Raw genomic sequence first — 115,343 nt, forward strand, 5'->3', positions numbered from 1 at the left:
CCGGATACGCCGGGCGGTGCACGCGGCTTGGGTGTGCAGCCTTGGCGAACGACAGCACCGTCGGTTCACGCAGGTAGGCCACGGCGTAGTCTTCGATGCGCAGGTCTTCGGCGGTGAGGCCGGCGCGCAACAGCTTGGTCAGACCGAGGAAGGAGCTGGCGTCATATTCGATATGACCGCCGTCCGCCTCGTCACGTACCACGAACTCTTCATAGCCCAGGAAGGTGAAGTGGTTGCCCACCAGCCATTCCAGGAAGTTCTTGATCTCGGCTTTTTCTTCACCGTCGATCGTGAATGCGCTGGCGTCGATACCGGCCAGCAGGTCCTGGACCTTGGCTTTCATCGGTTCGAAATCGGCCACGGCCACGCGCACTTCGCCCAGCACCTGCTCCAGCTCTTTGCTCAGCACGTTCAGCTCGGCGGCGTTGGCGCAGCGGTCGATCTCCAGGTACATCAGCGACTCTTGCAGGATGCCTTCGCCCTGGGTGCCCTTGGGCAGGATTTCCAGCAACTCACCCTTGCTGCCACGGCGCACGCTGAGCACGGTGGTTTGCAGGGTATGGATGCTGTAGCCACGGCGGTTCAGCTCGGTACGGACCGAGTCCACCAGAAATGGCAGGTCATGGTGCAGCACTTCGACCGCGGTGTGGGTCGATTGCCAGCCATGACGTTCGTAATCGGGGTTGTAGACCCGCACTTGCGGTTGGGTGTGATCGAAGCGCTCAAGCAGGCGCCAGGCAGACAGGGTGCAACCGGCCAGGTCGGAAAGGCGACGCTGGGTCAGTTCGTCCAGGGAAATGATGCCGAAGAATTGCTCAGCGAACAGCGCCACTTGTGGCAGTGCCTGTTCACTGATGTGCTGCGCCAGTGCCGCTTGCAGTTGATGCTGGAAGTCGGCCTTGCTGGCTGCGGTGAAGAACGCCATCTGTGGTACTCCGCTTGGGCTTGTTATTGATGGAAGCGTCGCGTGTTATCCCCTTGCGGGGAGACCGTCAGCTCTGTTCGTGGGTCACGATAAACGAATCAGGCCGACAGGTGGGTGAAGCTGGACAGGACAGTCAGGTCACATACAACTTCCACAAGATGCACACCTTGCCGGGTGACGGTACGACGGGCAGGTCAGGCGCCGGGCGCGGGGCACATCCGTTGCGCAGCTTAACGAGTGTAGGAAGACCGCTGCTTGCGACGCTGCGACATATTCGGTCATCGGTAAGCAGGCAATAGGTTGCAACTTGGGCAACCGCGTTTTTCCGGGCAAAAAACCTGCGTTTTTCAGCCCTCTGAGTACCGAAAATGACTGATACCGCACGCCAGGTCATGCCCTGGGTCTGACACACCCTGCAGCATAAAATTCGCCGCAATGGCACAATTGCCAGCGCAACGCCCTCCTCCACACAGGATTTCCCATGCTGCAGCTGAAAACCGACGCCCTGATGGCCACCCCGTGCGACGAAGAAGAAGACAACATGGCCATGCTTTGCTGCCACGGCAAAAACGGCGAAATGTTCATGTTGAGCCGCTACCCGGATGAAGAGGAAGTGGAACTGACCTGGGATTACGAGCCGTCGACGCTGGATGGGCTGAAGATCACCTTGAGTGCCACGACGTTGCTGATCGAACTTGCAGCCGGTGATGCCGATGCATTGGGTGGCAAGGATCATCTGGAGATCACCCACGCCACGGCCGCATCCGACCTGGCTGAAGTGGAGGAAACCTTGCAGAAAATCCTCGCAGGCACTGGCACTTTCATCCGGACTTGAGCTGCACCCTGGTTCAAATGTGGGAAGGGGCTTGCCCCCGATAGCGGCGGGCCAGTTAATACATCGGTGCCTGACACACGGGCATCGGCGGCAAGCCCCCTCCCACATTGACCGTGTTCCCACACCAAAAGCCTACAAGTTTTTCTGAAAATACCCGTGACGTCGTTAGTCGTCACCCCCTTCGATGCATTAAAGTAAGCCTCCCAAGCCTGGCGCTCGCGCTCCACCATCAGGCTCATCTTTCCAGGAACCGTCATCGATGGAACATCGTGAAGCGCTGCTTGCGCTGCGAACCTTTCTTTCTACGCAGATTCTCGGCCAGGAAAAACTCATCGATCGCCTGCTGATCGCCCTGCTCGCCGACGGCCATATGCTGGTCGAAGGCGCACCGGGGCTGGCCAAGACCAAGGCGATCAAGGAGCTGGCCGAAGGCATCGAAGCGCAGTTCCATCGTATCCAGTTCACCCCCGACCTGCTGCCCGCCGACATCACCGGCACCGAGATCTATCGCCCGGAAACCGGCAGTTTCGTGTTCCAGCAGGGGCCGATATTCCACAACCTGGTGCTCGCCGACGAAATCAACCGCGCCCCGGCCAAGGTCCAGTCGGCCTTGCTTGAAGCGATGGCCGAGCGCCAGGTCAGCGTGGGCCGTAGCACTTACGAGCTATCGCCGCTGTTTTTGGTGATGGCCACGCAGAACCCCATCGAGCAGGAAGGCACCTACCCTCTGCCCGAAGCCCAGCTCGACCGCTTCCTCATGCACGTGAAGATCGGTTTCCCGGACGCCGCCGTCGAACGGCGCATCCTTCAGCAGGCCCGCGGCGAAGCGCTCAATGGCGAAACCAAGCCCGAGCGGCGCGTCAGCCAACAGGCGATCTTTGCCGCCCGCAAGGAAATCCTTGGCCTGTACATGGCCGATGCGGTAGAGGAATACCTGGTGCAACTGGTCATGGCCACGCGTACGCCTTCCAAGTTCGACCCGGAAATGGCCGAGTGGATCGCCTATGGCGCCAGCCCCCGAGGCTCCATCGCCCTGGACCGTTGCGCCCGCGCCCACGCCTGGCTGGCCGGTCGCGACTTCGTGAGCCCCGAGGATATCCAGGCGGTGCTGTTCGACGTGCTGCGTCACCGCATCATCCTGTCGTTCGAAGCCGAAGCTGCCGGGATCGACCAGGACCGCGTGGTGCAACGCATTCTTGACGTTGTTGCCGTCGCTTGAAGCCGATGAACGCCAGCGATGGTATACGCGTAACCCTCAGTGAACTGATTGAGATGCGTCACCACGTGCGCGAAGTGCAGCTGTTCTCCACGCCCGGCCAGCGCAGCCCGTTGATCGGCCTGCACCACTCCAAGCTGCGCGGGCGCGGTGTGGACTTCGATCAGGTGCGGGTGTACCAGGCGGGCGACGACGTGCGCACCATCGACTGGCGCGTGACAGCGCGCACCCAGGAACCGCACACCAAGTTGTTCCACGAAGAACGCGAACGGCCGATCTTTATCATGGTGGAGCAAAGCTGCCGTCTGTTCTTCGGCTCGGGGCAGATGTTCAAGTCGGTGCTCGCCGCACAAGCGGCCAGCCTGATCGGCTGGGCGGCCCTGGGGCATAACGATCGGGTCGGCGGACTGGTGTTCGGCGACAGCGAGCACTACGAAATCAAGCCTCGACGCAGCAAACAAAGCCTGTTGCAGCTGCTTAACCGCCTGGTGCGGGTCAACCAGAGCCTGAACACCGAAAGCCGCCCCGAAGCTGACGCCCTGGGCATGGCCTTGCGCCGTGGCCGTGAAGTGTTGCGACCGGGCAGCCTGGGGATTGTGATCTGCGATGAACGGGCGCTGACTGACAGCGCCGAGCAACAGCTGAGCCTGCTGTCGCGACATTGCGACCTGCTGCTGCTGCCCATTTCCGACCCGCTTGATCACGCCCTGCCCGCCGCCGGGTTACTGCGCTTTGCAGAACGCGGCGCACAGCTGGAACTGGACACCCTGAACATTGATTTGCGCCAGGCCTACAAAGCCCAGGCCGAAGCGCGTATCGCCCGCTGGGAACGGCTCGCGCAAAAGCTGCGGGTATTGTTGATGCCGTTGAGCACACAGAGTGAAATGGTCGAGCAACTGCGCGAGTACCTCAACCCGCAACGCCCGGTTAAAAAACAATGAGCAGCCTGGACCAACTGCAACCGCTGATCGCCCCGCCGGCCATCGGCTTCTGGCCGCCTGCGCCCGGCTGGTGGCTGTTGCTGCTGGTGATCCCGCTGCTCGGCTGGGGCCTGTGGTGGTTGCGCCGCTTCCTGCCAACCCGCCGCCCCGTGGCCCGCGCCGAACAACCGCTGGACCCGCTGCGCATCGCCGCCCTCGCCGAACTGGCCTTGATGCCCAAGCCCTACGACGGCGCGCCCGCAGGTGCCTGGCTGCAACAACTCAACGGCCTGCTCAAGCGCCTGTGCCGTAACGACTACCCGTATAGCCAGAGCCATACCCTCAACGGCCGCAAATGGCTGGCCTTCCTCGACAACCGCTGCCCCGCCGCCGGCCTGACGCGCTGGATGGTACTGGTGGAAGGCGCCTACAAGCCCGAATGCAAACTCGACGACAAAGCTATCGCCGGCCTGACTCAAGCTGTCGACACCTGGATCCGCAAACATGTTTGAGTTCGCCTGGCCGTGGATCTTTACCCTGTTGCCATTGCCCTGGTTGATGCGCCTGATCCTGCCCGTGGCCGACAGCGGCGAACCGGCATTGAAAGTCAGCTACCTGAGCGACCTCGAAGGCTTGGCCCGCCGTCGCGCCCGCGCCAACCTGCCAGGCTGGCGCCAGCAGGCCCCCTTCGTGGTGCTGTGGCTGCTGCTGTTGACTGCCGCCGCACGCCCGCAATGGCTGGGCGAGCCTTTGCCAATTGCCGCCAGTGGCCGGGACTTGCTGGTGGCGGTCGACGTGTCAGGCTCCATGGATTTCCCCGACATGCACTGGCAGGGTGAGGACGTGAGTCGCCTGGCCCTGGTCAAACACCTGCTCGGGGACTTTCTTGAAGAACGCGAAGGTGACCGCGTGGGCTTGATCCTGTTTGGTACTCAAGCCTACCTGCAGGCACCGCTGACCTTTGATCGGCGCACCGTACGTACCTGGCTGGACGAAGCGCGTATCGGCATTGCCGGCAAGAACACCGCCATCGGTGATGCCATTGGCCTGGCCTTGAAACGCCTGCGCCAACGCCCGGCGCAAAGCCGTGTGCTGATCCTGATCACCGACGGCGCCAATAACGCCGGGCAGATCGACCCGTTGACGGCAGCGCGACTGGCGGCCGAAGAAGGCGTGAAGATTTACCCGATCGGCATTGGCGCCGACCCGGAGCAAACCGGTTCCCTGGGCATTCTCGGCGTAAATCCGAGCCTGGACCTCGACGAGCCGGCGCTCAAGGCGATGGCCGAGGCCACCGGCGGTCAATATTTCCGCGCCCATGACGGCGAGGAACTGCAGCAAATCAAGGAGACCCTCGACACCCTGGAGCCCGTCGAACAACAACCCACCCAAGCGCGACCGGCCCAGGCGTTGTACAGCGGCCCGCTGGCGCTGGCGCTGATCTTGAGCCTGTTGCTGGTGATCCAGGAACGCTGGCCCAACAACGCCTTGCAACGCGGGTTCAACAAGCTGTCGAGCAAAGGGATCTTCCTGCAACAACACCCTGAATGGCGCCAGCGCCTCAAGCGCTTGCGTTTGCGGAGACGTCGATGATCGCCCTGTGGCCGCACTGGTTCCGGCCCTGGTGGCTGTTGCTGCTGCCGCTGCTCGGCTGGTTGCTGTGGCAGTTGTGGCACCGACAAAAGCGCGCCGGCCGCTGGCAGATGATCCTGCCACCGGCCTTCCATGCCGTACTGCTCAGTGGCGGCAACGGCCGCGAGAGCAAATCGCCGTGGGTGCTGCTGGGCATCGCCTGGCTGTTGGCCGTGCTGGCGTTGCTGGGGCCCAGTTGGCAACGGGTTGAACAGCCCAGTCAGAAACCCGCTGACCCGCTGGTGGTACTGCTGGAACTGACCCCGGAAATGCTTGCCACCGACAGCCCGCCCAACCGCCTGGAGCAGGCGCGGCGCAAGCTGTATGACCTGCTGCAAGCACGCACCGATGCGCAAACCGCCATCGTCGTGTATGCGGGCAGCGCCCATACGCTGGTGCCGCTGTCGGACGACCTGGCCACCAGCCGCAATCTGCTGGAGGCCCTGCGCCCCTCGATCATGCCCGAGCCCGGCCATCGCGCCGATCTGGCCGTGGAAAAAGCCCTCGGCCTGCTCAAGCAAGGCGGGCTCGGCCAGGGGCGCCTGCTGCTGATCGGCTCCTCGCTGTCGAAACAGGAGCGCCAGGGCATCCGCCTGCAACTGCAAAGCGCCCAGGCACCGCCCTTGTCGATCCTCGGCATCGGCAGCCGTGAAGGCACACCGGTGACCCAGGAAAGCGGCGAGTTCCTCAAGGACGACCAGGGCGCGATCCTGGTGCCACGCCTCGACAGCCCGACGCTCAAGGCCTTCGCCAGTGAAATGGGTGGCCGCTACCGTGCAGCGCGCCTGGATGACAAGGACCTGCGCCAACTGGGTATGCTCGACAGCGTACAAGCCCTGCGCAACGACGGCCAAGTGCTGCACCTGGACACCTGGGCCGATCAGGGTTACTGGCTGCTGCTGCCGCTGTTACTGCTGGCCGCCTGCGCCGGGCGTCGCGGCTGGCTGTTCTGCCTGCCGTTGCTGTTGCTGGGCGCGCCACAACCCAGTTACGCCTTTGGCCTTCAGGACCTGTGGCTGCGCCCCGACCAGCAAGGTCAATACCTGCTCAAGCACAAGCGCCCAGCCGAAGCCGCCGAACACTTTCAAGACCCGCAATGGCAAGGTGTAGCCCTGTACGAAGCCGGCAATTACGCCGAGGCGATCAAACGTTTTGCCCAGGGCAACGACGCCTATTCCCACTACAATCGAGGCAATGCCCTGGCCAAAGCCGGTGAACTTGAAGCCGCTATCGACGCCTACGAGCAAGCCCTGGAAGCCCAGCCCGATCTGCAACCGGCGCTGAAAAACAAGGCCCTGGTTGAAACCCTGATGCAAGAGCAAGCCGAGCCCGAGCCGACCCAGCCTGCAAAAAACGAAGATGACGAAAGCCCCCAACCCGGCCAAACTGCGCAACCGGGGGCCAGCGGGCAAACGGGCCAGAGCGGCGAACAATCGCCCCAGGGCCAGGGCGAAGCCAGCAGCGGTGAAACTCAGGCCGGCGCCACCCCACAGCCAGGCCACAATGAAGTGCCGGGCAGCGAACTGGGCGACGAGCACACCACCACGCCGCCCCTGCGCCCTGTCGACACCCGCCTTGAAGGTGAGCGCCGCCAGGCGCTGGAGCAATGGCTGCAAGAGATCCCGGACAATCCCGGTGAGCTGCTGCGGCGCAAATTCTGGTACGAACAGCAACAACATCAGGACACGACTCGATGAGCCGCCGCACCACCCTTTTGCTTCTGCTCGCGTTGTCGGCAGGCCACGCCCAGGCGGCGAACCTGGTTGCCAGCGTTGACCGTAACCGCCTCAACTCCGGGGAAACGGTGGAGCTGACGGTGGAGTCCAGCGATGTAACCCAATTCGGCAAGCCGGACCTGTCGCCCCTGGACGCACAGTTTGAAGTCAGCGGCACCCGCCAGATCAACCAGCTCACCACCCTGGGCGGCGATAACCACGCCACCACCCGCTGGATCATCACCCTGCTGCCCAAGGAAAACGGCAACGTGATCATCCCGCCGTTGCAAGTGGGCGCACTCAAGACCCAGCCGATCACCCTGCAAGTGGTCGAAACCGTCAGCCAGAACACCAGCACCGAACTTGCCCCGGTGTTCATCGAGGCCAACCTCGACCAGACCGCCGTATACGTCCAGGCCCAAGCGCTGTTGACCGTACGCGTGTACCACTCGGTATCACTGTATGACGACAGCAGCCTCACGCCCTTGCAGATTCCCGATGCACGTGTCGAACAACTGGGCGAGTCGCGTACCTATGAGAAGGTCATCAACAGCATCCGCCATGGCGTGATCGAGACCCGCTACGCTGTCTACCCGCAGCACAGCGGCACGGTGGTGATTCCGGCGCAGACCTTCAGCGCTACCCTGGTGGAGTCGCGTCCACCCCAGGAAAACACACTGCAGGGCACCAAGCCGGGCAAGATGATCCACGTCAGCTCTGCGGCCCTGCCGTTGACGATCAAACCCAAGCCGGACCTCTACCCCGCCGACGCTCCCTGGCTGCCGGCGCGCAGCCTGACCCTGAGCGAAGGCTGGAACCCTACGCCGGACCACGTGCAGGTCGGCGACTCTCTGACTCGCAGCCTCACCGTGCAGGCCGAGGGCTTATCCAGCGCACAGTTGCCGGCGCTGCCCAGCGCCGACGTCAACGGCCTGCGCCGCTACCCGGACCAACCGGTACTGGGCAACCAGACCAGCGACCGCGGCCTGATCGGCAGCCGTGAAGACCGCGAAGCCCTGGTGCCAACCCGCGCCGGCGAGCTGGAACTGCCGCCGGTGGAAGTGGTGTGGTGGAACACCCACGAAGATCACCTGGAACGCACCAGCCTGCCGGCGCGCACTGTGCAAGTGGCGGTCAATCCCAGCCTGGTGGTGGACGCACCCGCCACGCCGACCATCATCACCGCACCCGACGATGAGCGCCTGTGGCTGTGGCAACTGAGCACACTGATCCTGGCATGCACCACGTTGCTGGGCTTCGGCCTGTGGTGGCGCGCCCGTCGGCAGCCGGCCGTACTGCGCGCCGCGCAAACCGGCCCGAGCCCGCGCACCCTGCTCGACGACCTCAAGCGCGCCACCCAGGCCAACGATCCGCAAGCCACCCGCCAGGCCCTCGATGCCTGGGCGCGTCAACAGCCGGAAACCCTGGCCGACATGGCGGCGCGGTTTGTGCCATTGTCAGATGCCCTGGATGGCTTGAACGGCGCGCTGTACAGCGAAAGCGGCCAGTACTGGCTGGGTGAAGACCTGTGGCGTGCGATCAAGGCCATCCCCGTGGCCGAACGCGAGCAGGACCCGGCGACCGACACCACCAGCTTGCCGCCGTTGTATCCCAAGTAATACCGCAAACTCATGTGGGAGGGGGCTTGCTCCCGATGGCAGAGTTTCAGTTGATACATCTTTAACTGACCCACCGCTATCGGGAGCAAGCCCCCTCCCACAGTTGCGCGGTGTCGCCTGTTCGACATCCATCTGGATGTTAGTGATTACGGCGCGGCACCTTCCATTCACGATGGGGGAATTTGTACAGATAGTTCAGGTTATCCATATCGAACCGGCCATCTTCCTTGCCGGGGCCACCAAAGAAGCTGATGCCGATATCCAGCTTGCGCAGCAGTTCGGGGCGTGACAACAACTCCAGTGCCGTGTGGTGTGCCTCTGGAGAAAATGACCTGTCGCTGGCTATCAGACCGGCCGCTTCTTTCAATTCATTGAAGTTTACGTAGCTGTCTGTCGCCCCGGCGGCGAACTCGCGAAAGTGGTCGCGGACCAGCCCTATCAGTTGCCGGTCGGTCACTCCACCAAAAGGACGCGCGTGAGGGGCGCCGGCTTGGGCCTCAGCGCTTCGCGCTTGCCGATGGCTGGACGAGGGTGAGGTTTTTTCAGGGTTCACCTGCTGAGGCATCACGTGAAAAGGACTAATAGGGGATGCATTTATTGAAACTGTCATGGTGAGTCTCTGATTCCGAAGGTTAATTAAGGCGTCCACGTGAGTGTGTGGTCCTCCCCTGCCCAACCGTTCCCCACGGCTGGCGCCCAACGCGACATGGCCCGCGCAATGGCCTGCCTGCCCCCCCCAACCCCGTCAACACCCATAACCCCTGTGGGAGGGGGCTTGCTCCCGATAACGGTGGATCAGCCAATTAATCCATATCTGATTCACCGTCATCGGGGCAAGTCCTCTGCTATATCGGGTCTGGGCCACTTGCAGGCACTGTGTGCGTGTTTACAGGTAAACTCCCCTCCTTTTCATCTTCTCCACGGAGTTCGCCTTGCGTCTGTTTCACACCTCCGACTGGCACCTGGGCCAAAACCTCCACGGCCAGGAACGCGACTTCGAACATGCCTGTTTCCTTGAGTGGCTGCTGGGCCAACTGAAGGCCCAGCGCCCGGATGCGCTGTTGATCGCTGGCGATATCTTCGACACGGTCAACCCGCCGCTCAAGGCCCAGGAACGCCTGTATGACTTCATCATCAGCGCCCACGAGCAAAACCCGACGCTGACGATTGTGATGATCGCCGGCAACCATGACTCCGGCTCGCGTATCGAGCTGCCCGCGCCATTGATGCGCCGCCTGCGCACTCATGCCCTGGGCCGGGTGTTGTGGCTCGACGATGGCCAGTTGGACGCAGAACGCCTGCTGATCCCCTTGCCGGATGCCAAAGGCAAGATTGCCGCCTGGTGCCTGGCGCTGCCATTCCTGCGCCCGGCGGAAGTTACCGGTGCGCATCTGGGAGACGACTACTTGCGGGGTATCGGCCAGGTGCATGAATGGCTGATCGCCGCCGCCAATGCCAAACGCAAAAAAGGCCAGGCACTGATAGCCATCAGTCATGCGCACATGGCCGGGGGGTCGGTATCGGAAGACTCCGAGCGCAGCCTGATCATCGGCAATGCCGAGGCACTGCCGGCCAGCCTGTTCGACAAAACCGTCGGCTATGTTGCCCTCGGCCACTTGCACAAGCCGCAACAGGTCAATGGCGAAGAGCGCATTCGCTACAGCGGCTCGCCGATTCCGCTGTCGTTTTCCGAGATTGGCTACAAGCATCAGGTGCTCGACGTGACGTTCCAGGGTGAACGGTTGGTGGGCGTCGAACCGCTGCTGATCCCCCGTTCAGTCAACCTGCAACGTCTGGAAGCCGCACCGCTGGCGGACATCCTCAAGCAGCTGCGCGACCTGCCGGACATCGACCTGCTGGCCGAAACCCAACGTCACCCTTGGCTGGAAGTGCGGGTACGCCTCGACGAACCACAGCCAGACCTGCGCCAGCAGATCGAAACCGCCCTGCAAGGCAAGGCCGTACGCCTGGTGCGCATCGCCGCCGAATACGCCGGCCAGCGCGGCAACAGCGAAAGCGACGATGAGCGCTTGATCGAACTCGACCAGCTCACGCCCCAGGAATTGTTCAGCCGTGCCTGGCAGGACAGCTATGGCAGCGAAGTGGATGAACAAACCCTGAAGGATTTCGCCGTGCTGCTCCAGGAAGTGCAACAGGAGGACGAACAGCCATGAAGATCCTCGCTATCCGCCTGAAAAACCTCGCCTCCCTGGCCGGCCCGTTCGAGATCGACTTCACCGCCGAGCCCCTGGCCAGTGCGGGCCTGTTCGCTATCACCGGGCCGACCGGCGCGGGTAAAAGCACGCTGCTTGACGCATTGTGCCTGGCGTTGTTCGGCGCGGTGCCGCGCCTGGGCGATACCGGCCAGGCCAAGATGCCGGACGCCGACACCGATATCTCCATCGGCGATCCGCGCACGCTGATTCGGCGCGGCACCGGCGGCGGTTATGCCGAAGTGGATTTCGTCGGCGTCAGTGGCCGTCGCTACCGTGCGCGCTGGGAAGCCAACCGCGCCCGCGACAAGGCCGGCGGCAAGTTGCAGAACAGCCGGCAAAGCTTGATCGACCTGGACAGCGAGCAACTGCTGGCCAGCCAGAAAACCGAATACAAGACTCAGCTTGAGCTGGCCCTGGGCCTGAACTTCGAGCAGTTCACCCGTGCGGTGTTGCTGGCGCAAAGCGAGTTCAGCGCCTTCCTCAAGGCCAATGACAATGAGCGCAGCGAACTGCTGGAAAAGCTCACCGACACCGCGCTGTACACCCAACTGGGGCGACGTGCATTCGACAAGGCCAAGGAGGCCAGGGACGCCCACAAACAGTTGCAAGACCAGGCCACCGGCGTAGTGCCCTTGGCACCTGAAGCCCGCGCCGAACTCGATCAACAGTTGGCCGAGGCCCAGCAACAACTCAAGACCCAGCAGGCCCAGCTCAAGCAGTTGGAGTTGCAGCACACCTGGCTTAAAGAGTTGCGTGAGTGGCAAGAGCGCCAGCTCAGCGCCGTCGAACAACTGCAGCAGGCCCAGCAGCAGTGGGACAGCCAAGGCCCGCAACGCCAGGACCTCAATCGCCTGGAGCAATTGGCACCGCAACGTCATCACTTCCTGCGCCAGGCTGAACTCGGCACCCTGCTGACGCCACTCGCGGCACAGATTCAGCAACAGCTGGAGCAGCAAGTCGCCCTGCATACCCGCCAGGACCAGGCGCAACAACAGCAAGTGGCCGCCCAAGCGGCGCTGGCCGGCGCCCTGAAAAACCAGGCCGAGGCGGCTCCCCTGCTGCGCCAGGCCGTTGAAGAACAGAACACCCTCGCCCACTTGACCCGGGAACTGGCCAAGCGCAGCGAAGAAAAACAACAACAGCAAAGCGCCTGCAACGAAGGCCACGCCCTGCTCAAGGGTTTGCAAGACACGCAAACCCAAGTCGCCGAGCGCCTGCACCGCCTGGCTGCCGAGCTTGAGCACAGCACCGCCCTTGCCCCGCTGAGCGAAGCCTGGAACGCCTACCGCGACCGTCTGCAACAGCTGATGGTGATCGGCAATCGCCTCAACAAGGGCGAGGCCGAACTGCCGCAACTCGAACAGCGTGCCAGCGCCGCCGCCGATCAGTTCACCCAACAGCGCGAAGCCCTCGACCTGCTCTATCAGGAAGCCGGTGCCGAACCCCACGCGGTGGCCGAGCAAATTCAGTTGCTGGCCAGCCTGCTGCAGGATAATCGCAAGCAACAGCGTGCTTTCGAAGACCTGGCCCGCTTGTGGGACAGCCAGCAGCAACTGGATCAACAGACAGGCGCGCTGACACAACAACTCGCCGATGCCGCGCAACGCCGCGAGCGACTGAACCAGAGCGGTTTGCAAACCAAGGCCGAACTCAGCGTGGCTGAGCAAACCCTGACGGTGACCAAGCAACTGCTGGAACGTCAGCGCCTGGCCCGCAGCGCCAGCGTCGAAGAGTTGCGCGCGCAATTGCAGGATGACCAGCCCTGCCCGGTGTGCGGCAGCCACGAGCATCCGTATCACCAGCCCGAAGCCCTGTTGCAGAGCCTGGGTCGCCATGACGAGAACGAAGAAGCCACGGCGCAAAAGGCGGTCGACGACCTCAAGGAAAAACTCAATGAACTGCGCGGTGAAGTCGGTGGACTGATCGCCGAACAGAAGGAGTTCCTGCGCCAACAGGAACAGCTGGCGATACAACAGCAAGGCCTGGCACAGAGCCTGGAGGCCCATCCGCTGTACGCCTCGTTGTTCAATCAGGACGCGGCCAAACGCAGCGGCTGGCTGGCTCAGCAACTGGCCCAACTGACCCAGAGCCTCACTCAGGACGAACAACGCCAGGACGCCCTGCTCAACCTGCAACAAAACGCCGGGCGCCTTCAGCAGCAGTTGCAAGCCGCTCAGGAGGCCAGCCAGCAAACCCGGCAGTTGCTGGTGGACCAGCAACGGGAATTGGCCAAGGACCGCGAACGCCTCGACGCAGAACTCGCCACCTTCGCCACCCTGTTGCCCACCCAAACCCTGGAGGGTTTGCGCAGTGCGCCTGCGGCGACCTTCATGCAGCTCGACCAGCAGGTCAGTCAACGCCTTGAGCAGTTGGGCCATCAGCGCGATGAACTGGCCGAGCAGCAGGAGCGCCAGCAGGCCATCGAGAAACAGCAGACCCACCAGCAACATCGCCAGCAGCAGCTCGACGCGCTCACGCTGCAAGTCACCGAAGTGGCCTCACAGCAACAAGCTGTTCAAGAAAAACTCAGCGCCTTGCTGGGCGACCACGCCAGCGCCGAACACTGGCAGCAGCAACTGGAGCAGGCCGTCGCGCAGTCACGCCAAAGCGAGACCGACGCCAACCACGAGCTGCACACCGTGCACACGGCCCTGGTCCAACTGGCTGCTGACCTTAAGGCCCAGCAGGACCGCCAACACGCGCTGCAAGCGGAACAACAAGCGCTTGAAACACGCATCAATGAATGGCGCACGCTGCACCCCGATCTGGATAACCAGGGCCTGTCACGTTTATTAGCCTTCGATGAGGCTCAGATCGCGCAGCTACGCCAGGACCTGAACAGCAGCGAAAAAACTGTCGAGCAAGCCAAGGTGCTGCTGCAAGAGCGCGAACAGCGCTTGGCCGAACACCAGGCCTTGCACAACGGCAATCTCAACGCCGATCAACTGGACCACACCCTGGCGGCGCTCAATCAGCGGCTGGCCGAAGGCGAGAAGCATTGCGCCGAACTGCGCGCCCGCCAAGCCGAAGATCAACGCCGCCAGGACGCCAACCAGGCCCTGGCCGAACAGATCACCAAGGCCTATGAAGAATGGCAGCGCTGGGCGCGCCTGAATGCGTTGATCGGTTCGGCCACCGGCGACACCTTCCGCAAGATCGCCCAGGCCTACAACCTCGATTTGCTGGTGCACCATGCCAACGTGCAGTTGCGCCAACTGGTGCGCCGCTACCGGCTTAAACGCGGCGGCAGTATGCTCGGGCTGTTGGTGATGGACACGGAGATGGGTGACGAATTGCGCTCGGTACACTCACTGTCCGGTGGCGAAACCTTCCTGGTGTCATTGGCGCTGGCCTTGGGCCTGGCGTCCATGGCCTCAAGCACCTTGAAGATCGAGTCGCTGTTTATCGATGAAGGTTTCGGCAGCCTCGACCCCGAGTCCCTGCAATTGGCCATGGACGCTTTGGATGGTTTGCAGGCTCAGGGCCGCAAGGTGGCGGTGATCTCTCACGTTCAGGAAATGCACGAGCGTATCCCGGTGCAAATCCAGGTCAAGCGCCAGGGCAATGGCCTGAGCACCCTGGAGGTCAAGTGAGCCAGGCGCTGCTGTATTCGTTCCGGCGCTGCCCTTATGCAATGCGGGCGCGATTGGCGCTGCGCTATTCAGGCGTGCCGGTGGACATTATCGAAGTGAGCCTGAAAGCCAAACCGACCGAGATGCTGGCGCTGTCGCCCAAGGGCACGGTGCCGGTGTTGAGCGTCGAAGGCCGAGTGATCGAAGAAAGCCTGGAGATCATGCAGTGGGCGCTGGCACAGCACGATCCCGAGGATTGGTTGTTGCAGGGTGAGCATGCGGTATTGGCGCTGATCAGCGAGAACGATCAGGTGTTCAAACATCACTTGAATCGATACAAGTACGCCGAACGCTACCCGGAGCAACCGATGGAACATTATCGGGCCGAGGGCGAGGTGTTTTTGCGCAAGCTGGAGGGTTTGCTGACAGAGCGGGAGTATTTGCTTGCCGATCACCTGAGCCTGGCAGATGCGGCGCTGGTGCCCTTTGTAAGGCAGTTTGCCCATGTGGATCGCGAGTGGTTTGCGGGGACGCCGTACTACCGGTTGCAGGCGTGGCTTCAACGGTTTCTGGAATCACCGCTGTTTATTGCGGTGATGGCAAAAACCTGAGTTTTACTCGACTAAATGTGGGAGGAGCTTGCTCCCGATAGCGGTGGGTCAGTCACAGGTGTGCTTACTGATACTCCCTCATCGGGGCATAGGTATCTACACAACTTCTGGTATGGCGCTGTACCTGTGGGAGGGGGCTTGCTCCCGATGGCGGCCTCAGGGCCGACCAGGATGCCGGATCAAACCGAGTACATATCCGTTATTTAGGCAACGGCTACTATTGGTTCCGCTCTTACAGCGGCTCACTTTTGAAAAGCGCAAAAGTAAGCAAAACGCTCTTGCCCCACCACTCGGCACCTCGCCTAGGCTCGGAGTGCCCGTAATCCGCCAGTGATTTGGGGGGCGCTTAAGATCAAAAGCAGATCAAGATCAAGAGCGGCTCGCTTCGCATCGTGGTTACGCTCGGCGGTGGCTACAAAAGTTGTGTAGATACCCATGCTCATCGGGGGCAAGCCCCCTCCCACATCAGGCCTCTATTGTCTGAAGCTCAGTGCTGAGTCTTGTGATCCAGCGCTGCATAGAAATTGGCACTCTGTTGCAGGTATTTCTGGGTGTAGGCCGTGACACTGGATTTCTTGTCAGTGACTTCCACGCTGGCGCTGGCAGGCAATGCCACGGTGGCGGAAACAGCGGAAGCGGCGATGATGGAGAAGAGATTCAAGTTCATGGCGGTAACCCTTGTGTTCGTTTGGTTGAGTGGCCGGTGGAGGCCTTGGAACCAAACTTACGCCCGAGGGTTGGACCTTAGAAATGCTTTGAAACAGTAGCCGCTATCAACCGAATTAATACAACGGCTCAGGCCCCGCACTGCGGGGCCTGTGGCTTATTGACGCACCAGGAACTTGAGGTCGCTGGGGGCATCGATCGGCAATTGCTGCACGGTTTTACCCAACAAACCGGTCTTGGGGTCGCGTTCAACCACCACGATTTCATTGCTTTTCTGGTTGGCGATCAGCAGGAACTTGCCGCTCGGGTCGAGGCTGAACTCACGAGGGTGATCACCTTCGACAGAGCGACGCTGGATTTCCTTGAGGTGCGCGGTGGCCGGGTCGATGCTGAACACCAGCAACTGATTGGCCGTACCGCGGTTGCTCACGTAGAGGAACTTGCCGTCGCTTGACGCATGCAGCGCCGCGCCGGCTTTGTCGGACACCGGTTGGCCAGCGGCATAGTCCAGCAGCTGGGTTTGCGTCAGCTTGCCATCGCTGTAATCGAACACCGCGACCTGAGCGCTCATTTCGGTGGTCAGCCAGGCGTGTTTGCCGTCGGCGCTGAACAGCAAATGACGTGGGCCGCTGCCGGGTGGCAGTTGCACCGAGGCCGGGTTGGCCGGCGTCAGCGGCAATTCGTGATTGGCCTTGGGATCGTACTGGTAGACAAACACTTTGTCCGCGCCCAGATCCTGCACATATACGTACTTGCCATCCGGTGACGACACCACGGAATGCACGTGATTGGACGCCTGGCGCTCAGGATTTACCCGGCTGGCCGGATGCCCGCTCAACTGCACCGGGGCCGACAGCTTGCCCTCGGCGCCTACCGGCAGCACCGCCAGGCTGCCGCCCGGGTCTTCGAGTACCGAATAGTTGGCAACAAACAGGTGACGCCCATCGGCGGCGACGCTGGAATGGGTCGGCTCGTTGCCCAGGCTCTGCACCTGGTTGATCAGGGTGAGCTGATGATTTTGCGGGTCGATGCTGTAACTGCTGACACGACCCACCGGGTCTTTCTGGCCTGGACCGTTCTCGTTGACCACAAACAGGTACTTCTGGTCCTTGGAAACCGTCAACCACGACGGGTTGGCCGTCTTGGCAGCCAGCACCGGCTTGCCGCTGAACTGCCCGGTGCGGCTGTCGAATTGCAGGCGGTAGATACCTTCGCTGGTGCCGGCGGTATAGCTGCCCACCAGCAGCTCATAGGTGTCAGCCGGTGCAGCCTGCACCGACATGGCACCGACACTGCCCGCCATCAGCAAGGGCCAGAATTTACGCATCATCATCGGCTACATCCTCATCGTTATTGTTGCCGGTGAAGGCGCTCATGCAGATCAAGCGGTGCTCGCCCGATTCACCGGTAAGGGTCCAGCTTTGCAGGGTGCCGTCGAACGTGGCCGCCTGCACCTGGGCCAGGCTGAACGCCCAGCGTTTTTCTGCACGGCCGTCCATGGCGGTGATCAGCAACTTCTCGTTATCGAGTTCGAAGTCAAAGGCGTGCAAGCCATCGATTTCAAGCATGTCGCTGGTTTCAAGGGTGTCCGGCAGGGTGGCAGATTCGGCAGTCATCACATCAGTCGTTCAGAGGAAAGACCTCATGATAGGCCAAATTGTTGCATCGGCCTAAACGCTGCGTTCAACCATCGGGGGCGTTCACATGCCGCCATAATTACTCCCCCCTACGTCGGCCTGCGCATTATCAGCTTTTGCCGCTGATACAGCGTTGCCGGAAACAGCTGATTACTCATTGTTCATTTGACGGTTAAGCACCGGTCGTTAATTTTCGCTCGCCTGTTCGCTTTAGGCGTTCAGGGTCAAATCGCTACGCCGAGCAAGATCTCAACGACAAGGAAGCTACACGATGATCCATGGAAACCACCCTTCACGACTTTCCGACTACACCTTGAGCCCCGTACCGCTCCCCCCCGTTACCCACAAGTCGGGGAAAGTGCTCGAAATACCCCCTGGCAGCCACTCCGAGGCGTCGCTCCAAACGGACCACGATCAATCACTGCGCAGATCCCGGCGCGATACCAGCGTCCATTACGAAACATCGCCGGGGTCGTCATCGCTCAGATCCGGCTTGAGCTTTGTGCCGCTAAGCCCAACGCCGGCCGCTACGGTCTCAACGCCGCAGCCCGCTGCCGACATCACAGCCAATACGGTTGCACACCAGTTCGCTGGCCGGCCCACGTTGCGCTCAGTGGTGTCGAACCTGCTCAGCGACGCCATCAAAAACCTGTATCCCACCCTGGCGTTTGACCCTCGATACACAGCGTTGGCCGAACCCATTTCCAACAATCCCCCCCAGTACTGCTTGACCCCTTTGCTGGACGTAGCACTCAAGCACCTGACCCGCGACGGCGAGCTGGACTTTACCGATAAACACTCACTGGCCTGCACGCTGATTGATCAAGCCACGGGCCATATGCTCAAACCGGGGCCCTTGGCGGGAGCGCTGGTGCCGGGCATCGATATGCAAGCCATCGAATTGATCATCCGCAGCCTGCGAACCACTCTCAAAAGCGGTTTCGAACAAGCGCTGGTTCGCCACTTCAACGGCAACGCCTATAACACCCAGGACATCCCCAATCTTGAGACAAACCGTTGGCTATGGCTGAGCGACACACTCAGGGACACCCTGCGAACCGCCGCATTGAAACAACCCGGGCTCACCGACACGCAACGCGAGACTCTCGATCAGCTCGCCACCTACCCGGATCAAGTGCACCGCCAAGCCGCAAAAGGCAACGCAGCGGCCAAGGTATTTATCCTCGACACCACCGTAAGCCATGGCGCCAGCAATTCAGCTCAACTGAGCCCGGATCTGTTGATCACACGAGAAGTCGACGGCCGTACGCAAGTGCTGCATACAACCCCCGCTGGAGTCGTCACACCGTATGACTCATTGCAAGCATTCGGCGAAGCCTGGGGGAGAAACCTGGAGAAAGTGTTTGTTTTCGACAGCCTGAATTGGAAGCGCCAGGAAATCGATACAAACATTTTTGATACACAAGCGGCGCTCATCCTCAATGCCATGGTGGAAAACGTCGCATCCATTGAGCTCCCAACGTCGGGCACGCCTGATCAACTGGAGCAGGCCTTCTTCCGTGCAAGCGACCCGAGCCCCTGGTTCACCGGAGCCTATGCTGCAAATGCGGCCGAGCTTGGGCGGCTGCGCGATAATTTGCCAGGCTGGCTCAAAAACGCCAGCGAAGCAGATCGTGACACTTACCGGCGTCACTCGTTGGCACTGGCCAGCAGCGTACAACGTAACAACGGCCGGACGTTTCTCGACGGCATTCCCGATATCCGCACCTACGCCCAGCAGCAACTGGACGAGCAATTGTCCGGTAAGGGCTACACGGCAAAGGATGTGGAGGTGGTGTTCAAGGTCGCCGTGGGTAATCTGGGCAGCGGCTACATCGAGCGGGTGAAGATGAGCCTGGTGGATATGGCTCTGAACAATCTCGCCGGCTTGCCCAAGGGCGAGATGGAAGTCCATCTGCGTGGGCAACCGGTCAGCGATCCGCAAATGCCGCAGATGCTCAAGAACCTGATCAGCAGCGTGGATATCGGTCGCCACTACCCACAACTGCTCAATCGCGAACTGCTCAGCGAGACCCAGCAATCCCGGGACCGGGCAGCGCGTTTTGTCGAGCAGGTACCGATCCAGCTCGCCATGCAGGCGCTGGAGCTCAAGCTCAAGGGCGAAGCCAGCATGAGCGCCCAGGGTTACCGCTTTATTGAAGCACTCACCCAGCCCGGTGCGGGCAGCAAACAGGTGGACGGACAGGAGATTACCGTGCGCCCCCTGGCATTTGTGCGCAAACCAGGGGCAACGCCAGACGTTGTCGACAACATGTTCATCATCGAACCAGTGGCCGGCACCAGCGGCCCACATATTCTCTATCGTGCGCAACTGAAGCCCGCGTTGCTGGAGTTTGCAAGCCGCGACGCGCTGCTGGAAGCCATCCGCCAGCCGGGTGCGTTGCAAGACAGCGTGCTGGCCTGGTTGAAGGATGACAAGGTCAGAGCGGTGTATGGCAATGGCGGTTTTCGCACCCCCAATATTGCACGCTTCACCGTATTCAATGAGTTCGACCCACCCACCACGCCCAAGCCCACCACCCTCGCCGTCGACGGCTATGCTGAGGCCACCACGCTACGCCAGGACCAGCTCAACGGTGGTCTATTCACGCATTGGTTCCGATCCAACGCCAACAGCCTCGTCACCCTGGCGGAAGGCCAATCCACCTCCGACGCTGAAAGCCGCTGGGCCTCGCACAAGGAACTCGGTTGGCTGCTGTTCAACACGTTGCTGCCGGTATTGCGCGGGCCGGGGGCTATGGCGGGCTGGTTACTGCAATTGGCCAACAGCGAAGAGGACATCAAGCGGCTCTCCACACCAAGCGACCCGGACCCGACTTCGGCGGTGATCGACCTGCTGATCAATTTGGGCATGACGCTGACCCATGCTCCGACCGGCGAACCTGGCAAACCAGCGCAGTCCTTTGAACACTTCGAGCAGGACGCCCATTCCGACAGCCGCGGTCCGCGCCCTCGCGACAGCAATCAGCCGATAGTTCGCCAGGCTGTGATCCGTCAGGACCCGACACCTCCCTCCTCCGGCAATTTTGGCGACAACGGTATGGCCATCGATATCCGCTTATCCAGCCCGCGTGGATTGACGCCAAGCCTGCTTGCACACATAGACTCGTTCAAAGTAACGGCTCCGACCGCCCCTGGATTGCCCATCGCCGAAGGCATCAAAAAAGGTCTGTACCAAGTGAACGATAAGCTGTATGCCAACATCGACAATCACTGGTATCGCGTAGCGACCGACCTGGATGGCCCGTACGTTATTGATGAACAGAACAAGGCACGTACGGCACCGCCAATACAACGCGATGCCCAGGGTCGTTGGCATTTTGACGTGGCACCCAAGCTCAAGGGAGGCATGCCAAAAAACGAGAGCCCGCAGGATATGGTCAAAAAAAACCTGCTAGCGCAGTAGCAAGCAAAGGCGAACTTTCAGCGCAGCACGCGGGAATTGACCAAAGTGGTAGAAGCCCATACAAGCGCACTCAAAGAAATCCAAACCAGCCTCTCCGACTACGAGACCGCTCGAAAAAAACTCAAGACGCTTCGCAACCTATCCAGGAGTGAGGGTTCGGCACAGCGATTTCTTGCGCCCTATCTAGAACAGTACGAGGCCTCCGAGCGGCTCAAGAGCAACCTGGACCAGCAACTTCAGGCGCTCAAGCCGCTGACACAAACCCTAAAGGTGGCTGGCGAAAAAGCCATTGAAATCATTGCACCCAAAAAATTCGGCGGGGTCGACGACCTGTCCAAATTCAAAGAGGACCGCTCAGAGGTGTACGAAAAAGTCCTGCACGCCCTGACTGAAATAGATGACGTTTACACGAAGCTGGCCAACGACGCCCGCCACGTTGGAGTGAACGGCGCCTCGCTGGAGGAGTTGATACGGCAGTCCAATAACGACTCCGAGATCGCTTACGATGAATTGATGGAAGTGTCCGAAATGGCCTATCACGCTACTGAAAACCTATTGGCGTCGAAGCAGGCGGTCAGTGACACATTTGATCAGTGGAAGAACGACTCCCCCTTCGGTAATAAAAAAGCCGAGGAGTACATCAAAGAGCGTTACACCTCCCCTCCCGCCGCCAGAATACTGACATCAAAACTGAATAGGATGTCGTTCCTCAAATTACTAACCACGACATGGTCTGCCCGCAGCGCAGGGGCAACTGACCACCTGCAGATGAAGCGTTTCCTGGCAGAATCCCTGAAAACCGAAATAGTCGCTTTTAATGATCTGCACCAATACACCGGCTACACCTTGAGCGAACGCAATGCCGCGCTGACTACCATTATCACTAAATACAAACAGGTATTGAGCGACAGCCTCCTTATGCAGGAGGAGCACCCAGAGCTCTTTCGGGCGCAATACCACCAGCGTTTCACCGAGGTACTCAATAAGCTCATCGCCGAAGCGGAAGCCGAGTTGGTCCAGGTCGTCGAAGAAGAGCAGTTTCTAATTCCAAAAGCGCCCCCACGCAGCGACCAACGGGCCAAACCGAGTAATCAACGCGTATTCAAGACTGAAGACAATGAGACCTTGATCGGCACCCTGCGCGCTCCGGAACCGGGCCAGACCTTTGACATTGTCGATGTGATAGACCCACAAAGCGGCCAACCCGTGGCGAGTTACAGCGAACACGCGAATGATCGTGGGTGGGTGAAGATCATCCGTGGGCAGCCCACACCTCCCCGCCTTGCCTCCCCCCCGAGGTCCCTGGCGAACTATAAGAGCGAGGCACAAAAGCTGATGAGTGACGCGGCGAAAGAGGAGCAGTCAATTCTTTTCCAGAAACGCAAACTTAACGATCCGGCGCGGCGCGATACTGTTACCCCCAAGGATTGGAACGATATGCTAGAACCGCTGGCCAATAAACTCAGGGAGACAGCTGATCAAGCCGAAGCCAGCCATAGAGCCAGACCGGAAACCGCCGACTTAGTTGCACAATGGAGGGCCGCCGCAGATGAGCTGCTGCAAAAGGCCCGTCAACACGCCGCAGACGGCTTTCTGGTTCAGCCGCCGACAGCGGAAAATGTCGACTTCTTGTGGACCCATCGCTTTGTCGATATCAACCTGGTAAAGCGGGACTTCCAATTAAAGCCAAACGACTTTCTCACCGAGTACCAAGTTCGCAAAAAAGGCGAAGTCGAACCGTTGTGGTATGCCCACTTCCACTATCCGCAGAAAGGCTGGAAGCGAGCCGACCACAACGCTGCGCATCTGAAAATCCCATCCCAACGCTACAAGACCCAAAAGGACTTGATTAGAGAAGCAGGAAACAATGGCGTCGTGGAGAAAATAACCAAAGCCAGTATTACAGCCCCGCTGGACCAGAAGCTCTTTCTGGAGCTGTGAGGCTGATCAACTGACGCTCTGCAAAAAGCCGCACAGTGCGGCTTTTTGCATTGGCTTAATGCGCAAACAACGAATTGCCCTTCTGCCCCGCCAGTTTCTCAGGCTTGATCAGGAACCGCGCGAGTGCGGGTAGTAGCCACAACGCGCCGAACATGTTCCACAACAACATGAAGGTCAGCATCAAGCCCATGTCGGCCTGGAACTTGATGGCCGAAAAGATCCAGGTACACACACCAATGGCCAGGCACAGGCCGGTGAACAGCACAGCTTTACCGGTGGACTTCAACGTCTGGTAGTACGCCTCTTGCAGCGGCAAACCTGCACGCAGGAAACTTTCCAGACGGCTGTAGATGTAGATACCGTAGTCCACGCCAATCCCCACGCCCAGGGCCACCACCGGCAAGGTCGCAACCTTGACGCCAATACCCATGAACGCCATCAGCGCGTTACCCAGCACCGAGGTCAGCACCAGCGGCAGCACAATGCACAAAGTCGCCGCCCAGGACCGGAAGGTGATCATGCACATGGTCGCCACACACAGGTACACCAGGATCAGGATGATCAGTTCCGACTCCTTGATCACTTCGTTGGTGGCGGCTTCGATCCCTGCGTTACCAGCAGCGAGGATGAACTCCAGGCCGTCCTTGTTGTTTTCCTTGGCGAAGTCCTGCACAGCGTGCACCGCACGGTCGAGGGTTTCGGCCTTGTGATCGTTGAGGAACACCAGCACCGGCGCCAGGGAACAGTTGTTGTTGTACAGGCCATCGGCACGGGCGATGGAGTTGTTCAGCACATCGGGGTTACGCGACAGGGTTTCCCATTTCAGGTTGCCCTCGTTCATGCCTTTGATCATTTGTTTGGATACGGTCACCAACGAGATCGCCGACTGCACACCCTCGGTGTTCTGCATCTTCCACATCAACTGGTCGATGGGCGCCATGGCTTCATAGCGCGAGCAGCCTTCGGCACGGGTCTTGACCATCACTACCAGCACGTCGGAGCTGGTGGAGTAGTTGCTGATGATGAAGTTGTTATCTTTGTTGTAGCGCGAGTCCGGGCGCAGTTCCGGTGCGCCTTGGTCGAGATCGCCGATCTTCAGGTTCTGGCTGTACCACAGGCCGCCACCAAAGGCGATCAAGGCCAGGAAAATCGAGACCGGCGCAACTTTCGGGCTGGCGAATTTGGACAGCAGGCGCCAGAACGCATGTTCGCGGTTCGCGTCTTTCTTGCTCTTGGCGATGGCGCGTTTGCTTATCCCTACATAGGAAATCGCTACCGGCAATAGGATCAGGTTGGTGAACACGATCACCGCCACGCCGATCGATGCGCCGATGGCCAGTTCACGGATCACGCCGATATCAATGATCAGCAGGGTAATAAAGCCAACCGCATCCGCGAGAATCGCGATCATCCCCGGCAGGAACAGTTGCCGGAACGTGCGGCGCGCAGCCGTCAGGGCGTTGTCGGCCTCACCGGACTGCAGGGCGATGCCGTTGATCTTCTGTACGCCGTGGGAAATACCGATGGCGAAGATCAGGAACGGTACCAGCATCGAGTAGGGATCCAGCCCGAAACCGGCGGCATGCATCAGGCCCAACTGCCATACCACCGCCACCAATGTGGTGCTCAACACCGCGATGGTGCTGCGCAGGCAGTTGGTGAACCACAACAACAGGACCAAGGTGATGCCAAAGGCCACGCCAAAGAACAGCACCACCATGATCAGGCCGTCGATCAGGTCTCCGACTTTCTTGGCAAAGCCGACAATGTGGATTTTTACATTAGGGTTTTGCGCCTCGAACTTGTTGCGGATCTTGTCCTCAAGCTCGTGGGAAAACTTCTGGTAGTCCAGGGCCAGTAGCTTGCCCTGGTCCTGCGGGTCCGGGTAGGACTCCAGCAACGGGATATCGACAATGCTCGATTTGAAATCGTTAGCCACCAAACGCCCGACCTGGCCGGACTTGAGCACGTTGTTGCGCAGTTGGTCGAGGCTTTGCGGCGAGCCGTTGTAGCTCTGCGGGATCACTTCACCGCCGGCAAAGCCTTCTTCGGTCACTTCGGTCCAGCGCACGCTGGGGCTCCACAGCGACTTGAGGCCCGAACGATCGACGCCAGAGATGTAGAACACCTCGTCATTGATCTGACGCAGGGTCTCCATATAGTCCTTGGTGAAGATATCCCCATCCTTGGCCTCCACCGAAATGCGCACGGTGTTGCCCAGGTTGGCCAGGTCGTTGCGGTGCTCCATCATCTTTTCGATGAAGGGGTGCTTGAGGGGGATCATCTTTTCAAAGCTGGTAGACGGGCGAATCAACGTCGCCTGCCAGAACAGGAAAATACTCACCAGCAGGCAGATGACGATCACCGCCGGGCGATTGTTAAAAATCAGGCGCTCAAGAAAGGTCGCTTTATCGTTGTGATGACTGCTCATGCGTTCCCCGCCCTTCTTATTGTTTTACGAGTTCGGCGCCGGCTGGCGTGGCGACACGAACGCCACCCTGCCCCACCAGAATCAAGTTGCCATTGCCTGCGGCTGTGACTGCCGAGAGTGAAATCCGGTCCGGGCGATTGAACACGCTGAACGTCTGGCCGTCGTCATGGCTGACCACCACGCTGCCACCGTTGCCGACGACGACGATGGCGCCATCATCAAGCAAGGTGGCGCCAGACAGGCCGAACTCAAGCGCACCGCGTGTGGCATTGAGTTCGACCTGTTCCCAGGTGCTGCCGAAATCCGTGGAGCGGTAGAGATTGCCGCGCAAGCCATAAGCCAGCAGGGTCTGCGGCTGCGCCGTACTGATCACGCCAAACAACGAGCCCTCGTAGGGGCCTTCGAGTTTCTCCCAGGTTTGGCCATCGTCGCTGGAGCGGAACATGCTGCCCTGTTCGCCGACGATAAACAGGCCGGCGTCCTTGATCCGGGCGATGGCGTTGAGGTGAAACTGGTCTTCGTTATCGAGGCGGTCACTGACGTCGGCCCAGGTGGTGCCGCCGTCGGTGGTTTCAATCAACGCACCGTAGGCGCCGACGGCCAGTCCGTGCTTGGCATCGTTGAACCACACATCGAGCAACGGCGCTTCGCGCTTGAGGTCTTCATATTGCTGGGTCCACGTGGCGCCGCCATCGGAACTGGCAAGAATTTGCGCATCATGGCCGACAGCCCAGCCCTGTTGGTCATCGACGAAAAACACCGCCGTGAGCAGTTGCCGGGTGGGAACTTTGGCTTGGGTCCAGGTGTTGCCCTGGTCATCGGAATACAGGATATGCCCACGATCACCGACCGCCACCAGCCGCTTGCCGGCGTGAACCACATCGATCATCAAGCCTTTGGCGGCCTTGGGGGATTGAATCGCAAATACCGCGGCGGCGGAGGTATCGCTGGCGGCCAGTACGGGCGTAGACAACACCGCACCGGCAAGCAGCGAGAGCGCTGTGGCCAGCAACGCAACCCTGCGTGCGGCGCGTGGGCGGCAAACAACCCAACCCATGACAGGCTCACTCATAGACCTTTCTCCCATTTATTATTGTTAGGTCGGCTTATCTTCCAGGACGTTGAAACCTGCAATCTAGAGCGCCTGGAGTCAGCACGGGCCATCCTATCGGGCTTTGGAATCGTCTGACAATCGGCGCTACGTTATCTTTTGTTAACTGGCGGCGTTTGGCTACGGCTGAATAGGTTCATATCAACTGAAGTGATGAGTGAATTTTTATTCCAACTATTGATATTTGCGAATTTTTATTCCATTAATGCCATCCCTGAAAACAATAATCAAAGGACCACGGCTATGCGTGAACTCGGAATCGGCTTGATCGGCACAGGCTTCATGGGCCGTGCCCACGCGTTAGCGTTCAATAACGCGCGCACAGTGTTCGAGTTGCCGGTACAGCTAAAGCTTGCTGCCCTGGCCGATGCCGACACCGAGCGAGCCCAACGCTGCGCCACGGCCTGGGGGTTTGACCAGGCCCATGGTGATTGGCAGGCGCTGATCGAGGACCCTAAGGTCGATGTCGTGGCCATCACCACCCCCAACCACCTGCACTACCCCATGGCCATGGCCGCGATTGCGGCGGGCAAAGCGGTGTATTGCGAGAAACCCCTGGCCATCAGCCTGGAGCAAGCCGATGCCATGCGCCGTGCAGCCAGCAACGCCGGGGTGGTGACGCGAGTGGGCTACAACTACCAGCACAACCCGATGATCGTGTTGGCGCGCCAGATGCTAGCCCGGGGTGAGCTGGGCCAGATCATCAGCTTCCAGGGTGAGTTCAGCGAAGACTTCATGGCCGATCCGGTCTCGCCGTGGTCGTGGCGCTGCGAAGTGGGACACGCCGGTGGTGCTCTGGCTGACCTGGGCAGCCATTTGCTGTCGATGGCGCGTTACCTTGTGGGCGATGTGATCAGTGTGTGTGCCGATACCCAGACCGTGCATGCTCAGCGCCCCGCGACCCAAGGCAGCGCTGATTTGAAATCCATCGCCGTGGATGACCAGGTGCACGCCCTGCTGCGCTTCGCCAACGGTGCACGCGGCACGGTGAGCAGCAGTTGGCTCAAGCACGGCTACAAAAACCACCTGTGCTTTGAAATAAGCGGGACCAAAGGCACCTTGGCGTTCGATCAGGAGCGCTTGAATGAACTGCGCCTGCACCGCGTCGGGCAGGACGGCTTTCAACGCGTGTTGGCAGGCCCTACGCTGCCCGGCTATGCGGCGTTCAGCCCGGCGGCGGGGCATCAGTTGGGCTACAACGAGTTGAAGACACTGGAGGTGCAGGAGTTGATCATGGCGCTGGCGGGGCAAGGTGCGGATGGCACGGATTTTGAGGCTGCATGGGAGGTGGAGCGGTTGGCGACAGCGATTCGCGTGGCGGCCCTGGAGGAGCGCTGGGTCAAGGTCAGCGCACTTTAATCAATCACGGTGCTAGGCTCTGTACGAAATCCCGAGAAACCCAATCGGCGTCCCTCGGAAGCTGTAATTTTGTAGAGTTTCCAGCTATCTACGGAAAGGAATCCTGTGATGGCAAAGCGTTACGAACTCTCGGATGAAGCCTGGGCTGTGGTTGCTGATCTCTTCACCGAAACACATGGCCGGGGGCGGCCCCGTCTGAGCGACCGCCTGATGCTCGATGGCGTGCTGTGGGTGCTCTGCTCAGGTGCTGCGTGGCGAGATATGCCGGAACGCTTCGGCCCGTGGTCAACGGTCTATCAACGATTTAGGGGCTGGCGAAACCAGGGGACATTCGATCAGATGCTCAAACGCTTGCACCTGAGATTGAATGAGCAAGGCTTGATCGATTTGCAAACCTGGATGATCGACTCAACCGCAGTACGCGCAACCCGAGCCTCCTCTGGCGCCGGGAAAAAAGGGGGCCTGACGAGCCTGCCGATCACGCTCTAGGCCGCAGTCGTGGTGGCCTGACAACCAAAATCCACATGCTCTGCGACGCCAACGGAACACCGTTGCGCTTCCTCCTCTCTGGCGGTCATGCCAGTGACATCAGCTACGCCCACCCCCTGTTAAACGAGGTCAGCATTCCATCGAGCCAACGTGGCCGCCCGCGTAAACGCTGTAGATGGTTGCTTGCCGACGAGGGCTACGACGCCGAAGCGCTACGCCGCTACTGCGACCAATATCGGATGCAACCCGTCATCCCGCTGCGCTCGATGAAGCGCAAACCCAAGCCTGGCTTACCAAGACTGTTTGATCGGCCAAAGTACCGACAGCGCAACATCATCGAGCGCATGTTTGGCTGGCTGAAAGAGAACCGCCGGATCGTGACACGCTTCGACAAGCTCGCGAAAAGCTATGCCGCTATGGTCTCGCTGGCTTGTTCCATGCGGTGTTTGCGACATCTCTTTTCGTACAGAGCCTAACACCACGTCGCAATTTTCATTGTGTCCCTGCCAAAAAATCAACTTAAAGAATAACCAATCGAAAAACATTTCATAAAGTTATAACAAATACCCTGAAACTACCAAGCTTTTAGTGCAATCGGGTCTAACAACTGTCATTTCTGACAGTTGCAAGAGCAGCTTGGCGCACACATTCTATCTCCCTAAGCCCGACACCATCAGCAATTGGCTTAGTGCACAAACCCTAACTGTTTTTTATAAAGGAAATTATCATGATCATTGAAATATATTCCCGGCAACAATTAAAAGACGAAATCCAAAACCTCATGATTGCTGTCACAGGAGATAACTATAAAGATATAAGAATCAAAGTCGAGGAATACGTTTACTACGAAAAAGGTCCCGGAACTCCTTTAACTTTGGACGGACACCTCAGGATCGAGGCGAACGGGTCTGAGATTAACGTCTCGATTGAGGACTATGTATCTAAAATCGAAGAATATCTAAACGCTGATATTCGCTACAGAGAAAAAGATGAAAAATTTTCAGAAATAATTGAGTTTCAACGTTTTAAAACCCCCTTTAAGCGAAACATCAAGCATGAATACAAAGGTAAAACGATGTATTGCGCCGTCTCGATGAGTATTAACAATCTTAAATATCTTAACTGAACCGAGCGGTTGTAGAGCCAAGGCTTTTCCGTCAACAACCATGGTACTTTTCTCACACTGACTCGGGTAGGTAGACTTAGGGTCTGTACGAAATCCCGAGAAACCCAGTCGGCGTCCCTCGGAAGCTGAAATTTTGTAGAGTTTCCAGCTATCTACGGAAAGGAATCCTGTGATGGCAAAGCGTTACGAACTCTCGGATGAAGCCTGGGCTATGGTTGCTGATCTCTTCACCGAAACACATGGTCGGGGGCGGCCCCGTCTGAGCGACCGCCTGATGCTCGATGGCGTGCTGTGGGTGCTCTGCTCAGGTGCTGCGTGGCGAGATATGCCGGAACGCTTCGGCCCGTGGTCAACGGTCTATCAACGATTTAGGGGCTGGCGAAACCAGGGGACATTCGATCAGATGCTCAAACGCTTGCACCTGAGATTGAATGAGCAAGGCTTGATCGATTTGCAAACTTGGATGATCGACTCAACCGCAGTACGCGCAACCCGAGCCTCCTCTGGCGCCGGGAAAAAAGGGGGCCTGACGAGCCTGCCGATCACGCTCTAGGCCGCAGTCGTGGTGGCCTGACAACCAAAATCCACATGCTCTGCGACGCCAACGGAACACCGTTGCGCTTCCTCCTCTCTGGCGGTCATGCCAGTGACATCAGCTACGCCCACCCCCTGTTAAACGAGGTCAGCATTCCATCGAGCCAACGTGGCCGCCCGCGTAAACGCTGTAGATGGTTGCTTGCCGACAAGGGCTACGACGCCGAAGCGCTACGCCGCTACTGCGACCAATATCGGATGCAACCCGTCATCCCGCTGCGCTCGATGAAGCGCAAACCCAAACCTGGCTTACCAAGACTGTTTGATCGGCCAAAGTACCGACAGCGCAACATCATCGAGCGCATGTTTGGCTGGCTGAAAGAGAACCGCCGGATCGTGACACGCTTCGACAAGCTCGCGAAAAGCTATGCCGCTATGGTCTCGCTGGCTTGTTCCATGCGGTGTTTGCGACATCTCTTTTCGTACAGAGCCTAGTAATCAATCACGTCGCCCTGTCTACGGGCGACGTCACTCATTGTTGCATGTTCTATGCACGCACTCATTGCTTGTTTTCTAAATAACGAAAATATGAGCGCACGAGCCATTCAACGCCCATTCTATCTGACAAGATAACCCTCGCCCTTCGCTTAACTATCTTGGCACCTCCCCCACAAAGTAATTATTCCGACAACACCTAGCACACTAGCAACATGATCACAGTTACCTAACAACACAATCATATATCGAAATACTGTACCCCTAGAGCAGCCTCCCAAAAGCGTCTAACTTACCCCCGCCTTCTACATCAATTGCAAGCATGGCCAGCAACTAATACCCACTTACTCAAGGGTCTCAATCATGTCGTCGATTCGCGCTTACTGCCCGCCCGCAAAATCGTTCTCTGTGACAACCGAAACTTCCAACTTATCCGCTAGCAACTCACTCTCTTCCGATCCTCCCAATGAAGTTGCTAAAAGTCTCACTCGCAGCAACTATAAAATACAAGATCGCAATGGTGACGGACAACTCACTGTGTCCTATGCATTTACCGAATTCAGCGAGACCAAAAAGAGAGCATTCAGGCAGGCACTTCGGTCTTGGGAAGATGTTATAAAAGTCAATTTTGTCGAAAATGGCAAAAATGCTGACACTCACCTGTCAGTTCGGGAAGTCTCAGGTGGGGGCGGTGACGCTACGTTGCCAAATGCTTACGGCGCTCAGGACGTAAATATCGGAAAAAATGAAGGGGCCGGGCTGCATGCGGCAATGGTCCACGAGATCGGGCACACCTTGGGACTTGAGCATCCGGATCTTGACCTCCCTCAAAGCAGCGACGTCTATAGCACTATGAGTTATAACTTTAGCCTGTTTCGCCCCAATGAAAATAATAAAAACTCGTTCGTATCGGACTCTTCCCAAACCCCGATGATGCACGATATTGCCGGCGCTCATTTGCGATACAAGGCCAACGACGAAACCCGTAAAGGCAATACGACCTACGGTTTCAACTCCAACACAGAGCGCGACCACTACACGTTGACCTCCCCCAACGACTTGCCGTTCTTTTGTGTCTGGGATAACGGCGGTGAAGACACTCTGGATTTTTCCGGTTTCAAAAAAAATCAAAGGATCAACTTGAACGCGGGAACACTCTCGGATGTCGGCGGCCGTGAGGGTAATGTATCAATTGCCAAGGGCGTTGTTATTGAAAATGCCATTGGCGGCTCGGGGCACGATGTGCTGATCGGCAATAACGCCAACAACCGCATGAGGGGAGGTGCTGGCGGCGACACGCTGACCGGTGGAGGTGGCGCAGATACCTTTGTATATAACAGTGTCAGCGACTCACCTGGTGAAAACCCCGATACACTCACAGACTTCACAAGTGGCATCGACAAGATTGACCTGTCAACCATGTTGAAAGATGCGGGCATCCAGAAACCCAAGCTTGTTGACTGGCACACGGGGAAGAAAGGTGAACTGACGCTGGACTACGATGAGAGTATCAAGCGCTACAGGCTGATCATGAATGTAACTGGCGACCCCTATTCCATGCTGGTGATTCTGAGTGAAAAGCCCATAAAGCCCACAGATATTTTGACGAATGCCACCCCAGTGGTGCCACCTGAATCAAAACTTACACGCCCTTCCGTTCCCACTCCGGTACCCACGACGCCACCCCCGGTTACGCCTCCACTTGCGCAATCCACAGCCGCCGACACTGTCTACGGCTTCAACTCCAACACGGGCAAGCCCGAAACCAGCCTTACGTCTCCCACCGACAGGCCCGGTTTCAGCGTGCACGACAAACAAGGCAATGACACGCTGGACTTCTCTGGCTTCGCGCAAAACCAGCGAATCAACCTGACCCCGGATTCACGCTCCAGCGTGGGTGGTTTGACTAACAACGTGCACATCAGCGCCCAAACCCTTATCGAAAACGCGAAAGGCGGCACAGGCAACGATCGTATTACCGGAAACAGTGCGGACAACGTCCTGACTGGAGGTGGCGGAGCCGACATACTGACCGGCAACGGTGGCTCCAACACGTTTACTTATCATGCCGCCGGCGACTCCCCGCGCAACAACGCTGACTTGCTTATGGACTTCACCACAGGCCAAGACAAAATCGACTTGAGCAGCCTGAGCGAAAATTCGCAAGTCCAACTCAACTACGTCAGTCAGTACAGCGGACAACCGGGCGATACCATCCTGACATTCAACCCAAAAACCAATAGGTACTTCCTCGGTGTCGATTTGACGGGAAATGGCAAGACTGATTTCTTGATCAAAAGCATCCGACCGATCCACAGCCAGGATGTCATTGGTCTCAATTTCCCCGACGATGGTTACCTCTGACGATTGGCCAGCCCCGGTAAACCGAGTCAGCGCAATGCGCGCCGCAGTACCTTGCCAACCGTCGTCTTGGGCAGCTCGGTACTGCGGAACTCCACATACCGGGGCACCTTGTACCCCGTCAGGTATTCCCGGCAATGCGCAAGAATCTGCTCCTGGGTCAGGGCCGGATCCTTGCGCACCACGATGATCTTGACCTTCTCCCCACTCACGGCATCTTCCACACCGATCGCCGCCACTTCCGCGACACCCGGGTGCATCGCCACCACGTCCTCGATTTCATTGGGGTACACATTGAAACCCGAGACCAGGATCATGTCCTTCTTGCGGTCCACCAGGCGAATATAGCCGCGCCCGTCCATCACCCCGATATCGCCGGTGGACAGCCAACCGTCGGCATCCAATACCTCAGCAGTTTCCTTGGGCCGCTTCCAGTAGCCCTGCATCACTTGCGGGCCGCGTACTTGCAGCTCGCCTTGCTCGCCGATGTCAGCCAGCTCGCCGTCTTCGCGCATGAAACGCACCCAGGTCGACGGCAACGGCACGCCGATGCTGCCGGTAAATTCCATCTCGCGCATACGCGAAATATCGATAGGGCTGATGCTCACCACGGGCGAACACTCGGTCAGCCCGTAGCCTTCGATGATCGGCAGCCCGGTCACCTCCTTCCAGCGCTTGGCCACCGCGGTGTGGGTGGCCATACCGCCGGCGATCACCAGGCGCAGGTCGGAAAAATCCCGCGAGCAGAATTCCTTGTTCTCCAGCAAGCCATTAAACAGCGTGTTAACCCCGGCAATCCCGTTGAAGCGCTCCTTGCGCAGGATCATCTGCACCCGCTTCACGTCCCGCGGGTTGGCGATGAGGATATTGCGCCCGCCCAGGCACATGAACATCAGGCAATTCACGGTCAGCGAAAAGATGTGGTAAAGCGGCAGCAGGGTCACATTGGTTTCCTGCTTGTGCTGGTCCAGTTGGTCGCCGACCCAGGCCTTGGCTTGCAGCAGGTTGGCAATGATATTGCGATGGCTGAGCATCACGCCCTTGGCATCGCCGGTAGTGCCGCCGGTGTACTGCAGGAAGGCCAGCTCATCGCGATCCAGCGCAACCGGCAAGTGGTGCAGCCCCCTGCCCTGTTCAAGCACCTGCTTGAAGCGCAGCGCACCGGGCAGCTTGAAAGCCGGCACCTGCTTCTGCACGCGGCGCAGGATAAAGTTCATCGCCGCGCCCTTGAAGGTCCCCAGCAAATCACCGATAGCCGCGAGCACCACGCGCTTGACGCTGCTGCCGGCCATGGCTTTTTCCAGGGTGTGGGCGAAGTTCTCGAAGATCACCACGGTTTCGGCGCCGCTGTCCTTGAGCAGGTGCTTGAGTTCATGGGCGGTGTACAACGGGTTGACGTTGACCACCACGGCACCGGCCAGGATCGAGCCCAACAGGCAGATCGGGTATTGCAAGCAGTTGGGCATCATCAGCGCCACGCGGTCGCCCTTCTTTACGCCCTGGCCCTGTAACCAAGCGGCAAAGGCGATGCCCTGAACCCGCCAGTCGGCGTAGGTCATTTCGGTGCCGATGCTGACGTAGGCCACCCGCTCGCTGAATTTTTCAAGATGCTCCAGGAACACTTCACGCAGCGACGGATACTCCTCGATCCCGGTCTCGATATCGGCTGGAACGCCGGGCAGGTAAGTGTTCAACCAGATACGTTCGGTGTGTTCCAGGCTGATAGCGTTCATGGCAGTGTCCTTATTGTTGTTTTTAAAAGCGTTACTTTTCGACGATGGCGGTAATGCCCAATCCACCCGCCGCACAGATCGAGATCAGGCCGCGGCCACCACCGCGTTCATGGATCGCCTTGGCCAGCGCCGCCAATTGCCGACCGCCAGTGGCCGCGAACGGATGGCCGCAGCCCAGTGAGCCACCGTTGACGTTCATCTTGCTGCGCTCGATGGTGCCCAAGGGCGTCTCAAGGCCGAGCCGCTCGCGGCAATATTCAGGGTCTTCCCACGCTTTGAGCGTACACAGCACCTGGGCGGCAAACGCTTCGTGTATCTCGAATAAATCAAAGTCGGCAAAACTCAAGCCTTCCCGTTGCAACATGCGCGGCACGGCGTAGGCCGGTGCCATCAGCAGGCCCTCGGTGCCGTCGACAAAATTTACCGCCGCCGTCTCACCCGTGCGCAAGTAGGCCAGCACCGGCCAGCCATTGGCGGTGGCCCATTCTTCACTGGCAAGCAGCACCACCGAAGCGCCATCGGTCAAGGGCGTGGAGTTGCCGGCAGTGAGGGTGCCGTTCTGGCGGTCGAATACCGGCGACAGGCCCGCCAGTTTCTCCAGGCTGATATCGGCACGCAGGTTATTGTCGCGGGCCAGGCCGCGATGGGGACTGATCAGGTCGTCGAAAAAACCGCGGTTGTAGGCCGCGTCCAATCGTTGGTGGCTGGTAAGGGTCAACTCGTCCTGGGCCAGGCGCTTGATCTGCCAGCGCTTGGCCATTTCTTCGCAGTGTTCGCCCATGGACAGCCCCGTACGCGGCTCGCCATTGCGCGGCAGCAGCGGCTTGAACAACATCGACGGGCGCACGTTGAGGAGTTGCTTGAGCTTGTCGCCCATGCCCTTGGCGCGATTGGCCGCAAGCAAGGTATGGCGCAAGGATTCGTTGATGCCGATAGGCGCGTCGGAGGTGGTGTCGGCGCCACCGGCAATGCCGACTTCGATCTGGCCCAGAGCGATTTTATTCGCCACCAGCAGCGCAGCTTCAAGCCCGGTGCCGCAGGCTTGCTGCACATCATAGGCCGGGGTTTGCGGCGACAGTGTGGTGGACAACAGCGCTTCACGGGCCAGGTTGAAATCCCGCGAATGCTTGATCACTGCCCCGGCGGCAAATTCGCCCAGGCGTTGGCCATGCAGGTTGTAACGGTCGACCAGGCCCTGGAGAGCGGCGACCAGCAGATCCTGGTTGCTGTCATGGGCATACACCGTGTTGGAGCGAGCAAACGGAATGCGATTGCCGCCGATAATCGCCACGCGGCGAGTTGGCGCCGGGTTGAAGCTGTAGTCACTCATCACTGGTTCTCTTTCCAAATAAATAGCCCGCGCATATGGGGTTTGTCCCCGGCGAAATTGCGCACTTCGAACTCACGGCGTGGGCCAGTCACCGGGTGGCTCCACAGGGCGACCTGGCCAGGCAGGAAAATCGGCAACTTGAAATCGCAATGCGCTTGCGCCTGCTCCAGGCCACCGGGCGGTTGTTGCGCCGCCAATGCACGGCCCAGCGTCCACATGCCATGGGCGATGGCACGGCGAAAACCAAAAAGCCTGGCCCCAATGACCGAGGTGTGAATCGGATTGAAATCCCCCGAGACCTTGGCAAAGCGTCGCCCCAGGTCGGCGGGAAGCACCCAGCGCTGGGTGCGCAACAAGCCTTCCTCCTGCAATGGCAATGGGTCATTCCATGGCTCACCCACGGGGTTGTTGACGTTACGGCGCAGGTACAGGCTGTCGCTTTCCCACACCAGCGCGCCCGCACTGAAGGCACGGGTGGCGATACTCAATGCCTGCCCCTTGGGATGGGCGACCCAGCGCTCGCAGTACACCTCCACGCGCAACGCCTGGCCCTGGTGCAGGCGCTGGTGCTGACGAATACGATTGGCCAGATGCACCATGCCGCTGGCCGGGTACGGGAAGCTTGGCCGGGTCAGCAGCATCAAGTGCAAGGGAAAGGCCAATACATGGGGGTAGGACAGCGGCACGCCCTGTTCGGGACGAAAGCCACAGGCCCGTGCGTAAGCGGCGATACCCGCGGGGGAAAGCGCCACCGCAGCGCGCACCAGGCACGCCGTGGGTAACAGCGGCGCACCGTCGAGCTTGGGCTTGCGCATAGCGCGCATACCGTCGAGCAGCAACTGCGTGCGCGACGGCGGCGGGTCGATAATCTGCGTCACATAGTCCATCGCTTCAGGCTCCCAACAGGCTTTGGCCACACACTCGCACGACCTGGCCATTCACTCCGCCCGACGCAGGATGAGCGAGCCAGGCGATAGTCTCGGCCACATCAATAGGCTGCCCGCCCTGAGACAATGAATTCATGCGCCGCCCCGCCTCACGGATCATCAACGGGATCTTCGCGGTCATCTGGGTCTCGATAAAGCCGGGCGCCACCGCATTCACTGTGACCTGCCGGGCCGCCGCACGCGGTGCCAGACCTTGCACCAGGCCAATCACGCCCGCCTTGGAGGTGGCATAGTTGCTTTGCCCCAGGTTGCCGGCAATCCCTGAAATCGACGACACGCAGATGATGCGCCCACCGGCGTTTATGCCCTGGTTGTCGAGCAAGGCTTCACTGAGCTGCAACGGTGCCTGCAGGTTGACCGCCATCACGCTGCGCCAGGCGGCTTCGGTCATCTTGGCGATGGTCTTGTCACGGGTGATCCCGGCGTTGTGCACCACCACATCAAAGCCACCGTATTGGCTGACATGGGCTTGCAACAGCGCGGCGGTGTCGGCGGCGGTGATGTCCAGGGGCAACGACGACCCGCCGACGCTGGCGGCGGCCTGTTGCAAAGCTTGCTGGGCCTGGGGCACGTCCACGCACACCACATGGGCGCCGTCACGCGCCAGCACCTGGGCGATGGCCAGGCCGATGCCTCGGGAAGCACCGGTGACCAAGGCACGGCGACCGGCGAAGGGTTTGTCCCAATTGACGGTGGTGCTGCCATCCACAGGTTTTTCCAGGCGCACCACCTGCCCCGAGACATAGGCAGAGCGGCGTGAGAGGAAGAAGCGCAAACTGCTGTCCAATGCCTCCTCGGCACCCGGCGCCACATACAACAATTGTACGGTGATCGCCCGACGCAGCTCCTTGGCCAGCGAGCGCACCAAGCCCTCCAGAGCACGCTGAGCGATGGCCTGGGGCAAGTCCTTGCTGTGTTCCGGCGCAGTGCCGAGCACCACCACTCGGCCATGTTGACCGAGGCGCTTGGCGTTGGCGTGGAAGAACAGGTAGAGCTCGTCCAACTGTTGCAGATCGACCACGCCACTGGCATCAAACACTGCGCCTTGCACCTTGACCGTGGACGGCGCCTTGAGGGTTGCCGCCGTGGCGGCGACGGTGTCGGTGGCGCTGAAAATACGCTGCACCGACGCCGCCAGGCACCCTGCCCCGGCGATGATCACCGGGTTGGCCAGCCCGGCCTGGCCGCTGCGATGACGCTGCAGCGCCAAGGGTTGCGGCAAGCCAATAGCCTGGGCCAGGCGACGGCCCCAGGGGGAGTTGACGAATGAAAGGTAGTTGTCACTCATGGTAAGCACTCACTCACGCCACACATTTGCCTTGTAAACCCAATCAAATGTGGGAGGGGGCAAGCCCCCTCCCACACTGTCAATTCACCGGGGCGTTTTCGCTTTGGCTGCTGCGCCGTTTGGCGGCCGGTTCGAGCGCCTGCTTGCGCTGCTGCAACGCCTCCAGCAAACCAAAATCCTGGGGGAAGTCATCCACCTGGATACCGTGATCGGCGTATTCCACATAGCGGCCCAGCAAGGCGTCCTCGTCGTCGCTGATCAAGTCCAGCGCCCGCGCCTTGACGCGCCATTCGGTAAAGGCCGTGGCCGAAATCGGCAGCGGGCCAAGCAAACCTTGCTTGATGGCGGGTTTAAGCCGAGCCTCGATCGACTCCACCTGTGGCAGTAAACGAAAGCCCAATTCGCCGTAGGCCAGCTTGTCGATTTCCGGGCGCGGGATGTAGGAATTGGCCAGCAAGCGGTCGCGGGTTTCCCCAGGGGTTTGCACCACATCGGCCACTTGCGCCAACAGACGATCCGACGGTTTGTGCAGGGGAATGCCAAACGGAAAACTCAACGCGCGCACCACCGTCGCCGCTGGTTTCGACGGGTAGTTGTCGAGCACCTCAGCCAAGGCTTCATAGGCGCGCAGCAACGCGTCCTGCGCCGCCCAATGCACCAGCGGCAGATCTGCCTGGGGCCGGCCGTCGTCCTCGAAACGCTTGAGTACGCACGACAGGATGTACAGCTGCGACAGAATATCCCCCAAACGCCCGGTGATACTTTCCTTGCGCTTGAGGGCCCCCCCGAGCACGCCCATGGAAATGTCCGAGATCAACGCCAGCACCACCGACAGCCGATTGGCCTGACGGTAGTAGGACGCCAGCGCCGGGTCGGTCTTGGCAGGCGCGGCAAGCAGGCGCCCGCCAGTCAGGGAATGCACCGCTGCGCGGACGGTGTTGGCCAGTACAAAACTCACATGGCCGAACATCGCGCTGTCGAAGTCTTCCAGCGCCTTGCGCCGGTCCGGGTTGCGCGCCGCTTCCATTTCGCGCAACACATAGGGGTGGCAACGAATCAGGCCCTGGCCAAAGATGATCAGGCAGCGGGTCATGATGTTGGCGCCTTCCACCGTAATGGCGATGGGGCTTTGCTGATAGGCACGGGCGAGGAAGTTATTGGGCCCCATGCAGATGCCCTTGCCGGCGACAATGTCCATGCCGTCGTTGACGATGATGCGCGCGCGCTCAGTGACGTGGTATTTGGCAATGGCTGAGATCACTGAAGGTTTCTCACCGGCATCCAGGGACGCTACCGACACCTTGCGCACCGCATCGCAGGCATACAGGTGCCCGGCCATGCGCGCCAACGGAGCCTGCACCCCTTCGAACTTGCCGATGGGCAAGCCGAACTGCTTGCGCATCGCCGCATAGGCTGTAGTGCCGCGCACGGCGACTTTACCCAGGCCAACGTTAGCCGAAGGCAGGGAAATAGCCCGGCCCGCGGCCAGGCACTCCATCAACATGCGCCAGCCGTTACCGACTTGTTCACGGCCGCCAATCACCCACTCCAGTGGAATGAATACGTCCTTGCCGGTGGTAGGACCGTTCTGGAACACCGCATTCAGCGGCCAGTGACGACGACCGCTGTTCACCCCTGGATGAGAAGTCGGGATCAGCGCACAGGTAATACCCAGGGAACCGGCCGCGCCAAGCAGGCCGTCCGGGTCTTCGGCGCGAAATGCCAGGCCCAATACCGTGGCAATCGGGCCAAGGGTGATGTAACGCTTGTCCCAGGTCACTTTGAAACCCAGCACTTCTTCGCCTTCGTGCAAACCTTTGCAGACAATGCCCAGGTCCGGGATCGCACCCGCATCAGAGCCGGCATACGGGCTGGTCAAGGCAAAACACGGGATGTCTTCGCCCCGCGCCAGGCGCGGCAGGTAGTAATTGCGCTGGGCGTCGGTGCCGTAATGCAGCAGCAATTCGGCCGGGCCCAGGGAGTTGGGCACCATCACCGAAATCGCCGCCGCCGAGCAGCGAGTCGACAGCTTCATCACCACCTGGGAGTGGGCGTAGTGGGAGAAGCCTTTGCCTCCGTACTGCTTGGGAATAATCATGCCGAGGAACCCGGCGTCCTTGGTGTATTGCCAGCCTTCGGGGGACATGTCCTGCCAGACTTGGGTGGTTTCCCAGTCGTTGGCAATGTCGCACAGGGTTTCGACCTCATTGTCGAGAAAGGCTTGCTCCTCCGCACTCAGGCTGGCCGGCGCGGCTTGCAACAGGCGCTGCCAGTTGGGCTTGCCGCTGAACAGCTCGGCATCCCACCACACAGTGCCGGACTCGATGGCCGCACGCTCGGTGTCGGACATCGCCGGCATGATCGTGCGAAACAGGCCTAGGGCCTTGCTGGTCAACAGCGTGCGGCGCAGGGGTTTGAGCGCCAGCACCAGGGCCGGCAACACCACCAGTACCGCCGCGACGGCGGTGCCCAGGCCGGCCACGACGTTGAACAGGTAACCCGCTGCCAGCCAAACCAGGCCAGTGACCAGCCACAGGGTAGCGGCGGCTTGTCGATACGCCAGGGCAATCGCTGCTGCGAAACCCACCAATAACCAGATAAGCATAGGGATACCTCTACTTGATTCGAGATGTGGCCAAAGCACAGGCAGGTCGAGCTGCGCGGCGGCGTAAAACCACACTACAAACTTGAATGATTAAATTCAAATTTTGTTTTGAAATTTTTATTTAGTCATTGAGCGCAATAATTTGAGGCCGAACGAAGGCCTCAAAACAGTTATCAAAATCGTTGAGCAGCGAGCACCAGATGCTCTGGTACTCGCTGTCAGGATGGGCTCAGAACTTGTACGTGGCTGACAGGCTGACAATATCGCCTGAGGACTCGGCCTTGCCGTCAAGCCTGCCACCGCCCAGTCGGTCTACGTTCTGGGTCTTGATGTTGACCTTCTCGACAAATTGATGCGAGTACGCGGCGTCCAGAGTCAAGCCAGGAACGGCTTTGATATCGTAGCCCGCACCCAAAGAGAGAAAGTAACGGTCACCGTCAGGAATACGCGGATCGCGCGTCGAATTGCGGGTTGGCGTTTGGTCATAGGCCACACCAGCGCGCAAGGTCAGCTCGTCCGTTGCCTTGAAATCTCCCCCCACCGAGTACATCCACGCATCTTTGTAGTTATAGGGAATGGCGACGATAGTCGAACCCTGAGACTTGAGCGTGAGGTCCTTGAAGGACGACCACTGGGTCCACATGGCGCTGAGACCCAAGGTCCAGCGGTCGTTGAACTGGTGCACCCAGTCGAGCGCCGCGGTGGCTGGAATATCCAACTGAGTACTGGCATGGGCGCCACCGGGGTACAGCGTCAGGCCCGGATAAGCCGTTTCGACCAGCGTCTTGCCGTTACCGAAGATCGTATCGTCAGTCATCAGGCCATTGTTCAAGGCATCAGCCCGGACGCTGTATTTGCCTGTCAGCTTGTTTTTGATTTTGGCGTGATAGTTAAGGCCCAGCGAGTCTCGATCAGTCGGCTTCCAGACAACACCGGTAAACCAGCCAGTGGAGATGTTATCGACCTTCACCCGCATCAGCGCGGTGCCGACGCCCGCCGGAAATGCCCCGTTACCCAAGCCTGGTGAGACTGACGCGGCCGAAAACAGGTCAACATTCTGGCTGACGAAGCCTTGACTGCGCTGAACGATAAGGCCCCCGCCGATGGAGAAGTCGTCACGCACCTTGAAGGATAAGGAGCCCGTCAGACCGACGGTCTCGATTTTGGTGTCCACGGCGAAGTCGCGAAACTTGGAGTTTTCATTCCAGGTGGTGCGCATACCTTGCGGCACGACCTGACTGAGGCCGAATGCAAAGCGGTCACCGATTGGAATAACGAGGAAGCCGGTAGGCAACCAGGCGGTGAAACCACCCTGGCCGCCATCGTTGTTATTGAGTGCTGCAGTGCTGGGGTCAAAGCTGCCATCAGGCATTACCGCCGTATTACTGACCGGGTTACCGGTGTAATCATAGGCTTGGCCGCTGTATTTGATTTTGACCCGAGCATAGTCAACGGTCTGTTGAACCACGGACTGGTCGACGAACGCCATGGCCGCCGGGTTGTTGTAGGCAGAGCTTGGATCATTCTTGAACAGAGAGCCGCCGCCGAATGCCCGGCCCCAGCCTGGAGCACCATAAGTCGGCGTGGAGAAACCACCCGCCTGCGCGGGCGCAGTCGTCATCAAGCCTCCCAATATTGCCAGCCCCAGCAGTGTTTGAGCCTGTTGTTTCTTACTGATCATGCGGCACTCCTTATTATTATGCGCTCCCGGCATGGCCGGCTTTCCACGACAGCCGGCACCTCTGGCGAGGTACCGGCCTTTCAGCGGGTGATCAACCCTTTATTCTGCAATAAGCAGCCGTTATGGATTGACGGTCAGGCCAGCAGCAGTAGTGGTCAGCGAAACCACGTTGCAGCCACCGCTCAGAGCCTGGTTGGCAGCTGTAAGCGTGTGAGTCGCAGCATTCCAGGCCACGCTGATAGTGGATGGACCGCAGTCGGTACCTGGGATTACGATGGTCTTTTTAATGGTGTAACCAACGTTCTCTACTTGGCCGGTAGTGCCCGACAAGGCCGTCAGCTTCCAGCCTGGCGACGGGATGCTTTTCAAGGTGGGCAATGCACACAGGCCACCGCCGGTCAGCGAGGCATTGTTGATAGTCGCAACGCCGCCGCTGACATTGCCGCTGAAGGTAATGCCACAGGTCACAGAGCCCCCGAACGACGACGGTGACTGCACCACGATGGAGCCTGCGGTCGTGGTGAAAGGGCCTTCCGGGCTGATTGAAGCCGCATTGGCCATCGAAGCAGCACCCATGCAAACAGCCAGGGCAGTCAACGACACGAGAGTTTTCAAGCTTTTCATTGTTTTTCCTCACATGTTATGGCGATTCATTTCGCCAGGGATAATGGCCATGATCGAGAGGTCACGGTGAAACTGCAGAACTTCCCTTTCCAGCCAAATTTCAATGCATTTACCGCTGCAACAGTTGGAACGGTTTATTCGACCACTTTGAAGTTGGGCGGCATCTTGATGGATACCGTGTTGATCTTGCAGTCTTCGCCAATAGCAACATTGGCGGCTTCCAACTTGCCGGTGGCGTTATCCCAAGTACCGTCGGCGGTTGAAGGGCCGCACTTGCCGCCCAGGCCAAAGGCGTGCACATCGACGCTGATCCTGGACATCGAGCCACTCTTTGTATCTTTGGCGACCAGCACCCAGGGCAAATTGATCGCTTCGACACGGCTGCATTTGAGGCCACCGTCAAACTCGACTTTATCGACATTCACCGATGAGCCATCGGCCGCGACCTTGCCGGCCACCTTGATCGTGCAGTCGGCGCTGATCAGCTTGCCTTTGGAAAAGCTGATGGGCCCTTGAGCCGTGAAGGCACTGCCAGCAGGTTCGATACGGGCAGCCTGGGCCTGGTGATAAACAATCAGGCCCATCGCTGCCAGCAGGATATGGGCGGTGAACTTGGCAGAACTTTGCATGGTGTACGTCCTTCCCTTGAAATTATTTTTGTAGGGTCAAACCACGTTCTTGCACCTGATACTGGGGGCGACAAGGACCTGCGCGATACACAGATCCCGAGTACGCACGTACTGCTTACTTCATTTCAAAACGGCTTGGCGCTGTTGCTGTACTTCTCCAGATACTTCAAACGCTGTGACGGTTGAAGATTGGTCAGGGTGATATCCCCGGCATAATGATTGAGTACCCGATGGTCCATACGACGTCGCCACAGGTAAGGCACATAGGCCCAGACAATCATGCTCGCGTAACCATACGGAAGTTGCGGTGACTCATCGAAGTGGCGCAACGACTGATAACTGCGCGTGGGGTTGGCATGGTGATCGGAATGCCGCTGAAGTTGGAACAGGAAGATATTGGTGACAATCCGGTTACTGTTCCATGAATGGCGCGGCGAGCAGCGTTCGTAACGGCCATTGGGCAACTTCTGGCGCTTGAGGCCGTAATGCTCGACGTAGTTCACCACTTCCAGCAACGAGAACCCGTAGATGCCCTGGATGATCAGGAACGGAATCACCGCCGCGCCCAACCAGGCAATCATCGCGCCCCACAACACCACGCTGTACATCCAGGCACTTAGCACGGCGTTCTTCCAGTGCAAGGCCGGCAAACCGAGTTTGCGCAGGCGTTCGCGTTCCAGGTTCCAGGCCGACACGGCGCTGAACCACACCGAACGCGGCAGGAATGCCCAAAAACTTTCCCCCAACCGCGAGCTGGCGGGATCTTCCGGGGTGGCGACCCGAACGTGATGGCCGCGGTTATGTTCGGTGTAGAAGTGCCCGTAGAACGTCGGCGCCAGGGTGACCTTGGCCAGGAACACTTCCAGGGGCTTGGGTTTGTGCCCCAGTTCATGGGCGGTGTTGATCGCGATGCCCGTGGCAGCGCCGGTGGACATTGCCATACCCAGGTAAGTGAACACGCTGATGTGGCCATGCAGTTCAGTGCGTGCGGTGACGAATGCAGCAGCCTTGGCCAGCCAGCTCGACGGCTCAAGTGTGGCCGTGGCGTTCAGCAGGCCGCCGTTGATGATCCAGTCGATGCCACCGGCGGCCAGCCAGCCGGTGATAATCACTGAAGAGATCACAAACAGCACGCCGGTGTAGACGATCCAGCGATAGTAACGTTGGGATTCAAGGTTGCTGACGGCAGATTCAGGCGGGTTGCTGACATCTTCGCCGAGCAGGCCGTCGATCAGGGGGATCAAGCCGAAGATCACCAGCACACCCACCCACCACAATTGCTGTACACCGGTGCCGATCGCCAGGGCGCCGGAGAGCAAGGGGGTTGCCAGTGGCATGATGCCGAGCCACCACAGGTGGCGCTTACCGTCGGTCCAGACGTGCGGGGCGGCCAGGGTCTGATTCATGGCATCCTCCGTACACATCCGGTGTGCATTGGGGCAGCAAACAGGTTTACGGAGCGCTGACTGCCCCGAGAAATCAACCATGCGATAAAAGGCGTTTTTTTCATTATTTTATTCGCTCTTAGGCATTTCAAAAATAATTTCAAATTACACATTGAAATAATTTTTTTAAATAAATAGCGCGGAATCGTTAGGTCGTCAACTAGTTTCTCCAGCCCTTTTTACCGTGACCGGGCAGTCTCTTTTTCAGCCGTCTGATCAGGCGTCTAGGACAGGCATCAACGCCTTTGAACCGCGAGTCGGGTGCACCCTTATCTACTCGCCAGGGCCTTGGGAGGGTGCAACAGCCGGATGCCTGCCCCGGGCCTGACGCGCTTGGCGACCTGCTCCACCAGCGCCACCACTCGCTCTGTCGCGGTGATCGGCAACATATGCCCACAGCCTTCGACCACTTGCATTTTCAGCCCTGGCACCTTGCTCGCCAGGGCCTGGCCGTGTTTCTGAAAGTCGAGCACCTTGTCGCGGGTGCCATAGATCAGCCCGATGGGCAAGGTCAGTTGCGGGTAGCGCTTGACCATGTCGGGCAGGTGGTCGTTGACCCGGTTGATTTCGGTGGACGCGGCATAGAAGTTGTCCGGACGCATGCCCAGCAGCCCGCCGCCCCGGGTGGCGAAGTCCGGCGGTGCGGCATCGGGGGCGAAGACGCCTTTGACCACCGCATTTTTACTCAGCAGGCCTACGGGCATCGTCAGGGTGTGGGCCATCCAGCGTCGCAGCCAGGCCGGGCGCACCGATAATGACAGGAACACCAGCGGCAACATGCGTTGCGGGTGAGTCAAAGGCGCTACCAGTACCAACCCGGATACCGCATGGGGATGGTCGAGGGCCAGCGCCAGAGCAACCGCGCCACCCAGGGAATGGCCCAGCACCAAAGGCTTGCCCAGGTCGAGCGTGTCGATAAAGGCCGCGATTTGTCGGGCCTGGCCCGGTAAGTCTGCGGCCGTGCCGCGGTGTCGGCTGGAATAGCCTGACCCCGGCCGGTCAAGGGTGATCACGCGAAAATGCTCACGCAACTGACCGGACAAGGCATACGTGAGGTTACGGCTGCTGCCCATCAGCCCGTGGATCATCACCAGCGGCGGGCCCTTGCCCTCTTCGACATAATGAAAGCGCTCGCCATCCACCTCGACGAAACGCCCGTTGATCGGAACCCGCGCTTCAATGCGCCGCGTCATCCAGGCACTCAAGCCCCATAACGCCACGCTGGCGCCGGCCAGCACACCCGCAGCGACAACCCATTCCACAGCCATAGCTCGGTCCTCTGCTTCCCTGCTGCTGGCGACCCGACCGGAATTGATCAGGGCCTCAGCCATCGTCCACCCCTTGGACCTGGACGTCCTGCATACCACGCTCGTCCGTCGGACAAATCGCACATGCGGAACAAGGTCCTAGCGTAGGCGAAATTTTCAGGTAGATTATTTAAAATCTTTTTTAAAATAATTAATTCAATTTTCCTTTGCAATGGTGTTCTATCTAAAAGACAAAACAAAAAGAGGAGCACATCCGATGCCCACCCGCTTTCTATCTATGAGGCACGCCCATGACTGCCCACAGTGATTCAATTGACATTGCCATCATTGGCTCGGGGTTCGCTGGCCTGTGTATGGCGATCAAGCTCAAGGAGGCCGGGCTCACCGACTTCTTCATCGCCGAACAGGCCGAGACCCTCGGCGGTACCTGGCGCGATAACCACTACCCGGGTTGCGCCTGTGACGTGCAGTCCCATGTGTATTCATTTTCCTTCGCGCCCAACCCGGACTGGTCGCGACAGTTCGCGACACAACCTGAGATCCGCGCCTATCTGGAACACTGCGCCACACGTTTTGAGCTGGCGCCCTACCTGCGTTTTGGCATGGCCCTGCAACGTGCGGTGTTTGATGAGCAACAGCAGCGCTGGCACCTGAGCTTCAGCAATGGCCGCCAAGTCAGCGCACGGGTGCTGGTCTCGGCCATGGGCGGGCTGTCTCGCCCGGCGCTGCCGGATATCCCGGGGCTGGACAGCTTCAAGGGCAAGCGTTTTCACTCCCAGCAGTGGGACCATGACTACTCGTTGAAAGGCAAGCGCGTGGCCGTGATCGGCACCGGCGCCAGTGCCATCCAGTTCGTGCCGCAGATCGCGCCACAAGTGGCGCACCTGGACCTGTTCCAGCGCACGCCGCCCTGGATCATGCCCAAACCGGACCGGCCGATTTCAACGCTTGAACGCTGGCTGTTCAAACACTTGCCGTTCACCCAAAAGCTGGTGCGCGGCGCGTTCTATTGGGCACTGGAAGGCCGGGTGGTGGGTTTTGCCTTGCACCCACGCCTGATGAAGATGGTGCAGAAAATCGCCCTGCGGCATCTGCGCAAACAAGTGGCCCGCCCTTCCCTGCGCAAGACGCTGACGCCGGACTACACCATCGGCTGCAAGCGCGTGCTGATCTCCAATGACTACTACCCGGCGCTGTCGCGCAGTAATGTCGAGGTGGTCACCGACAGGGTGCTGCGCATCGAAGCTGATGGTGTGATCACCGCCGACGGGATCAAGCATCCCGCTGACTGCCTGATCTTCGGCACCGGCTTCCAGGCCAGCGACCCCTTGCCGCGAGACTGCATCATCGGCCGCGACGGCATCGACCTGATGGACGCCTGGAGCGACGGCGCCCATGCCTTCAAAGGCACCACCGTGCCGGGCTATCCCAACCTGTTTCTGATCGTCGGACCCAACACCGGCCTGGGGCATAACTCGATGATCCTGATGATCGAAGCTCAGGTCACCTACATCCTCGATGCCTTGAAACATATGCGGCGCCAGCGCATTGCCACGGTCGAGGTCAAACCCGCCGTAGAGCACGCCTACAACCACCAGTTGCAGGACAAGCTCAAGCGCACCATCTGGAACACCGGCGGCTGCCAGAGCTGGTACCTGGACCCACGCACCGGCAAGAACACCACGCTGTGGCCCGGTTCTACCTGGCGTTTCAAACAGCTCACCCGTCACTTTGCGCTCAAGGACTACGTCGCCAGCCCGTTGCCGGCGCCCGCTCTGCCACGTCCCGTACCAGCCCCTCACTCCGCCACAGAAGGCAGCCTGTCATGAAGTCATTCAATGGCCGCGTTGCGGCGATCACCGGTGCAGCCTCCGGCATGGGCCGCGCATTGGCTTTAGCCTTGGCACGCGAAGGCTGCCACCTGGCCTTGGCCGACAAGAACAGCCAGGGGTTGGAACAGACCCTGGAGCTGATCCGCACATCGACCTTGTCGCCCGTGACCGTTACCACGCAGGTGCTGGACGTCTCTGACCGCCAAGCCATGCAGGATTGGGCTGCACGCTGTGCCGCGGAACATGGCCAGGTCAACCTGGTGTTCAACAATGCCGGGGTGGCGCTGTCGAGTACCGTCGAAGGCGTGGACTACGCCGACCTGGAATGGATCGTCGGCATCAACTTCTGGGGCGTGGTGCATGGCACCAAGGCGTTCCTGCCGTATCTCAAGGCCAGCGGCGAAGGCCACATAGTCAATACTTCCAGCGTGTTCGGCCTGTTCGCCCAACCCGGCATGAGCGGTTACAACGCCACCAAGTTTGCTGTGCGCGGGTTCACCGAGGCTCTGCGCCAGGAACTCGACCTGCAACGCTGCGGCGTATCGGCCACCTGTGTGCACCCCGGTGGTATTCGTACTGATATCTGCCGCAGCAGCCGCATCGACGCGAACATGACCGGTTTTCTCATCCACAGCGAACAACAGGCCCGCGCCGATTTCGAAAAGCTGTTCATTACCGACGCCGACCAGGCCGCCAAAGTGATCCTGCTAGGTGTACGCAAAAACAAGCGCCGTGTGCTGATCGGCCGCGACGCCTATTTTCTCGACCTGCTCGCCCGTTGCCTGCCTTCGGCCTATCAGGCACTGGTGGTGTTTGCCAGCAAACGCATGGCGCCCAAGCCGCGCACACAGGTCTTTGAAACCAACGACCAGTCCCATCTCTGAACAGGAGGACGCAGCATGTTGCCGATCCGTCGCGATATCCGTTTTGCCTTGCCTGCCGAGCGCATCAAAGACTGGCATGAACAAGGGCCGGTGATCAGCCACTTCTTCAACGCCCTGTCGTTGCTGTTTCCCCAGGGCGAGCTGTTTTTCATGGACAGCGTGCGCCACTACCGCGGGCAGATCGACGATCCCGAACTGAAAAAGGAAATCCAGGGTTTCATAGGCCAGGAGGCCATGCACAGCCGCGAACATGTGGCCTATAACGACCTGCTGCAAGCGGCGGGCTTGCCGGCGCACACCCTCGACCGACGCCTGAAGTTCTTCCTCGACTTGCAGAAGAAACACCTGCCGCCGTCGTTCAACCTGGCGGTGACCATCGCCCTTGAGCACTACACTGCGATGCTGGCGGAAATCCTGTTGAGCGACCCCTCGCGCTTTGGTGATTCACTCAAGGGTTACCAGCAGATGTGGTATTGGCACGCCTTGGAAGAAACCGAACATAAAGCCGTAGCCTTCGATGTATGGAACCAGGTGATCAAACCCGGCCCCGCACGCTACCTGCTGCGCACCGGCACCATGCTGACCACCACCGTCATGTTCTGGCTAGTGGTGCTGGACTTCCACGTGCGGCTGTTGATTGCCGACCGCAGCTCGGGCGGCACGCTGAAGGGGCTGTGGCGCATGGTCAAATACTTGTACGGCCCCAAGGGCGTGTTCCCGCGGATGCTCAGGCCGTGGCTGCATTATTTCAAACCGGGGTTTCACCCCTGGGAACATGACAACCGCGCACGCCTGGCGGGCATAGATGGCTTGCTTGAAGAGATCGAGCGCACGCGGCGCGGCGCCAAAGGGGTGTAGCTACCGATGCCTATGCACGCCATGGGTGCTAGACCTTTGGCTGCAGCAGCAAGGCGACCAGGGCGCTCCACCCCGTTTGGTGCGACGCCCCCAACCCTCGCCCTGTCTCGCCATGAAAGTATTCATGAAACAACACCAGATCGCGGCTGGCCGGGTCCGCCTCCAGCTGCGCATACCCTGCCATGGATGGCCGCAGGCCATTTTCATCGCGCAGGAATAATCCGGTCAGGCGCTGGCTGAGGCTGTCGGCCACGTCTTCCAGCGACGCCAGATAGCCGCTGCCTGTGGGGTATTCCACTGAGAAGTTATCTGCGTAGTAGCGGTGAAATTCACGCAGCGATTCGATCAGCATGTAGTTCACCGGCATCCACAGCGGCCCGCGCCAATTGGAGTTGCCGCCGTACAGGCGAGAGTCGGATTCGCCGGGCTGGTAACTGGCGCACAGGGTGTCGCCATTCATCTTCAGCACCAGGGGTTGCTCTGCAAAGGTCTTGGACAAGGCGCGCACACCGAAGGTCGACAAGAACTCCTGGTCATCCAACATGCGGCGCAGCAAATCCTTGGTACGCTCGCCACGCAGCAACGCCAACAACAGGCGATTGCCCTGCCCCGGTTCGTTCCAGCGCGAGACCAGTTTGGCCAGGTCGGGCCGGTGATGCATAAACCCCAGCAGACGCTCGCGCAGGCCTTCCAAGCCTTCATGTTCGCGCTGTTCCAGCACCAGCACAGCGAACAGCGGCATCAGGCCGACGATAGACCGCAAACGCACCGGTTCGCTCTGGCCGTCGGGACGGTGCAGTACGTCGTAGAAGAACAGGTCCTGCTCATCCCACAAGCCTTCGGCACTGTCATCGACGCGGTTGATGGCGCCGGCGATATACAGGAAGTGCTCGAAAAACTTTACCGCAATGTCCACGTACACGGCGTTGCGCTTGGCCAGCTCCAGCCCGATGCGCATCAGGTCCAGGGCATAGGCCGCGACCCAGGCAGTGCCATCGGCCTGGTCCAACTGGTAACCCGGCGGCAGCGTGGCCGAGCGGTCGAACAAGGCGATATTGTCCAGGCCCAGAAAACCACCCTGGAACAGGTTGCGGCCTTCAGCGTCCTTGCGGTTGACCCACCAGGAAAAATTCAGCAGCAGCTTGTGGAAGATCCGCTCCAGAAAGTCCATATCGCCCACGCCGGTCAGCGCCTTGTCTTGCTGATACACGCGCCAGCTGGCCCAGGCATGCACTGGCGGGTTGGCATCGTCGAAGCGCCATTCGTAGGCGGGCAATTGGCCGTTGGGGTGCATGAAACGGTCTTTAACCAGCAACAGCAGCTGTTGCTTGGCGTAGCCGGGATCGATCAGCGCCATGGCCACCGCCTGGAAGCCTTGGTCCCAGGAGGCGTACCACGGGTATTCCCAGGTATCGGGCATGGACAGGATGTCGAAGTTGGACAGGTGCCGCCAATGGGTATTACGGAGATGCAGGCGCTCGGGCGGCGGCGCAGGCTGGGCCGGATCACCGTCGAGCCACTGGTTGACGTCGAAATAGTACAACTGCTTGGACCACAGCAAGCCGGCCAGGGCCTGGCGCTGCACATTGCGCGCATCGTCATTGGCGATACCCTGTTGCAGGGCTGCGTAGAAGTCATCGGCATCGCGGCGGCGCTGTTCGAACAACTTGCGTGCGTTGACCTCGGGGGCGTCCAGAGGGGCAAAGCGCAGATAGAGGCTTTTGCTTTCCAGGCCCGCCAGTTCAAGCGTGAACCGCGCCGCCACTTTGGTGCCCGAATCATGGCGGACCGCCGACTCCACACCCTCCACCACGTAATCGTTGATGCCATCCTTGAACGGCCCGGACGTCGGCTGCCCGCCCAGTTTGGCGAAGTTGCTCTCGTTTTCGCAGAACAACCATTGCCACCCATCCTGGCCCCAGGCGGTGAGCTGGCGATCGTCCATCTCATGATGACGGGCGAGCACGCGGTCGCCGTCCAGCGTCAACCTGGGTTTGGGCGCATCAAAGGTCCAGCTCCAGTCATTGCGCGCCCACAACTGGGGCAGCACCTGCAGACGTGTCGGCTGCTCCGAGCGGTTGTGCACGGTGACACGCATGAAAATATCGTCGGGCTGGTGCTTGGCGTATTCGACGCTGATGTCGCAGTAACGGTTGTCTTCAAACACGCCGGTATCAAGGATTTCATACTCGGTATCGCCCAGCCCACGGCGAGCGTTTTCAGCGATCAGGTCGGCATAGGGAAAGGCGGCATGGGGGTATTTGTAGAGCATGCGCATGTAGGCATGGCTCGGTACGCCATCGACGAAAAAGTACAGTTCCTTGACGTCTTCACCGTGGTTGCCTTCAGCGTTATTGAGGCCGAACAGGCGCTCCTTGAGGATCGCATCCCGTTCGTTCCACAGCGCCAGGCCCAGGCACCAGCGTTGTGCCTTGTCGCTGAAACCGGCCAGGCCGTCCTCGCCCCAGCGATAAGCGCGGCTGCGCGCCTGTTCATGGGGGAAGTAGGCCCAGGCGTCGCCATCGGCGCTGTAGTCTTCGCGCACGGTGCCCCATTGGCGTTCGCTCAAGTACGGGCCCCACTCACGCCAACGCTCGGCATCTTGCGTCGCCAGGCGCTGGCCTTCAATCGTGTCAAGCAGGCGGTTTGCGGGTACGGCCGTCATTGAGTCCTCCATCACCTACACAGTGAGGCGCAGTGTAGAACCCAATGGTGCCCGGTTGCACATGAAGACTCACAGCACCAGGCGTTGACAAGCCGCTGGGGCTGGGTTTGCTCCTGTTCATGGCATCTCATTCATTTGCAGAATGAAGTCCAGAGGAATCTTCGTTTGCAAGCCGGCCTGCGCCTCAACAAAATCGGGCAAAGGTCATTTTGCTCGCCACAGCCATCAGGAATTTTTCTATGCACGCCACTGCACATGTCAGCCCCGATGAGATCCGCAAGGGCTTTTCCAAGGCCATGTCCGACATGTACCGCGATGAAGTACCTCTGTACGGCGCGCTGCTGGAACTGGTGGCCCAAACCAATGCACGCGTACTCGACAGCCAACCTGAGCTGGTGCAGCAGTTGCAGCGCACCGGAGAAATCCAGCGCCTGGACATGGAGCGCCATGGCGCCATCCGCCTGGGCACTGCCGCAGAACTGGCGACCATCAGCCGCCTGTTCGCGGTCATGGGCATGCAACCGGTGGGCTACTACGACCTCACCCCCGCCGGTGTGCCGGTGCATTCCACGGCCTTTCGCGCCGTGCATGAGCACGCGCTGCAAACCAGCCCGTTCCGGGTGTTCACCTCGCTGCTGCGCCTGGAGCTGATCGAAAACCTGGAGCTGCGCGCTTTCGCCGAAAGTGCCCTGGCCAAGCGCTCGATCTTCACCCCCGGCGCCCTGGCGCTGATCGAACAGGCCGAAACACAGGGCGGCTTGAATGTCCGCGACGCCCAGGCTTTCATCGACGAGGCGCTGGAGACGTTCCGCTGGCATAACACCGCCACCGTGACAGGCGCGCAATACGAGCAACTGAGCAACCAGCACCGCCTGATCGCCGACGTGGTCGCCTTCAGGGGCCCGCATATCAACCATCTCACGCCACGCACCCTGGACATCGACCAGGTACAGGCCGCCATGCCCGGCAAAGGCATTACGCCCAAAGCCGTGATCGAAGGCCCACCACGGCGCCATTGCCCGATCCTGCTGCGCCAGACCAGCTTCAAGGCGCTCGACGAACCGATCGCGTTCACCGACGCCCACGGCAGCCACAGCGCACGCTTTGGCGAAATCGAACAACGCGGTGTAGCGCTCACGCCTAAAGGCCGCGCCCTGTACGACCAACTGCTGAACGCCGCCCGCGATGAACTCGGCGCGTTCCCCAACGAGGCCAACGCCGAGCGTTATGTGCAATTGATGGAACGGCACTTTACGGCGTTCCCGGATACCCCCGCACAGATGCGCGAGCAGGGCCTGGCGTACTTTCGTTACTTCGTTACCGCAAAAGGCCTGGCGGCACGCGGCCAGCCCGAGCAGCCGCGAACGTTGCAAGCGCTGGTCAACGCCGATCACGTGGCGGTGGAGCCATTGGTGTATGAGGATTTTCTGCCGGTCAGTGCGGCGGGGATTTTCCAGTCAAACCTGGGGGATGCGGCGCAAAGTCATTACGCGGCCAACGCCAACCAGGCGCAATTCGAACAGGCGCTGGGGCGCAAGACGATTGATGAGTTGCAGCTTTACGGCGAGACGCAGCAGCGTTCCATTGATGAATGCCTGGGCACACTGCTGGCCTGAAATAGGGTGTCCTCCCCGGCTCAGCGGCACAATCCTTGCGCCGCAACAGTCCCCAGAGCCGGGTGGACGGGGCGCATCATAAAGACACAGTCCTGCGATGTCCCGCATACAAATCTGAACAAATATTGCCGTTTTGCGCCTAGCCTAATCGCCCGGCGATTTCGTCCTTGATCAGCAGCCGTTTCTTCTTCAGGTTTTCCACTTTCTCATCGCTGGCACTGGCTTTTTCCGCCTCCAGCACATTCGCGTCGGCATCGTCATATTGAGTGAGCAGCGAATCCAGCCGTTTGTCGTCCGCCCTGCGCTTGTGAACGTCTTCCTTGCTGACACCCAAGTCCTCATACAGGTCGTGTTTCACTGGCATGGCGTACCTCCACAAATTGATCAATGGTCTACGCCCTTGAAGCTAGCCCATTCCAATGGGTCTTGTCATGTTTGAGGTCAATACAGTCCCGTTCGTCGTGCAGCATGCGATGGGATCAAACCTTTGCCGTGCCCTGCCCTCCACTGTAGATCGCCACCCGAGGGAGACAGGTTTCATGAATCACGCTGCCACTGCTGCCGACACTCAATGCATCAACACGCTTCGCACCCTGGCCATGGACGCTGTACAGAAGGCCAATTCGGGGCATCCGGGCACGCCCATGGGCCTGGCGCCGGTGGGTTATACGTTGTGGAGTCGCTTCCTGCGTTATCACCCCGAACATCCCGATTGGCCTAACCGTGACCGTTTTGTGTTGTCAGTGGGGCATGCGTCGATGCTGCTGTATTCGCTGTTGCATCTGGCCGGTGTGGTGGAGATTGACGCCCACGGCCAGCGCTCCGGCCAGCCGGCCATCAGCCTCGACGATATCAAGCAGTTCCGGCAGATGGGTTCCAAGACCCCAGGCCACCCCGAATACCGCATGACCACCGGCGTGGAAACCACCACCGGCCCGCTCGGCCAGGGCTGCGCCAACAGCGTGGGCATGGCCATGGCCCAGCGTTGGCTGGCCGAGCGCTTCAACCGCGACGGCCAGGTACTGTTCGACTACGACGTCTACACCCTGTGTGGTGACGGCGACATGATGGAAGGCATCAGCAGCGAGGCGGCCTCGATGGCCGGCCACTTGAAGCTGGATAACCTGTGCTGGATCTACGACAACAACACCATCAGCATCGAGGGCCACACTGAACTGGCCTTCAGCGAAGACGTGATCAAGCGCTTCCAGGCCTACGGCTGGCACACCCAGCACGTCACCGACGCCAATGACTTGCAGGCGTTGAGCGTGGCGCTGGAAACCTTCAAGGCCAATACCGGCGCGCCGACCCTGATCGTGGTCGACAGCGTGATCGGCTATGGCTCGCCGCACAAGCACAACACCGCCGCCGCCCACGGCGAGCCTCTGGGCGAAGACGAGATTCGCCTGACCAAGGCTGCCTATGGCTGGCCGCAGGATTCGAGCTTCCTGGTGCCCGACGAAGCCCGCACGGTACTGCGTGATGCCCTCTGCGAACGCGCCGAACCGCTGTTCGCCGAATGGAACCAGACCCTGGCATCCCTCGACCCGCAACGGGCCGATGAACTGCACCGAATGCGCGCCGGCGAAATGCCCGAGCAATGGCAGGCGCACCTGCCCAGCTTCGCCGCCGATGCCAAGGGCGTCGCCAGCCGGGCCTCCGGCGGCGAGGTATTGAATGCCTTCGCCCAACAGATCCCCTGGTTGCTGGGCGGCTCGGCGGATCTGTCGCCGTCGACCAAAACCAACCTGACGTTCGACGGCGCCGGGCGCTTCAGCGCCGATGACTACAGCGGGCGAAACCTGCACTTCGGCATCCGCGAGCACGCCATGGGCGCAATTGCCAATGGCATGGCGTTGTCCTACCTGCGCCCGTACACCTCGACCTTCCTGGTGTTCAGCGACTATATGAAGCCACCGATCCGCCTGGCGGCGATCATGGAATTGCCGGTGATTTTCGTGTTTACCCATGACTCCATCGGCGTGGGTGAAGACGGGCCGACGCACCAACCGATCGAACACCTGACCCAACTGCGCGCCACGCCAGGGCTGCTGACTCTGCGCCCGGGCGACGCCAATGAAACCCTGGAGTTGTGGAAGGTGGCCCTGGCGCAAACCCATCGGCCAAGCTGCGTGGTGCTGTCGCGCCAGGCGCTGCCAACCCTGGATCGCACCCAGTATGCGTGCGCCTCCGGTGCGGCCAAAGGTGCCTATGTAATGGCCGCTGCGGATAAGCCTGAAGTCATTCTGATCGCGACAGGCAGTGAGGTCAGCCTGGCGGTGGCTGCTTACGAGCAACTCAAGGGCGAAGGCGTGGCCGCGCAAGTGGTATCGATGCCGAGTTGGGAGTTGTTTGAAGACCAGGATCAAGCCTACCGCGACAGCGTCTTGCCGCCTGCGATAAAAGCGCGGGTGGTGGTGGAACAGGCGGGGCCCCTGGGTTGGGATCGCTATGTCGGGCAAACCGGTGCCAAGGTGGTGATGAACAGCTTTGGCGCGTCGGCGCCATTGGCCAAGTTGCAGGAGAAGTTCGGGTTTACCGTGGAGAATGTGGTGAAGCTGGCCAAGGAGCAGATCCAGCATAACCTCACTGACTAGCGCTTGGCTTAATGCGGGAGGGGGCTTGCTCCCTCCCACATTTGGTCATCAACAACTGCTAGATCAGCGCCTGGGTTAGATAAGGCGCGGTTCGGCTGTGCTTGCTTTTGGCAACCTTGTGCGGCGTACCACACGCCACCACCTTCCCGCCCAGGTCCCCTGCCCCCGGCCCGATATCAATGACCCAGTCACTCTGGGCCACCACGCGCATCTCATGCTCGACCACAACCACGGTATGCCCCGCATCGACCAGTTGATTCAACTGGCTGAGCAAGCGGTCGACATCCTTGGGGTGCAAGCCGGTGGTCGGCTCGTCGAGCACATACAACGTAGCGCCGCGGGCGTTGCGTTGCAGTTCGCTGGCGAGCTTGATGCGCTGGGCTTCACCGCCGGACAGTTCGGTGGCCGGCTGGCCAAGGCGCAGATAGCCCAGGCCGATATCGCGCAGCACCTGCAACGAGCGCAGTACGCCAGGCTGCTCGGCAAAGACTTCCACTGCCTGCTCGACCGTCAAGCCCAGTACCTGGGCGATGTTCAAACCCTGCCATTTGATCGCCAAGGTCTCGGGGTTGTAACGCGCACCGTGGCAAGTGGGGCACGGCGCGTACACGCTGGGCATAAACAGCAGCTCAACGCTGACAAAGCCTTCACCCTCGCAGTTCGGGCACCGCCCCTTGGCGACATTGAACGAAAACTGCCCGGCGTCGTAAGCGCGTTTCTTGGCCGCCGGCGTAGCGGCGAACAGCTTGCGCACGTTGTCGAACAGCCCGGTGTAGGTCGCCAGGTTAGAGCGCGGCGTGCGGCCGATAGGTTTCTGGTCCACCTGCACCAGGCGGCGAATGTGTTCCAGCCCGGCACTGATGCGCCCGCCACTGGCTTGCGGTGCGGCGTCTTCCAGGCTTGGCTCGTCGTCATTTTCCAGCACGCGCCCAAGGCCCGTGGCCACCAGTTCCAGCAACGCCTGGCTGACCAGGCTGGATTTGCCCGAGCCGGAAATACCGGTTACTGCGGTAAAGCAGCCCAGCGGGAAGTCCACCTTCAGGTCAAAGAGGTTATTGCGCGTCACGCCTTCGAGCTTCAGCCAGGCAGTGGGCTCGCGCCGCGCCACGTTGGCCGGGCGCTGTGGAGCAAACAGGTATTCACGGGTCTGCGACGCCTCGATAGCCTCCAACCCCGCAGGCGGCCCGCTGTACAGCACCTGCCCGCCATGCTCACCGGCTGCCGGGCCCACGTCGATCAACCAGTCGGCGCGGCGCATGGTTTCCAGGTCGTGCTCCACTACAAACAATGAATTGCCCGCGGCCTTCAAGCGCTCAAGCGCACTGAACAACGCTTCGCCGTCCGCCGGATGCAGGCCCGCCGAGGGCTCGTCCAGCACATAGATGACGCCAAACAACTGCGAGCCCAACTGGGTGGCCAGGCGCAAACGCTGCAACTCTCCGGAGGACAAGGTCGGCGTGCTGCGTTCCAGCGACAGATAGCCCAGGCCCAACTCGATCAGGGTGTTCACCCGTTCGAGCAAGTCCTGGGCGATGCGTTGGGCTGCCAGGCGCTTTTCCACCGACAATTTCATCTTGTCCTGCCCCGCCGCCACCGGCCGCAGCAATTGGGCCAATTGCGCCAGGGACAGTTGTGACAACTCTCCGATATCCACCCCGGCAAACTTCACCGACAGTGCCGCCTGGGTCAGGCGCTTGCCGTGGCATAACGGGCAGGCACTGCCTTGCATGAACTGCGACACACGCTTTTTCATGAGTGCGCTTTGGGTATGGGCGAAGGTGTGCAGGATGTAGCGCCGTGCGCCGCTGAAAGTGCCCTGGTAGCTGGGTTCGAGCTTGCGTTTCAACGCATCGCGGGTCTGCTGCGGGGTAAAGCCGGCGTATACCGGCACGGTGGGGGTTTCTTCGGTGAACAGGATCCAGTCGCGCTGTTTTTTCGGCAGGTCACGCCAGGGGATGTCGACGTCATAGCCCAGGGTCACAAGGATGTCGCGCAGGTTCTGGCCCTGCCAGGCCAGCGGCCAGGACGCCACCGCACGCTGGCGGATGGTCAAGGACGGATCGGGCACCATCAGCGCTTCGGTCACTTCATACACGCGGCCCAAGCCATGGCATTGCGGGCACGCGCCCTGGGGCAGGTTCGGGGAAAAGTCCTCGGCATACAGCATGGCCTGCCCCGGCGGGTAGCTGCCGGCGCGTGAATACAGCATACGGATCAAGCTCGACAGCGTGGTGACGCTGCCCACCGAAGAGCGCGCACTCGGCGTGCCACGTTGCTGTTGCAGGGCCACCGCCGGCGGCAAGCCCTCGATGCTGTCCACATCCGGCACGCCCACCTGGTCGATCAAGCGTCGCGCATAGGGCGCCACCGATTCGAAATAGCGACGCTGCGCCTCGGCATACACGGTGGAAAACGCCAGGGACGATTTGCCGGAGCCGGATACCCCGGTAAACACCACCAGGGCATCGCGTGGAATATCCACATCGACGTTACGCAGATTATGTTCACGGGCGCCACGCACCCTGACAAAGCCCGGTTGCTGGGCGGTAACCGCAGGGATGTTGCGCTGTGATGTCATGGGCAACCTTGTCTTGCACTGAGCACCCTGCGCACGCGTTGAGTCAGGGCATCGGGGCTGTAGGGTTTGCTCAGCAAGTGGATGTCGGCGCCGAGCAAATGATTGGAGGACAGGATGTCGCGGGTGTGGCCGGAGGTGAACAGCACCGCCACCGGCGGGTTCTGCGTACGCGCCCAAGTGGCCAGGTCAGTGCTCTTGACCCGGCCTGGCATCACCACGTCGGTGAAGATCAGGTCCGGCGCTGCGCCGCGCTGCAACACCTGCATCGCGCGGTCGCCGTCTTCGGCGGTCAATACGGTATAACCCGACTGCTGCAGCAACTCGACCACCGTCAGGCGCACGCCTTCGTTGTCCTCGACCACCAGGATGGTTTCCTGGCCGCCACCTTGCGGGTCCACGTCACTGTAGTCGTCGAGGCACTCGGGCTCCAGGCTGTGGGGGAAGTACATCTGCACCAGTGAGCCCTTGCCCTCCTCGCTCCACATATCCACATGCCCGCCGCTTTGGCGCACAAAACCAAACACCATGCTCAGCCCCAGACCGGTGCCGTGGCCTTCGCGTTTGGTGGTAAAGAAGGGTTCGAAGGCCCGCTTGAGGGTGGCCTGGGACATGCCCACACCGGTGTCGGCCACCGCCAGGCGCACGTACTCGCCGGGCTTGATGCTTTTGCCGATGCAATCGTCAGGGTTGAGGATGACGTTTTCCCCGGTGATCCGAATCACCCCTTCGCCCTGCATGGCATCCCGGGCGTTGATTGCCAGGTTGAGCAACGCGTTCTCCAGCTGGTTGCGGTCGACATTGATGCACCAGGAGTCCTGGGGTAATTGCACGTCGATATGGATGGTTTCCCCCAGCGCCCGTTGCAGCAACTCGCCCAGGCCGGCATAAATGCGCTGCGGGTTGTACACCGCGGGTGATAACGGTTGGCGACGGGCAAACGCCAGCAATTGCGATGACAACTTGGCCCCACGCTCGACTGCCGCGATGGCCGCGGTCACGCGACGTTGCACCTGGCAATTGTCCGGCTCATGCCGGGCAAGCAAATGCAGATTGCCGGCGATCACTTGCAGCAGGTTATTGAAGTCATGGGCCACGCCCCCGGTCAGGCCGCCAATCGCTTCCAGCTTTTGTGACTGGCGCAACTGGTCTTCGGCGGCAGAGCGCGCCTGCACCTCGGCGGCCACGCGTTGCTCCAGATTATGGGTAAGCTCCTGGCGCACCCGCTCGGACTTCACCAGCTCGGTGGTTTCCACCACAATCGCCAGCACGCCGGCCGGCTGCTGGTTGTCACCCGCCACCGGGCTGTAGTAGAGGTCCAGCCACACGCTTTCCGGTCGGCCGTGACGCGACAACACCAGTTCCTTGTTATTGAACGACAAGGTACCGCCCGCCAGGCACGTATCCACCACATGCCGATTGAACTCGGCCACTTCCGGCCAGCCCAGTTCCACCGGCGTGCCCAACAGGTAAGGATGGCGCCCGCCGGCAAATGCCGAATAGCTGTCGTTGTAGATCATGTACCCCGCCCGCCCCCACAGCATCACCATCGGTACGGGTGAGGCCAGCATCATTTGCACGGTGCAAGCCAGGCTTGTGGACCACTGATCCAAAGGGCCAAGGTCGGTAGTTGACCAGTCAAAGGTGCGTATCCGCTGAGCCATTTCGCCGGCCCAGCCTTCACAGCCGTGGGGGTTGGATAAAAATTGCATCATTGGGCTCTGTGCGCAGGAGAGGACGATCGCAAGTTTTGGAGCGCGCCGACGGTGGATGGTTTCATCTTGTGTACGCTGGAATGCAGAAACCACTGAACTCAATGAAAATCCCGGCTGCGCACCACCATGCCATCCAACAGCGGCGTCAAATCGGTCAGGCGCCCTGCGATCAAATGCCGCACCTCGCCCACCGCCTCCCAGCGCCCATCCACCTTGAGCAGGCGCGACCCCACCAGCGCCCGGCGCTGGCGCTCGGCCAGGTCGCGCCAGACCACTACATTGAGGTTGCCGAACTCATCTTCGAGGGTGACAAAGGTCACGCCACTGGCCGTACCAGGGCGCTGGCGACCGGTCACCAACCCGGCGATGCTCACATTGCGCCCATGCTCCACCGCCAGCAACTCTTGGGAACTGCGGCAGCGTCGCTTGCGCAGCTCGGCGCGCAACAAGGCCAAGGGGTGCGGCCCAAGGGTGGTGCCCAGCGTGGCGTAATCGGCTTGCAGGTCCTCGCCTACGCTGGGCGCGGGTAATGCCACCACGGTTTCATCCTGACCTGGCTGGCCGGCAAACAAGCCGAGCTGCTTGTGCACACCGGCCACGTCCCAGCGCGCCTGGTGTCGGTTGCCGGCCAGGGCGCGCAATGCACCGGCATCCGCCAGCAGCGCCTGGGCCCGGGCATCCAGGCCGGCGCGTGCGTCCAGGTCGGCGATGTCGCTGAACGGTTGCCGGTGGCGTGCGGCTTCGATACGCCGCCCGTCGTCCTCGCGAAACCCCGAGATCATGCGCAAGCCCATACGAATCGCCGGTTGCTGGCCATCGATGGGCTCCAGGCTGCAATCCCAGTCACTGGCCTGCACATCCACCGGGCGAATCTGCAAGCGATGGCGCCGGGCGTCCTGCAGGATCTGGTCCGGGCTATAGAAACCCATGGGCCAGCTGTTGATCAGGGCGCAGGCAAAGGCCGCCGGTTCATGGCATTTGAGCCAGCAACTGGCGTAGGTCAACAGGGCAAAACTGGCCGCGTGGGACTCGGGGAAACCATAGCTGCCAAAGCCTTTGATCTGCTCGAAAATCTGCGCGGCAAAGGCTTCGGTGTAGCCGTTGCCGAGCATACCGTCGCGCAGCCGCTTCTGGTGCGGCTCCAGGCCGCCGTGACGTTTCCAGGCGGCCATGGAGCGGCGCAGCTGGTCGGCCTCGCCAGGGCTGTAGTCGGCGGCGACCATCGCGATCTGCATCACTTGTTCCTGGAATAAAGGGATACCCAAGGTGCGTTTGAGCACGGCCTCCAATTCGGGTGAAGGATAGGTTTCTGCTTCCTCTTTGTTTCTGCGGCGCAAATACGGATGCACCATGCCGCCCTGAATCGGCCCAGGGCGCACGATGGCGACTTCGATCACCAGGTCATAGAACGTTTGCGGCTTGAGCCTGGGCAACATCGACATCTGCGCCCGCGATTCGATCTGGAACACGCCGATGGTGTCAGCCTTGCTGATCATGGCGTAGGTCGCCGGATCCTCCTTTGGGATGCCTGCCAGGCTCAAATCCAGGTTGCGATGCCGACGCAGTAAATCGAAACAGCGGCGGATTGCGCTGAGCATACCGAGGGCGAGGATATCCACCTTGAGCAGGCCGACGGCGTCGAGGTCATCCTTGTCCCACTGGATGATGGTGCGCTCGGCCATGGCCGCATTTTCCACTGGCACCAGGGTGTCCAGCGGGTATTCGGAAATCACGAAACCGCCGGGGTGCTGGGACAGGTGCCGGGGAAAGCCGATCAGTTGCCGGGTGAGCGTCAACACGCGGCGCAGCAGTGGGCTGTCCGGATCGAAACCGCTTTCACGCAGGCGTTCAAGAGGTGGCGCGTCATCACTCCAGCGCCCGCAGCAGTCGGCCAACGCGTTGATCTGGTCTGGTGGCAGCCCGAGGGCCTTGGCTACATCGCGCACTGCGCCGGCGGCGTGGTAGCTGCTGACCACCGCCGTCAACGCTGCACGATTGCGGCCGTAGCGCTGGAATACGTATTGCAGCACTTCTTCGCGGCGCTCGTGCTCGAAGTCTACGTCGATGTCCGGCGGTTCATTGCGCTCTTTGGAAAGGAAGCGCTCGAACAGCAAGTCGCTCAAGCTCGGGTTGATTTCGGTGATACCCAAGGCAAAACACACCGCCGAATTGGCCGCCGAGCCACGGCCCTGACACAGGATCGAGCGGCTGCGGGCGAAGCGCACGATGTCGTGCACCGTGAGGAAATAACTTTCGTAGCCCAACTCGCTGATCAGCAGCAGCTCCTTGTCGATCTGCTGCAAGGTCTTGGCATCGACGCCCTCGGGCCAGCGCCGGGCAATGCCTTCTTCGGTCACCGCACGCAACCAGGAGGCGGCGTCATGACCTGTCGGCACCAGTTCGCGTGGGTAGTGATAGCGCAACTGGCTGAGGTCGAAGGTACAACGCCGCGCAATCGCCAGGGTTTCGTCAAGCAGCGCTTGCGGGTACAGCGCGGTCAGGGCATCGAGGCTGCGCAAGTGCCGTTCGCCATTGGGATGCAACAAGGTACCGGCGTCGGCCACCGCGACGTGATGGCGGATGGCGGTCATGGTGTCTTGCAGGGCACGGCGGCCACGAGCATGCATGTGCACATCGCCGCAAGCCACCGCCGGGATCTGCAACCGGGCGGCCAGGTTCAGACGCTGCTCCAGGTGGCGCCCATCGTCCTGGCCGCAATGCAACTGCACTGCCAGCCACAGGCGCCTGTTGAAAGTGCGGCACAGCCATTGGATCGAGGCCTGGGTGTCATGGTCCTGCGCCACCCACAGCGCCAACAGGCCGGGCAATGGTTGCTCGAAGTCTTCCTGCAGCAGGCGGTAACGGCCTTTTTCAGCACGGCGACGGGCCAGGGTGATCAGACGGCACAGATGCTGGTAGCCGTTGAGGTCTTGCACCAGCAGCACCAGTTTGGGGCCGTTTTCGATGCGCACTTCACTGCCGATAATCAGCGGCAAATCCACCGCTTTCGCTGCTTGCCAGGCCCGTACGATGCCCGACAAGGTGCATTCATCAGTGATTGCCAGGGCGCTGTAGCCCTGGTGTTTGGCCCGCTGGAACAGCTCCAGTGCACTGGAGGCACCGCGCTGGAAGCTGAAGTTGGACAGGCAATGCAGTTCGGCGTAACTCATGCGCTACTCGCTCCTACCGAGCTCATGCAAACCAGCCTTGCAGCCACAGTCCATCGCTGCACCCCACATTGCGGTAGGCCCAGCCTTGCTGGCCGGCGCGGGTCTGGATCAGGTAATAGTCGCGGCGGATATCGGCGCCATCCCACCAGCCGGATTCGATGCGCTCCGGGCCCATCAGAATGTGCACGCCCTGCTCGGCCAGCAGCGTCGGTTCGGACAGCAACCAGCCGGGGCGCCGCACCTTGTTCAAGCTCGGGCATGGACGGCTGTCGGTCGCGGCTTGCCAGGCGCATTCGGGACGATGGTCAGCGTGAAAGCGCAGGCCCTGCACCGCCTCATCCCCCAGGCGCGCACGCAGGCGTTCGCGCAATTGTTCCCACGGCAGGGTTTGCTGCGGGCGGTCGTCGAACAGGTCCTGGCGCTGGGGCACGAACACCGGCAAGTCCTCGGCCACCAGGCGCAAACCGCGCACCGGCGAGGTGACCTGGACCTGTTCCAGGCGGCCACGGGCCAGTTCGAACAGCATCAAAGGCTCACGCTCGGCACTGAGCAAGCCCACCTTGATCACGCTGTCGGGCGCCTGGGCATGTTCCAGGTGCAGGTCAAAGCGCTGCACGCCACTGTCGCGCCCGCAAAGGAAGGCCGACAAGTCGCCGGTCAAGCGCCGCAATGGAAACAGCAAGGCCTGGTGGGATTGCACATCGAAGTTCAACTCGATGCGCGCCTCGAACTGGTCCGGCGGCTGATAGAACGCCAGGGCCAAGGGGCGTTGCCCGCTCAGGGCGTCGAGGTGCTTGAGCAGGCTGGCGTCAAAACGTCGCGCCAGGGTATGCCGCGGCAATGCCTGCACCTGGGCCAGGGTGCGCAGGCCCATGCGTGACAAGGCGGTGGCGGCCTGCGGGTCAAGACCGGCGCGGTCGACAGGCAGTGGCGCCAGGGCCTGCATCAAGGCGTTGTCATCGGCCACGGCCAGGCCATCGTAAAGGTTTGCCAACACCCGCGCCGCCGCCGGATTGGGCGCTGCGACGATGCGGTGACGAAAGCCAAGGTCGGTCAACTCCTTGCGCAAGCGCGCCTCGAACTGCGACCAGGGCCCAAACAGGCCCAGGCTCGATTCGATCTCGAACAACAAGGCGCGCGGGTAATACAGGCTGACCTGGGAACTGAAACGGTAGGCCCAGGCGGCAAGCAACTGCTGCAATCGTTCGATTTCCAGAGGGTCGTATTCCACACAGGCAAAGCCCTTGGCCAGGGCATGGGCTGCCGTCAACGATTGACCAGGGCGCAAGCCCAGGGCACGGGCGGCGGCGTTGACGGTTTGCAGCACACGCCGCTGCGGCGTGCCGGCCAGCAGTGCCAGAGGCTGGTCAGGTTCGGGATGCACACGCTGCGCCCCGTCCAGCGCCAATTGCGGGAATACGATACAGACCCAACGCATGGCAACCTCAATGCCCCGCCAGGGCAATCGGTGCCGGATGGGCCAACCCGCCCCGGCACTTGAGCACGCGCACTTGTGCAGGCTTTGCCTCGACCGCCAGGCGCAAGGCCGCGGGCGAGGCATTGACCGCCTCATTCAAGGAGCGCCAGGCAAATGCCAGGGTCTGTCCGGTTTCCGCCGCCACCTGCAAGCGCCGCAAGGCCCGATCATCGGCCTTGCGCGGCCAGCACAACACCGCACCGCAACTGCCGGAGCGCAGGCATTGTTCCACCGCCCACAGCGCATCGCGCTCCTGGGCCTGGATAATGGAAAGCTGACGCACATCTACCCCGGCGCTCTGCCAGGCATGGGGATACGGCGTATAGGGCGGCGCCACCAGCACAATGCGCTCACCCAGGGCCGACAAGCGTGCCAGGGTTGGCAGCACCAGTTGCAATTCGCCCACCCCGTCCTTGGCCATGAGGATTTCACTCAAGGCCGCTTCCGGCCAGCCGCCAGTGGGCAGCACCGCATCCAGCGCCGCCAGCCCCGTGGGGTGCACGCTGGCCGGTGGTGCGGCGGGCCGGCCCTTCCAGACTCGCCCGCCATTGAACAGCGAGTCCAGGGCAACCACGGCGCCCATCAGCCTTGCCTCACCAGGCCACAGAACACCCCTTCGATGGCCAGGTCCTGGTCGGGGCCGACCACAATGGGTTGATATGCCGGGTTGCGCGGCAATAAACGCACCCGCTCGCCGCTACGCTCAAAACGCTTGATGGTGACCTCACCATCCAGACGCGCCACCACAATCTGCCCGTTCAAGGCTTCGGCACTGCGACGTACGCCCACCAGGTCGCCGTCGAGAATGCCATCTTCGATCATCGAATCGCCCTGTACTCGCAGCAGGTAGTCAGGGGTCTTGGCGAAAGTGGCCGGATCCAGTTGCAAGTGGCTGTGCACGTCCGCATCGGCACCGATGGGCCGGCCAGCCGCCACGCGGCCAAGTACCGGGACATCCAGCCACTCGGGACGCGCGGGTTGATTGAGCAAACGAATGCCACGGGCCTGGTTGGGGTTGACCTCAATGAAACCGGCTTCGGTCAAGGCCACCACATGCTTGCGGGCGACGCTGCGCGAGGCGAAGCCGAACGCCTCGGCGATCTCAGCGAGGCTGGGGGGCTGGCCTTGGTGCGCGATGCGCTCGCGAATGAAGGTCAGGATGGCGGTACGGCGGGGAGTCAGGTTGGTCATGGAGTACATTTGTACTCCTGTAGGAAATTTCTGACAACAACCGTCAGTCGGCGATCAACTGCCTGGTCATCACCGCATAAATATCTACACAACTTTGTAGCTACCGCACGTAACCACGCGCTTCAGCCAGCAATTATTTGAAGCCGCCCAGCAACCCAAGCAATTGTTATGGGTGCCCGGTGCCAGCCATAACAACAGCATGAGCCTGGCCGCTCGCAACTATGGCAAGGCGCTGGAAAACCTGATGCGCACGCAGATACCCGCCCGGGTAGTGACACACTCCACAGGGCGCGACAACGCGTCATAAATACACTTTTCGACACTGGGTTCGCGTTTGGCTGTCAAGCGCAAACCCTGCCCATACTGGCCCGAAACACAAGTTGATCAAATAATGATCTTCACGCAAATCGCCAACGCAGCCGGGCCTTCGCAAAGTTATCCACAGAGATACCCACGGTTTTCGTGGACAACTCTTTTTATATTTTTACGTTTTTTTGCTCAGGCAGCACTTTCAGGAAAGGTGCCAGGCAGCAAAATTTCGCGGTTCACATCGCGTATATCGTTATAGCCACACAGCGCCATCGACACGTCCAACTCACGGGCGATGATATCGAGCGCCTTGGTCACGCCCGCCTCACCCATCGCCCCCAGGCCATACAAGTGCGGGCGACCGATCATGGTGCCCCTGGCGCCCAACGCCATGGCCTTGAGCACGTCCTGGCCGGAACGAATACCACCGTCGAGCCACACTTCAATACGGTTGCCTACGGCCTCAACAATGGCGGGCAACTGGCTGATACTCGACGGCGCGCCATCGAGTTGCCGACCACCGTGGTTGCTCACCACCAACGCATCCGCGCCGGAGTCGGCCGCCAGGCGCGCATCCTCCACGTCAAGGATGCCCTTGATGATCAACTTGCCGCCCCAGCACCGCTTGATCCACTCCACATCGTCCCAACTCAGGCGCGGGTCAAATTGCTGGGCAGTCCAGGACGACAGCGAACTCATGTCGGCCACGCCCTTCACATGCCCGACGATATTGCCGAAGCCACGCCGCTGGGTGCCGAGCATACCCATGACCCAGCGCGGTTTGGTCATCATGTTGAGGATATTGGGCAGGGTCAGTTTGGGCGGCGCCGACAAGCCGTTGATCAAGTCCTTGTGGCGTTGCCCCAGGATCTGCAAGTCCAGCGTCAGCACCAGCGCATCCACCCCGGCAGCCTTGGCGCGTTCGATAAGTTGCTCGATAAACCCACGGTCGCGCATCACATAAAGCTGGAACCAGAATGGCTGGCCGACATGCTCGGCAATGTCTTCCAGCGAGCAAATACTCATGGTCGACAAGGTGTAGCGCAGGCCGAACGCCGCAGCGGCTCGTGCGGTCAGGATCTCGCCATCGGCATGTTGCATGCCTGCCAGGCCGGTAGGTGCCAGGGCCACGGGCATGGCCATGTCCTGGCCAATCATGCTGGCGCGGATCGAACGCTCATCAATATTGCGTGCCACGCGCTGGCGGAACTTGATGCGCGCAAAATCGCTTTCATTGGCGCGGTAGGTGCTCTCAGTCCAGGAGCCGGAATCGGCGTAGTCGTAGAACATCCGGGGTACACGTTTTTGCGCCAGCTTGCGTAAGTCTTCGATGGTTGTGATCAACGACATCGGGTCACCTCTCCCTGAACTGAACACAGAGAGTAACCGGCCATCGCCCACGCAACCAGCCGTTGCGTTTCTCGAAGCTGATGACTAATCTCGCATAAACCCGCAACAAAGCGCATAAACATGCACAACGCCCATCAAGCTATTGACCTGCCTTCCCTGCGTAAACAAAAGATCCTGTTGTTGCTCGAACGCGACGGCAAGGTCACGGCTTCCGAGCTGGTCGAGCATTTCGCTGTGTCCCAGGACACCATCCGCCGCGACCTCGGCGAACTCGCCGCCGCCGGTTTATTGCAGCGCGTACACGGCGGCGCCCTGCCTCGTCCCAAGGACACCGGCAAGGATTTCTTCACCCGTGTCGGCGAAACCACCGAAGTCAAACGCCACCTCGCGCGCCTGGCGGCCGAGCGAGTTGAAGACGGCCAGATCGTGCTGTTCGATTCCGGCTCCACTACCCTGCAGATCGCCCAGTCACTGCCGCAGGCGATCCACCTGACGGTGGTCACCCCATCGCCGATGATCGCCATCGCCCTGGCGGACCATCCGCATGTAACGCTGATCCTGGCCGGAGGCCAACTCAACCCCGCCACCCTGTCAACCGGCGGGCATGAAGCGCTGCGCCTGATCCAGAGCATCAAGGCCGACCTGCTGTTTACCGGCGTGTGCGCACTGCACCCGCAAGTGGGCATTACCTCGCTGCATTTTGCCGAAGTGGCAGTCAAGCAAGCCTTGATCGACAGCGCGTCCCAAGTGGTTGCAGTGACAACCTCAGACAAACTCGGTGCAGTGGAACCGTTTGTGGTGGCGCCGTGCAGCCGTATTCATACGCTGATTACCGAGTGGGATGCGCCGGGGGTGGAGGCATATGAGCAATCAGGCGTGGAAGTGCTGCGGGTGGAGATCTGATTGCAGCATTAGCGATTAGCCATATTCGTCATGAGATTGATCGCATCTTGGACCGTGGTAATTTTATTGCTGTCTTTGTCCCGAATTTCGAAGCCAAACTCATCCTCCAAAGCCATGACGAGTTCAACAAGTGTTATAGAGTCGGCACCCAGATCGTCAATGAAAGATGCTTCGTTTCTAACCTGGGCTACATCAACCGCTAACTGCTCACTCACTATTTTTCTGAGACGTTGCTCTATATCAGCCATTTTTGCATACCCTTGCTCAACGTTATCGAAACCCAGCCGTTTGAGGCAGGCGTGTAAACGCCTTTAAAGATAAGCACAGGTAAAAAAGCTTCTACTGTCAGAATTGACAGTCAGCTATATCGGTTCGCAATAAGCAATGACTGTGTATCCACAGATATCGTTCGATGCTTAGAAACCTGCCGTTTTAGACCTAGTAAAGGGTTAAGCCCTGACGGCGGGTCACTTATAAAAAAAGCCCGACAGTGCCACCACTTGGCACCTCGCCCAAGCTCCAACCAGTGCAGCCCACATACAGCGTTGGCATCAAAACAACACATCCGCCGCGTCGCGCATGAAAATCTCGATGGTCTTGGGACCTACGCCATCAAATTCACCCAAGCGTTGTTCAAACGCCTGGCGATCTTCGCTGGCCTGCCGAATCCCGGTAATCTTGCCGCCGTAATCGGCATTGAGCCGGGCACTCAGGTCCAACAGGCGCTGCGCCGTGGTTTCGTCATACCGCACGTAATGCGCCCGCCCCAACATCGCCACTAACTCCCGCGATGTACAGTGCTGCAATTTGCGCGGCGTATCACGCCCCTCCTCCTCAACGATCACCTTGTAAGCCTGGGCAGCGATGGGCGCCTGGATGCGTTTGCCCATCAGGAAGCTGGCGATGAACCACTTGAACAGACTGGCGTCATCATCGGGTTTTAGCTCGATGCCCAACTGGGCAGCGCTGATGGAGCGGGCCATGCTCAATGCCCTTTGTCGAGCTTCTCGTTGATCGCATCCGTCTGGCGTTCAATGTCCTTGATCGAGGTGGGTGTCACCACTTTGTCGATGGTTTCGGTCTTCGGGTTCGCACGCTCCAGCGTCTGCCCTTTCAGACCTTCAGCCTTACCCTTCTGCGCGTCTTCAGAGCTGACGGGGTCGGGGGTTTTATCGGCGCTCTTGTGTTCGTTCACAGTGCAATCTCCTGCCTATAACGGCCTTCCAAACAGTGGCGGCCTTATGCAGCAGAACACGCTGAATTTGAATTGGTTCAAGGAAATTGCCACACCTGACCGTTGGGCAAACACGCGCAAAAAAAATTAAACCTTTTGCTCGCCCCCCCGCTCAACACTTGGGTACGGCATCGCGCCATTTCCTGAGGAGAGACACCATGACAACTCGACTGATGAAACAAATGGGCCTGACGTTCGCACTCGTTGCCGGCTCGATTTCGACCGCTATGGCGGCCACGTCCAACGACTTTGTCGACAACGCCGCCGAGGGCGGTATTACCGAGGTGGAAGCCGGCAAGCTGGCGCTGGAAAAAAGCAGCTCGGCAGACGTAAAAACCTTTGCGCAGCATATGGTGACCGACCATACCAAAGCCAACAACGAGCTGATGGCCTTGGCAAAAAAACTCGATATCGAGGTTCCGGATGACGCCGCCCTGACCGACAAGGCGAAGAAAGCGATTCTGGAAATGCGCAACGAATCGTTCGACAAGGCCTACGCCAACAACCAGGTGGCCGCCCATGAAAAAACCGTAGAACTGTTCAAGAAAGAAGCGGCCTCTTCGGACAATGCCGAGCTGAAGGCTTTCGCCACCAAGACGCTGCCAACCCTTGAAGCTCACTTGAAAATGGCCAAGGAACTGCAAAGCAAATACGCCAAATAATCAACCTGACACCGGAGGCATCTGAGTATGAGTTCGCAACTCACGGGTAAGAAAATCCTCGTCATCACGTCCAACACCGGGATCGAGCGCGACGAGCTGCTCAAACCCCTGGAAACCCTGCGTGGCTATGGCGCGACGGTGACGCACGCCTCCAGCAAGGGCGGCACTACCCAGACCTTTGTCGGCGATACCGAAAAGGACGGGACAGTTGAGTCCGATGTGCAATTGTCTGATGTGGTCGGCAGCAACTTCGATGCATTGGTCATCCCGGGCGGGACGGTGAATGCCGACACTTTGCGTCAGGATGCCGCGGCGCTGCGCTTGATCAACGAGTTCGCTAAGGCCGGCAAGACCATCGCAGCGATCTGCCACGGCCCGTGGGCGCTGATCGACGCAGGCGTGGTCAAGGGCAAAACCCTGACCTCGTACAAAAGCGTACGCATCGACTTGGAAAACGCTGGCGCTGCGGGCGTAGTGGATGCTGAGGTCAAGGAATGCAAAGCCAATGGCTGGACCTTGATCACCTCACGGACGCCGGACGATTTGCCGGCGTTCAATGAGGCGATTGCCAGAGCTGTGGCCGGCTGATCATGGCTAACGAATGACAACAGGCGCCCATGGGCGCCTGTTTTTATATGGCTCACCGACTCAGCTCTTGCGATGCTCAGCCATCTCGCGCTTGGGGCCGAACATCGCCCATGCGATCAACCCCAACAGCGGCACGAAAACCAGTACCACCACCCACAGTCCCTTGGTCTCCCAGCCACCGGTACTGCGCAAGACGATATTGATCGCCCACAGTTCCAAGAGCAGCAGAATCACTGCCAATATGATCCAGATATATTCTATTTGCATGATTCACCTCCTGAGGTCTAAAGGTTAGGTCAAGCAGATCGCTCAAGGGTTCCATTAGAATTTTCAGGAACGCTCACGCGAGCCCGGCACGTGCCCGGCAGGAGTGCGTTGTGCAATCTCGAAAGGGCCAGACCATGCAAGCTGCACGACGAACCCGCCCATATAAATCCCTATCTATTTGATTTAAATAGTTATTTAACCCTGAATAAAGTTGGTACGGCTGATGCAATTCCCTCACTACGAGGCGTGCGTTTCGACATGCCCGACAACTACCCGTGAGGTTGCACATGAATGCCATCGACCTGCTTAAAGCCGACCATGAACGCGTCAAGACCCTGCTGACCCAACTAAGCGAGTCCACCGAGCGCGGGGTTAAAAAGCGCACCGAGTTGCTAGCCAAGCTCGAGATGGAAATCACCCTGCACACCAAGCTCGAAGAAGAAATCCTTTATCCCGCTTTTAGAAAAGCCGGTGGCAAGGAGCAAGACATCATGTACCACGAGGCCAAGGAAGAGCACCGTACCGTCGACTCGCTGGTGCTGCCCGACCTGAAGCAGACCGAACCCTCCTCCACCGAATTTTCAGGCCGTGTGAAAGTGGTCAAGGAACTGCTTGAGCACCACATCGAAGAGGAAGAAACGGAGATGTTTCCCCAGGCGAAAAAACTGCTGGGCAAGGCAATACTTGAAGAGCTGGGGGCCGAAATGGAGGCGATGAAAGCGGCCTACAAAAAGGCCTCGACCAACAAACCCCTCGCGGCCTGATAGACCCGCAAATGAAAGCTCAAGCGACGGCCCCACGGGGTCTGTCGCGCTATCGAGCTTCACCAGTGATTTCTCCTCGCCTACTCGGCGACCCGGCCGACCGAGCCGGCCTGGACGCCCATGCTAGCGTGCCGTTGCCCATGGCATTGGCACTGGGCTTTCAGGAGATTCACCAAAATGGACACGCATTCGCCCACCTACACCAGGCTCTTCAAGGAAGACTGGGAGCTGCTTTGCTCGGCTTCCTCCATGGCTGCCGTCGATTCACCGGCAGCCTATCTAAAGGCGCTGTATTTATTTGCCCAGGTGCTTGAGGACAGCGGAAAAGGCCGAGCCGGCAAAGTCACCCTGGACCAGCGGCGACCTGAGCTCAAGGCATTGCCCATCGACGAACACAGCCTGACGGCTGTGATCCCCCAACTGTCGATCATTAATGAAACCCTCACTCACCAGATCGACACATACCTTGGAAAGACCACCGGTGAAAACCGTGGACGCTCGCTGGATACGGTGCTTGGTCTTCAACGTTTTCCGTTCGCACTGCCGTTTGAACGAGCCCATCGGCAATGCTGGCTCAGCTTGTCCGCAGGCAAGCCGCAACTGGGTGAACTCAGCTATCGCATCAGTCTGAAGCTGCCCATTACCCAACGCGCTCAGAACGCCTACGGCGTCGTCAGGCACGCGGCCTATGAAGCACAGCGATTGCTGTGCGGCTTGAGCCCTGCACAGCAAAACTTGTTGACGGAACCGTTTCTGGAAAACTCGGGGAATGTGCACGCCACTGAGTTTTTCGCGCGGCACTATGGCCTCCAAGAGGAGTCGCTCAGAAAAACGCCCCATTGGCTGCACCAAACCGCTCTGACTCGCGACCAGGCTCAGGCATTACTGGCATGTGGCAGGTACCTGCCGGTGCTCTCGGGCAATGTATCTGCCGCCGCACTGCCAAGGCCGACGCCCGAGCTGCAGACACATGAACGGGCAGCCTACGTGAACGGCCCAATAACCAGCAATGCCGAGACGCGGCAACCGCTGTCGATAGAGCACACAGAACTGCAAAACACCTCATGGAACCGCTACCAGCGCCTGCACCGAATGATTCGCCTGCAACGCTGGACGCAACTGCCGTTTGAGGATCTGGACGCGCTGTTGATCAGCGTTGTGCGACGTGAGCAGGATGCTGATCCGCATCAGCCCTGCAACGACAATACCCTGCGGGCGCTGGGTGTCTACCGCTACCTGGAGCGGCGTCATGGCCTGCCACTTGAAGAGTTTGCGGCGATGCTGGATGAGCTTCCTGTGTGGGCGTCGGGCAATCGCCTGTCGCTGTATGACCAGGTGTTCAACCACGCTTCAATGCCCGGCGAGACACTGCGGGTGGATGTGCCAAATCTGGCGCTGCATGAAGCGCTGCCGGACAACCTGCGACATCGGCTGTGTGCCGGTCTGAACCTTGGGGACACCCCCGACGCCTTGCATTGGCTGATCGGACAGGCGCGCCAATACCTGCCTTCGCCTTGCCCGACGCTGACGTTCTATAGCGCCCTGTACCGCCAGGCCCGGATCGCACGGTTGTTCGGGTTATCGGTGCTCGACAGTCATCACGTGGCGGCACTGCTCGGCGGTACGGATTACACAGTCCAACTGGTCAACCCCTCCCTACGCAGCTCCGGCGTCAATGCACCGCCAGACATGCTCGATATGCTGATGCAAATGGATTGGCTGCTCGGTTGGCTCAAGGACGCGCGCCAATCGGTTGATCAACTTCGCCGTCGTTTAGTCCTGGAGGAAGACGCACAGCCGGCCCAGGTCCAGGCGTACCTCACCCAGCTTGATGACTTGGTGCAATTGACCCGACAGGGGCTGCTGGCGCAAGAAGACATCGCTGACCTTACGCTGCCCCAGCCCGAACCTGACACCAGGGCCGCGCCTATTCCCTGGCATGCCCTCATCGTCCAGGGCCTGCTGCACAGCCACCCCCAGCTCAAGCCGCCAGCTCCCAGCGAACTGCCCAAGGCACTTGTGCAACTCATTGAAGCTCGAACCCTGAGCCTGGACCCGACCCGCAACGCTACCCTGCACGCTGATGCCAAACACGCAGTGACCAAGAAGCTCGGCGAGTTCTATCGGCAGCTGCAGCCTTTGAAGGAAAAAATCGATGCGCTGTTCGGCGCCCCCTCGCATTTGCCTGGCGATCCGGCACTGTACCTGCAATCGCGCAAGCTCGCCGCCCGACAGATTGCCCGTGCGGCCACCGCCCAATCGCCCCTTGACCTGGTCAAACATCTGCTGCTGCTGTTGCCGGACGCCGAAGTGTTATTGGAGCTGACGGTGAGCCGCCAGACCCTGCACACCTTTTTGCTCCACCCGCACTGGTTGAGCCAGGAGCAGACGCAAGGCTCGCTGCTCAAGCTGACACTGAACACTCTGTACCTGCTGCAGCGCTTTGCCCACTGCCTCGACACCTATGGGCTTGCCCAACACAGCGTTCTCGATTACCTGCAACGCGCCAACACACCCTCTGCGGCAGACGTCGACACCTCGGCCAGCCCACGACTGGCCGCCCTGCTCAAGTGGGACGCCGGCGAGATCGAGCATCTGGTCGACCATCTCCCGAACAAACAGGTAAAAACCCTGGCCGACCTGGACTGGATCCTGCGTTGCCACCAAACCGTCAGACTCACCGGGCTCTGTGCCAAAACCCTGCTCAAGGCGACCGACCTGCACGCCACATTGATGAATGAGGACTGGAAACACGTCGGTTCGGCATTGATCACTACCGCCCCATAACACCGCTTTGTTGCGACCGGATCAAGGAACGACCATGTCTGCCCCCATCACCCAATACCTCAACGAACAGCTGCGCGACGCGATGCTGGCGTTCTACATGAACACCGTACTGCCCGAAGATCCCACCGTGCAGGCACTGCAACTGGCCGACACCTTCAAGCGCGTCGACGATGTCTACACCTACTGGCTGCTCGACCCCCAGGTCAGCCACGCGGTGCCCACTACTCGTATTGCCAGCGCGATTGCCAGCCTTCAGCAGTACATCAACGCCATCTACCTGGGCCTGGAACCCGGCTACGAAAAAACAGGCATGAGCCATGCCCAGCAGACCGAATGGCGAGACACCTTGCTGACCTACTCGCTGTGGCGTGCCAACCAACAACTTCGCCAGTACCCGGCCAGTTACCTGAGCCCCACCCTGCGCCACGACAAGAGCGACAGTTTCAGACAACTGGAAGACGAGTTGAACCAGTTCCGGACCGAGCCGGCATCGCTATTGAAGGCTGTCCACGGTTACCTCAATCGCTTCGAAGAACTCGCCAATATCAGAACCCTCAATGGCTATATCGATGGCGACAAGGACAGCTTCGCCAGCAGCGCCTATTACTTCATTGGCAAATCCAGCTCTGAAAACACCTATTACTGGCGCACGCTGGCTATGTCTGAGCGCCCAGCCGAGGGCACCGCTCCCAACCCAACGGCCTGGTCGGGATGGAAAAAAATCCATCTGTCCATCGACGACAATGTTCCCGAACAGACGATCCGCCCAGTGGTGTTCAATGGCCGTCTTTTCCTGGTGTGGGCCCAATGTATCAATCCGATGTCCTCCACCAAAGACATCACCCCGTTTGGACGCGGCGACGTTGAATCCGACAAGGACTACCAGCAACGCCTGGATACCCGGATACAAAGTACCTACCTGCAGTTCCGGCTGTACTTCTCGTTCAAAAAGCTCGATGACAGCTGGAGCACGCCGCAACTGTGCATCCAGGAATACAACATCGCCAAAGACCTCGACGAGTTGAGTTCAGAGGACTTGATGAGTGCCACCCATACGATTGCCGTTGTAGACGCGAACACCCACGCACCGTCGCTGTTTCTGGGCCTCATCGCCAATCCGGACGCTCCAGCACCCGCGCAGAACAACGGTACCCATAGAAACTTTTACCAAGCCATTCGCGTGGACGAACACTTCAACACCCATTGGCTTGAGAGCATCGGTAGCACCCGCAAGACGCGCCTGTGGCTCGATGAGTCTCACCTGGAACTGGCGGGGCGCTACCTGGCCATGTTTGCACACCACAACCATGCCAGGTTTCAGTTCAGGGCTACGAAAACCGCGCAGGTAAACGTGGAGGCTTTAACCCATGACGCGCCTCATGGCGCTGTCAACGGCTGGAATTATGCAGGCCACCAGAACAAGATCCGTGCGCTGACGAGCGCCGATATCAAGTTCAATACCACGACCTCGATACTGGAGGTGACGACCAGGCTCGCAGAAGGCTTCGAGCCGCATCGCACCCTGATCTTCAACTACGACAACGACCTGGTCACGTTTACCCTGACCTTGAGTACAAACGGCGTGCCCCGGGCAAATGAAACACTGAAGTTGAGCGCCACCTCACAGATCCATCTCAAGAGCGCCGTGCTCATTGAAGTGTCCTCCGTGCAAATAGGGCTGAGCCTCAAATGCCAGAAAACCGGAGTCGAGCAGGCTGACTTTATTCGCAATCAAAGTAATGAACCGTTCAGTCTTGCCCTACCACCGAAAAAAAATGCCAGCCCCCACACAGATTCCGTCACCCTGGACCTGGACGGGGCATACATTTCACGCGAAGCCTTCGAGTATTTTTCCAACGCCCCGGATTCTGCTTACCTCGTTTCGCTGACATTCCATGAAGATCACGGCTCGCCACCGGACCATAAGCACGACTTGTTCATCGGCACTGTCACGCTCTACCAAAAACAACGTCTGTACAGACCCGTACTGATGTATATGAAACAAGCCGATGCTGCTTTGCCGGAAACCCTGAACAGGAACAATACCGTGCTGGTCGGGCAGGCCGAACACTCGCGCCGCAACCTGCGCGATGCCTTCCCGGAACTGTCCATAAAGCATTTTTTTGACGTGCCGATCGAGTTCGCGCCGCAGACGATGAGACCTTATGGCGAGGACCCCGGCAATCCTCCCCCGACCTCATTGACCCTTATCCACGGCGTGTTGATACTGGAAAGCGATGTGCGCTATCCCTCGCCTACCATTCTGGGCTATGCGCTGAAAACTGCCACATTCACGCTCGGCACCCATAGCAATCCTCCTGTCATCCCGCTGGCCCCGCGCATTCGTCGTCTCACATCGGCGCCTTATGGCACGGCGGAGTTCATCGATTTCGACGGCAGCGCCATCGAGTACGGCGTTACGCCTAAGCACAAACGCGCGCCCATTCGTACCAATACCTGCGTCGCGAGCCTGCTGACAAAAACCGCAGGGGCTGATGTGCATCACCTGTTCTCCTTGCCAACGGACGCCTGGCGTGAGCCACCGCTGGCGGGCGAAAAGAATTACAGCCTGCTGGACTTCCAGGGTGCCCATGGCGCGTATTACTGGGAGCTGTTTCTTTACCTGCCCTGGTTGTTGGCGCACCGTTTGAACCTGGAACAGCAATATGCCGACGCCGAAGTCTGGATACGTTTTCTTTTCGATCCTGCTCACCAGTCTGCCCATTGGCGTCAGCCGATGCTGTTGGCCGACACTACGCCACAACCCAGCCAGACCTTGCTCTGCGCTCATCGACTGGCCAAAAGCAGCCCCGTGCATTTTCGCCAGGCGCTGTACCTGTTGTATGTCGATATCCTGCTTAATCGCGGTGACGCGGCCTACCGGGAAATGAGCCGCGACAGTCTGGCCGAGGCCAAGCTGTGGTACATCCGCGCTAAAGGATTGCTGGGGCTGCGCCCACCGCTCAATGCTGTTGATCCCTGGGTGACCACGACCCTGGACAAACTGCAAAGTCCCTCGTCACTTGGCATAACGCCGGTGCCTGCCGGCACAGCACGGCTGTGCCGATCCCTGAGCCCGGACCTGCTGATGCGCTGGGACAAGGTTGATGCGCGCCTGTACAACCTTCGCCATCACCTTGACCTGACCGGCAAGCCCATGAGCCTGCCGCTCTACGCCGCCACGCTGACACCCCAAACGTTGCTGGCCGCCTACCAGCAAGGCACCGGCGGCGCCGGCGTGCAGACAACCCTGCGCACTGCGCACGCCGGGCACTATCGCTTCCAGGTGGTACTGGGGCACGCGTTGCAGGCCGTCGATAACCTGATCCAGTTGGGAGTGACCTTGCTGTCACTGTGGGAGCGCAAGGAGCAGGCCCACTCTGTAGAATCCCAGCAACAACAGGCCTGGGAACTGGCAAGGTTAGCCGTCGAGCAACAAGCCCAGGCCGTGCAGGTCGATACCAGAAACAAGCATGCCCTACTGGCCGGACGTCGCATCGTCGAGGCCCGGGTGGCCTTCTTCGAGCAGCAACTCAAGGTCGGCATCAGCCCGGCAGAAGCCCAGGCCACCCAGGCGTATCAGGACAGCGCACACTGGGAAACGGCAGCCGCGGTTGCTCAAGCCGGCGCGGGCCTGGCGATGCTGATACCGAATATTTTCGGCACCTCCAATGGCGGCGTGCGTTACGAAGGTGCCTTTCACGCGCTGCAAGCCATGTCCCAAGGCATGGCCAACGAACAGCGCGCCAACGCCGCCCACCTCGACCGCTCCGACCTGTTCGCCCGCCGCGCCGCCGAATGGGGCAATGCCCTGGAGCAGGCGCGCCTGGAACTGGCCCAGGTCGATGCACAACTGCTGGCTTACACCGAACAAGAGCAACATACCCGCCTGCAATTGCGCCTGGCCCAAACCTCGTTCACCCAGGCGCGAACCTTGTATGACCTACTGGGTAAACGCTTTACCAACGCTCAGCTCTATCAATGGCTCAACGGCCAGCTTTCGACGTTCTACTACCAGGCGTATGACGCCACCCTGTCCCTGTGCCTGGCCGCCGAGGCGTGCTGGCAAGAGGAGCGCGCGGAGTGGGACAAACACTTCATTCAAACCGGGCTCTGGGTTCGCCAATACCGTGGCCTCAGCGCCGGCGAAGCCCTTAAACAGAATTTGCTGAGCATGAGCAGTGCCTACGCCACCCAGAACGAACGCCTGCTGGAGATCACCAAAACCGTGTCGTTGCGTCAGCTTCACGACCAAGACGCTTCAGCCACAGGCGATAAACCCTGGGCAACGCTTAAAGCCGAACTGCTGACTAACGGTACGCTGAGCTTCGAACTGACCCGCAAGCTGTTCGACGACGATTACCCTGGCCACTACCTGCGACGGATCAAAAGCGTCAGTGTCTCGCTGCCTGCCACCCTGGGGCCCTACGAAGACATCAAGGCCCTCCTGACCCAGACCGGCAATACCACGCAGCTTGCGCCCACCTCTGATAAACCCGAGGTTGCAGTAAAGAAAGACTGGCGCGCCAGGCAGGAAATCGCCCTGTCCAACGGGCTCAACGACAGCGGCCTGTTTACTTTGAACTTCGACGGTGACGAACGTTATCTGCCGTTCGAATACACCGGCGCCATTTCCACCTGGCAACTGAGCTTCCCCAACCATACGCGGCAACGGGACCTGCTCAAATCCTTGACCGATATCATCGTGCACCTGCGTTACACCGCCAGGAACAGCGGAGGCCTGCGATGAGCATGCAGTCATCCGATTTTTTGCAGCCGGCAATCCCTGCCCTGCCCAAGGGCGGCGGTGCCATCCAGGGCCCTGGCGTCAGTTGGGGGCCTGTCGGCTCACGGGGCGAGGCGTGCCTGGACGTGCCTTTGCCGATTTCGCCCGGACGCGGTTTCGTCCCTGCGTTGAGCCTCGGGTATCGCAGCTCACAAGGCAATGGCCCGTTCGGACTCGGCTGGACACTGTCGGCGGGCGCGATCAGCCGTGATACACGCAAGGGTATCCCGGCCTACGGCGAAGATGACCGTTTCGTCAGCCCCCAGGGTGTCGAGCTGATCCCGGAGCGTGACGCCCATGGCGAGATTCACGCCACCGCTTGCGACCAGTACAACGGCCTGCCCCTGGGTGAAGCACATCGGGTAGTGCGCTATGTACCCATCGTCGAGGGCAGGTTCGATCGGATCGAACATTGGTCATCCTCAAGTGATACTGCCGGGTTCTGGCTGGTACAGGGTGCGGACGGCTGCGTACATCTGTTCGGCAAAACCCTGATCGCTCGCTGCACAGACCCGGAGGACAGCCGCCATGTGGCCCAATGGCTGTTGCAGGAAAGCCTCAATCCCCTGGGAGAGCAGATTTATTACCACTACAAGCCAGAAGACCAGCGCGCTCCAATCACCAGGGATTACCGTGCGCAGCGTTACCTGGCCAGGGTGTGCTACGGCAACCTGCGACACTGCGAACACTTGGCGCTTTGGAATACCGATGTGCTCGCCGAGAAACAATGGCACTTCGAGCTGCTGCTCGACTATGGCGAACGCCACATCGAGCTGAGCCAGGTGCCGACCTACGCCGAGCAACAGCCGTGGCTCTCGCGCAACGACCCGTTCTGCAATTACGCCTACGGTTTTGAACTCGGCACCCAGCGGCTTTGCCGGCAAGTCCTGATGTTTCATTACTTCCCGGATGAGCCGAGCATGGGCGCCGACCCGGTGCTGACCCGGCGACTGCTGCTGGAACACACCGACCGTCACGCCGCAGGCAGTTGCTTGAATGCCTTGCACAACCAGGCATATGACGCTCAGGGAACGGCCAGCGCCTGGCCGCCCCTGGAACTGGCCTATAGCGCCTTCAAGCCGGTACTGGAACCCGCCCGCTACCAGCCGTTCGACGGCATGGCAGGTGTCAACGATGGGCAACACTATCAACTGGTGGACCTGCGCAACGACGGTCTGCCGGGCATCCTGCACCGTACCGACAAAAGTTGGTATTACCGCGAACCGCTCAGGGCTGCGCGTGCGACCGGCCTCGATGCGGTGACCTATGGGCCATGGCAGGCATTGCCACGCATTCCCGTCGCCGACACTGCCCAGGCCACCCGTCAGGCCCTGGCAGACCTTAATGGTGACGGGCACCTCGAATGGGTGGTGGCCCAACCGGGCATGAGCGGTTTTTTCACCCTCGATACGCAGCAACAATGGTCAAGTTTTACGCCGTTCGCGGCGATACCCCAGGAGTTTTTCCATCCCCACGGGCAATTCGCTGACCTGATGGGCAGCGGCCGCCTGGACCTTGCGTTGATCGGCAATCACAGCGTGCGTTTGTATGCCCATCATCAGGGCGAGGGGTATGGCGCCGGCCTCCAAGTGCCCTACGAGCACGCCGACGAGGGTCTGCCCACGCTCAGCCATACATCGACCGAACTGGTCGCCTTCTGCGACCCGTTGGGCAGCGGTCAACAGCACTTGGTGCGTATTCGCCATAATGAAATCAGATGCTGGCCAAACCTGGGCCGCGGACGCTTCGGCAAGGGGTTCATGTTTGCGGCATTGCCGTTCGACTACGCCAGCTTCGACGCCGCCAATATCCGCCTGGCTGACCTCGACGGTTCAGGCGCGGTGGACCTGATTTACCTGCAGCCCGAACAACTGCTGATTCTCATGAACCGCGCCGGCAGCGGGCTGATGCCGCCCGTGACGTTGCCCTGGCCAGACGGCGTGCTCCACGACGCGACGTGTCAGGTCAGTTTCGCCGACCTTCAAGGCCTGGGCTGTTCCAGCCTGATCCTGAGCGTGCCGCACATCAAACCCCGGCATTGGCGCTTCGACTTTGTCCGCCGAAAACCTTATTTGTTGACGGCAACCCTCAACAACATGGGAGCGGCCACCCAACTGAGTTACCGCAGCAGTGCCCAGGAATGGCTCGACGAAAAACACCAGCGCCAGTCATCGGGGAAAGCCTCAGTCAGCAGCCTGCCCTTCCCCGTGCCGGTGGTTCGGCATCAGCGGCAAACAGACCAGGTCAGCGGCAATCGGCTGACCCAGTATTTTCGCTACCGTGAAGCCTGTCACGACAGCGTTGAGCGCCGGTTCATCGGCTTCGGCCTGGTGCTGGAAAGCGATATGCCGCCGTACGCCAATACCGCATCGGGGATACTGACCAAGCGCTGGTTCAATACACTTGAGCTTTCGCGAGAGGGGTTTTATGCAGGGGATCGGCATGCGCCTGTGGTGGGGCCGACCCTGCTGAGCCAGTTGGAGACCGGGCGCACTCTGGACACCCTGATTGCCAACCCGCAGGCATCGACCTGGCATCAAGTGCGGCGTGCGCTGGCCGGTAGCCTGTTGCGCGAGGAGGTCTACGCCGCCGCCGATCAACCGCCGAACGGCGTGCCCTACTCGGTGCAGCAGCAACGTTATCTGGTACGCCTTATAAGCCCGTCGCGAAAGGCTGGCGAACCGGCGACACTGCTGCCTTTGCTGCTGGAATCGATCACCTGTCACTACGAGCGCCAACAGGATGATCCGCGCTGTCGGCACCTGTTGAATCTGCGCTGGGACACCTACGCAAGCCTTGTGCACAGCGTGGTGGTCGATTATGCCCGCCGCAAGAGCGCCACTGACGCCGCGCCGTCCGGCCAACCCCATGAGCAGCAGTGGTGGCGTGCGGCGCACGACCCGGCACAACAGGCTTACTACCTCAACGAAACCCTCGCCCGCTTCATTCACCTGGACGCACCGCAACGCTGGCGCCTGCAACTGCCTTACCAGCAGCGCAGCAACGTACTGACGCTACCCAGGCAAGCATGGCCGCACGGGCAGATCGGCTATGAACAATTCGTCGCCGAGGACGCGTCCAACCCCTTGAGGCCGGGTGACCAGCGCCAACTCGGCGGGCTGTCGGTGCAGCACTATTGCCTGGCGGAGCACACCACGCCGTTACCGCCCGGAACCGCGAGTTTCCAGGCTTTGCCCGCTTACGTCGAAGTGGCCGAACTCGATGCGCCGGCATTGAGTGTCTATCAGGACCCACAGATCACCGCCACCTTGACCGAACAGCATTATCGCCCGATGTCCGCGTTTCTCTCGGCGATTGCTGGGCAGGACGATGCAATGACACTTTGGTCGGTCGGCCGCGGCTATAACCGTTACGCGCAACCTGAAGGGTTCTACCGGCCTCGTCGCCACCAGGCCAGCATGAGCCACGCCGCGACGCAGACCGAATACGATGCCTACTGGCTACACGTGATCAAGGTTCAGTCAGCGGACGGCTGCTCGACCCAAGCCGACTACGACTACCGGAACGGTCTGCCGGTGACAGTCACCGACGCACAGCGCACCCGACAGTACGCGCAATACGATGCCCGCGGACATCTGATTGCCACTGGCCTTGGGGGTGAGGAACAGGGCGCGCCTGTCGGCTATGACAACTGGCAATCCGTCACCCGCGCCCTCGATAGCGGCCCGACACAAGCGCTGGCCGATCCTGCCACGGCCCTTAACAATGCCCAGAGCGCCTGCTTTTATGACGTGTTCAGTTGGATGGGCCACATCCCGCCTGCCAGTGTGCAGGCGCACTGGGTGAGCAGCGGTTACCTGCTGCCCAGCGGGCACATTCGGGCCTCAGCGCTGTCGCGCATCAACCACCTGCCCAGCCAGCAGCCCCATCATCAAACGCTCATAAGCCTGATCAAGACCGCCCGTCGAGTACCGGTGCACGCCGTGGTGCTGCATGACGACCACTGGCAGGGAACGCCAGGTGAGGCCGATCGGCAGATCCACGTAGCCCTCGCCTTCAGTGATGGTTTTGGTCGCGTGCGGCAAACCCAGGAGCAGGCACAATCAGGCCCCGCGTTTGAGGTCGACCACGCAGGGACATTAAGCGAGGGCGCCGATCAAGTCGAAGCCAGTCGCCGTTGGCGCATCAGTGGGCGCGTCGAATACGACAACCGAGGTGGCGTGGCGCGGACCTGGCGGCCTTACTTCGCCGACCGTGCCGGGTACATCGATGACGAGGCATTCAACGCCTCACGCCCCAGCGAGCGACAGGTGCATGATGCTCTGGGGCGCCCTGTAAGTGTGCTCAACGCCAATGGCGGCCTGCGGCGCCAAACGTATTGGGCCTGGTACACCGTAAGCGAGGACGAAAACGACACCGAGGAGGACAATCCTGCCGATTAGCAGCACTGAAGGCCGTTGCCGAGGCAGCGGCCTTCAAGACAAAAGAACGCGTCACCCTCGGTGTGGATTCATCACCCTGACAGCCCGATAGTGAAAGCCACTGACGTGCTGAATCAATAGCCGATACGCACCGCGACCGCGCTGGCCGCGATACCCCGGCAAATCAAAGCCTCGAATGTTATTTCCGTAAGCGTGCCCTCTTTCCATGGCCCATTCTCTGGATGCCAGCCTGTTGAGGACGTCCCTGATAATTCCCCCATCACGCCCACGCAACTCGTTCAGAATATTTGATTCGTCGATCACAAGGCGTTCCGGCGCTCGACCGGAAGAAGGCCCTGGGCGTTCAGCTGCCGTCACCTCTTCAACTGCGCCAGAACCTCGTCGCCCCGCACTTGCGGCTTTTGTCAGCGGGCGTACTTCGGTAGCTGTCAGCCCGGCTGCCGGCAGTGGGCCAACCCTTTCATGTCGCGGAGGGCGCAGCGTCATCGCTTCAAATCCCAGTCTTTTTAACTCCCGATTCGGGTTTTTGTGTGATTGGGCAGCTTTCAAAGCCGCGTGCTTGCCCTGACCGGGTCCGGTGTAGGCATAAATGCCACCGTAATCATCAGGTATCAATCCGTAGGCGTAGCTCCCGCTGTCGGATTTGTTCACTCGGAACTGATGAAGAAAATCCGCAAACGCAGTGATCTCCTCCTCGCTGGGGTTGGCCCCTTGCAATATATTCCGGGCATTTTCCATGGCCAGTTCTCGATAAACTGCACTGCGCTCGTTTTCCCAGCTCCTGTCAGTTCTTACCTGCTGGCGAACCCACAACGTTGCGCCCACAACTGCCATCATGAATCCCGCGATAGCTATCTGCGCGGCTTGGCTTGCGTCCAGGCCAATGGCTGGCCCAGCCAACACCGCCATGATAATGATGATGACCACTTCAACCAGGGGATTGCGCTGCAAGCCATTGTCATCCACGTAGCCGACAGGGTTGTTCCCGACCATGGCGTACAGGTTCAACCCATCCACATCCCCCGCCGGATCTGCACTTATCCACCGCATCAACCAGGGTGCGTAATACCTGAACCCGTAGTAATACAGGCCGCTGGCGTCTCGCTCCTTGCCCGAGTAACGCCGGTTTTTATAGCTTGCTTCAAGCGCATTCTTCGCGGCCCACCAGGCGGTCGCACCGAACGGGTAATAACTTTCCTGGCTCAGCAAGGCTGCCTTTTCGTCAAGCTCCAAGGTACTGCTGCCCAGGTGATCGCAGAGGCTGAAGCGCAGTTGCTCGTCCACCATGCCCTCGGGGCGCCCCTGTTGCCATTGCAACCCTCTGACCGCAGTGCGCCCGGCCTGAGCAAGCAGCACATTGCGCCATTCACCCGAGGTGCCCTGGCGATGCAGCTCCAGGCCCGGTAGATACAGCACTTCATGGGTATGGGTCTGTGAGCCGGCGTGTGCCACTCGGCGTTTGCTGACCCGCTGGCCGGCGCCGTCGTACACATAGACCTCATCGTCATGTTCGCCGCTGTCACGCAGCACTTGTACAACACGAACCAATTGGTTGCGCACATTCCAGGTCAGCGCCTGCCCACGCGCCAGTTCCTTGAGGTTGCCGGCCTGATCAAAGCGATTGCCCAGGCCGGGCGCCGTCGCCCCCTCCCGCTCGATCACGCTGTGGTTACTGTGTTTACCTGCGCGCATGTGCTGGGTAAAGCCGCTGCCGGAGGAAGGAACATGGCGCATCTGCGTCAGGTTGCCGGCCGGGTCGTAGGCGTAGTGTCGGGTGTAGTTGCGCCAGAGATTGTCGTCCGTGGCCCCGAACGTGACCCTGCCCGGCAGCGCGGATGTGCCGGCGCTACGGGAGTTTTCCCGGCCAGTGGCCTTGATCAATCGTGACAGGCTGTCGTACTCGAACGTACTGACCGCCGCCACCTGAACGTTAGTCGCCCACCGCGTCGGCTGCGCCGCGTCGTGGATGCGCAGCACGTTGCCGACCCGGTCGTAGCGGTATGAAAGGTCTTGCAGGAGCCTACCCGGCGTGTTTTTGAGGTGGGCGCTCAAGCGCATCAAACGGCCATCGGCATCGGCGTACTCGGCCACGCTAACGACGCCATTGCCCGTGCGTTCGGCCAACACCTGCGCCGAGGCGTTGAAGGTGCGCTGATCCACCAAGGTCTTGCGCGCTCCGCTCTTGAAGACTATTTCGCTGTGGGTCAACAAGCCGTCTACGCCGTAACGCGATTGCTGACGATTGCCGAGGGCATCGACCTGTTCCAGCACCTGGCCCAGCGCGCCGTACCGCCAGGTGGTCGTGAATGCCTCAGCCTGCAAGTGTGCGTCGCGTTCACTCTCCGCCAGCGGCCAGTCGGACGCAGTGTATTGTGCGCGCAAACGCCGGGTTTGCACCGTGACGCTGCCCTGTACGTTGTAATGATCGAAGAACAGCGTACCGGCTGGATCATCGTGGCGGATCAAGCGGCCACAGCGATTACGTGCCGCCTCCCGAGACGTCATGCCGGCGTAGGTCATGCGCTCCACGCAGCGCTCTGCCGCTTCGTCTGCGGCACGCTCAAACACCGCCACGGGGCGTAGCAACTGATCGTACTCAAACCGCTGCCGGGCGCCACGGCTGTCCCATTGCTGCACGACCTGACCAGCGCTGCCAGGCAGCATGACCTGGCTACCGGCATCCACACTATCGGTGCTCAGGGGTAGCCCGGTGAGGCTATGGCGATGGGACAGATTGGGCGGCACAGCGTCGTCAAGGCCGTGCAGGTCAGATAGCCTGGGGTCCCATTGTTGTTGCAGGAAGCCCCGGGCGCCGAATACCTGGCGTGTGACATACTCCAGAGGTTGCTGTTGTAGCGTGTTGCGGTGGTAAGCCACGCTACGCACGGTCAACCCTCGCGGGTCGAAAACCGTCAGTGACGGGGTGTTTTGGTGCAAGGAAGGCATAAGCGGATAAACCTGAAAACCAATGGTTCACAAAGCCTAGTCATCCGCTCGAAGGTCGCATGGCAGCGCACCACGCTGTGAAGCGTGCGGGCCTTCCGAATCTCTCGTCAGCGCTTCAAGCCCGACGACTGAACATGCGTCGCAATACCTGAGGCTCGCCTCGCAGCGAATGCACAAGCACCGCGCCGATATGCCCGACAATCAATACCAGCATCGTCCACCCCAGTTCGCTGTGGAAGTCGCGGCCCAGATCAATCATCCACTGCACCTTTTCGCCTTCCAGGCCCTCCATGATCGTCAGGCCAAACGCCGAAAATTCGCGACCGGAGCCGTACTGGCGCAGCAGCCCGATCACGGGGATCAGCAACATCAGCGCATACAGCGCGCCATGCCCGATCGATGACCAGCGGTTCACGCTTGGAGGACGACGGTGCCGGTGCAACAGGTTCCAACTGGTCCGCAGTATCAGCAGCACCAGCAATAACAACCCTGTGGGCTTGTGATAGGGCCACAGCAGTTTGTCCACCGTAGAGTCGGAAGCCAGGTAGTGGGCCACCGCCGTGCAATAGATCCAGGTGAAAACCAGGGCCATCAACCAGTGCAGCGCCCGACTGACAACATCGTAGTGATCACTGGGCAAAGGGGTTGTCTCGAACATCTTCTTCATCGCAGCCTCTTGTGTTTTTGGCGTCGAACGTGAACATCGCACTCTTGCGGGTAAAAAAATACCGTTCCCATCAGCAGTATGAAAAAACAGTTTCATCCTACAAAAAGTTCGCGTTTCTTACGTCGCCTCACGTCATAGTTCGACCAGCACTTCAAGGCACCGGTTGCCAGCCGCTGAAGCCGGCCTGGCGGGTCAACGGGCACCAGGCAAAATCCCCTACCGGGGCAGGCAACACCTGGCGTTCGATATCAACCAGCGGCCTGCCCTTCCAATCGACAACCCGTGTGTCTTGCCAGGCCAGAACCACGCCCTGGGCCGGGCTTTGATCGGTCGTCACCCAGCACGCCGCCGCGGCAGCCATAAAGGTTTCTATCGGCTCGTTATCTATTTGCGCACGGTACATCGAGCCCAGCAGCCAGCGGCAGACGTTCAGATGGTAGGTCCAATCCAACGGCGGCTGATTGCGATAGGCCCAGGTCATAAAGCTGCGGAACAGGTTCAGCCCCTCCGGCGGGTCAAGCTTGAGCAATGCCGGGCAGATATCGAACAAAGTGTGCCAATGGGGTAACAGGCGTGCATCCAGGTGCACAAAGCAACGGGCATTACTCGGGTAGTCGGGCAGCGCGGGCTCCGCGCACAGGCGACGGGACGCCTTGCTGACCAGGCGGCTCGCGCCTGCAGGCAATAGTTGATTCATGGATAGCACCCATAATCGTGACGGCAGAATGCCCCCTGGTCTCAGGAGGCCCAAGGCATACGTCAGAATGCAGGGGAAGCGCGGGGGTTGGCCGAGGGCCAGGAGTAACGCGGTGGCGCCTTGTTGCGCCGCTCATGGCCCGGGCGCGGGGTTTGCCCGAGGCCAAGAAGCCAGGCCAGGCCGATCAGGAATACGATAGCGACGGTAATGGCGTTGCAGACCGGGCAGGCAAAGTAGTTCGAGATGTTGCTGGAACTCGGGTCAGCCAACCCTTTATCGGAAATTGGCAACTGGACACCTTCCACCGAACAGAACAGCCCACCGATGCCATTGAGCTGCTGGCCCATCATCTGACCGTGCCCCAAACCGCAGGCGAACAGGTTCATCAGCACGCAGAAGTACAGGGCCCAGGCGATCAGCGAACGGTCAGAGTGGCGCAATTTCATGGCGGCGACTCTACCACTGAAGCCGCAAAAGGATGAAGTACGGTGCGCCCCTGTGGCAGAACGTCGCAGATTACGCAGGGTGGCCAGGGTTGATAGACTCTGCACCCTTCTCGTTACTCCTTTTCCAAGCCTGATCGGCCGCTTCACAGCCCTGCAGGCGTTTCACAGGATGCACAGTTGATGAGTACGTTATTCACCCGCCGCAAAGTGCTGACCGGCATGGGCCTGTTGGGCCTGGGCAGCCTGCTGGGCGGCTGTGACTACAGCCCCAAACTGAACTTCAAGTACGGCAAGGACCTCAGTGACAAGATCATGGGCCGTACCTTCAAGCTCAAGAACACCGCCGGCGAAACCGTCACCTTGAGCTCGTACCGTGGCCTGATGCCCGTGGTGTTCTTCGGTTTCACCCAATGCCCAGCGGTCTGCCCGACCGCCCTGGCACGCGCCGCCCAGGCCAAGAAGCTGATGGGCCGCGACGGCAAGATCATGCAGGTGGTGTTCATCACCCTGGACCCGGAACGCGACACTCCCGAGATTCTCGACAAGTACGTCAAGGCCTTCGACCCCAGCTTCGAAGCCCTCTACGGCACCCCGGAAGAAATCGCCGTGGCCGCCAAGGAGTTCGGGATCTTTTATGAAAAGATCCCCGCCGGCGACACCTACACCTTGTCCCACACCGCCACCAGCTTCGTGTTCGACACCCGTGGCAACCTGCGCCTTGGCTTGCAGGCATCCCTTACCGCTCAAGAGTGCGCAGAAGACCTGCTCACCGTCATGGAGGTCTGCTAATGACTACCGCTCAATCCCTGAAACGCTTTGCCTTCGGCCTTACCCTGCTCGGCCTCGCCGCCCACGCCAGCGCCCAGGTGCAAGTGCAAGTGCAAGTGACCGACGCCTGGGTACGCGCCTCCGTACCGGGCCAGCCGTCCAGCGGTGCCTTCATGACCCTCACCGCCGACAGCGACAGCCAACTGCTCAGCGTGGCCTCGCCGGTGGCCAAGGACGTGCAGATCCATGAAATGAGCATGAAGGACGACGTGATGCGCATGGGCCCGGTGGACTCGGTGGCCCTGCCGGCGGGTAAAGCCGTCAAGCTCGACCCCAACGGCTATCACGTCATGCTGATGGGCCTGACCGGCCAGATCAAGGAAGGCGACCAGGTGCCGCTGACCCTTACGGTGAAGGATGCCAAGGGTGAAAAGCAGACCGTTGAGGTGAAGGCCAATGCCCGTGGCCTGGACGGCATGGATCACAGCCAGATGGACCATAGCAAGATGCATTGATTGCCCTGTGTAGGCGGTCCTGTGGGAGGGGGCTTGCTCCCGATGGCGGCCTCAGGGCCGACCAGGATGCTGGATCAGGCCGAGTACATATCCGTTATTTAGGTAACGGCTGATATTGGTTCCGCTTTTACAGCGGGTCACTTTCGAAAAGCGCGAAAGTAACCAAAGCGCTCTTGCCCCACCACTCGGCACCTCGCTTAGGCTCGGTGTGCCCGTAATCCGCCATGGATTTGGGGGGCCGCCGCCACGCGCCATCCATGGCGCGGGGCGGCTAAACCGGCATCCCTGCCGGTTTACCCCCCAAATCCCTGTCGAATTCCGGCCAGCGTGGTTTGACGGGGCGCCTAAGATCAAGATCAAAAGCAGATCAAGAGCGGCTCGCTTCGCATCGTGGTTACGGTCGGCTGCTACAGAGTTGTGTAGATATCGATACTTATCGGGAGCAAGCTCCCTCGCCACGGATTCGGGGCCCAGGCGTTGCTCAGGTCATTGAGCAATTGCGCGCTGCATTCAAAACGCCGGCATGACCCGCAGCCGCTTAACCATCGGCACACACGCCAGCACCAACCCCGAGGGTGAGCGATACACCGCCTGCTCATCCCCCACATAACCACACGAGCGGTAGAAACTCACCGCATTCAAGGTGGCGTCCAGCACTACCTTTTCAATCTCCATCTGCCGTGCAATGCCCTCCACATGCGCAAGCATCGCCTTGCCATAGCCGCGCCCAGTGAACGCAGGCCGCACGAACAACGCTCCCACCTCATGGTGGTCAGGATCGAGCATACCGGTAGCGACAGCTTCACCATTCACCCAGCCCAGGTAGAACGGTTTTTCCATCAACACGCTGTAGCCATCACTTGCGCAACCTCGGGTCCAGAGCGCCATTTGCTCCGCGCTGTAGGCGCCAATGCACTGACCGCGAATGGCGTCACGGCGAATCTCGAACGCTCTGTCGGCGTCGTCTGGCGTAGCTCGTTTTATCTCCAACACTGCCTGTTCCTTCCATGACCTCAAATTGCCATTAGCCCATTTGTGCTAATCGACCCTGCCCGCCCGCGGCGCTATATTCCTCGGCACTTCCAACGCTTCCTCAGCACCGCGCATTCATTGCGTGCGGGTTTGTTGCGCGCTGGAAAAACCAAAACAACCCCAAGGAAGACGCACCATGAAACTCCACTCCCCTGTTACTCGCCTTGCCCTGCTGGGCGCCTTGATCATCGGCGTCGCCGGTTGCAGCAATATCAAGCCCACTGAAGATCACCTCAAGAAGCTGTCGGAAACCAACCTGGGCGAGCCGGTTAAACGTATTTCCAATGTGCGCAGCGATTCCATGACCACTTACTATGTCGCCAACACTGCGTCCGGCGAATACAACTGCTCCGTACCAAGCGGGGCCAGCGGCGGTGCATTTGCGATCGCCAGTTTTGGCCTGATGAAACCTGCCGCCTACTGCCAGCCAAAAGGCGCACGTGGCAACGGGCTGACACCGTTCATGCAGTAACTTTTTCCTGGCTGAGGTCACGCAACCTGCCGCGCAGTTCCGCAGGGCGCACCGGTTTGGACAAGATGGCGATCTGACGGTCGTGCAACGCGGCCTGGATTCTCTCCACGTCGTGACCGGTGAGGATCAACGCCGGCACCGCCCAACCGCGTTGCTGGCGTAGCTCGTCGATGCATTCAATGCCAGTGGCGTGATTACCCAGGTCGTAGTCGGCGACGATAATATCGCAGTCGCTGACCAGCCCCTTCCCACTCGACTCAGCCTGCACCTGGCACCCCCATCGCTCCAGCAGCGCCTGGGTGGCAAGCAGCACGTTGTGGTCATCCTCCACCAGGCACACTTTCAGACCGGTGAGCAGACCGGCCTGGCGCACATCGTCGCGCAGCGCCAGTTGACGCGGCGCGGTGGCCAGGGCCAGGCCGTGCAGGCTCACCGAGGTGCCCTGGCCCAACCGCGAACGCAGGCTCACCTGCATCCCCATCAATTGCCCCAGGCGCTTGACGATGGACAGCCCGAGGCCCACGCCTTCGACATCCTTGTCACGCAATTGGCGCACGCGATAGAACTCTTCGAAGACCTTTGACAGATGCTCCCGTGCAATCCCTCGCCCCTGATCATGCACCTCTATGACCAAGCCGTTTTCACGACTACGCACGCCGATCAGCACTGGCCGCTGCGCGCCGTACTTGAAGCAATTGGAGAGCAGGTTTTGCACCATGGTTGCCAACATGCCCGGGTCCACCCGTACCCAGTGAGTGCAGGGGCGCAAGCGCAACTCCACGCCGGCCCAGCGTGCGGCCTCGGCATTCTGGCGCACCAGGTCGGCGAGAAAGTCGCCCAGGTGGATCACCTGGTATTTGGGCAACAGGCGACCGTTGTCGAGGGTGTAGAGGTCGAGGATCGAACGGAACAGTTGCGACACGTTGAGCAGCGAGCGATCGATATTGTCCACCAGCCGCCGCTCGTCATCCCCCAACCGTGCTTCGCGCAGGCAGGCGGTGAACAGGCCAATGGAGTGGATCGGCTGGCGCAGGTCATGGCTGGCTTGGGCGAGAAAGCGGGATTTTTCCAGGTTGGCGGCAATGGCTTGTTCCGAAGCCTTGCGCGTGCGCTCCAGAAGGATATGGGCGTACACCGGGATCACCGTGCTGGTGATCATCAGCATCAACACCATGAACGGTTGCGCCTGCCACAGCGGCGTAAGCTGGTACACGATCAGCAGCGCCAGCAACGCCAGCCCCGTGGCAATCGCCAGGTAGCGCGACCCGTAGCGCATCCCGTTGCCCAGGTTCACCCAGACCATCACCGCATACAGCGGCAACGCCGCCTCACCACCCACCACCAGGCCGAACGACGTGCCGGTGTAGTCGTGGATCATGCCGAAGATGCGCCGCGCCGGGTAATGCCCGGGCCAACGTGCGATCACCTGGCGCAACACGATGGACGCCAGCAGGAACCCGAAGATATACAGGATCACCGGCAGGTAGGTGTCCAGCGACTGCCCGGGCAAAAAACCCAGTACGCTGATATACACAATGGCGATGGTGGCCACCACGATGCGCAGGTTAGCCTGATCGAGTTCGGAGTTGGTCTCGGGACTCATAGTCATATCCTTGACAGATCATCTTTGGAAAAGGGGCCCTCGGCCCGCTGGTAAAGTAGCATGCCTCGACACCACCTTGCCCCAGGAAGGAGCTCACCATGACCGGCCGGATCATCATCGCCGACGACCACCCGATGTTTCGCGAAGGCATGGCGCGCACCGTGCGGCGCCTGCTACCCGACGCCCAGGTGCAAGAGGCCGGCGACCTGGCCACGGTGAATGCGCTGCTGTGCGAGCCGAGCGAAGTCGACACTCTGATCCTCGACCTGCGCTTCCCCGGCCTGACTTGCATCAGCCAACTGGCCGAACTGCGCCAGCAACTGCGGCGCACAACGTTGATCGTGGTGTCGATGGTCGACGACCCGGCGCTGATCGAACAGGTGATGGCCCTGGGCGCCGACGGTTTCATCGGCAAGAACATCGCCCCCGACGACATCGGCCAGGCGTTGCTGGCGATTCGCGCCGGCGAAGTGCTGGTCAAGTTCGCGCCTTCGGGTCTGCTGCCGCTGGACACCCACACCCTCACCACCCGCCAGCAGGAAGTGCTGCGCCTGATTGCCCAGGGCAAGACCAACAAGGAAATCGCCAAGGCCCTGGATATTTCGCCGTTTACCGTGCGCATTCATGTGTCGTCATTGCTGCGCAGTTTGAATGTGCCGTCGCGGGCGGCGGCGGCAGTAAAGTATTCCGGGGAATTCTAGGTCGTCCAAATGTGGGAGGGGGCTTGCTCCCGATGGCAGTGGGTCAGTCCAAGATGCGTTTACTGACACTCGCTCATCGGGAGCAAGCCCCCTCCCACATTGGACTGAGTCGCATCAGTCAGGCCTGCGCTCTGCATCCGATATTTCAGTTGAACCTCACACCTTCCCCTCCAAGCAAATGGCCTTGTTGTGCCATAAGCTCGACGTTTGTTTATGATGTTGCCTTTCGCTCAACGCCCTGGAACCACCCATGCCCACCCTTACCCTGCGTACCGCTCTGCCCACCGACGCCCACCGCTGCTTTGAAATCGAAACCAGCGCATACGAAGGCGACGAAGCCGCCACCCTGGAAAAAATCACCACGCGCATCGCCCAGTATCCCCAGGGCTTTTTGATCCTGGAGGCGGATGGCGAAATCGCAGGTTTCATCAATTCCGGCTGTGCCCACAATGTGGTGATGTCGGATGAGGCATTCAAGGAGTTGGTAGGCCATGTGGCCGAGGCGCCGAATGTGGTGATCATGTCGGTGGTGGTCGACCCGGCACATCAAGGCAAAGGCTATGCAAAAAAACTGATGACCGCGTTCGTGCAGCGCATGGCAGCAATGGGCAAGCAGACGATTCACCTGATGTGCAAGCACCAGCACGTGCCGTTGTACACCCGCATGGGCTACACCTATGTGCGTCCTTCGCCGTCGGATCACGGTGGGATGGCGTGGCATGAAATGGTGAGAACTGTCTAAGAAAGGTCATTCCATAACTGTTTCCAATCGTGAAACAAGCGCACACCACTGAGCCGTCAAATGTATTTCTACAAATGAAAACCTGAGAACCAACGACGCTTTCTTACATCCAGCCTGACTCTGCTGCCCCTTTTGCCGGATTGCACCTATCGCCACTCTCACTATTTGGAAACCCGCGACCACAGCGGTTTCACTCGGTTACATTCACCCGAATGGGCCGCATTGAGCGACTGCTCATGGCGCTGTAGCCTGCGAAACGCCGAGCCGGGACCACGTCCTGGCGGGTCAATATCCCAGCTATCAGAGAGGTGCAATCGTGTCTTCAATCAATGGTTCCAGCCCATCTTTCCCTGCATACCAACCCGTTGACAACGGCAGGATCGACAACGACAAAGCCAGATACAACCCCAAGGAAGAAAACCAGATTGGGGACGATGCAGAAGTGTCCGATGGCAAGGGCGGCTGGAAGAACATCGGCGACGAATACAGGGCCCACGCCAACCGTAGTCGGTTGGATCAGAACTTCCTGCCTGCGGACGAAAAGGCCGTCGACAACTCTCAGGTCAACACTGCCCGCAGCCAGTTAGATCGCAACTTCCTGCCGTCGGATGAAAAGGCCGTTGAAAACGCTCCAGGCAACGCCAACCATGACCCCATTGATTTCGAAATCAAATCCGATGACAAGGGCGATTGGGTCAAGGCGTAATACTGCAACCGGCTGTTTGCGGTCCAAACCGTTGTGCCCCCCCATGGCATTGCCAAACACGCGCTTGCCATGGATGGGGTTCGAAAGTGTGGGGATCGGCTACCGCGTCACCAACTGCCGGAAGCCCCACCGCCACCACTGGAACCACCGCCACCGGAGGAACTGTCACTGGCGCTGGAACTGCTGGAACTCGAACTGGAGCCGCTACCCGATCCCGTCCCTTCACCGACCTTGCCGAAGATGATCAGCGCGACAAACGATGCGATGGGAAACGCCAATAGCCAGCCGTCGCGGCCGCCGTCAATCACCCACCCTGCCACCACGTACACGACTACCGCCGCCAGCAGTCGCACACTAAAACCTGCACGGCTGGTGCGCCAGGTCTGCCTCATGATCAGCAGTAGCACCAGGTACAACCCCAGCACCACCAAGACGCCCAGTGGCCACAGCAGCCAATGGATGAAACTGACGTCCACGTACTGGTTTGCCACCACCAACCCGAGGATATAAGCCAGCAGCCCGATTACGCAGTAAAACAGCGTACGCACCTGCCACAGCGCGCCGAATATCGCGCCGCCTATCAACAGCGTCAGCGGCATGACAAACAGGAACATCGGCCACTCGCGACCGCCCGCCAGCAGCGTCAGCAACAGCGTGGCCGCCACGGTGACGATCAACGCCCGGCGCCAATGCAGCTTGCCGGCAGCGATCGCCACGCCGCCCAAGCCGCCCAGGATAAACGCCACCAGCAACGCGATAAATTGAGGGTTGATCCCGGCGCCCACCAATGGCGGCAAGTCACCGCCGTCCACCAGCACGGTCAGGGCGTCCACGCCCTGTTGCACACCGCCGGCAAAATCACCCTGGCGAAACGCCGGGGTGATCTGTTCTTCAATAATGCGATGGGCCAGCAGGTCGGTGACGATGCCTTCCAGGCCGTAGCCCACTTCAATGCGCACTGCGCGATCAGCCCTGGCCACTACCAGCAGGATGCCATCGTTGACGTCCTTGCGCCCCAGCTTCCAGGCGCGAAACAGTTGGTTGGCATAGTCTTCGATAGCGGCGCCGCCCGTGGTCGGCACCAGCAACACCGCGACTTGCGCGCCCTTGCGCGTTTCAAGGTCGCCAAGCTGATTTTTTAAGCGTTGGGTGGTGGTTGCGTCGAGGGTGTTGGTGAGGTCAATCACCCGCTGGTCGAGGGCGACCCCGATCGGTGAAGTGTCCGCCTGGGCTATGCTCAGCACGCCCAGGAGCACCAGGGCCAGCAAACCCGAGACCTTTTGACGCCAATTCCCTATCATGTTTTGTTACCTGAGGTTTCTTCCTTAAGCTGCCGACTTTACCTTATCGACGTATAACGCGTGACCCCAGGTGCGCGACTATCTAAACTGCGGCCTTACCCCGCATAGCAAATTGCCAGCTACGAGAACGCCATGGACCTGCGCTACCGCAACAATGTGAATGTGATGGGCGACGGTCCTTCGACGCTGGTGTTTTCCCACGGCTTTGGCTGCAATCAAGCGATGTGGAACCAGTTGACGCCGCACTTTAGCCAGCGCTTTCGCGTGGTTCTCTACGACCTGGTCGGTGCGGGCCGGTCGGACCTCAGCGCCTTCGACAAAGCCAAATACCTGGCCCTGGACGGCTACGCCCACGACCTCAACGAGATTATCGACGCCTACGCCCAAGGCCCGGTGATCCTGGTGGGCCACTCCGTCAGCGCGATGATTGGCACCCTCGCCGACCGTTTTGTCCCCGGGCGTATTGCTGCGCACGTGATGATCGGCCCATCGCCGCGCTATATCGACACTGACGATTATGTTGGCGGCTTCAAGCGCGAGGATATCGACGACCTGCTCGACACCCTCGACAGCAACTACTTGGGCTGGTCGAGCGCGATGGCCCCGGTGATCATGGGCGCGCCGGACCAACCGGCACTGGGTGAGGCGTTGACCGAGAGCTTTTGCCGCACCGAGCCGGACATCGCCAAGCAATTTGCCCGGGTGACCTTCCTTTCGGATAACCGCCAGGATGTAGTGGGCCTGACCACTGCGGTGTTGATCCTGCAATCGACTGACGACCTGATCGCCCCCGTAGCCGTGGGTGAATACCTGCACCGCGTGCTGCCCAACAGCACTTATTGCCTGGTGGAGAATGTCGGCCATTGCCCGCATATGAGTGCACCCCAGGCGTGCGCAGCGGCAATGGACCGGTTCCTGACCCCTTGGGCGCCTGCCGATGCCCGCTGACGCGTTGTTCGACAGCGCCGCCTGCGCCCTGGCCGTAACCCACGAAGACGGCACGATCCTGCACGTCAACCCGCGCTTGAGCGACTGGCTCGGGTTCAGCGCCGCTGCGCTGCAAGGGCGGCGCTTCCAGGACCTGCTGACCATGGGCGGGCGGATTTTCTACCAGACCCACCTGGCACCGATGCTACGCATGCACGGCAGCGTCACCGAAGTGAAGCTCGACATCCGCCATTGCGCCGGGCACAAAGTGACCGTATTACTCAATGCCAACCAGCGCCGGCAGGCCGACGGCGTGGTGCATGACCTGGCACTGTTCGGCACCACCGACCGCGACAAATACGAGCGCGAGCTGCTCAATGCACGCAAGTTGGCCGAAGCGCTGCTCCAGGAAAAAACCGCCACCGAGGTCGCCCTGCAACAGGCCCAGGCCGAACTCAGCGCGGCCTATGCGGTTGCCCAGCGCCGGGCGTTGTTTGCCGAACAGATGGTGGCGATTGTCAGTCATGACTTGAAAAACCCCCTTACCGCCATCCGCATGGCTTCGGACTTTCTGCAGCGCGGCGAGCGCACGGCCAAGGAGCGCCAACTGCTGGGGCATATCGGCCAGTCAGCCGAACGCGCCCATCGCATGATCGCCGACCTGCTGGACTTCACCCAGGCACGGGTCGGCCAGGGCATCACCATCAAGGCGGTGCCGCTGGATTTGCACGGCGTTATTCAACATGCGGTGGATGAATTGCGGGTGGCCTTTCCCAGGGCCACGCTGGTGCATCAGGCCGAAGGCAACGGCCAGGCGTGCCTGGATGCCGACCGAGTGCAGCAGATGATCGGCAACCTGGTTGCCAACAGCGTGGCCTATGGCGACCTGCTGCAACCGATCACCATCACCTCGCGCCTGGGCGACAACGCCTGCGCGGTCGCGGTGCACAACCATGGCCTGGCGATTCCCGAAACACTGCTGGCCGGGTTGTTCGAGCCCATGACCCGTGGCACCGACCAGGGCAGCGATGTGCGCAGCGTCGGCCTCGGCCTGTATATCGTGCGCGAACTGGCCAAGGTGCATGGTGGCGATGTGGCGGTGACGTCCTGCGCCACGGCCGGTACTACGTTTACCGTGACGTTCTAGCCCAGGTATGCGGCGCCCTGCATGATCGGCTCGACACGGCCGGTCAAGATCACCCCGCCCTGCCCGTCCCACTGCACCGTGACCGTACCGCCGTCGCATTCGACCTCCACGCTGTCATCGAGCAACCCGCGCCGAATCCCATTGACCACCGCACCGCAGCAGCACGAACCGGAGCCCAACGGCACCGCGCCGCCACGCTCCCAGATGCGCAGGCGGATACGGCCACGGCTCAACACCTGCACAAAATGCACATTGGTCTTGGCCGGGAACAGCGGGTGAGCTTCAAGCGCCGGGCCCACCGCCGCGACATCGATGGCAGCGATGTCTTGCACAAAAAATGTGCAATGCGGGTTGCCCATGCTGCAGGCCGCCGGGTTACCGTCCATGGGCAGCACGCGGGTGTCCATCGCCTCGGCCAGCGGCACCGCCGCCCAGTCCAGCGACGGCGCGCCCATGTCCACCGACACGCGCTGCCCGTCGACGCGTGTGCACGTCAGCAAACCGCGGTCGGTGCGTAATACGACGGTGTCGATGCCGGTCTCGTGCATCAGGCGGTCGGCCACCCCGCGAGTCGCGCTGCCGCAGGTTGGCAGCCGCGTGCCGTCGGGGTTCCAGAACTGGACATGTGCGGCGGCGTCTCCACAGTCGAGTATCACCGCCAACTGATTGAAACCGATACCCGAGCGGCGGTTGCCCAGGCGGGCGGCGACCTGTGCAGTGATGGGGTTGTCCTGGCCACGGCGGTCGATGATGATGAAGTCGTCGCCATGGGCGTGCATCTTCACAAATGGCAGGGTCATGGGGCGCAGGTCCTGTTGTCGAAGTGAAGCAGTTCTAATAACACTGTAGGAGCGAGCTTGCTCGCGAAAATAGTGAAGACCACACGTTTTACCTGGAAGTACGCGTTATCGTTGACGTTTTTCGCGAGCAAGCTCGCTCCTGCAAAGAGTTGATGACCATGCTTATCGTATTCAGCGGTCTGCCCGGCAGCGGCAAGACCACCGTTGCCAGGGAACTGGCGCGACAGACCGGCGCGGTTTACCTGCGTATTGATGTGATCGAACAGGCGCTGCGCGATGCCGCCGTATTGGCGGGGGATGTGGGCGCCAGCGGCTACAGCGTGGCCAATGCATTGGCGCTGAGCAATTTGCGCCTGGGGCATCGGGTCATCGCCGATTGCGTGAACCCGGTCAGGGAGAGCCGCCAAGCCTGGCAAGCCGTGGCGACGGCAGCGCAGGTTGAACTGATCAATATCCAGGTGGTGTGTGCTGATCAGCACGAGCATCGGCGCCGTGTGGAAAGCCGCGTGGGCGATGTTCCCGGTCTGGCGCCGCCGACCTGGCAGTCGGTGCTGGTGCATGAATATGAATGCTGGGATGAGCCGCCGTTCAGGCTCGATACGGCGCAGAGGACGCCCGCTGAGTCAGTTGCAGCGATCCTCGCCCATCACCAGTTTTTTCCCGATAACACCGGTTCAGTTGGGGAAGTTGCCGCGCAACGCCTCCAAGCCACCGCTGTAGACGCCGGCAAATAACTCCTCCACCGCCGCATCCGTGGTGCCCGCTGCCGGAGTGAACACGCCGGACCAGGTGACTTTCGCCGACGACTCGGTCAGCGCTTCAACCTGCACGGTCGCCAGATACGCGCTCACCGGAAACGGCGATTCTTCAATCGTGTAGCTGTAAATGCGCGCCACGTTGTCAAAGGTCTGCAAACGCTCGACGATCTGGCCGCCGTCAGCGGTGGTCAGGTGACGCACACGGCCACCTTCGCTCGGCTCGCTCTTGGCGATAAAGGGCAGCCAGTCGGGCAGGCTGTTGAAGCCGCCAATCAGTTGCCAGACCTGGTCGGCTGATGCCGGGATTTCAATTACTGAAGACGCTGTTGCCACGATAAATACTCCAATCAGGGGAAAAATCAGATCGCCATGCTGTCGACAACGCCACCGTCTACGCGCAAAGCGGCACCGGTAGTGGCAGACGACAGCGGTGAAGCAATGTACGCCACCAGGTTCGCCACTTCATCCACATTGGCTGCACGCTGGATGATCGAGGTGGGCCGCGCATTACGCACGAACACATCGGCTTCTTCCCGCGCACTGCGCCCGGACTGGGCCGTGGCGTCCTTGAGCATCTGTTCCAGGCCGTCGGTAAAGGTCGGCCCCGGCAAAATCGCATTCACCGTCACCCCGGTGCCTGCCAGGCGCTTGGCCAGGCCGTGGGAGACCGCCAGGTTGGCGCTTTTGGTCACGCCGTAGTTGATCATGTCGGCCGGCGTCGCCACCCCGGATTCCGACGACACAAAGATCACCCGCCCCCAGCCCTGCTCGACCATGCCCGGCGCATAATGGCGCGACAGGCGCACGCCGGAAATCACATTGACCTCATAGAAGCGCGTCCACTCACTGTCTGGCGCCTCGAAGAAATCCACATCGTTGAAGATGCCGAGGTTGTTGACCAGGATATCGGCGCGAGGTTCGGCGGCGAACAGTTTCTCGGCGCCCTCCAGGGTGCCAAGGTCGGCCACCAGCCCACGCAGGTCAGCGCCGGGCACCCCTTGGCGAATGCTGGCCAAAGCGTCGTCGACCTTGCCCGCGTCCCGCCCGATCACTACCACCGTTGCGCCGGATTGCGCCAGGGCCTGGCTGATGCCCAAGCCGATACCGGCAGTGCTGCCGCTGACGATGGCTACTTTGCCGCTCACATCAATTTTCATGGTTAGCTTCCTTAAGATTAGAGAGGCAAAGGCACACGATCCGAAATCAGTCGGGCCTCGCGTAGCGCTTGCCAGAAGGCTGCTGGAATCTGTTCTGACAACGCCGCAACGTCTTCGGCAATGCGCCCCGGACGACTGGCACCGGGAATCACCGCCGCCACGGCCGGGTGTGCCAGGGAAAACTGCAGCGCCGCGGCTTTCACACTCACGCCAAATGCCTGGGCAATCGCCTTGATCTGCTCGACCTTGCTGATGATCGCAGGCTTAGCGGGCTGGTATTCAAAGTGTGCGCCGCCGGCGAGGATGCCAGAGCTGTACGGGCCGCCGACCACAATTTCAACCTGCTGGGCCAAGGCGGCGTCCATCAGGCGTTGCAGTGCGCGCTCGTGGTCCAGCAGCGTATAGCGGCCGGCGAGGAGGAACCCGTCGGGCTGCGCCTCAGTCAGGTCCAGGGTCAGTTCACACGGCTCGACGCGATTGACGCCCAGACCCCAGGCCTTGATCACACCCTCCTCGCGCAAGCGGGTCAGCACTTTGAAGGCGCCGGTACGGGCCTGGTTGAAGTAGTCCAGCCACTGGTCGCCGTAAAAATCCTGGGCGATATCGTGAATCCACACGATGTCGAGGCGATCGGTTTGCAGGCGCTTGAGGCTATCGTCAATGGAGCGCAGGGTGGCATCGGCGCTGTAGTCATTGAGGATTTTATTCGGGCGGCCGTGTTCGAACACGCCGCTTTTTTCGCCAAGGTCACGGGCGCCGGTTTCGACTTCATCCAGAATCACCCGGCCGACCTTGGTGCTGAGCACGTAGTCATCACGGTTGTAGTGGGACAGGGCCTGGCCCAAGCGGATTTCCGACAGGCCCGAGCCGTAGAACGGCGCGGTATCGAAGTAACGCACGCCGTGCTTCCAGGCGGATTCGACGGTGGCCTGGGCTTCGTCTTCAGGGATGGCGCGGAACATATTCCCCAAGGGTGCGGTGCCAAAGCCCAGTACGCCGGGGAGTTTGTCTGTCAAGCTCATGGTGAGATCCTCAATCGGTTGGTTGTGACCGTTGAGCAGATGCTAGATTGCGTTAATCAGACCGTCCAAGACATACTGCGACCAACTTGAGTCCTTACAGGTCTTACATGATCGATCTACGCCAACTGCGCTACTTCGAAGTGGTCGCCGAAGAAGAACACGTCGGCCGCGCCGCCGAGCGCTTGCACATCTCCCAATCGCCCCTGAGCCGGCAGATCGCCCAGCTGGAGGAACGCCTGGGCCTGACGCTGTTCGAACGCAGCCAGCAGCGCATCCGCCTGACCCGCGACGGCCAGACCTTCCTGGCTGAAACCAAGGCGCTGCTGACCCATGCCAACCGTCTGGAATCGCTGGGCAAGCGCCTGGGCCGTGGGGAAGAAGGCGGCCTGTGCATCGGCTATATCGAAAATGCCATGCACGCCGGTGTTCTGCCCAATGCCTTGCGCATACTGCGCGACGATCGCCCCACCGTGCATATCAAGCTGTATAACCTGCCCTCCCTCGAACAGTTGGAGGGCCTGCGCCAACGCAGTCTGGACATCGCCCTGGTAAGCGAGCCCCCCGCCGACGACGATCCAGACCTGAGCGCCTTGCAGGTGCTCGACGACCCGATGCTGCTGGCCCTGCCCGAACAGCATCCGCTGGCCCGGCAACGCGAACTGCTGCCCGAACACCTGGCCGATCAACAATGGATCGGCGTGCAGCGCAAACCCGGCGCCCACCCGGCCGATGACTTCATCGCTGCCTGCATTCGTGCCGGTTTCACCCCACAGATTCCCATGGAAGCCAGCGAACCCTTTACCGCACTGGGCCTGGTGGCGTCAGGGCTTGGGGTAGCGATGGTGCAGAAGGGCCTGAGCCGCAATGCCCCGCCCGGCGTGGTGTTGCGAGAGTTGCCGTGGCTGACCTACACCACACCGCTGTGGGCGGCCTGGCACCGCGTTAATTTGCGACCGCTGGTGGAGACGTTTCGCAAGGTGCTGACTGAACCTGAGGCTAGTGAATAAGGCGCCCAGTACAGCAATTGCCTGCGCCCTTTGTGTGATCAAAGCACCTCCCGCAACCGATACCACAACATTCCCAACGCCAACAGCGGCGAGCGCAGCGCCTTGCCGCCCGGGAAGGTCATGTGCGGCACCTGGCTGAAAATATCCAGCCCGCGACTTGCACCCGCGTGAATCGCTTCGGCCAACAGCCGTGCGCACCAGTGGGTCACGTTGAGGCCATGGCCGGAATAGCCCTGGGCATAGAACACATTGGGGTACTGCTTGAGCCGCCCGACCTGGGGAAAGCGGTTGGCGGTGATGCCGATCTTGCCGCCCCACTGGAACTCGATGGCGGTGTCGGCCAGTTGCGGGAACACCTTGAGCATTTTCGGGCGCATGTAAGCGGCGATGTCCTGGGGGTCGCGCCCCGAGTAATGGCAGGCACCGCCAAACAGCAGGCGCCGGTCGGCGGACAGCCGGTAGTAATCCAGCCCGACTTTCTGGTCGCACAGCGCCAGATTCTGCGGAATCAATTGCTCGGCCATCGTTTCCGGCAACGGCTCGGTGGCGATGATGTAGCTGCCCGCCGGCAGCACCTTGCCGCCCAAGCGCGGCTCCAGGTTCTCCAGGTGCGCATTGCACGCCAGCACCAGATGGGCGGCGCGCACGCTGCCACCGGCGCAACGCACCTGCACAGTGTTGCCATGGATCAGTTCCAGCACCTCGGTCTGTTCAAAGATCCGCACCCCGAGGGCCTCGGCCACCTGCGCCTCGCCAAGCACCAGGTTGAGCGGGTGCAGATGCCCGGAGCCCATGTCGACCAGGCCTCCGGCGTACACTGTCGAGCCCACCACCTGGGCCATGTCCTGCGCGCCCACCAACCGGGTTTCAGGGGCATAGCCCATGGCCGCCAACTGCGTCTGTTCATTCTTGAACGCGGCGAATTGCGCCGGGGTGTTGGCCAGTTCACAAAAACCCCAGCGCAAGTCGCAATCGATACCATGCTCGCCGATGCGCTCGCCCACCAACGCCACCGAGTCGATACCCGCTCGCGCCAGATAGCGCACGCCCTCCTCGCCCACGTATTTGGCAAACCCCGAGACATCATGACCGATACCCCGAATCAACTGCCCACCGTTGCGCCCGCTGGCCCCCCAGCCAATGCGTCGGGCCTCCAGCACAATCACCGAGAGCCCGCGCTGGGCCAGTTCGATGGCCGTGTTGACCCCGGTGAACCCGCCGCCGATCACACACACATCGACGCTCAGATCAGCGTCGAGTGCAGGCCGCTGCGGCATGGTGTTGGCTGTCGCGCGGTAATAGGACTGCGCATGTTCGTTGGACTGAATCATCGGTTGGACTTCACTTTGCTCCAGGCGCGGGTCATCACGCGCATGGTCGCCGGCGTGGGCGTGGTGGAAATGTAGAGTTTGTCGAGGACTTCCTGGGGCGGGTAAACCTCAGGATTGTTGACCAGTTCCGGGGCCATGAACGGCTTGGCCGCCGGGTTGGCGTTGGCGTAGCCCACCGAGGCGCTGACCTTGGCGATCACTTCGGGTTCGAGCAGGTAGTTGATGAACGCGTGGGCCTCTTTGGGGTTGGTGGCGTCGGCAGGAATTGCCAGCAGGTCGAACCACAGGTTGGAGCCTTCCTTGGGAATCGAGTACGCAATGTTCACCCCGTTTTTGGCTTCCTTGGCGCGGTTGGCGGCCTGGAACACATCGCCGGAATAACCGAAGGCCACGCAGATATTGCCGTTGGCCAGGTCCGAGATGTACTTGGAGGAATGGAAATAAGTGATGTACGGCCGCAGCGTCAGCAGCTTGGCTTCGGCCTGCTTGTAGTCCTCGGCGTTCTCGCTGCGTGGGTCCTTGCCCATGTAGTTGAGGATCGCCGGAAACAGCTCATCCGGCGAATCAAGGAAGGCCACACCGCATTCATGGAGCTTCTTGAGATTGTCCGGCTCGAACAGCACCGCCCATGAATCAATGCGCTCGATACCCAGCACCTGCTTGACCTTGTCGACGTTGTAACCGATGCCATTGGTGCCCCACAGGTACGGCACCGAGTGCGCGTTATCCGGGTCGTTCTGCTCCAGCAGCTTGAGCAACCGGGGATCGAGGTTCTTGAAGTTTGGCAGTTGCGCACGGTCCAGCGTGAGGAACGCGCCAGCCTTCACTTGCCGCGCCAGGAAGTGGTTGGAGGGCACCACCACGTCATAGCCGGTGCGCCCGGCGAGCAACTTGCCTTCCAGGGTTTCGTTGGAGTCGAACACGTCGTAGACCACCTTGATCCCGGTGTTGGCCTGGAAATCCGCCAAGGTGGTTTCACCAATGTAGTCGGTCCAGTTGTAGACGCTCACCGTCGACGCTGCCTGGGCGCTGGCGCTGAATGCCGCCGGCAGTACAAGTGCAAGTGCCAACGGCAGAAACTTGTTCACAAGACGCATATCGTCACCCCTTTTATCGTTGTTTTAGACGCTCAACAGCAGGAATTCACGTTCCCAGGAACTGATCACCCGCTTGAAATTCTCATGCTCGGCGCGCTTGACCGCGACGTAGCCGCGCACGAATTTTTCGCCCAGGTATTGCTTGACTGTGTCGCAGTCTTCCATGCGTGCCAGGGCATCCTCGAGGGTGAACGGCAGGCGCAGGTTGCGGCGCTCATAGGCACGGCCTTCCACCGGCGCACTGGGCTCGATCTGCTCGATCATGCCCAGGTAGCCACACAACAAGCTGGCGGCGATCGCCAGGTAGGGATTGGCATCGGCACCCGGCAAGCGGTTTTCCACGCGCATCGCCTCGGGGCTGGAAGTCGGCACGCGCAGGCCGACGGTGCGGTTTTCTTCACCCCATTCGACGTTGACCGGCGCCGAGGTGTCCGGCAAAAAGCGCCTGAACGAGTTCACGTTGGGTGCAAACATCGGCAGCAGCTTGGGGATGTACTTCTGCAGGCCGCCGATGTGATGCAGGAATAACGGGCTCATGTTGCCGTCGGCATCGACGAACACCGGTTTTCCGGTGGCAATTTCCACCACGCTCTGGTGCAGGTGCATGGCGCTGCCGGGTTCGTCGGCCACCGGTTTGGCCATAAAGGTCGCGGCGACATTGTGCTTGAGCGCGGCCTCGCGCAGGGTGCGCTTGAACACAGTGATCTGATCGGCCAGGTTCAGGGCATCGCCGTGACGGAAGTTGATCTCCATCTGCGCCGGGCCGTCTTCGTGGATCAGCGTGTCGAGGTCCAGGCCCTGGGCTTCGCACCAGTCGTAGACGTCTTCGAACAACGGGTCGAATTCGTTGGCGGCATCGATGGAAAATGACTGGCGCCCGGTTTCGGCACGCCCCGAACGACCGATGGGGGTTTTCAACGGCAGGTCCGGGTCTTCGCAGCGCTGGGTCAGGTAGAACTCCATTTCCGGCGCGACAATCGGCTGCCAGCCCTGGTCGGTGTACAGTTGCAGGACTTTTTTCAGCACATTGCGCGGCGACAGTTCAATCGGGTTGCCCTGTTTGTCGAAGGTGTCGTGGATCACGATGGCGGTGGGCTCGATGGCCCAGGGCACCACGTAGGTGGCGTTGGCCACCGGACGGCAGATCATGTCGATATCAGCCGGGTCCAGCAGGTCGTAGTAGATGTCGTCGTCGACAAAGTCCCCGGTTACCGTTTGCAGCAGCACACTTTCCGGCAGGCGCATGCCTCGCTCATGCAGGAACTTGTTGGTGGGTGCAATTTTGCCGCGCGCAATGCCAGTCAAGTCACTGATCACGCATTCGACTTCGGTAATCTTGTGTTCTTTCAGCCAGGTGGAGAGCTGATCGAAGGGGGCATTCATAAGGACCTCGTCTTGGGTGGGATGCGGCGCCGGCTTGTACAGTCGACACATTGAGGTCTATCTTGGGCCGGCCTTGAAACGGCATCTATCCACTTTGCACGCAGTACAACGCACCAATAGAGTGCGCACGGATCCCCCATGACACAGGCAACCGCTTTGCGCGTACAGGCCTTCGCTACCGGCGATGTGACCGCCCAATGCAGTGCGACACCCGGTTGGGTGCAGCACTACCAGCAAATGTCCCCCGGGCATTTCGCCGGGCGCGTGCGCTACCTCGACCTGCAAGGCGTGCAGGTGTACGAAGAATGTATGAACACCCGCGTGGAACAGCACTTCAACGCGCCGCCAGGCTCGCTGTCGTTCTGCTTCGATGGCAGCGACAACGCGCTGTACCTGCTTAACGGCGAAAGCCGCAATACCTGGATCACCCCGCAGAACTACCGCGAAGTGGCGGTGGTGTTCGGCCCGCAGTTCGTGCAGCGCCATGGGCTGGACATGGCCAGACTGGAAGGGTTGTTCATGGCGCCACTGGCCTGTCAGCAAAACGCGCTGTTCACTCGCTGGCTCAGCGGTACCCTTACGCGCCTGTCGGCACTGACCGACCCCATCAGCCGTGATGCCCTGACCCAGCAGTTGCTCGACGATTGCCTGTTTATCCTCGACAACGCCTGCGTGTGCCTGGACGGCAGTTCCTTGCAAAAACGCAATGAAGAACGCCGGTTGATGGCGCGTATCGGTGAATGGGCGGCGGATGCTCCGGATGAAACTGCCAACCTGCTGGAACTGGCGCAGATTGCGGGTGTGCCGTTGCGCCAATTGCAACAAGGGTTCAAGACCTACACCGGGATGAGTCCGGCGCAGTGGTTGCGGTTGCGTCGGTTGAATGGGGCGCGGCGGGAGCTATTGAGTGGCGCGGATACCACCGTGGCCGAGGTGGCGATGAATTGGTCGTTCTGGCATCTGGGGCGGTTTTCCAATAGCTATCGAGCACTATTCAAGGAACTGCCCAGCGAAACCCTCAAGCGCTCACGTTGAAACGCATTCAAAAAGGTGGGAGGGGGCTTGCCCCCGATGAGGGAGTGTCAGCCAATACATCTGGGGCTGGCCCACCGCCATCGGGGGCAAGCCCCCTCCCACCTTTAACCAGACCGAGTACATATCCATTGTGCTGTAACGGCCACTATCGGTTCCGCCCACCGGCGGGTCACCTTGCAAAAGCGGCAAAGTAATCAAATGTTCTTGCCCCTCCACTCGGCACCTCGCCCAGGCTCGGTGTGCGCGAGTACCGAACGCTTGTAAAACCTGGCCGTTATGCCTAGCTTATGCGCCCCCGCCCCGCGCTATAAGGCCCTGCCCATGGTTCTGCGTTTTCGACCCGTCGTCACTTCACGTTTTGCCCTCGGCCTGCTGCTCAGTGGCGGCATCGGCAGCAGCCTGGCCGCCGAGATCCAATTGCCGGCGGTGAAGGTCCAGGGCCTGGATGAGTCCGGTTACCGCAATGAAACCGCTTCGGTGGGCGGTTTTGACGAAGCACCATTGCTCGACACTCCGGCCTCGATCACGGTGATCAACGCAGCCTTGATCAAGGACCAGCAGGCACGCTTGCTCAGTGAAGTGCTGCGCAACGATGCCTCGGTGGGCGACAGTTACGCGCCCATCGGCTATTACGAAAACTTCGTGGTGCGCGGCTTCTCGCTGAATGCGGCCAGCAGCTACAAGATCAACGGGCGCACCATCACAGGCGAGCAGAACGTCGCTCTGGAAAACAAGCAGCAGGTGGAAGTGCTCAAGGGCCTGGCCGGTTTGCAGAGCGGCATTTCCGAGCCCAGTGGCGTGATCAACTACGTGACCAAGCGGCCGGAGGACGTGCGCTCGGTGACGGTGTCTACCGATGATCGCGGCAGCGGTTATATCGCCACCGATGTCGGCGGCTGGTTTGGCAGCGAGCAGCAGTTCGGCCTGCGTGCCAACGTCGCCCATGAAGACCTCAATTCCTATGTGGAACACGCCAATGGCCAGCGCGATTTCCTGTCCCTGGCCTTTGACTGGAACATCAGCCCCGACGCCGTGCTGCAACTGGATGCCGAGTACCAGAACAAGCAACAACGTTCGGTACCGGGGTATCAACTGTTGGGGGGTACGGAAGTGCCCCATGACGCCTCGCCGAAAAAGCTGCTGGGGCATCAGACTGGCGGCAAGCAGGTGGGGATTGATTCGCTGAACCTCAACGGCAAGTTCGAGTACCGTTTCAGCGATCAATGGAAAGGCAGTGTCAGCGCGGCGCGCAGCAAGGTGGTGATTGACGATTACAGCTCGTTTGCGTGGGGCTGCTACGGGTCGGCCAGTTGCAGTTCAACCAGCGTACCTAACTACTTCAGCCCCGAAGGCAATTACGACGTCTACGATTACCGCAGCCCTGACGACACTCGCCGCGACGACGAAATCCAGGCAGCCATGACCGGCCTGTTCGACACCGGCGGCCTAGGCCACGAACTGACGTTTGGCACTAGCGCCTTTCGCCGGGTGATCGACAAACGCAAGTCGGTCAACGAATTTATCGGCACCGCCAATATCGACGAACCAGTTCCGAGCTTTCCCCCTACCGACAAACCGCTGAACGACAGCCACCGCAACCTCGACAGCCGCCAGTACGGCCTGTTCGTCACTGACCGCATCCGCTTCAACGAGCAATGGCAAACCATCCTCGGTGGTCGTGAAGTACGCCTGGATGAAAAAGCCTTTGACGGCGTCACCGGCAACCAGACACGCCACACCCAACAATACGTGTTCCTGCCCCAGGCCTCGCTGATCTACAAACCAGTGGACAACGTTTCGCTGTACACCAGCTACAGCAAGGGCCTGTCACTGGGTGGCACGGCGCCGTGGTTCGCAAAAAACCAGGATGAAACCCTCGCCCCCACCGTCTCCCGTCAAATCGAAGCCGGGGTTAAATACGACTGGCGCCGCATCAGCTTTGCCGCTGCCGTGTTCCAGACGCGCCAGGCTTACCAATACGCCAAGCCCGAGGGTGACGGTTTCACCTACCTGCAGCAGGGCCAGCAGAAGAACACCGGCCTGGAACTGTCCGCCAACGGCTGGGCCACCGACCGCCTACAAATCGCAACCAGCGTGGCAGCGATTCGAGCGCGGGTCAGCGGCAGCGGCACGCCGGACTATGAAGGCCACCAGGCGATCAACGTGCCCAAGCTGCGCGCCAGCCTGTACGCCGACTATGCCTTGCCGTGGGTCAATGGCCTGGCGGTACTGGGCGGCGTGCAATACAGCGCCAAGAAATACGCCAATCGCACCGGTAATGTACAGGTGGGTGATTACGCGGTGGTCAATGTCGGCAGCCGTTACACCACCAAGGTCGATGGGTACGAGACGGTGTTTCGCCTGAGCGTCGACAACCTGTTCGACAAGCGTTACTGGCGCGACGCAGGCGAATACATGGGCGATGACTACCTGTTCCAGGGTGCACCGCTGACGGCGCGCTTGAGTGCATCGGTCAACTTCTGAAGACCCGCGGCGTTGCCAGCCACAACGCCGCCAAGCTGCATACCAACAGGCTCCAGCCAAGGTCCTGGGTCCATGCCACCAGGGTCAGCCCGCCACCAATCACCAGGTAATACAGCAAGCCAAACAAGGCGGCGGCAGTGCCGAGGCGATCGCGGTAGTCGACTAACGCGCCGCCGAGCACGTTGGGTATCGCCATGCCGAATGCCAGCACCACCAGCAACATCGGCCATACCAATAACCAGCTGTGTTGCAGGGCCAGTACCAGCAGGCTCCCCACCACCGCCACTGCAGCAGCGACAAACACCAATTGATCGCTGTCCATACCACGCTTGAGCAAGGCTTTGTTCAGCCACGCCCCCAGGCCGGCCCCCAACGCCAGCAGCACGCCGCTGTAGCCGAACTCGGCAGTGGAGCGCCCCAGGTGCGCGAAGATAAACGGCCCCACGCTGTAATAGCTGAACAGCGCAATATTGAAGGCTGCCACCAATCCGACCGAGCGCCAGATTCCGGCATCCTTGAGCATCAATCCGAGTGTCTGGCCAAGGGCGGCCGTGGGCAACGATGCCGGGCGTGTTTCCGGCAGGGCCCACAGGCACCAGGCCCACAACCCCAGTGCGAGCAGCAGCAACGTGCCAAGCACGCCGCGATAGCCGAAGCACTCCACCAGGCTCGCACCGCTGAATAACCCGATGGCGGGGCTGGCCGCCAGCGCAATGCCCATCAGCGAAAACACCTGGGCCAGTCCAGCGCCGTGGAACCGGTCACGCAACACGGTCTGCGTGACCACCGACCCCACCGCCGCACCGAAAGCAGCACACGCCTGGGCCAGCAACAAACCGCTGAATGTGGTCACATTCAAGGCCAGCGCCGAGGCGCCTGCATAAACCCCAAGCCCGATCAGCATCACGGGCCGCCGCCCCCAACGATCGCTCAAGCGCCCCCATACCACTACACCAAAAGCGAAGGCCAGGAAGTACACCGACAGTGTCTGCCCCGCCCGCTCAGGCTCGACCGCGAACACCCGGCCGATATCGCCCAGGGCCGGGCTGTACAGGGTCTGGGCCAATTGCGGGAACATCAGCAAGGCCATCGTCAGCATCAGCAAATTTCCAGACTTCATCACCAGGTCCATCCATAAAAACAATGGACGAATTCTAGGGCGCGCCAACTGGGGTATTATCCAGACTTCGACATTTTATCCATGAAATCGGACAAACCATGGCTTGGCTTGAAGCGACTGCGTCTTTCAATCCCGACGCGTTTGCCGCTCCCGTGATCGGCATCGCTGCGGTGCTGGGCAATCACGACTCCGGCATGCATCGCCACCAGCGCGGGCAGTTGCTGTTCACCCAGCAAGGTTGCACGCGCATCACGCTGGACACCCAGCTGTGCCTGCTGCCGCCCACCCGCGCTGCCTGGATACCTTGCGGCCTGCCCCATCGCGCGGTGATGCAGCACGCGGTCGATTACCGGTCGGTGTACGTGAGCGCGGCCCTGGCCGGGCAGTTACCCGCGCAGGTGCGAGTGATCCAAGTGAGTACCTTGCTGCGGGCCGTACTGGAACCGATGGCTATGGCACCCTTCGAGACCGATTGGCACACCGGCCGCTATGCCCACTTGCTTGGGCTGTGCCTGGACGAAATCCGCCACGCGGTCGAGCAGCCCCTGCTCCTGCCGTTGCCGCAAGACAAGCGCCTGGCACCCTTGCTGGCCCAACTCGACCGCTTGCCACCGACATTGCAGGAACTGGAGCAGCACATTGGCGCCAGCACCAAGACCATTGGCCGGATTTTTCTCAGGGAGACCGGCCTGGGGTATCAGCAGTGGCGCCAACAGTGGCGACTGATGCGGGTGATCGAACTGCTCGCCACCGGGCGCAGCCTGGGCTACTGCGCCTTTGAACTGGGCTTTGCCAGCGACAGTGCATTGATCGCCTTTTTCAAAGGCATGACCGGCAGCACCCCGCGTGGTTATTTCAAAGCCAACTGATGCCTTACTTGGGCATCTTGCGAAACCCCACCGCCAGGCGATTCCAGCTGTTGATGGTGGCGATGGCCACGCTCAGGTCGACTTGCTCCTGTGGGCTGAATTCGGCGGCCAGGGCGTTGAAGTCTTCATCCGGGGCGTGGGTGTGGCTGAGCAGGGTCAGGCTTTCGGCCCAGGCCAGGGCGGCGCGTTCACGTGGGGTGAAAAATGGCGTTTCGCGCCAGGCCGACAGGGTGTACAGACGCCGCTCGGTCTCGCCGCCTTTGCGCGCATCGGCGGTGTGCATGTCGAGGCAGAACGCGCAGCCGTTGATTTGCGAGACGCGCAGGCGCACCAGTTCCAGCAGTGGCAATTCGATGGAGAGTTTGCCTACCGCCGCTTCCAGGGCGAGCATGGCTTTCATCGCGTCTGGGGAAGCGGTGTAGAAATCGGTACGGGTTTGCATGATGAGACTCCAGAACGTTGGGACAGGTGCGCAGAGTAATCAGCGCAGCGTTCTGGAGAAATAGCCAATCCGGGCGAAGAACAGGTGACCAATCTACAGGCCACGCTTCCTCAGCCACTGGATGAAGCCCTTCTTGACCGGCACCACGGGTACGTCTTCGGTCAGGGCCTGGGCGGCATGGCGACGGAAATCCAGCAGCGCTTTCATGGCTTCGCCGATATCATGCCGAGCGTCCAGGCACGGCTTGAGGTATTCATTTTCGATGCGGTACAGCGTGCAGTAGGTCTTGGCCGAAAAATCCGCCAGTGCCGCCTGGTCGGAAAGGATGCCGGACTCACCGATCACCTCCCCCGGCCCCATGCGCCCGGCCTCGAACTTGTGCCCGTCCTTGATCAACAGCACCGAGACCACGCCAGACTCGATGATGAACAGGTGATCGCTGACCTCTCCCGCCGCCAGGATCATCTCACCGGCGCGGTAGGTGTGCAGGGTCATGTTCTGGCTGAAGGTGTCTTTTTCTTCCTGACGCAAGGTGGAGAAGATCGATGAGCGCTCAAGCAGAGCGCGGGCGCCGGACACGGATGGCGGCGTGCTGCCTTCGGTGGAGGACAACAGCCCCACACCTGCCGCCTGCAAATGCCGATAGGCCAGGTCGTAAAGCTGGTTGCGTGTTTCACGCTTGAGGCCCATGGCCGGCACAAACCCACTGATTTCATATTCCACGCCGCCGCTGGTGGAGGCCTTGAACGCCACGCTTGGGGCGGGCTTGGCCAGCAGCGGCCGGCAGCCCTGCATGGCACGCTCCAGGGCCTCGATCACGGTTTGCGGGCGCGCATGGGGGCTGACTTGCAGGCTGACCGCCAGGCCGAACATGTCTGCCGGGCGCGAAAAGTTGATGATCTTGGCTTTGGCCGCCAGGGAATTGGGGATCACCGCCAGGCTGCCCTGGGACGTTTGCAGGCGCGTGGCGCGCCAGTCGATGTCGGTGACGCGGCCTTCAGTACCGTCGATTGAGATCCAGTCATCGATCTGGTAAGGCTTGGTGGTATTGAGGACGATCCCGGAAAACACATCGCTCAAGGTGCTTTGCAGCGCCAGGCCGACGATGATCGCCACGGCGCCGGAGGTGGCCAGTACGCCTTTGACC

At 60.4% G+C, this 115,343-nt stretch carries 89 protein-coding genes and 1 pseudogene (2 of these 90 cut by a window edge); 43 read left to right on the forward strand and 47 right to left on the reverse strand.

The window, feature by feature from the left end; translation table 11 throughout:
- Positions 1-925, reverse strand: partial view of an NAD-glutamate dehydrogenase gene (locus tag LJX92_RS14295; RefSeq protein WP_032880832.1) — the start only. Its footprint begins 3,944 nt before the window's first position; the window shows 925 of its 4,869 coding nt (coding positions 1-925); its start codon is at positions 923-925; its stop codon lies beyond the left edge, outside the window.
- A 481-nt stretch (positions 926-1,406) separates the two neighbouring features.
- Here LJX92_RS14295 and LJX92_RS14300 point away from each other — a divergent pair, with 481 nt between their 5' ends.
- From LJX92_RS14300 to LJX92_RS14330, 7 genes are all read left to right on the forward strand, one after another.
- A complete protein-coding gene (locus LJX92_RS14300) occupies positions 1,407-1,760 on the forward strand; it encodes a hypothetical protein (protein WP_078821216.1) in 354 nt (117 codons plus the stop codon).
- 259 nt (positions 1,761-2,019) lie between these two features.
- Positions 2,020-2,979, forward strand: a complete 960-nt coding sequence (locus tag LJX92_RS14305) for an AAA family ATPase (protein ID WP_005787860.1) — start codon at positions 2,020-2,022, stop codon at positions 2,977-2,979.
- A 5-nt stretch (positions 2,980-2,984) separates the two neighbouring features.
- Positions 2,985-3,917, forward strand: coding sequence for a DUF58 domain-containing protein (locus tag LJX92_RS14310; protein WP_005787858.1), 933 nt, complete (start codon positions 2,985-2,987; stop codon positions 3,915-3,917).
- Positions 3,914-4,408: a DUF4381 domain-containing protein gene (locus LJX92_RS14315; RefSeq protein ID WP_017136650.1), complete on the forward strand. Its 495-nt coding sequence runs from the start codon at positions 3,914-3,916 to the stop codon at positions 4,406-4,408. The genes LJX92_RS14310 and LJX92_RS14315 overlap by 4 nt, the downstream gene beginning before the upstream one ends.
- Entirely contained in the window at positions 4,401-5,489 is a 1,089-nt protein-coding gene (locus tag LJX92_RS14320; protein ID WP_032880830.1) for a vWA domain-containing protein, read from the forward strand. Before LJX92_RS14315 ends, LJX92_RS14320 begins: the two co-directional genes overlap by 8 nt.
- Positions 5,486-7,225, forward strand: coding sequence for a tetratricopeptide repeat protein (locus LJX92_RS14325; protein ID WP_078821215.1), 1,740 nt, complete (start codon positions 5,486-5,488; stop codon positions 7,223-7,225). The genes LJX92_RS14320 and LJX92_RS14325 overlap by 4 nt, the downstream gene beginning before the upstream one ends.
- Complete coding sequence (locus LJX92_RS14330) at positions 7,222-8,862, forward strand: BatD family protein (RefSeq protein ID WP_228308447.1); 1,641 nt, start codon at positions 7,222-7,224, stop codon at positions 8,860-8,862. Before LJX92_RS14325 ends, LJX92_RS14330 begins: the two co-directional genes overlap by 4 nt.
- Positions 8,863-9,001: 139 nt before the next feature.
- Here the strand turns inward: LJX92_RS14330 and LJX92_RS14335 are convergent, their stop codons facing one another.
- Positions 9,002-9,472: a hypothetical protein gene (locus LJX92_RS14335; RefSeq protein ID WP_177327417.1), complete on the reverse strand. Its 471-nt coding sequence runs from the start codon at positions 9,470-9,472 to the stop codon at positions 9,002-9,004.
- Between the two features lie 322 nt (positions 9,473-9,794).
- On the opposite strand from LJX92_RS14335, the gene LJX92_RS14340 reads away from it, so the two are divergent.
- The 3 genes from LJX92_RS14340 to LJX92_RS14350 are packed head-to-tail and all read left to right on the forward strand — an operon-like array spanning position 9,795 to position 15,261.
- Entirely contained in the window at positions 9,795-11,036 is a 1,242-nt protein-coding gene (locus LJX92_RS14340) for an exonuclease SbcCD subunit D C-terminal domain-containing protein (protein ID WP_228308448.1), read from the forward strand.
- Positions 11,033-14,671 (forward strand): AAA family ATPase, encoded by a 3,639-nt coding sequence (locus LJX92_RS14345; protein WP_228308449.1) that lies wholly within the window; start codon positions 11,033-11,035, stop codon positions 14,669-14,671. Before LJX92_RS14340 ends, LJX92_RS14345 begins: the two co-directional genes overlap by 4 nt.
- Positions 14,668-15,261 (forward strand): glutathione S-transferase, encoded by a 594-nt coding sequence (locus LJX92_RS14350; protein WP_228308450.1) that lies wholly within the window; start codon positions 14,668-14,670, stop codon positions 15,259-15,261. The genes LJX92_RS14345 and LJX92_RS14350 overlap by 4 nt, the downstream gene beginning before the upstream one ends.
- A gap of 487 nt (positions 15,262-15,748) precedes the next feature.
- Here LJX92_RS14350 and LJX92_RS14355 read toward each other — a convergent pair whose 3' ends face one another.
- The 3 genes from LJX92_RS14355 to LJX92_RS14365 form a co-directional block, all read right to left on the reverse strand.
- Complete coding sequence (locus LJX92_RS14355; protein WP_005787847.1) at positions 15,749-15,928, reverse strand: hypothetical protein; 180 nt, start codon at positions 15,926-15,928, stop codon at positions 15,749-15,751.
- A gap of 156 nt (positions 15,929-16,084) precedes the next feature.
- Complete coding sequence (locus tag LJX92_RS14360) at positions 16,085-17,260, reverse strand: lactonase family protein (RefSeq protein ID WP_032803498.1); 1,176 nt, start codon at positions 17,258-17,260, stop codon at positions 16,085-16,087.
- Positions 17,247-17,543 carry a DUF5629 family protein gene (locus tag LJX92_RS14365; RefSeq protein ID WP_078821210.1) on the reverse strand — a complete coding sequence of 99 codons (297 nt, stop codon included), beginning with the start codon at positions 17,541-17,543 and terminating at the stop codon, positions 17,247-17,249. The genes LJX92_RS14360 and LJX92_RS14365 overlap by 14 nt, the downstream gene beginning before the upstream one ends.
- Before the next feature lie 523 nt (positions 17,544-18,066).
- Here LJX92_RS14365 and LJX92_RS14370 point away from each other — a divergent pair.
- Both LJX92_RS14370 and LJX92_RS14375 read left to right on the forward strand, forming a co-directional pair.
- Positions 18,067-20,991: a dermonecrotic toxin domain-containing protein gene (locus LJX92_RS14370; RefSeq protein ID WP_228308451.1), complete on the forward strand. Its 2,925-nt coding sequence runs from the start codon at positions 18,067-18,069 to the stop codon at positions 20,989-20,991.
- Positions 20,992-21,027: 36 nt separating this feature from the next.
- Positions 21,028-22,932, forward strand: coding sequence for a hypothetical protein (locus LJX92_RS14375; RefSeq protein WP_228308452.1), 1,905 nt, complete (start codon positions 21,028-21,030; stop codon positions 22,930-22,932).
- Positions 22,933-22,987: 55 nt separating this feature from the next.
- On the opposite strand, the gene LJX92_RS14380 is transcribed toward LJX92_RS14375, so the two are convergent.
- Together LJX92_RS14380 and LJX92_RS14385 are read right to left on the reverse strand one after the other, a co-directional pair.
- Positions 22,988-25,363, reverse strand: coding sequence for an efflux RND transporter permease subunit (locus LJX92_RS14380; protein WP_005787841.1), 2,376 nt, complete (start codon positions 25,361-25,363; stop codon positions 22,988-22,990).
- A 16-nt stretch (positions 25,364-25,379) separates the two neighbouring features.
- Positions 25,380-26,420: a WD40/YVTN/BNR-like repeat-containing protein gene (locus tag LJX92_RS14385; RefSeq protein WP_103734985.1), complete on the reverse strand. Its 1,041-nt coding sequence runs from the start codon at positions 26,418-26,420 to the stop codon at positions 25,380-25,382.
- A gap of 297 nt (positions 26,421-26,717) precedes the next feature.
- Between LJX92_RS14385 and LJX92_RS14390 the strand changes: the two genes are divergently transcribed.
- The 5 genes from LJX92_RS14390 to LJX92_RS14410 all read left to right on the forward strand — a co-directional run bounded on the left by LJX92_RS14390 (position 26,718) and on the right by LJX92_RS14410 (position 32,841).
- The gene (locus LJX92_RS14390) at positions 26,718-27,833 is read left to right on the forward strand and encodes a Gfo/Idh/MocA family protein (protein WP_228308453.1); all 1,116 of its coding nucleotides are present in this window, start codon (positions 26,718-26,720) and stop codon (positions 27,831-27,833) included.
- A 108-nt stretch (positions 27,834-27,941) separates the two neighbouring features.
- Positions 27,942-28,798 (forward strand): IS5 family transposase gene (locus LJX92_RS14395; protein WP_228308454.1). Its coding sequence is split into 2 segments (ribosomal slippage): positions 27,942-28,283 and positions 28,286-28,798, totalling 855 coding nucleotides; the frame shifts between segments, so codons are not numbered across the junction.
- 251 nt (positions 28,799-29,049) lie between these two features.
- Positions 29,050-29,448: a hypothetical protein gene (locus LJX92_RS14400; protein ID WP_228308455.1), complete on the forward strand. Its 399-nt coding sequence runs from the start codon at positions 29,050-29,052 to the stop codon at positions 29,446-29,448.
- A gap of 172 nt (positions 29,449-29,620) precedes the next feature.
- Positions 29,621-30,477, forward strand: a protein-coding gene (locus tag LJX92_RS14405) for an IS5 family transposase (protein ID WP_228308456.1) whose coding sequence is annotated in 2 segments (ribosomal slippage) — positions 29,621-29,962 and positions 29,965-30,477 — 855 coding nt in all. Because the reading frame shifts where the segments join, the coding sequence is not laid out codon by codon here.
- Positions 30,478-30,840: 363 nt separating this feature from the next.
- Complete coding sequence (locus LJX92_RS14410) at positions 30,841-32,841, forward strand: M10 family metallopeptidase C-terminal domain-containing protein (protein WP_228308457.1); 2,001 nt, start codon at positions 30,841-30,843, stop codon at positions 32,839-32,841.
- Between the two features lie 26 nt (positions 32,842-32,867).
- On the opposite strand, the gene LJX92_RS14415 is transcribed toward LJX92_RS14410, so the two are convergent.
- From LJX92_RS14415 to LJX92_RS14460, 10 genes are all read right to left on the reverse strand, one after another.
- Positions 32,868-34,571: an AMP-binding protein gene (locus tag LJX92_RS14415; RefSeq protein WP_228308458.1), complete on the reverse strand. Its 1,704-nt coding sequence runs from the start codon at positions 34,569-34,571 to the stop codon at positions 32,868-32,870.
- Between the two features lie 31 nt (positions 34,572-34,602).
- Positions 34,603-35,901, reverse strand: coding sequence for an acetyl-CoA C-acetyltransferase (locus LJX92_RS14420; RefSeq protein WP_078821204.1), 1,299 nt, complete (start codon positions 35,899-35,901; stop codon positions 34,603-34,605).
- The gene (locus tag LJX92_RS14425) at positions 35,901-36,788 is read right to left on the reverse strand and encodes a MaoC/PaaZ C-terminal domain-containing protein (protein ID WP_032880814.1); all 888 of its coding nucleotides are present in this window, start codon (positions 36,786-36,788) and stop codon (positions 35,901-35,903) included. The genes LJX92_RS14420 and LJX92_RS14425 overlap by 1 nt, the downstream gene beginning before the upstream one ends.
- Positions 36,789-36,792: 4 nt before the next feature.
- Positions 36,793-38,136, reverse strand: a complete 1,344-nt coding sequence (locus LJX92_RS14430; protein WP_228308459.1) for a 3-oxoacyl-ACP reductase — start codon at positions 38,134-38,136, stop codon at positions 36,793-36,795.
- 79 nt (positions 38,137-38,215) lie between these two features.
- Entirely contained in the window at positions 38,216-40,741 is a 2,526-nt protein-coding gene (locus LJX92_RS14435) for an acyl-CoA dehydrogenase (protein WP_228308460.1), read from the reverse strand.
- A gap of 229 nt (positions 40,742-40,970) precedes the next feature.
- A complete protein-coding gene (locus LJX92_RS14440; RefSeq protein ID WP_228308461.1) occupies positions 40,971-42,422 on the reverse strand; it encodes an outer membrane protein transport protein in 1,452 nt (483 codons plus the stop codon).
- 120 nt (positions 42,423-42,542) lie between these two features.
- Positions 42,543-43,046, reverse strand: coding sequence for an alkane oxidation protein activator PraB (praB, locus tag LJX92_RS14445; RefSeq protein WP_228308462.1), 504 nt, complete (start codon positions 43,044-43,046; stop codon positions 42,543-42,545).
- A gap of 134 nt (positions 43,047-43,180) precedes the next feature.
- Positions 43,181-43,675 carry an alkane oxidation protein activator PraA gene (gene praA / locus LJX92_RS14450; RefSeq protein WP_078821199.1) on the reverse strand — a complete coding sequence of 165 codons (495 nt, stop codon included), beginning with the start codon at positions 43,673-43,675 and terminating at the stop codon, positions 43,181-43,183.
- Positions 43,676-43,800: 125 nt separating this feature from the next.
- Positions 43,801-45,081 (reverse strand): alkane 1-monooxygenase, encoded by a 1,281-nt coding sequence (locus LJX92_RS14455; RefSeq protein WP_005787821.1) that lies wholly within the window; start codon positions 45,079-45,081, stop codon positions 43,801-43,803.
- Between the two features lie 308 nt (positions 45,082-45,389).
- A complete protein-coding gene (locus tag LJX92_RS14460) occupies positions 45,390-46,388 on the reverse strand; it encodes an alpha/beta fold hydrolase (RefSeq protein WP_228308463.1) in 999 nt (332 codons plus the stop codon).
- Between the two features lie 290 nt (positions 46,389-46,678).
- Between LJX92_RS14460 and LJX92_RS14465 the strand changes: the two genes are divergently transcribed.
- The 3 genes from LJX92_RS14465 to LJX92_RS14475 are packed head-to-tail and all read left to right on the forward strand — an operon-like array spanning position 46,679 to position 49,962.
- Entirely contained in the window at positions 46,679-48,217 is a 1,539-nt protein-coding gene (locus LJX92_RS14465; protein ID WP_228308464.1) for a flavin-containing monooxygenase, read from the forward strand.
- The gene (locus LJX92_RS14470) at positions 48,214-49,104 is read left to right on the forward strand and encodes an SDR family NAD(P)-dependent oxidoreductase (protein WP_005787815.1); all 891 of its coding nucleotides are present in this window, start codon (positions 48,214-48,216) and stop codon (positions 49,102-49,104) included. Before LJX92_RS14465 ends, LJX92_RS14470 begins: the two co-directional genes overlap by 4 nt.
- A gap of 15 nt (positions 49,105-49,119) precedes the next feature.
- A complete protein-coding gene (locus tag LJX92_RS14475) occupies positions 49,120-49,962 on the forward strand; it encodes a metal-dependent hydrolase (protein WP_103734973.1) in 843 nt (280 codons plus the stop codon).
- Positions 49,963-49,990: 28 nt separating this feature from the next.
- Here LJX92_RS14475 and LJX92_RS14480 read toward each other — a convergent pair whose 3' ends face one another.
- The gene (locus LJX92_RS14480; protein ID WP_228308465.1) at positions 49,991-52,627 is read right to left on the reverse strand and encodes an MGH1-like glycoside hydrolase domain-containing protein; all 2,637 of its coding nucleotides are present in this window, start codon (positions 52,625-52,627) and stop codon (positions 49,991-49,993) included.
- Between the two features lie 239 nt (positions 52,628-52,866).
- Between LJX92_RS14480 and LJX92_RS14485 the strand changes: the two genes are divergently transcribed.
- Positions 52,867-54,243, forward strand: a complete 1,377-nt coding sequence (locus LJX92_RS14485; RefSeq protein WP_228308466.1) for a VOC family protein — start codon at positions 52,867-52,869, stop codon at positions 54,241-54,243.
- Between the two features lie 139 nt (positions 54,244-54,382).
- On the opposite strand, the gene LJX92_RS14490 is transcribed toward LJX92_RS14485, so the two are convergent.
- On the reverse strand, positions 54,383-54,607 hold the full coding sequence (locus tag LJX92_RS14490; RefSeq protein ID WP_032880801.1) for a DUF465 domain-containing protein: 225 nt from the start codon (positions 54,605-54,607) through the stop codon (positions 54,383-54,385).
- A 175-nt stretch (positions 54,608-54,782) separates the two neighbouring features.
- Here LJX92_RS14490 and tkt point away from each other — a divergent pair, with 175 nt between their 5' ends.
- Positions 54,783-56,840 carry a transketolase gene (tkt, locus tag LJX92_RS14495; RefSeq protein ID WP_032880799.1) on the forward strand — a complete coding sequence of 686 codons (2,058 nt, stop codon included), beginning with the start codon at positions 54,783-54,785 and terminating at the stop codon, positions 56,838-56,840.
- A gap of 58 nt (positions 56,841-56,898) precedes the next feature.
- On the opposite strand, the gene uvrA is transcribed toward tkt, so the two are convergent.
- From uvrA to lexA, 6 genes are all read right to left on the reverse strand, one after another.
- A complete protein-coding gene (gene uvrA / locus LJX92_RS14500) occupies positions 56,899-59,418 on the reverse strand; it encodes an excinuclease ABC subunit UvrA (protein WP_228308467.1) in 2,520 nt (839 codons plus the stop codon).
- Positions 59,415-61,127 (reverse strand): ATP-binding protein, encoded by a 1,713-nt coding sequence (locus LJX92_RS14505; protein ID WP_148853906.1) that lies wholly within the window; start codon positions 61,125-61,127, stop codon positions 59,415-59,417. The genes uvrA and LJX92_RS14505 overlap by 4 nt, the downstream gene beginning before the upstream one ends.
- A gap of 101 nt (positions 61,128-61,228) precedes the next feature.
- Positions 61,229-64,300 (reverse strand): error-prone DNA polymerase, encoded by a 3,072-nt coding sequence (locus LJX92_RS14510; protein WP_228308468.1) that lies wholly within the window; start codon positions 64,298-64,300, stop codon positions 61,229-61,231.
- Between the two features lie 22 nt (positions 64,301-64,322).
- Positions 64,323-65,738, reverse strand: a complete 1,416-nt coding sequence (locus LJX92_RS14515; protein ID WP_032880794.1) for a Y-family DNA polymerase — start codon at positions 65,736-65,738, stop codon at positions 64,323-64,325.
- 7 nt (positions 65,739-65,745) lie between these two features.
- Positions 65,746-66,360, reverse strand: coding sequence for a translesion DNA synthesis-associated protein ImuA (gene imuA, locus LJX92_RS14520; RefSeq protein WP_032880793.1), 615 nt, complete (start codon positions 66,358-66,360; stop codon positions 65,746-65,748).
- Positions 66,360-66,977 (reverse strand): transcriptional repressor LexA, encoded by a 618-nt coding sequence (lexA, locus tag LJX92_RS14525; RefSeq protein ID WP_216091251.1) that lies wholly within the window; start codon positions 66,975-66,977, stop codon positions 66,360-66,362. Before lexA ends, imuA begins: the two co-directional genes overlap by 1 nt.
- 97 nt (positions 66,978-67,074) lie before the next feature.
- Between lexA and LJX92_RS14530 the strand changes: the two are divergent.
- Positions 67,075-67,275: pseudogene (locus LJX92_RS14530) on the forward strand (alpha/beta hydrolase); the annotation flags it as partial.
- 191 nt (positions 67,276-67,466) lie between these two features.
- Here the strand turns inward: LJX92_RS14530 and LJX92_RS14535 are convergent.
- Positions 67,467-68,627 carry an alpha-hydroxy acid oxidase gene (locus LJX92_RS14535; RefSeq protein WP_032880790.1) on the reverse strand — a complete coding sequence of 387 codons (1,161 nt, stop codon included), beginning with the start codon at positions 68,625-68,627 and terminating at the stop codon, positions 67,467-67,469.
- 120 nt (positions 68,628-68,747) lie between these two features.
- Between LJX92_RS14535 and LJX92_RS14540 the strand changes: the two genes are divergently transcribed.
- The gene (locus LJX92_RS14540) at positions 68,748-69,530 is read left to right on the forward strand and encodes a DeoR/GlpR family DNA-binding transcription regulator (RefSeq protein ID WP_228308469.1); all 783 of its coding nucleotides are present in this window, start codon (positions 68,748-68,750) and stop codon (positions 69,528-69,530) included.
- Positions 69,531-69,538: 8 nt separating this feature from the next.
- On the opposite strand, the gene acpP is transcribed toward LJX92_RS14540, so the two are convergent.
- From acpP to LJX92_RS14555, 3 genes are all read right to left on the reverse strand, one after another.
- Complete coding sequence (acpP, locus tag LJX92_RS14545; RefSeq protein ID WP_228308470.1) at positions 69,539-69,778, reverse strand: acyl carrier protein; 240 nt, start codon at positions 69,776-69,778, stop codon at positions 69,539-69,541.
- A 303-nt stretch (positions 69,779-70,081) separates the two neighbouring features.
- The gene (locus tag LJX92_RS14550) at positions 70,082-70,513 is read right to left on the reverse strand and encodes a hypothetical protein (RefSeq protein ID WP_032880787.1); all 432 of its coding nucleotides are present in this window, start codon (positions 70,511-70,513) and stop codon (positions 70,082-70,084) included.
- Positions 70,514-70,515: 2 nt separating this feature from the next.
- On the reverse strand, positions 70,516-70,725 hold the full coding sequence (locus LJX92_RS14555) for a hypothetical protein (RefSeq protein ID WP_032880786.1): 210 nt from the start codon (positions 70,723-70,725) through the stop codon (positions 70,516-70,518).
- A 197-nt stretch (positions 70,726-70,922) separates the two neighbouring features.
- Here LJX92_RS14555 and LJX92_RS14560 point away from each other — a divergent pair, with 197 nt between their 5' ends.
- A complete protein-coding gene (locus tag LJX92_RS14560) occupies positions 70,923-71,426 on the forward strand; it encodes a DUF4142 domain-containing protein (RefSeq protein WP_228308471.1) in 504 nt (167 codons plus the stop codon).
- Between the two features lie 27 nt (positions 71,427-71,453).
- Complete coding sequence (locus tag LJX92_RS14565; RefSeq protein ID WP_148853903.1) at positions 71,454-72,014, forward strand: type 1 glutamine amidotransferase domain-containing protein; 561 nt, start codon at positions 71,454-71,456, stop codon at positions 72,012-72,014.
- A 60-nt stretch (positions 72,015-72,074) separates the two neighbouring features.
- Here the strand turns inward: LJX92_RS14565 and LJX92_RS14570 are convergent, their stop codons facing one another.
- A complete protein-coding gene (locus tag LJX92_RS14570) occupies positions 72,075-72,281 on the reverse strand; it encodes a hypothetical protein (RefSeq protein ID WP_005788888.1) in 207 nt (68 codons plus the stop codon).
- A gap of 287 nt (positions 72,282-72,568) precedes the next feature.
- Here LJX92_RS14570 and LJX92_RS14575 point away from each other — a divergent pair, with 287 nt between their 5' ends.
- The 4 genes from LJX92_RS14575 (at position 72,569) to LJX92_RS14590 (ending at position 85,021) form a co-directional block, all read left to right on the forward strand.
- Positions 72,569-73,045 carry a hemerythrin domain-containing protein gene (locus LJX92_RS14575; protein ID WP_032880783.1) on the forward strand — a complete coding sequence of 159 codons (477 nt, stop codon included), beginning with the start codon at positions 72,569-72,571 and terminating at the stop codon, positions 73,043-73,045.
- A gap of 177 nt (positions 73,046-73,222) precedes the next feature.
- On the forward strand, positions 73,223-75,832 hold the full coding sequence (locus tag LJX92_RS14580; protein ID WP_032880782.1) for a Tc toxin subunit A: 2,610 nt from the start codon (positions 73,223-73,225) through the stop codon (positions 75,830-75,832).
- Between the two features lie 34 nt (positions 75,833-75,866).
- Positions 75,867-80,582 (forward strand): neuraminidase-like domain-containing protein, encoded by a 4,716-nt coding sequence (locus tag LJX92_RS14585; RefSeq protein WP_228308472.1) that lies wholly within the window; start codon positions 75,867-75,869, stop codon positions 80,580-80,582.
- On the forward strand, positions 80,579-85,021 hold the full coding sequence (locus LJX92_RS14590) for a SpvB/TcaC N-terminal domain-containing protein (RefSeq protein ID WP_228308473.1): 4,443 nt from the start codon (positions 80,579-80,581) through the stop codon (positions 85,019-85,021). The genes LJX92_RS14585 and LJX92_RS14590 overlap by 4 nt, the downstream gene beginning before the upstream one ends.
- A 51-nt stretch (positions 85,022-85,072) precedes the next feature.
- Here LJX92_RS14590 and LJX92_RS14595 read toward each other — a convergent pair whose 3' ends face one another.
- From LJX92_RS14595 to LJX92_RS14610, 4 genes are all read right to left on the reverse strand, one after another.
- Positions 85,073-87,967 (reverse strand): RHS repeat-associated core domain-containing protein, encoded by a 2,895-nt coding sequence (locus tag LJX92_RS14595; RefSeq protein WP_228308474.1) that lies wholly within the window; start codon positions 87,965-87,967, stop codon positions 85,073-85,075.
- 115 nt (positions 87,968-88,082) lie between these two features.
- Positions 88,083-88,634, reverse strand: a complete 552-nt coding sequence (locus LJX92_RS14600) for a cytochrome b (RefSeq protein ID WP_032880778.1) — start codon at positions 88,632-88,634, stop codon at positions 88,083-88,085.
- Between the two features lie 151 nt (positions 88,635-88,785).
- The gene (locus LJX92_RS14605) at positions 88,786-89,331 is read right to left on the reverse strand and encodes a putative natural product biosynthesis protein (RefSeq protein ID WP_228308475.1); all 546 of its coding nucleotides are present in this window, start codon (positions 89,329-89,331) and stop codon (positions 88,786-88,788) included.
- Between the two features lie 62 nt (positions 89,332-89,393).
- Complete coding sequence (locus tag LJX92_RS14610; protein WP_228308476.1) at positions 89,394-89,777, reverse strand: DUF2946 domain-containing protein; 384 nt, start codon at positions 89,775-89,777, stop codon at positions 89,394-89,396.
- A 180-nt stretch (positions 89,778-89,957) separates the two neighbouring features.
- Between LJX92_RS14610 and LJX92_RS14615 the strand changes: the two genes are divergently transcribed.
- On the forward strand, positions 89,958-90,566 hold the full coding sequence (locus LJX92_RS14615) for an SCO family protein (protein WP_032880776.1): 609 nt from the start codon (positions 89,958-89,960) through the stop codon (positions 90,564-90,566).
- Positions 90,566-91,060: a copper chaperone PCu(A)C gene (locus LJX92_RS14620; protein WP_228308477.1), complete on the forward strand. Its 495-nt coding sequence runs from the start codon at positions 90,566-90,568 to the stop codon at positions 91,058-91,060. Before LJX92_RS14615 ends, LJX92_RS14620 begins: the two co-directional genes overlap by 1 nt.
- 510 nt (positions 91,061-91,570) lie before the next feature.
- Here the strand turns inward: LJX92_RS14620 and LJX92_RS14625 are convergent.
- On the reverse strand, positions 91,571-92,053 hold the full coding sequence (locus LJX92_RS14625) for a GNAT family N-acetyltransferase (protein ID WP_228308478.1): 483 nt from the start codon (positions 92,051-92,053) through the stop codon (positions 91,571-91,573).
- A 175-nt stretch (positions 92,054-92,228) separates the two neighbouring features.
- Here LJX92_RS14625 and LJX92_RS14630 point away from each other — a divergent pair, with 175 nt between their 5' ends.
- Positions 92,229-92,564 carry a hypothetical protein gene (locus LJX92_RS14630; RefSeq protein ID WP_032880773.1) on the forward strand — a complete coding sequence of 112 codons (336 nt, stop codon included), beginning with the start codon at positions 92,229-92,231 and terminating at the stop codon, positions 92,562-92,564.
- Here the strand turns inward: LJX92_RS14630 and LJX92_RS14635 are convergent.
- Complete coding sequence (locus tag LJX92_RS14635; protein WP_103734957.1) at positions 92,554-94,167, reverse strand: hybrid sensor histidine kinase/response regulator; 1,614 nt, start codon at positions 94,165-94,167, stop codon at positions 92,554-92,556. The genes LJX92_RS14630 and LJX92_RS14635 overlap by 11 nt on opposite strands.
- 98 nt (positions 94,168-94,265) lie before the next feature.
- Between LJX92_RS14635 and LJX92_RS14640 the strand changes: the two genes are divergently transcribed.
- The 3 genes from LJX92_RS14640 (at position 94,266) to LJX92_RS14650 (ending at position 96,316) form a co-directional block, all read left to right on the forward strand.
- Complete coding sequence (locus LJX92_RS14640; RefSeq protein WP_032880771.1) at positions 94,266-94,868, forward strand: LuxR C-terminal-related transcriptional regulator; 603 nt, start codon at positions 94,266-94,268, stop codon at positions 94,866-94,868.
- A 250-nt stretch (positions 94,869-95,118) separates the two neighbouring features.
- Positions 95,119-95,610, forward strand: coding sequence for a GNAT family N-acetyltransferase (locus LJX92_RS14645; protein WP_032880770.1), 492 nt, complete (start codon positions 95,119-95,121; stop codon positions 95,608-95,610).
- Positions 95,611-95,926: 316 nt separating this feature from the next.
- Positions 95,927-96,316 (forward strand): hypothetical protein, encoded by a 390-nt coding sequence (locus tag LJX92_RS14650; RefSeq protein ID WP_228308479.1) that lies wholly within the window; start codon positions 95,927-95,929, stop codon positions 96,314-96,316.
- Between the two features lie 107 nt (positions 96,317-96,423).
- Here LJX92_RS14650 and LJX92_RS14655 read toward each other — a convergent pair whose 3' ends face one another.
- Positions 96,424-97,617, reverse strand: a complete 1,194-nt coding sequence (locus LJX92_RS14655) for a TPM domain-containing protein (protein WP_228308480.1) — start codon at positions 97,615-97,617, stop codon at positions 96,424-96,426.
- Positions 97,618-97,749: 132 nt separating this feature from the next.
- On the opposite strand from LJX92_RS14655, the gene LJX92_RS14660 reads away from it, so the two are divergent.
- Together LJX92_RS14660 and LJX92_RS14665 are read left to right on the forward strand one after the other, a co-directional pair.
- A complete protein-coding gene (locus LJX92_RS14660; protein WP_228308481.1) occupies positions 97,750-98,565 on the forward strand; it encodes an alpha/beta fold hydrolase in 816 nt (271 codons plus the stop codon).
- Positions 98,555-99,691 carry a PAS domain-containing sensor histidine kinase gene (locus tag LJX92_RS14665; RefSeq protein ID WP_032880766.1) on the forward strand — a complete coding sequence of 379 codons (1,137 nt, stop codon included), beginning with the start codon at positions 98,555-98,557 and terminating at the stop codon, positions 99,689-99,691. The genes LJX92_RS14660 and LJX92_RS14665 overlap by 11 nt, the downstream gene beginning before the upstream one ends.
- On the opposite strand, the gene dapF is transcribed toward LJX92_RS14665, so the two are convergent.
- Complete coding sequence (gene dapF, locus LJX92_RS14670; RefSeq protein ID WP_228308482.1) at positions 99,688-100,491, reverse strand: diaminopimelate epimerase; 804 nt, start codon at positions 100,489-100,491, stop codon at positions 99,688-99,690. The two genes, LJX92_RS14665 and dapF, sit on opposite strands and share 4 nt — an antisense overlap.
- Before the next feature lie 158 nt (positions 100,492-100,649).
- Between dapF and LJX92_RS14675 the strand changes: the two genes are divergently transcribed.
- Positions 100,650-101,225 (forward strand): AAA family ATPase, encoded by a 576-nt coding sequence (locus LJX92_RS14675; RefSeq protein WP_050549418.1) that lies wholly within the window; start codon positions 100,650-100,652, stop codon positions 101,223-101,225.
- Here LJX92_RS14675 and LJX92_RS14680 read toward each other — a convergent pair.
- From LJX92_RS14680 to LJX92_RS14690, 3 genes are read right to left on the reverse strand one after another with little or no spacing between them, the layout of a single operon-like run.
- A complete protein-coding gene (locus LJX92_RS14680) occupies positions 101,166-101,582 on the reverse strand; it encodes an SRPBCC family protein (protein ID WP_032880764.1) in 417 nt (138 codons plus the stop codon). The genes LJX92_RS14675 and LJX92_RS14680 overlap by 60 nt on opposite strands.
- Before the next feature lie 26 nt (positions 101,583-101,608).
- Positions 101,609-102,406, reverse strand: coding sequence for an SDR family NAD(P)-dependent oxidoreductase (locus tag LJX92_RS14685; protein ID WP_032880763.1), 798 nt, complete (start codon positions 102,404-102,406; stop codon positions 101,609-101,611).
- A gap of 17 nt (positions 102,407-102,423) precedes the next feature.
- A complete protein-coding gene (locus tag LJX92_RS14690; protein WP_228308483.1) occupies positions 102,424-103,428 on the reverse strand; it encodes an aldo/keto reductase in 1,005 nt (334 codons plus the stop codon).
- Positions 103,429-103,535: 107 nt separating this feature from the next.
- Here LJX92_RS14690 and LJX92_RS14695 point away from each other — a divergent pair, with 107 nt between their 5' ends.
- Positions 103,536-104,435, forward strand: a complete 900-nt coding sequence (locus LJX92_RS14695) for a LysR substrate-binding domain-containing protein (RefSeq protein WP_223018830.1) — start codon at positions 103,536-103,538, stop codon at positions 104,433-104,435.
- 38 nt (positions 104,436-104,473) lie between these two features.
- On the opposite strand, the gene LJX92_RS14700 is transcribed toward LJX92_RS14695, so the two are convergent.
- From LJX92_RS14700 to LJX92_RS14710, 3 genes are read right to left on the reverse strand one after another with little or no spacing between them, the layout of a single operon-like run.
- Positions 104,474-105,766 carry an NAD(P)/FAD-dependent oxidoreductase gene (locus LJX92_RS14700; protein ID WP_228308484.1) on the reverse strand — a complete coding sequence of 431 codons (1,293 nt, stop codon included), beginning with the start codon at positions 105,764-105,766 and terminating at the stop codon, positions 104,474-104,476.
- Positions 105,763-106,863: a polyamine ABC transporter substrate-binding protein gene (locus LJX92_RS14705; protein ID WP_228308485.1), complete on the reverse strand. Its 1,101-nt coding sequence runs from the start codon at positions 106,861-106,863 to the stop codon at positions 105,763-105,765. The genes LJX92_RS14700 and LJX92_RS14705 overlap by 4 nt, the downstream gene beginning before the upstream one ends.
- Before the next feature lie 24 nt (positions 106,864-106,887).
- Positions 106,888-108,246, reverse strand: coding sequence for a glutamine synthetase family protein (locus tag LJX92_RS14710; protein WP_032880758.1), 1,359 nt, complete (start codon positions 108,244-108,246; stop codon positions 106,888-106,890).
- 138 nt (positions 108,247-108,384) lie between these two features.
- Between LJX92_RS14710 and LJX92_RS14715 the strand changes: the two genes are divergently transcribed.
- Together LJX92_RS14715 and LJX92_RS14720 are read left to right on the forward strand one after the other, a co-directional pair.
- A complete protein-coding gene (locus LJX92_RS14715) occupies positions 108,385-109,281 on the forward strand; it encodes a helix-turn-helix domain-containing protein (protein ID WP_078821166.1) in 897 nt (298 codons plus the stop codon).
- 321 nt (positions 109,282-109,602) lie between these two features.
- Positions 109,603-111,765, forward strand: a complete 2,163-nt coding sequence (locus tag LJX92_RS14720; RefSeq protein WP_228308486.1) for a TonB-dependent siderophore receptor — start codon at positions 109,603-109,605, stop codon at positions 111,763-111,765.
- Here the strand turns inward: LJX92_RS14720 and LJX92_RS14725 are convergent.
- A complete protein-coding gene (locus tag LJX92_RS14725; RefSeq protein WP_228308487.1) occupies positions 111,755-112,885 on the reverse strand; it encodes an MFS transporter in 1,131 nt (376 codons plus the stop codon). The two genes, LJX92_RS14720 and LJX92_RS14725, sit on opposite strands and share 11 nt — an antisense overlap.
- A gap of 98 nt (positions 112,886-112,983) precedes the next feature.
- On the opposite strand from LJX92_RS14725, the gene LJX92_RS14730 reads away from it, so the two are divergent.
- Positions 112,984-113,754 (forward strand): AraC family transcriptional regulator, encoded by a 771-nt coding sequence (locus LJX92_RS14730; RefSeq protein ID WP_032880755.1) that lies wholly within the window; start codon positions 112,984-112,986, stop codon positions 113,752-113,754.
- Positions 113,755-113,758: 4 nt separating this feature from the next.
- Here LJX92_RS14730 and LJX92_RS14735 read toward each other — a convergent pair whose 3' ends face one another.
- Both LJX92_RS14735 and LJX92_RS14740 read right to left on the reverse strand, forming a co-directional pair.
- Complete coding sequence (locus LJX92_RS14735; RefSeq protein ID WP_005788953.1) at positions 113,759-114,196, reverse strand: carboxymuconolactone decarboxylase family protein; 438 nt, start codon at positions 114,194-114,196, stop codon at positions 113,759-113,761.
- Positions 114,197-114,289: 93 nt separating this feature from the next.
- Positions 114,290-115,343, reverse strand: partial view of a mechanosensitive ion channel family protein gene (locus LJX92_RS14740; RefSeq protein ID WP_032880754.1) — the 3' portion only. It continues 392 nt past the right edge of the window; 1,054 of the gene's 1,446 nt are visible here — the last part of the coding sequence; the start codon falls outside the window, past its right edge; the stop codon is at positions 114,290-114,292.

The organism is Pseudomonas sp. HN8-3 (genome assembly GCF_020790195.1).
Lineage (GTDB): Bacteria > Pseudomonadota > Gammaproteobacteria > Pseudomonadales > Pseudomonadaceae > Aquipseudomonas > Aquipseudomonas synxantha_A.

Coding starts and splice junctions, on each gene's coding strand:
- LJX92_RS14300 (WP_078821216.1), top strand. CDS start 1,407: ATGCTGCAGCTGAAAACCGACGCCCTGATGGCCACCCCGTGCGACGAA.
- LJX92_RS14305 (WP_005787860.1), top strand. CDS start 2,020: ATGGAACATCGTGAAGCGCTGCTTGCGCTGCGAACCTTTCTTTCTACG.
- LJX92_RS14310 (WP_005787858.1), top strand. CDS start 2,985: ATGAACGCCAGCGATGGTATACGCGTAACCCTCAGTGAACTGATTGAG.
- LJX92_RS14315 (WP_017136650.1), top strand. CDS start 3,914: ATGAGCAGCCTGGACCAACTGCAACCGCTGATCGCCCCGCCGGCCATC.
- LJX92_RS14320 (WP_032880830.1), top strand. CDS start 4,401: ATGTTTGAGTTCGCCTGGCCGTGGATCTTTACCCTGTTGCCATTGCCC.
- LJX92_RS14325 (WP_078821215.1), top strand. CDS start 5,486: ATGATCGCCCTGTGGCCGCACTGGTTCCGGCCCTGGTGGCTGTTGCTG.
- LJX92_RS14330 (WP_228308447.1), top strand. CDS start 7,222: ATGAGCCGCCGCACCACCCTTTTGCTTCTGCTCGCGTTGTCGGCAGGC.
- LJX92_RS14335 (WP_177327417.1), bottom strand. CDS start 9,472: ATGACAGTTTCAATAAATGCATCCCCTATTAGTCCTTTTCACGTGATG.
- LJX92_RS14345 (WP_228308449.1), top strand. CDS start 11,033: ATGAAGATCCTCGCTATCCGCCTGAAAAACCTCGCCTCCCTGGCCGGC.
- LJX92_RS14355 (WP_005787847.1), bottom strand. CDS start 15,928: ATGAACTTGAATCTCTTCTCCATCATCGCCGCTTCCGCTGTTTCCGCC.
- LJX92_RS14360 (WP_032803498.1), bottom strand. CDS start 17,260: ATGATGATGCGTAAATTCTGGCCCTTGCTGATGGCGGGCAGTGTCGGT.
- LJX92_RS14365 (WP_078821210.1), bottom strand. CDS start 17,543: ATGACTGCCGAATCTGCCACCCTGCCGGACACCCTTGAAACCAGCGAC.
- LJX92_RS14380 (WP_005787841.1), bottom strand. CDS start 25,363: ATGAGCAGTCATCACAACGATAAAGCGACCTTTCTTGAGCGCCTGATT.
- LJX92_RS14385 (WP_103734985.1), bottom strand. CDS start 26,420: ATGGGTTGGGTTGTTTGCCGCCCACGCGCCGCACGCAGGGTTGCGTTG.
- LJX92_RS14390 (WP_228308453.1), top strand. CDS start 26,718: ATGCGTGAACTCGGAATCGGCTTGATCGGCACAGGCTTCATGGGCCGT.
- LJX92_RS14400 (WP_228308455.1), top strand. CDS start 29,050: ATGATCATTGAAATATATTCCCGGCAACAATTAAAAGACGAAATCCAA.
- LJX92_RS14410 (WP_228308457.1), top strand. CDS start 30,841: ATGTCGTCGATTCGCGCTTACTGCCCGCCCGCAAAATCGTTCTCTGTG.
- LJX92_RS14415 (WP_228308458.1), bottom strand. CDS start 34,571: ATGAACGCTATCAGCCTGGAACACACCGAACGTATCTGGTTGAACACT.
- LJX92_RS14420 (WP_078821204.1), bottom strand. CDS start 35,901: ATGAGTGACTACAGCTTCAACCCGGCGCCAACTCGCCGCGTGGCGATT.
- LJX92_RS14425 (WP_032880814.1), bottom strand. CDS start 36,788: ATGGACTATGTGACGCAGATTATCGACCCGCCGCCGTCGCGCACGCAG.
- LJX92_RS14430 (WP_228308459.1), bottom strand. CDS start 38,136: ATGAGTGACAACTACCTTTCATTCGTCAACTCCCCCTGGGGCCGTCGC.
- LJX92_RS14435 (WP_228308460.1), bottom strand. CDS start 40,741: ATGCTTATCTGGTTATTGGTGGGTTTCGCAGCAGCGATTGCCCTGGCG.
- LJX92_RS14440 (WP_228308461.1), bottom strand. CDS start 42,422: ATGATCAGTAAGAAACAACAGGCTCAAACACTGCTGGGGCTGGCAATA.
- praB (WP_228308462.1), bottom strand. CDS start 43,046: ATGAAAAGCTTGAAAACTCTCGTGTCGTTGACTGCCCTGGCTGTTTGC.
- praA (WP_078821199.1), bottom strand. CDS start 43,675: ATGCAAAGTTCTGCCAAGTTCACCGCCCATATCCTGCTGGCAGCGATG.
- LJX92_RS14455 (WP_005787821.1), bottom strand. CDS start 45,081: ATGAATCAGACCCTGGCCGCCCCGCACGTCTGGACCGACGGTAAGCGC.
- LJX92_RS14460 (WP_228308463.1), bottom strand. CDS start 46,388: ATGGCTGTGGAATGGGTTGTCGCTGCGGGTGTGCTGGCCGGCGCCAGC.
- LJX92_RS14465 (WP_228308464.1), top strand. CDS start 46,679: ATGACTGCCCACAGTGATTCAATTGACATTGCCATCATTGGCTCGGGG.
- LJX92_RS14470 (WP_005787815.1), top strand. CDS start 48,214: ATGAAGTCATTCAATGGCCGCGTTGCGGCGATCACCGGTGCAGCCTCC.
- LJX92_RS14475 (WP_103734973.1), top strand. CDS start 49,120: ATGTTGCCGATCCGTCGCGATATCCGTTTTGCCTTGCCTGCCGAGCGC.
- LJX92_RS14480 (WP_228308465.1), bottom strand. CDS start 52,627: ATGACGGCCGTACCCGCAAACCGCCTGCTTGACACGATTGAAGGCCAG.
- LJX92_RS14485 (WP_228308466.1), top strand. CDS start 52,867: ATGCACGCCACTGCACATGTCAGCCCCGATGAGATCCGCAAGGGCTTT.
- LJX92_RS14490 (WP_032880801.1), bottom strand. CDS start 54,607: ATGCCAGTGAAACACGACCTGTATGAGGACTTGGGTGTCAGCAAGGAA.
- tkt (WP_032880799.1), top strand. CDS start 54,783: ATGAATCACGCTGCCACTGCTGCCGACACTCAATGCATCAACACGCTT.
- uvrA (WP_228308467.1), bottom strand. CDS start 59,418: ATGACATCACAGCGCAACATCCCTGCGGTTACCGCCCAGCAACCGGGC.
- LJX92_RS14505 (WP_148853906.1), bottom strand. CDS start 61,127: ATGCAATTTTTATCCAACCCCCACGGCTGTGAAGGCTGGGCCGGCGAA.
- LJX92_RS14510 (WP_228308468.1), bottom strand. CDS start 64,300: ATGAGTTACGCCGAACTGCATTGCCTGTCCAACTTCAGCTTCCAGCGC.
- LJX92_RS14515 (WP_032880794.1), bottom strand. CDS start 65,738: ATGCGTTGGGTCTGTATCGTATTCCCGCAATTGGCGCTGGACGGGGCG.
- imuA (WP_032880793.1), bottom strand. CDS start 66,360: ATGGGCGCCGTGGTTGCCCTGGACTCGCTGTTCAATGGCGGGCGAGTC.
- lexA (WP_216091251.1), bottom strand. CDS start 66,977: ATGTACTCCATGACCAACCTGACTCCCCGCCGTACCGCCATCCTGACC.
- LJX92_RS14535 (WP_032880790.1), bottom strand. CDS start 68,627: ATGTCGTTGATCACAACCATCGAAGACTTACGCAAGCTGGCGCAAAAA.
- LJX92_RS14540 (WP_228308469.1), top strand. CDS start 68,748: ATGCACAACGCCCATCAAGCTATTGACCTGCCTTCCCTGCGTAAACAA.
- acpP (WP_228308470.1), bottom strand. CDS start 69,778: ATGGCTGATATAGAGCAACGTCTCAGAAAAATAGTGAGTGAGCAGTTA.
- LJX92_RS14550 (WP_032880787.1), bottom strand. CDS start 70,513: ATGGCCCGCTCCATCAGCGCTGCCCAGTTGGGCATCGAGCTAAAACCC.
- LJX92_RS14560 (WP_228308471.1), top strand. CDS start 70,923: ATGACAACTCGACTGATGAAACAAATGGGCCTGACGTTCGCACTCGTT.
- LJX92_RS14565 (WP_148853903.1), top strand. CDS start 71,454: ATGAGTTCGCAACTCACGGGTAAGAAAATCCTCGTCATCACGTCCAAC.
- LJX92_RS14570 (WP_005788888.1), bottom strand. CDS start 72,281: ATGCAAATAGAATATATCTGGATCATATTGGCAGTGATTCTGCTGCTC.
- LJX92_RS14575 (WP_032880783.1), top strand. CDS start 72,569: ATGAATGCCATCGACCTGCTTAAAGCCGACCATGAACGCGTCAAGACC.
- LJX92_RS14580 (WP_032880782.1), top strand. CDS start 73,223: ATGGACACGCATTCGCCCACCTACACCAGGCTCTTCAAGGAAGACTGG.
- LJX92_RS14585 (WP_228308472.1), top strand. CDS start 75,867: ATGTCTGCCCCCATCACCCAATACCTCAACGAACAGCTGCGCGACGCG.
- LJX92_RS14590 (WP_228308473.1), top strand. CDS start 80,579: ATGAGCATGCAGTCATCCGATTTTTTGCAGCCGGCAATCCCTGCCCTG.
- LJX92_RS14595 (WP_228308474.1), bottom strand. CDS start 87,967: ATGCCTTCCTTGCACCAAAACACCCCGTCACTGACGGTTTTCGACCCG.
- LJX92_RS14600 (WP_032880778.1), bottom strand. CDS start 88,634: ATGAAGAAGATGTTCGAGACAACCCCTTTGCCCAGTGATCACTACGAT.
- LJX92_RS14605 (WP_228308475.1), bottom strand. CDS start 89,331: ATGAATCAACTATTGCCTGCAGGCGCGAGCCGCCTGGTCAGCAAGGCG.
- LJX92_RS14610 (WP_228308476.1), bottom strand. CDS start 89,777: ATGAAATTGCGCCACTCTGACCGTTCGCTGATCGCCTGGGCCCTGTAC.
- LJX92_RS14615 (WP_032880776.1), top strand. CDS start 89,958: ATGAGTACGTTATTCACCCGCCGCAAAGTGCTGACCGGCATGGGCCTG.
- LJX92_RS14620 (WP_228308477.1), top strand. CDS start 90,566: ATGACTACCGCTCAATCCCTGAAACGCTTTGCCTTCGGCCTTACCCTG.
- LJX92_RS14630 (WP_032880773.1), top strand. CDS start 92,229: ATGAAACTCCACTCCCCTGTTACTCGCCTTGCCCTGCTGGGCGCCTTG.
- LJX92_RS14635 (WP_103734957.1), bottom strand. CDS start 94,167: ATGAGTCCCGAGACCAACTCCGAACTCGATCAGGCTAACCTGCGCATC.
- LJX92_RS14640 (WP_032880771.1), top strand. CDS start 94,266: ATGACCGGCCGGATCATCATCGCCGACGACCACCCGATGTTTCGCGAA.
- LJX92_RS14645 (WP_032880770.1), top strand. CDS start 95,119: ATGCCCACCCTTACCCTGCGTACCGCTCTGCCCACCGACGCCCACCGC.
- LJX92_RS14655 (WP_228308480.1), bottom strand. CDS start 97,617: ATGATAGGGAATTGGCGTCAAAAGGTCTCGGGTTTGCTGGCCCTGGTG.
- LJX92_RS14660 (WP_228308481.1), top strand. CDS start 97,750: ATGGACCTGCGCTACCGCAACAATGTGAATGTGATGGGCGACGGTCCT.
- LJX92_RS14665 (WP_032880766.1), top strand. CDS start 98,555: ATGCCCGCTGACGCGTTGTTCGACAGCGCCGCCTGCGCCCTGGCCGTA.
- dapF (WP_228308482.1), bottom strand. CDS start 100,491: ATGACCCTGCCATTTGTGAAGATGCACGCCCATGGCGACGACTTCATC.
- LJX92_RS14675 (WP_050549418.1), top strand. CDS start 100,650: ATGCTTATCGTATTCAGCGGTCTGCCCGGCAGCGGCAAGACCACCGTT.
- LJX92_RS14685 (WP_032880763.1), bottom strand. CDS start 102,406: ATGAAAATTGATGTGAGCGGCAAAGTAGCCATCGTCAGCGGCAGCACT.
- LJX92_RS14690 (WP_228308483.1), bottom strand. CDS start 103,428: ATGAGCTTGACAGACAAACTCCCCGGCGTACTGGGCTTTGGCACCGCA.
- LJX92_RS14695 (WP_223018830.1), top strand. CDS start 103,536: ATGATCGATCTACGCCAACTGCGCTACTTCGAAGTGGTCGCCGAAGAA.
- LJX92_RS14700 (WP_228308484.1), bottom strand. CDS start 105,766: ATGATTCAGTCCAACGAACATGCGCAGTCCTATTACCGCGCGACAGCC.
- LJX92_RS14705 (WP_228308485.1), bottom strand. CDS start 106,863: ATGCGTCTTGTGAACAAGTTTCTGCCGTTGGCACTTGCACTTGTACTG.
- LJX92_RS14710 (WP_032880758.1), bottom strand. CDS start 108,246: ATGAATGCCCCCTTCGATCAGCTCTCCACCTGGCTGAAAGAACACAAG.
- LJX92_RS14715 (WP_078821166.1), top strand. CDS start 108,385: ATGACACAGGCAACCGCTTTGCGCGTACAGGCCTTCGCTACCGGCGAT.
- LJX92_RS14720 (WP_228308486.1), top strand. CDS start 109,603: ATGGTTCTGCGTTTTCGACCCGTCGTCACTTCACGTTTTGCCCTCGGC.
- LJX92_RS14725 (WP_228308487.1), bottom strand. CDS start 112,885: ATGAAGTCTGGAAATTTGCTGATGCTGACGATGGCCTTGCTGATGTTC.
- LJX92_RS14730 (WP_032880755.1), top strand. CDS start 112,984: ATGGCTTGGCTTGAAGCGACTGCGTCTTTCAATCCCGACGCGTTTGCC.
- LJX92_RS14735 (WP_005788953.1), bottom strand. CDS start 114,196: ATGCAAACCCGTACCGATTTCTACACCGCTTCCCCAGACGCGATGAAA.